100 protein-coding genes and 2 pseudogenes (1 of these 102 cut by a window edge) are annotated in these 115,343 nt (G+C 59.4%); 69 read left to right on the forward strand and 33 right to left on the reverse strand.

Features of this window, described 5'->3' with window-relative positions; all coding sequences use genetic code 11:
- The 6 genes from hscB to sseB form a co-directional block, all read left to right on the forward strand.
- A protein-coding gene (gene hscB, locus GJV78_RS06150) for a co-chaperone HscB (protein WP_155107502.1) crosses the window boundary here: on the forward strand, positions 1 to 451 show its 3' portion. It extends 65 nt beyond the left edge of the window; the window shows 451 of its 516 coding nt (coding positions 66-516); its start codon lies beyond the left edge, outside the window; it ends in the stop codon at positions 449 to 451.
- A 15-nt stretch (positions 452 to 466) separates the two neighbouring features.
- Complete coding sequence (gene hscA, locus GJV78_RS06155; protein WP_155107503.1) at positions 467 to 2,317, forward strand: Fe-S protein assembly chaperone HscA; 1,851 nt, start codon at positions 467 to 469, stop codon at positions 2,315 to 2,317.
- A gap of 1 nt (position 2,318) precedes the next feature.
- Positions 2,319 to 2,654 carry an ISC system 2Fe-2S type ferredoxin gene (gene fdx, locus GJV78_RS06160; protein ID WP_155107504.1) on the forward strand — a complete coding sequence of 112 codons (336 nt, stop codon included), beginning with the start codon at positions 2,319 to 2,321 and terminating at the stop codon, positions 2,652 to 2,654.
- Between the two features lie 11 nt (positions 2,655 to 2,665).
- Complete coding sequence (gene iscX / locus GJV78_RS06165) at positions 2,666 to 2,866, forward strand: Fe-S cluster assembly protein IscX (protein WP_155107505.1); 201 nt, start codon at positions 2,666 to 2,668, stop codon at positions 2,864 to 2,866.
- A 111-nt stretch (positions 2,867 to 2,977) separates the two neighbouring features.
- The gene (gene pepB, locus GJV78_RS06170; protein ID WP_155107506.1) at positions 2,978 to 4,264 is read left to right on the forward strand and encodes an aminopeptidase PepB; all 1,287 of its coding nucleotides are present in this window, start codon (positions 2,978 to 2,980) and stop codon (positions 4,262 to 4,264) included.
- A 61-nt stretch (positions 4,265 to 4,325) separates the two neighbouring features.
- The gene (sseB, locus tag GJV78_RS06175) at positions 4,326 to 5,102 is read left to right on the forward strand and encodes an enhanced serine sensitivity protein SseB (RefSeq protein WP_155107507.1); all 777 of its coding nucleotides are present in this window, start codon (positions 4,326 to 4,328) and stop codon (positions 5,100 to 5,102) included.
- A gap of 56 nt (positions 5,103 to 5,158) precedes the next feature.
- Here sseB and sseA read toward each other — a convergent pair whose 3' ends face one another.
- Positions 5,159 to 6,013 carry a 3-mercaptopyruvate sulfurtransferase gene (gene sseA / locus GJV78_RS06180; protein WP_230979079.1) on the reverse strand — a complete coding sequence of 285 codons (855 nt, stop codon included), beginning with the start codon at positions 6,011 to 6,013 and terminating at the stop codon, positions 5,159 to 5,161.
- A 193-nt stretch (positions 6,014 to 6,206) separates the two neighbouring features.
- Here sseA and GJV78_RS06185 point away from each other — a divergent pair, with 193 nt between their 5' ends.
- The 10 genes from GJV78_RS06185 to der all read left to right on the forward strand — a co-directional run bounded on the left by GJV78_RS06185 (position 6,207) and on the right by der (position 22,873).
- Positions 6,207 to 11,144: an alpha-2-macroglobulin family protein gene (locus tag GJV78_RS06185; protein ID WP_155107509.1), complete on the forward strand. Its 4,938-nt coding sequence runs from the start codon at positions 6,207 to 6,209 to the stop codon at positions 11,142 to 11,144.
- Positions 11,145 to 13,454 (forward strand): peptidoglycan glycosyltransferase PbpC, encoded by a 2,310-nt coding sequence (gene pbpC, locus GJV78_RS06190; RefSeq protein WP_407929039.1) that lies wholly within the window; start codon positions 11,145 to 11,147, stop codon positions 13,452 to 13,454. It abuts the gene before it with no gap.
- A gap of 320 nt (positions 13,455 to 13,774) precedes the next feature.
- The gene (gene ndk, locus GJV78_RS06195; RefSeq protein WP_155107510.1) at positions 13,775 to 14,206 is read left to right on the forward strand and encodes a nucleoside-diphosphate kinase; all 432 of its coding nucleotides are present in this window, start codon (positions 13,775 to 13,777) and stop codon (positions 14,204 to 14,206) included.
- Between the two features lie 281 nt (positions 14,207 to 14,487).
- Entirely contained in the window at positions 14,488 to 15,654 is a 1,167-nt protein-coding gene (locus GJV78_RS06200; protein ID WP_155107511.1) for a bifunctional tRNA (adenosine(37)-C2)-methyltransferase TrmG/ribosomal RNA large subunit methyltransferase RlmN, read from the forward strand.
- A gap of 285 nt (positions 15,655 to 15,939) precedes the next feature.
- On the forward strand, positions 15,940 to 16,932 hold the full coding sequence (gene rodZ / locus GJV78_RS06205; RefSeq protein WP_155107512.1) for a cytoskeleton protein RodZ: 993 nt from the start codon (positions 15,940 to 15,942) through the stop codon (positions 16,930 to 16,932).
- 26 nt (positions 16,933 to 16,958) lie between these two features.
- Positions 16,959 to 18,074, forward strand: coding sequence for a flavodoxin-dependent (E)-4-hydroxy-3-methylbut-2-enyl-diphosphate synthase (gene ispG, locus GJV78_RS06210; protein ID WP_155107513.1), 1,116 nt, complete (start codon positions 16,959 to 16,961; stop codon positions 18,072 to 18,074).
- Positions 18,075 to 18,184: 110 nt separating this feature from the next.
- The gene (hisS, locus tag GJV78_RS06215; protein ID WP_167519398.1) at positions 18,185 to 19,459 is read left to right on the forward strand and encodes a histidine--tRNA ligase; all 1,275 of its coding nucleotides are present in this window, start codon (positions 18,185 to 18,187) and stop codon (positions 19,457 to 19,459) included.
- Positions 19,460 to 19,472: 13 nt separating this feature from the next.
- Positions 19,473 to 20,093: a YfgM family protein gene (locus GJV78_RS06220; RefSeq protein ID WP_167519399.1), complete on the forward strand. Its 621-nt coding sequence runs from the start codon at positions 19,473 to 19,475 to the stop codon at positions 20,091 to 20,093.
- A gap of 10 nt (positions 20,094 to 20,103) precedes the next feature.
- Positions 20,104 to 21,282: an outer membrane protein assembly factor BamB gene (gene bamB, locus GJV78_RS06225; RefSeq protein WP_155107514.1), complete on the forward strand. Its 1,179-nt coding sequence runs from the start codon at positions 20,104 to 20,106 to the stop codon at positions 21,280 to 21,282.
- 118 nt (positions 21,283 to 21,400) lie between these two features.
- Positions 21,401 to 22,873 carry a ribosome biogenesis GTPase Der gene (der, locus tag GJV78_RS06230; protein WP_155107602.1) on the forward strand — a complete coding sequence of 491 codons (1,473 nt, stop codon included), beginning with the start codon at positions 21,401 to 21,403 and terminating at the stop codon, positions 22,871 to 22,873.
- Positions 22,874 to 23,060: 187 nt separating this feature from the next.
- Here der and xseA read toward each other — a convergent pair whose 3' ends face one another.
- Positions 23,061 to 24,434 carry an exodeoxyribonuclease VII large subunit gene (gene xseA / locus GJV78_RS06235; RefSeq protein ID WP_155107515.1) on the reverse strand — a complete coding sequence of 458 codons (1,374 nt, stop codon included), beginning with the start codon at positions 24,432 to 24,434 and terminating at the stop codon, positions 23,061 to 23,063.
- Positions 24,435 to 24,593: 159 nt separating this feature from the next.
- On the opposite strand from xseA, the gene guaB reads away from it, so the two are divergent.
- Positions 24,594 to 26,060 carry an IMP dehydrogenase gene (gene guaB / locus GJV78_RS06240; protein ID WP_155107516.1) on the forward strand — a complete coding sequence of 489 codons (1,467 nt, stop codon included), beginning with the start codon at positions 24,594 to 24,596 and terminating at the stop codon, positions 26,058 to 26,060.
- 67 nt (positions 26,061 to 26,127) lie between these two features.
- Entirely contained in the window at positions 26,128 to 27,705 is a 1,578-nt protein-coding gene (gene guaA / locus GJV78_RS06245; protein ID WP_155107517.1) for a glutamine-hydrolyzing GMP synthase, read from the forward strand.
- A gap of 174 nt (positions 27,706 to 27,879) precedes the next feature.
- On the opposite strand, the gene GJV78_RS06250 is transcribed toward guaA, so the two are convergent.
- Positions 27,880 to 28,071 carry a YfgG family protein gene (locus GJV78_RS06250; RefSeq protein ID WP_167519400.1) on the reverse strand — a complete coding sequence of 64 codons (192 nt, stop codon included), beginning with the start codon at positions 28,069 to 28,071 and terminating at the stop codon, positions 27,880 to 27,882.
- 349 nt (positions 28,072 to 28,420) lie between these two features.
- Here GJV78_RS06250 and GJV78_RS06255 point away from each other — a divergent pair, with 349 nt between their 5' ends.
- Entirely contained in the window at positions 28,421 to 30,661 is a 2,241-nt protein-coding gene (locus tag GJV78_RS06255) for a bifunctional diguanylate cyclase/phosphodiesterase (RefSeq protein ID WP_155107518.1), read from the forward strand.
- Between the two features lie 6 nt (positions 30,662 to 30,667).
- Here GJV78_RS06255 and ppx read toward each other — a convergent pair whose 3' ends face one another.
- From ppx to purM, 4 genes are all read right to left on the reverse strand, one after another.
- Positions 30,668 to 32,209 carry an exopolyphosphatase gene (gene ppx / locus GJV78_RS06260; protein WP_155107519.1) on the reverse strand — a complete coding sequence of 514 codons (1,542 nt, stop codon included), beginning with the start codon at positions 32,207 to 32,209 and terminating at the stop codon, positions 30,668 to 30,670.
- A 208-nt stretch (positions 32,210 to 32,417) separates the two neighbouring features.
- Positions 32,418 to 34,484, reverse strand: coding sequence for a polyphosphate kinase 1 (gene ppk1, locus GJV78_RS06265; protein ID WP_155107520.1), 2,067 nt, complete (start codon positions 34,482 to 34,484; stop codon positions 32,418 to 32,420).
- Positions 34,485 to 34,680: 196 nt separating this feature from the next.
- A complete protein-coding gene (gene purN / locus GJV78_RS06270) occupies positions 34,681 to 35,319 on the reverse strand; it encodes a phosphoribosylglycinamide formyltransferase (protein WP_167519414.1) in 639 nt (212 codons plus the stop codon).
- Positions 35,319 to 36,356: a phosphoribosylformylglycinamidine cyclo-ligase gene (gene purM / locus GJV78_RS06275; protein WP_167519401.1), complete on the reverse strand. Its 1,038-nt coding sequence runs from the start codon at positions 36,354 to 36,356 to the stop codon at positions 35,319 to 35,321. The genes purN and purM overlap by 1 nt, the downstream gene beginning before the upstream one ends.
- Before the next feature lie 372 nt (positions 36,357 to 36,728).
- Between purM and upp the strand changes: the two genes are divergently transcribed.
- From upp to GJV78_RS06290, 3 genes are all read left to right on the forward strand, one after another.
- Positions 36,729 to 37,355: a uracil phosphoribosyltransferase gene (gene upp / locus GJV78_RS06280; RefSeq protein ID WP_155107523.1), complete on the forward strand. Its 627-nt coding sequence runs from the start codon at positions 36,729 to 36,731 to the stop codon at positions 37,353 to 37,355.
- Between the two features lie 85 nt (positions 37,356 to 37,440).
- A complete protein-coding gene (uraA, locus tag GJV78_RS06285) occupies positions 37,441 to 38,730 on the forward strand; it encodes a uracil permease (RefSeq protein ID WP_155107524.1) in 1,290 nt (429 codons plus the stop codon).
- A gap of 139 nt (positions 38,731 to 38,869) precedes the next feature.
- Positions 38,870 to 39,571, forward strand: coding sequence for a DnaA inactivator Hda (locus GJV78_RS06290; protein ID WP_155107604.1), 702 nt, complete (start codon positions 38,870 to 38,872; stop codon positions 39,569 to 39,571).
- 21 nt (positions 39,572 to 39,592) lie between these two features.
- Here GJV78_RS06290 and arsC read toward each other — a convergent pair whose 3' ends face one another.
- Both arsC and bepA read right to left on the reverse strand, forming a co-directional pair.
- Positions 39,593 to 39,952 (reverse strand): arsenate reductase (glutaredoxin), encoded by a 360-nt coding sequence (arsC, locus tag GJV78_RS06295; protein WP_155107525.1) that lies wholly within the window; start codon positions 39,950 to 39,952, stop codon positions 39,593 to 39,595.
- A 25-nt stretch (positions 39,953 to 39,977) separates the two neighbouring features.
- Positions 39,978 to 41,441, reverse strand: coding sequence for a beta-barrel assembly-enhancing protease (gene bepA / locus GJV78_RS06300; RefSeq protein ID WP_155107526.1), 1,464 nt, complete (start codon positions 41,439 to 41,441; stop codon positions 39,978 to 39,980).
- 214 nt (positions 41,442 to 41,655) lie between these two features.
- On the opposite strand from bepA, the gene GJV78_RS06305 reads away from it, so the two are divergent.
- A complete protein-coding gene (locus GJV78_RS06305; protein WP_155107527.1) occupies positions 41,656 to 42,720 on the forward strand; it encodes an AI-2E family transporter in 1,065 nt (354 codons plus the stop codon).
- A 48-nt stretch (positions 42,721 to 42,768) separates the two neighbouring features.
- On the opposite strand, the gene bcp is transcribed toward GJV78_RS06305, so the two are convergent.
- Positions 42,769 to 43,239, reverse strand: coding sequence for a thioredoxin-dependent thiol peroxidase (bcp, locus tag GJV78_RS06310; protein ID WP_155107528.1), 471 nt, complete (start codon positions 43,237 to 43,239; stop codon positions 42,769 to 42,771).
- Positions 43,239 to 43,811, reverse strand: a complete 573-nt coding sequence (locus tag GJV78_RS06315; RefSeq protein WP_155107529.1) for a glycine cleavage system transcriptional repressor — start codon at positions 43,809 to 43,811, stop codon at positions 43,239 to 43,241. The genes bcp and GJV78_RS06315 overlap by 1 nt, the downstream gene beginning before the upstream one ends.
- Before the next feature lie 146 nt (positions 43,812 to 43,957).
- On the opposite strand from GJV78_RS06315, the gene dapA reads away from it, so the two are divergent.
- The 5 genes from dapA (at position 43,958) to GJV78_RS06340 (ending at position 49,847) form a co-directional block, all read left to right on the forward strand.
- A complete protein-coding gene (dapA, locus tag GJV78_RS06320; RefSeq protein ID WP_155107530.1) occupies positions 43,958 to 44,836 on the forward strand; it encodes a 4-hydroxy-tetrahydrodipicolinate synthase in 879 nt (292 codons plus the stop codon).
- A 16-nt stretch (positions 44,837 to 44,852) separates the two neighbouring features.
- Positions 44,853 to 45,887 (forward strand): outer membrane protein assembly factor BamC, encoded by a 1,035-nt coding sequence (bamC, locus tag GJV78_RS06325; protein ID WP_155107531.1) that lies wholly within the window; start codon positions 44,853 to 44,855, stop codon positions 45,885 to 45,887.
- Positions 45,888 to 46,073: 186 nt separating this feature from the next.
- Positions 46,074 to 46,826 carry a phosphoribosylaminoimidazolesuccinocarboxamide synthase gene (purC, locus tag GJV78_RS06330; RefSeq protein ID WP_155107532.1) on the forward strand — a complete coding sequence of 251 codons (753 nt, stop codon included), beginning with the start codon at positions 46,074 to 46,076 and terminating at the stop codon, positions 46,824 to 46,826.
- A 127-nt stretch (positions 46,827 to 46,953) separates the two neighbouring features.
- Positions 46,954 to 47,817, forward strand: a complete 864-nt coding sequence (gene ypfJ, locus GJV78_RS06335; protein WP_155107533.1) for a KPN_02809 family neutral zinc metallopeptidase — start codon at positions 46,954 to 46,956, stop codon at positions 47,815 to 47,817.
- A gap of 14 nt (positions 47,818 to 47,831) precedes the next feature.
- Complete coding sequence (locus GJV78_RS06340; RefSeq protein WP_155107534.1) at positions 47,832 to 49,847, forward strand: tRNA(Met) cytidine acetyltransferase TmcA; 2,016 nt, start codon at positions 47,832 to 47,834, stop codon at positions 49,845 to 49,847.
- Positions 49,848 to 49,955: 108 nt separating this feature from the next.
- Here the strand turns inward: GJV78_RS06340 and GJV78_RS06345 are convergent, their stop codons facing one another.
- Genes GJV78_RS06345 through GJV78_RS06355 form a run of 3 tightly spaced genes read right to left on the reverse strand, consistent with a single transcriptional unit; the run spans position 49,956 to position 51,671 of the window.
- The gene (locus tag GJV78_RS06345; protein ID WP_155107535.1) at positions 49,956 to 50,156 is read right to left on the reverse strand and encodes a YpfN family protein; all 201 of its coding nucleotides are present in this window, start codon (positions 50,154 to 50,156) and stop codon (positions 49,956 to 49,958) included.
- 27 nt (positions 50,157 to 50,183) lie between these two features.
- The gene (gene dapE / locus GJV78_RS06350; RefSeq protein ID WP_155107536.1) at positions 50,184 to 51,311 is read right to left on the reverse strand and encodes a succinyl-diaminopimelate desuccinylase; all 1,128 of its coding nucleotides are present in this window, start codon (positions 51,309 to 51,311) and stop codon (positions 50,184 to 50,186) included.
- 3 nt (positions 51,312 to 51,314) lie between these two features.
- A complete protein-coding gene (locus GJV78_RS06355; protein WP_167519403.1) occupies positions 51,315 to 51,671 on the reverse strand; it encodes an ArsC family reductase in 357 nt (118 codons plus the stop codon).
- A gap of 190 nt (positions 51,672 to 51,861) precedes the next feature.
- Here GJV78_RS06355 and GJV78_RS23285 point away from each other — a divergent pair, with 190 nt between their 5' ends.
- The gene (locus GJV78_RS23285; protein ID WP_155107537.1) at positions 51,862 to 52,008 is read left to right on the forward strand and encodes a hypothetical protein; all 147 of its coding nucleotides are present in this window, start codon (positions 51,862 to 51,864) and stop codon (positions 52,006 to 52,008) included.
- Positions 52,009 to 52,052: 44 nt separating this feature from the next.
- Entirely contained in the window at positions 52,053 to 52,112 is a 60-nt protein-coding gene (gene ypfM, locus GJV78_RS06365) for a protein YpfM (RefSeq protein ID WP_147720049.1), read from the forward strand.
- Positions 52,113 to 52,366: 254 nt separating this feature from the next.
- Here the strand turns inward: ypfM and acrD are convergent, their stop codons facing one another.
- Together acrD and narQ are read right to left on the reverse strand one after the other, a co-directional pair.
- A complete protein-coding gene (acrD, locus tag GJV78_RS06370; RefSeq protein ID WP_155107538.1) occupies positions 52,367 to 55,480 on the reverse strand; it encodes a multidrug efflux RND transporter permease AcrD in 3,114 nt (1,037 codons plus the stop codon).
- A 157-nt stretch (positions 55,481 to 55,637) separates the two neighbouring features.
- Positions 55,638 to 57,338: a nitrate/nitrite two-component system sensor histidine kinase NarQ gene (gene narQ, locus GJV78_RS06375; protein WP_167519405.1), complete on the reverse strand. Its 1,701-nt coding sequence runs from the start codon at positions 57,336 to 57,338 to the stop codon at positions 55,638 to 55,640.
- Between the two features lie 717 nt (positions 57,339 to 58,055).
- Between narQ and aegA the strand changes: the two genes are divergently transcribed.
- From aegA to GJV78_RS06390, 3 genes and pseudogenes are all read left to right on the forward strand, one after another.
- Positions 58,056 to 60,035 (forward strand): formate-dependent uric acid utilization protein AegA, encoded by a 1,980-nt coding sequence (gene aegA, locus GJV78_RS06380; RefSeq protein ID WP_155107539.1) that lies wholly within the window; start codon positions 58,056 to 58,058, stop codon positions 60,033 to 60,035.
- A 92-nt stretch (positions 60,036 to 60,127) separates the two neighbouring features.
- Positions 60,128 to 60,490: pseudogene (locus tag GJV78_RS06385) on the forward strand (hypothetical protein).
- Between the two features lie 325 nt (positions 60,491 to 60,815).
- Positions 60,816 to 61,856, forward strand: a complete 1,041-nt coding sequence (locus GJV78_RS06390; protein ID WP_155107606.1) for a DUF1176 domain-containing protein — start codon at positions 60,816 to 60,818, stop codon at positions 61,854 to 61,856.
- Between the two features lie 37 nt (positions 61,857 to 61,893).
- Here GJV78_RS06390 and tkt read toward each other — a convergent pair whose 3' ends face one another.
- Positions 61,894 to 63,888: a transketolase gene (gene tkt / locus GJV78_RS06395; protein ID WP_155107540.1), complete on the reverse strand. Its 1,995-nt coding sequence runs from the start codon at positions 63,886 to 63,888 to the stop codon at positions 61,894 to 61,896.
- Between the two features lie 128 nt (positions 63,889 to 64,016).
- Complete coding sequence (gene tal / locus GJV78_RS06400) at positions 64,017 to 64,967, reverse strand: transaldolase (protein WP_155107541.1); 951 nt, start codon at positions 64,965 to 64,967, stop codon at positions 64,017 to 64,019.
- Positions 64,968 to 65,246: 279 nt separating this feature from the next.
- Here tal and maeB point away from each other — a divergent pair, with 279 nt between their 5' ends.
- The 21 genes from maeB to eutR all read left to right on the forward strand — a co-directional run bounded on the left by maeB (position 65,247) and on the right by eutR (position 85,016).
- Complete coding sequence (gene maeB, locus GJV78_RS06405; protein ID WP_155107542.1) at positions 65,247 to 67,526, forward strand: NADP-dependent oxaloacetate-decarboxylating malate dehydrogenase; 2,280 nt, start codon at positions 65,247 to 65,249, stop codon at positions 67,524 to 67,526.
- 727 nt (positions 67,527 to 68,253) lie between these two features.
- A complete protein-coding gene (locus tag GJV78_RS06410; protein WP_155107543.1) occupies positions 68,254 to 68,517 on the forward strand; it encodes a hypothetical protein in 264 nt (87 codons plus the stop codon).
- Positions 68,518 to 68,542: 25 nt separating this feature from the next.
- On the forward strand, positions 68,543 to 68,932 hold the full coding sequence (locus tag GJV78_RS06415) for a DUF4878 domain-containing protein (protein ID WP_155107544.1): 390 nt from the start codon (positions 68,543 to 68,545) through the stop codon (positions 68,930 to 68,932).
- 13 nt (positions 68,933 to 68,945) lie between these two features.
- The gene (locus GJV78_RS06420; RefSeq protein WP_167519406.1) at positions 68,946 to 69,488 is read left to right on the forward strand and encodes a YiiX/YebB-like N1pC/P60 family cysteine hydrolase; all 543 of its coding nucleotides are present in this window, start codon (positions 68,946 to 68,948) and stop codon (positions 69,486 to 69,488) included.
- A gap of 575 nt (positions 69,489 to 70,063) precedes the next feature.
- Positions 70,064 to 70,399, forward strand: a complete 336-nt coding sequence (gene eutS / locus GJV78_RS06425; RefSeq protein ID WP_155107546.1) for an ethanolamine utilization microcompartment protein EutS — start codon at positions 70,064 to 70,066, stop codon at positions 70,397 to 70,399.
- Between the two features lie 12 nt (positions 70,400 to 70,411).
- Positions 70,412 to 70,909 carry an ethanolamine utilization acetate kinase EutP gene (eutP, locus tag GJV78_RS06430; RefSeq protein ID WP_155107547.1) on the forward strand — a complete coding sequence of 166 codons (498 nt, stop codon included), beginning with the start codon at positions 70,412 to 70,414 and terminating at the stop codon, positions 70,907 to 70,909.
- A gap of 15 nt (positions 70,910 to 70,924) precedes the next feature.
- Entirely contained in the window at positions 70,925 to 71,614 is a 690-nt protein-coding gene (gene eutQ / locus GJV78_RS06435) for an ethanolamine utilization acetate kinase EutQ (RefSeq protein WP_167519407.1), read from the forward strand.
- The gene (eutT, locus tag GJV78_RS06440; RefSeq protein ID WP_167519408.1) at positions 71,611 to 72,420 is read left to right on the forward strand and encodes an ethanolamine utilization cob(I)yrinic acid a,c-diamide adenosyltransferase EutT; all 810 of its coding nucleotides are present in this window, start codon (positions 71,611 to 71,613) and stop codon (positions 72,418 to 72,420) included. The genes eutQ and eutT overlap by 4 nt, the downstream gene beginning before the upstream one ends.
- The gene (gene pta, locus GJV78_RS06445; RefSeq protein WP_155107549.1) at positions 72,410 to 73,426 is read left to right on the forward strand and encodes a phosphate acetyltransferase; all 1,017 of its coding nucleotides are present in this window, start codon (positions 72,410 to 72,412) and stop codon (positions 73,424 to 73,426) included. The genes eutT and pta overlap by 11 nt, the downstream gene beginning before the upstream one ends.
- Positions 73,427 to 73,466: 40 nt before the next feature.
- Positions 73,467 to 73,757, forward strand: coding sequence for an ethanolamine utilization microcompartment protein EutM (gene eutM, locus GJV78_RS06450; protein ID WP_155107550.1), 291 nt, complete (start codon positions 73,467 to 73,469; stop codon positions 73,755 to 73,757).
- A 78-nt stretch (positions 73,758 to 73,835) separates the two neighbouring features.
- Positions 73,836 to 74,123, forward strand: coding sequence for an ethanolamine utilization microcompartment protein EutN (eutN, locus tag GJV78_RS06455; RefSeq protein WP_155107551.1), 288 nt, complete (start codon positions 73,836 to 73,838; stop codon positions 74,121 to 74,123).
- An 11-nt stretch (positions 74,124 to 74,134) separates the two neighbouring features.
- The gene (locus tag GJV78_RS06460; protein WP_155107552.1) at positions 74,135 to 75,538 is read left to right on the forward strand and encodes an aldehyde dehydrogenase family protein; all 1,404 of its coding nucleotides are present in this window, start codon (positions 74,135 to 74,137) and stop codon (positions 75,536 to 75,538) included.
- 131 nt (positions 75,539 to 75,669) lie between these two features.
- Positions 75,670 to 76,509, forward strand: coding sequence for an ethanolamine utilization protein EutJ (eutJ, locus tag GJV78_RS06465; RefSeq protein ID WP_155107553.1), 840 nt, complete (start codon positions 75,670 to 75,672; stop codon positions 76,507 to 76,509).
- Positions 76,499 to 77,683 carry an ethanolamine utilization ethanol dehydrogenase EutG gene (eutG, locus tag GJV78_RS06470; protein WP_155107554.1) on the forward strand — a complete coding sequence of 395 codons (1,185 nt, stop codon included), beginning with the start codon at positions 76,499 to 76,501 and terminating at the stop codon, positions 77,681 to 77,683. The genes eutJ and eutG overlap by 11 nt, the downstream gene beginning before the upstream one ends.
- A gap of 78 nt (positions 77,684 to 77,761) precedes the next feature.
- Complete coding sequence (gene eutH, locus GJV78_RS06475; protein ID WP_155107555.1) at positions 77,762 to 78,991, forward strand: ethanolamine utilization protein EutH; 1,230 nt, start codon at positions 77,762 to 77,764, stop codon at positions 78,989 to 78,991.
- Complete coding sequence (gene eutA / locus GJV78_RS06480; RefSeq protein WP_167519409.1) at positions 78,988 to 80,391, forward strand: ethanolamine ammonia-lyase reactivating factor EutA; 1,404 nt, start codon at positions 78,988 to 78,990, stop codon at positions 80,389 to 80,391. Before eutH ends, eutA begins: the two co-directional genes overlap by 4 nt.
- Positions 80,392 to 80,402: 11 nt before the next feature.
- Positions 80,403 to 81,764, forward strand: a complete 1,362-nt coding sequence (gene eutB, locus GJV78_RS06485) for an ethanolamine ammonia-lyase subunit alpha (protein ID WP_155107556.1) — start codon at positions 80,403 to 80,405, stop codon at positions 81,762 to 81,764.
- Between the two features lie 18 nt (positions 81,765 to 81,782).
- A complete protein-coding gene (gene eutC, locus GJV78_RS06490) occupies positions 81,783 to 82,682 on the forward strand; it encodes an ethanolamine ammonia-lyase subunit EutC (protein ID WP_155107557.1) in 900 nt (299 codons plus the stop codon).
- 9 nt (positions 82,683 to 82,691) lie between these two features.
- Positions 82,692 to 83,351 carry an ethanolamine utilization microcompartment protein EutL gene (gene eutL / locus GJV78_RS06495; protein ID WP_155107558.1) on the forward strand — a complete coding sequence of 220 codons (660 nt, stop codon included), beginning with the start codon at positions 82,692 to 82,694 and terminating at the stop codon, positions 83,349 to 83,351.
- A gap of 11 nt (positions 83,352 to 83,362) precedes the next feature.
- Positions 83,363 to 83,866: an ethanolamine utilization microcompartment protein EutK gene (gene eutK / locus GJV78_RS06500; RefSeq protein ID WP_155107559.1), complete on the forward strand. Its 504-nt coding sequence runs from the start codon at positions 83,363 to 83,365 to the stop codon at positions 83,864 to 83,866.
- Positions 83,867 to 83,963: 97 nt separating this feature from the next.
- Positions 83,964 to 85,016: an HTH-type transcriptional regulator EutR gene (gene eutR / locus GJV78_RS06505; RefSeq protein ID WP_155107560.1), complete on the forward strand. Its 1,053-nt coding sequence runs from the start codon at positions 83,964 to 83,966 to the stop codon at positions 85,014 to 85,016.
- A 19-nt stretch (positions 85,017 to 85,035) separates the two neighbouring features.
- Here the strand turns inward: eutR and hemF are convergent, their stop codons facing one another.
- Positions 85,036 to 85,935: an oxygen-dependent coproporphyrinogen oxidase gene (gene hemF, locus GJV78_RS06510; protein WP_155107561.1), complete on the reverse strand. Its 900-nt coding sequence runs from the start codon at positions 85,933 to 85,935 to the stop codon at positions 85,036 to 85,038.
- The gene (gene amiA / locus GJV78_RS06515; RefSeq protein WP_155107562.1) at positions 85,932 to 86,801 is read right to left on the reverse strand and encodes an N-acetylmuramoyl-L-alanine amidase AmiA; all 870 of its coding nucleotides are present in this window, start codon (positions 86,799 to 86,801) and stop codon (positions 85,932 to 85,934) included. The genes hemF and amiA overlap by 4 nt, the downstream gene beginning before the upstream one ends.
- A gap of 550 nt (positions 86,802 to 87,351) precedes the next feature.
- On the opposite strand from amiA, the gene GJV78_RS06520 reads away from it, so the two are divergent.
- From GJV78_RS06520 to GJV78_RS06535, 4 genes are all read left to right on the forward strand, one after another.
- On the forward strand, positions 87,352 to 87,777 hold the full coding sequence (locus GJV78_RS06520; protein ID WP_155107563.1) for a GNAT family acetyltransferase: 426 nt from the start codon (positions 87,352 to 87,354) through the stop codon (positions 87,775 to 87,777).
- Positions 87,764 to 88,213 carry a DUF2919 domain-containing protein gene (locus tag GJV78_RS06525; protein WP_155107564.1) on the forward strand — a complete coding sequence of 150 codons (450 nt, stop codon included), beginning with the start codon at positions 87,764 to 87,766 and terminating at the stop codon, positions 88,211 to 88,213. The genes GJV78_RS06520 and GJV78_RS06525 overlap by 14 nt, the downstream gene beginning before the upstream one ends.
- 59 nt (positions 88,214 to 88,272) lie before the next feature.
- Positions 88,273 to 88,848 (forward strand): RpoE-regulated lipoprotein, encoded by a 576-nt coding sequence (locus GJV78_RS06530; RefSeq protein ID WP_155107565.1) that lies wholly within the window; start codon positions 88,273 to 88,275, stop codon positions 88,846 to 88,848.
- A 92-nt stretch (positions 88,849 to 88,940) separates the two neighbouring features.
- The gene (locus tag GJV78_RS06535; RefSeq protein ID WP_155107566.1) at positions 88,941 to 89,840 is read left to right on the forward strand and encodes a Dyp-type peroxidase; all 900 of its coding nucleotides are present in this window, start codon (positions 88,941 to 88,943) and stop codon (positions 89,838 to 89,840) included.
- On the opposite strand, the pseudogene GJV78_RS06540 reads toward GJV78_RS06535, so the two are convergent.
- Positions 89,776 to 89,994 (reverse strand): annotated as a pseudogene (locus tag GJV78_RS06540) (DUF559 domain-containing protein); the annotation flags it as partial. The gene GJV78_RS06535 and the pseudogene GJV78_RS06540 sit on opposite strands and share 65 nt — an antisense overlap.
- A gap of 150 nt (positions 89,995 to 90,144) precedes the next feature.
- Between GJV78_RS06540 and GJV78_RS06545 the strand changes: the two are divergent.
- The 5 genes from GJV78_RS06545 (at position 90,145) to cysM (ending at position 94,933) form a co-directional block, all read left to right on the forward strand.
- A complete protein-coding gene (locus tag GJV78_RS06545) occupies positions 90,145 to 91,161 on the forward strand; it encodes a sulfate ABC transporter substrate-binding protein (RefSeq protein ID WP_155107567.1) in 1,017 nt (338 codons plus the stop codon).
- Positions 91,162 to 91,995: a sulfate/thiosulfate ABC transporter permease CysT gene (gene cysT, locus GJV78_RS06550; RefSeq protein WP_155107568.1), complete on the forward strand. Its 834-nt coding sequence runs from the start codon at positions 91,162 to 91,164 to the stop codon at positions 91,993 to 91,995.
- Positions 91,995 to 92,870: a sulfate/thiosulfate ABC transporter permease CysW gene (cysW, locus tag GJV78_RS06555; protein ID WP_155107569.1), complete on the forward strand. Its 876-nt coding sequence runs from the start codon at positions 91,995 to 91,997 to the stop codon at positions 92,868 to 92,870. Before cysT ends, cysW begins: the two co-directional genes overlap by 1 nt.
- Positions 92,860 to 93,957: a sulfate/thiosulfate ABC transporter ATP-binding protein CysA gene (gene cysA, locus GJV78_RS06560; RefSeq protein ID WP_155107570.1), complete on the forward strand. Its 1,098-nt coding sequence runs from the start codon at positions 92,860 to 92,862 to the stop codon at positions 93,955 to 93,957. The genes cysW and cysA overlap by 11 nt, the downstream gene beginning before the upstream one ends.
- 64 nt (positions 93,958 to 94,021) lie before the next feature.
- A complete protein-coding gene (gene cysM, locus GJV78_RS06565; protein WP_167519410.1) occupies positions 94,022 to 94,933 on the forward strand; it encodes a cysteine synthase CysM in 912 nt (303 codons plus the stop codon).
- 99 nt (positions 94,934 to 95,032) lie between these two features.
- On the opposite strand, the gene GJV78_RS06570 is transcribed toward cysM, so the two are convergent.
- Entirely contained in the window at positions 95,033 to 95,395 is a 363-nt protein-coding gene (locus GJV78_RS06570) for a YfeK family protein (RefSeq protein ID WP_155107571.1), read from the reverse strand.
- Positions 95,396 to 95,438: 43 nt separating this feature from the next.
- Positions 95,439 to 95,576, reverse strand: coding sequence for a hypothetical protein (locus GJV78_RS06575; protein WP_167519411.1), 138 nt, complete (start codon positions 95,574 to 95,576; stop codon positions 95,439 to 95,441).
- Positions 95,577 to 95,743: 167 nt separating this feature from the next.
- Between GJV78_RS06575 and pdxK the strand changes: the two genes are divergently transcribed.
- Positions 95,744 to 96,598, forward strand: coding sequence for a pyridoxine/pyridoxal/pyridoxamine kinase (gene pdxK / locus GJV78_RS06580; protein ID WP_155107573.1), 855 nt, complete (start codon positions 95,744 to 95,746; stop codon positions 96,596 to 96,598).
- Between the two features lie 181 nt (positions 96,599 to 96,779).
- Here pdxK and crr read toward each other — a convergent pair whose 3' ends face one another.
- The 5 genes from crr to cysZ all read right to left on the reverse strand — a co-directional run bounded on the left by crr (position 96,780) and on the right by cysZ (position 101,643).
- On the reverse strand, positions 96,780 to 97,289 hold the full coding sequence (gene crr / locus GJV78_RS06585; RefSeq protein WP_155107574.1) for a PTS glucose transporter subunit IIA: 510 nt from the start codon (positions 97,287 to 97,289) through the stop codon (positions 96,780 to 96,782).
- Between the two features lie 40 nt (positions 97,290 to 97,329).
- Complete coding sequence (gene ptsI / locus GJV78_RS06590; protein ID WP_155107575.1) at positions 97,330 to 99,057, reverse strand: phosphoenolpyruvate-protein phosphotransferase PtsI; 1,728 nt, start codon at positions 99,055 to 99,057, stop codon at positions 97,330 to 97,332.
- Positions 99,058 to 99,102: 45 nt separating this feature from the next.
- Entirely contained in the window at positions 99,103 to 99,360 is a 258-nt protein-coding gene (ptsH, locus tag GJV78_RS06595; RefSeq protein ID WP_002913505.1) for a phosphocarrier protein Hpr, read from the reverse strand.
- A 359-nt stretch (positions 99,361 to 99,719) separates the two neighbouring features.
- Positions 99,720 to 100,691 (reverse strand): cysteine synthase A, encoded by a 972-nt coding sequence (cysK, locus tag GJV78_RS06600; RefSeq protein ID WP_155107576.1) that lies wholly within the window; start codon positions 100,689 to 100,691, stop codon positions 99,720 to 99,722.
- A gap of 190 nt (positions 100,692 to 100,881) precedes the next feature.
- Positions 100,882 to 101,643, reverse strand: coding sequence for a sulfate transporter CysZ (gene cysZ / locus GJV78_RS06605; protein ID WP_155107577.1), 762 nt, complete (start codon positions 101,641 to 101,643; stop codon positions 100,882 to 100,884).
- A 228-nt stretch (positions 101,644 to 101,871) separates the two neighbouring features.
- Between cysZ and zipA the strand changes: the two genes are divergently transcribed.
- The 3 genes from zipA to GJV78_RS06620 all read left to right on the forward strand — a co-directional run bounded on the left by zipA (position 101,872) and on the right by GJV78_RS06620 (position 105,141).
- Positions 101,872 to 102,837 (forward strand): cell division protein ZipA, encoded by a 966-nt coding sequence (zipA, locus tag GJV78_RS06610; RefSeq protein ID WP_155107578.1) that lies wholly within the window; start codon positions 101,872 to 101,874, stop codon positions 102,835 to 102,837.
- Between the two features lie 68 nt (positions 102,838 to 102,905).
- Positions 102,906 to 104,921: an NAD-dependent DNA ligase LigA gene (gene ligA, locus GJV78_RS06615; protein ID WP_155107579.1), complete on the forward strand. Its 2,016-nt coding sequence runs from the start codon at positions 102,906 to 102,908 to the stop codon at positions 104,919 to 104,921.
- A gap of 1 nt (position 104,922) precedes the next feature.
- On the forward strand, positions 104,923 to 105,141 hold the full coding sequence (locus tag GJV78_RS06620; RefSeq protein WP_155107580.1) for a DUF3820 family protein: 219 nt from the start codon (positions 104,923 to 104,925) through the stop codon (positions 105,139 to 105,141).
- Here GJV78_RS06620 and GJV78_RS06625 read toward each other — a convergent pair.
- Entirely contained in the window at positions 105,138 to 106,136 is a 999-nt protein-coding gene (locus GJV78_RS06625) for a bile acid:sodium symporter family protein (RefSeq protein ID WP_155107581.1), read from the reverse strand. The two genes, GJV78_RS06620 and GJV78_RS06625, sit on opposite strands and share 4 nt — an antisense overlap.
- An 88-nt stretch (positions 106,137 to 106,224) precedes the next feature.
- On the opposite strand from GJV78_RS06625, the gene GJV78_RS06630 reads away from it, so the two are divergent.
- Positions 106,225 to 107,151, forward strand: coding sequence for a LysR family transcriptional regulator (locus tag GJV78_RS06630; protein WP_155107582.1), 927 nt, complete (start codon positions 106,225 to 106,227; stop codon positions 107,149 to 107,151).
- 130 nt (positions 107,152 to 107,281) lie between these two features.
- Here the strand turns inward: GJV78_RS06630 and GJV78_RS06635 are convergent, their stop codons facing one another.
- Complete coding sequence (locus tag GJV78_RS06635; protein WP_155107583.1) at positions 107,282 to 108,985, reverse strand: sulfatase family protein; 1,704 nt, start codon at positions 108,983 to 108,985, stop codon at positions 107,282 to 107,284.
- Positions 108,986 to 109,442: 457 nt separating this feature from the next.
- Between GJV78_RS06635 and GJV78_RS06640 the strand changes: the two genes are divergently transcribed.
- Complete coding sequence (locus GJV78_RS06640; protein ID WP_155107584.1) at positions 109,443 to 110,684, forward strand: anaerobic sulfatase maturase; 1,242 nt, start codon at positions 109,443 to 109,445, stop codon at positions 110,682 to 110,684.
- Between the two features lie 370 nt (positions 110,685 to 111,054).
- Here the strand turns inward: GJV78_RS06640 and GJV78_RS06645 are convergent, their stop codons facing one another.
- The 3 genes from GJV78_RS06645 to GJV78_RS06655 form a co-directional block, all read right to left on the reverse strand.
- On the reverse strand, positions 111,055 to 112,191 hold the full coding sequence (locus tag GJV78_RS06645; protein ID WP_155107585.1) for a hypothetical protein: 1,137 nt from the start codon (positions 112,189 to 112,191) through the stop codon (positions 111,055 to 111,057).
- 130 nt (positions 112,192 to 112,321) lie between these two features.
- Complete coding sequence (locus GJV78_RS06650) at positions 112,322 to 113,803, reverse strand: sulfatase-like hydrolase/transferase (protein WP_155107586.1); 1,482 nt, start codon at positions 113,801 to 113,803, stop codon at positions 112,322 to 112,324.
- A 36-nt stretch (positions 113,804 to 113,839) separates the two neighbouring features.
- On the reverse strand, positions 113,840 to 114,640 hold the full coding sequence (locus tag GJV78_RS06655; protein ID WP_155107587.1) for a PTS transporter subunit EIIB: 801 nt from the start codon (positions 114,638 to 114,640) through the stop codon (positions 113,840 to 113,842).
- Positions 114,641 to 115,343 lie beyond the last annotated feature (703 nt).

Raw genomic sequence — 115,343 nt, forward strand, 5'->3', positions numbered from 1 at the left:
GCGTTTTCAGGATCTGCAACGTCAGTACCATCCTGATAAATTCGCCAGCGGAACGCAGGCGGAACAGCTTGCCGCTGTACAGCAGTCGGCCACCATTAACCAGGCCTGGCAAACGCTGCGCCATCCTCTGACGCGCGCCGAATATCTCCTCTCCCTGCACGGTTTCGATCTGGCCAGCGAACAGCATACGGTCCGCGACACGGCGTTTCTTATGGAGCAGCTGACGCTGCGCGAGGAGCTTGACGACATTGAACAGGCAAAAGATGAAGCGCGGCTGGAATCCCTGATGAGCCGCGTAAAGACAATGTTTGATACCCGCCATCAGCAGATGGTGGAGCAGCTGAACAGCGAGGCGTGGGAGACGGCGGCGGACACCGTGCGTAAACTGCGCTTTCTCGATAAACTGCGCCATTCAGCAGAACAGCTTGAAGAGAAGCTGCACGATTTTTAAATTCCGGAAGCGAATATGGCCTTATTACAAATCAGTGAGCCTGGTCTGAGCGCCGCGCCGCATCAGCATCGTCTGGCGGCGGGCATCGACTTAGGCACCACCAACTCCCTGGTTGCGACCGTTCGCAGCGGACAGGCGGAAACGCTCGCCGATCGCGACGGCCATCACCTGCTGCCCTCAGTGGTTCACTATCAGCCGCAGGGCCACACGGTAGGCTACGCCGCCCGCGACAACGCGGCGCTGGATGCCGCCAACACCATCAGCTCGGTAAAACGGATGATGGGCCGCTCGCTGGCCGATATTCAGAGCCGCTACCCGCATCTGCCCTACCGTTTTCAGGCCAGCGCCAACGGCCTGCCGATGATTGAAACGGCGGCGGGCCTGCTGAACCCGGTGCGGGTTTCCGCCGATATCCTGAAGGCGCTGGCGGCGCGGGCCACCGAGTCGCTCTCCGGCGAGCTGGACGGGGTGGTGATTACCGTTCCGGCCTATTTTGACGACGCGCAGCGCCAGGGCACCAGGGACGCCGCGCGGCTGGCGGGGCTGCACGTTTTGCGCCTGCTCAACGAGCCGACCGCGGCGGCCATCGCCTACGGCCTCGACTCCGGCAAAGAGGGGGTTATTGCGGTCTACGATCTCGGCGGCGGCACCTTTGATATCTCCATTCTGCGCCTGAGCCGCGGGGTGTTTGAAGTGCTGGCGACCGGCGGCGACTCCGCCCTCGGCGGCGACGATTTTGACCATCTGCTGGCGGATCACATTCGCGAGCGGGCGGGCCTCGCCGATCGCAGCGACAATCGCCTGCAGCGCGAGCTGCTGGACGCCGCCATCGCGGCGAAAATCGCCCTTAGCGACGCCGAAGCGGTGAAGGTCAGCGTCGCCGGCTGGCAGGGCGACATCACCCGCGAACGGTTTAACGATCTTATCTCCGCGCTGGTGAAGCGCACGCTGCTGGCCTGCCGCCGCGCCCTGAAGGACGCGGGCGTTGAGGCGCAGGAGGTGCTGGAGGTGGTGATGGTAGGTGGCTCCACCCGCGTACCGCTGGTGCGCGAGCGGGTGGGCGAATTCTTTGGCCGCACGCCGTTGACCGCCATCGACCCGGATAAAGTGGTCGCCATCGGCGCGGCGATTCAGGCGGATATTCTGGTCGGCAACAAGCCGGACAGCGAAATGCTGCTGCTCGACGTGATCCCGCTGTCGCTGGGCCTTGAAACCATGGGTGGCCTGGTGGAGAAAGTGATCCCGCGTAATACCACGATTCCGGTGGCGCGCGCCCAGGATTTTACTACCTTTAAGGACGGCCAGACCGCGATGTCGATCCACGTGATGCAGGGCGAACGCGAGCTGGTGCAGGACTGCCGCTCGCTGGCGCGCTTTGCCCTGCGCGGCATCCCGGCGCTGCCCGCCGGCGGGGCGCATATTCGCGTCACCTTCCAGGTGGATGCCGACGGCCTGCTGAGCGTCACTGCGATGGAGAAATCCACCGGGGTGGAGGCCTCTGTTCAGGTCAAACCCTCCTACGGCCTGACGGACACCGAAATCGCCGCCATGATTCAGGATTCGATGAGCTTTGCCGAGCAGGACGTCAAAGCCCGCATGCTGGCGGAGCAGAAGGTTGAGGCGGCCCGGGTGCTGGAAAGCCTCTCCGGCGCGCTGGCGGCGGACGCGGGGCTGCTCAGCCCGGCGGAACGCCAGGCCATTGATGCTGCTGCCGAAAGCCTGAGCGCGGCGGCGCGGGGCGACGACGTTGACGCCATAGAACAAGCCATTAAAAACGTAGACAAGCAAACCCAGGAATTTGCCGCTCGCCGCATGGACCAGTCGGTCCGCAGCGCGCTGAAAGGCCATTCCGTGGACGAGGTTTAATATGCCAAAGATTGTTATTCTGCCCCATCAGGACCTGTGTCCGGACGGCGCGGTTCTGGAAGCTGACAGCGGTGAAACCATTCTCGATGCGGCGCTGCGCAACGGCATCGAAATTGAACACGCCTGCGAGAAATCCTGCGCCTGTACCACCTGTCACTGCATCGTGCGCGAAGGCTTTGACTCCCTGGCGGAAAGCTCGGAGGAAGAAGACGACATGCTGGATAAAGCCTGGGGGCTGGAGCCGGAGAGCCGCTTAGGCTGCCAGGCGCGGGTCACCAATGAGGATCTGGTGGTCGAAATTCCTCGTTACACCATTAACCATGCGCGCGAGCATTAACAGGGGATAGTATGGGACTCAAGTGGACCGACAGCCGCGCAATCGGCGAGGCGCTGTACGATGCGTTTCCCGATCGCGATCCTAAGACCGTGCGCTTTACCGACCTTCATCAGTGGATTTGCGATCTTGAAGCGTTCGACGACGATCCCGCCGCTTCCAGTGAAAAAATTCTGGAGGCTATTCTGCTGGTCTGGCTGGACGAAGCGGACTAATTTGTACCCGGCGGGGCCGGCGCTTGTCGCGCCGCCGTCGCGTGTACGACCGAGTGGAAAATAACATGGGCTGCCTGATGGCGGCCCGTTTGCCAATAAGGATACATAATAATGACCGAAGCGATGAAGATTACGCTCTCCGGCGAGGCGGCCGACGCCCGCTGGGGTGAAAAAGCCCTCTGGAGCACAGATAACAACGGCATCACGCTACACCTTAACGGCAAAGACGATGCGGGGCTGATCCAGCGCGCGGCGCGCAAGATTGACGGCCTCGGCATCAGGCACGTTCAGCTGGACGGCGAAGGCTGGGACGTGGAGCGCTGCTGGGCGTTCTGGCAGGGCTATCGGGGGCCGAAGGGCAGCCGTCAGGTTGACTGGCCGACGCTGGAGGCCGAAGCGCGGCGGGAGCTTGAGAGCCGTCTGACCATCATCGACTGGGTGCGCGACACCATCAACGCCCCGGCGGAGGAACTGGGGCCTGAGCAGCTGGCGCAGCGCGCCGTCGACCTGCTGTGCGGCGTCGCCTGCGACCATATCTCTTACCGTATTACTAAGGGTGAAGATCTGCGCGAGCAGAACTATATGGGGCTGCACGCCGTCGGGCGCGGCTCCGCGCGTCCGCCGGTGCTGCTGGCGCTGGACTACAACCCGACGGGCGATAAGAACGCGCCGGTATACGCCTGCCTGGTCGGCAAAGGCATCACCTTTGATTCCGGCGGCTACAGCATCAAGCAGAGCGCCTTTATGGACTCAATGAGGTCCGATATGGGCGGGGCGGCCACCGTTACCGGCGCGCTGGCGTTCGCCATTACCCGCGGCCTGAACCGGCGCGTCAGGCTCTGGCTGTGCTGCGCGGATAACCTGATTAGCGGCAACGCCTTTAAGCTGGGCGATATCATTCGCTATCGCAACGGAAAGACCGTGGAGGTGATGAACACCGACGCGGAGGGGCGGCTGGTGCTGGCGGACGGCCTGATTGAGGCGAGCGCGCAGAAGCCGGAGCTGCTTATCGACGCCGCCACCCTGACCGGAGCGGCAAAAACCGCGTTAGGCAACGACTATCACGCGCTGTTCAGCTTTGACGATAATCTCGCCGGGCGTCTGCTGGCGAGCGCGGCGGCAGAAAACGAATCCTTCTGGCGGCTGCCGCTGGCGGAATTCCACCGTAGCCAGCTGCCGTCTAACTTTGCCGATCTGAGCAACGTCGGCAGCGCCGCCTGCCCGGCCGGGGCCAGCACCGCGGCGGCTTTCCTGTCGCACTTTGTGGAGAGCTATCGCGAAGGCTGGCTGCATATTGACTGCTCGGCGACCTGGCGTAAAACTCCGGTTGAACAGTGGTCCGCCGGGGCCACCGGCCTGGGCGTGCGGACTATTGCGAATCTGTTGACCGCTGGGTAATTTTTCCCCTGCCCCTCTCCCCAGAGGGGCAGGGGAGTTAGCCACACTTTCTGGAACCGCTATGTCCGAAACTAAAAATGAACTGGAAACGCTGCTGGAAAAAGCGGCGATCGAACCGGCGCACCGCCCGGCATTTTTCCGCACTCTGCTGGAGTCCACCGTCTGGGTGCCCGGCGTAGCCGCAGAGGGCGGGGCGGTAGTCGAGAGCAGCGCGCTGGATCTGCAGCACTGGGAAAAAGAGGACGGCACCTCCGTCATCCCGTTCTTTACCTCGCCGGCCGCGCTGCAGCAGGCGGTGCGGGAAGAGCAGGCCTTTGTGGCGATGCCGGCGCGCGCCCTGTTTGAGATGACGCTGGGAGAGACGCTGTTTCTCAACGCCCGGCTGCCGGTCGGCAAAGAATTTATGCCGCGTGAAATCAGCCTGCTGCTTGGTGAAGAGGGCAGCCCGCTCAGCGTTCAGCAGGTGCTGGAAGGGGGCGAATCGCTGATTCTGTCGGAAGTGGCGGAGCCGCCGGCCCAGATGATTGACTCGCTTATCACGCTGTTTAAAACCCTCAAGCCGGTAAAGCGCGCCTTCCTGTGCGCGATAAAAGAGAGCGAGGAGGCGCAGCCGAATCTGCTGATTGGCATTGAGGCCGACGGCGATATGACGGCGATTATTCATGCGGCGGGCAGCGTGGCCACCGATACGCTGCCGGGCGACGAGCCGGTGGATATCTGTGAGGTAAAAAAGGGCGAGCAGGGCGTCAGCCATTTTATAACGGAACATATCGCCCCGTTCTACGAGCGTCGCTGGGGCGGGTTCCTGCGCGATTTTAAGCAGAGCCAGATCTCCTGACGCCGGGGGAGCCGGAGGAGAGGCCCGCACTCTCCTCCGGCGACGAAAGCGGAGGGCTACGCCGGTTCCACCGGCAGATCGTCCCGCGCCCCCCATTCGCTCCATGCGCCGTCGTACAGCGAAACGTCGGCGACGTTCAGCGTCGCCAGCGCCAGCATCACCACGGCGGCGGTGACGCCGGAGCCGCAGCTGGCGATAATCGGCCTGTCGAAGCTGACCCCGTGGCGGAAGAAAACCGCCTCCAGCTCGTCGGTGGTCTTCAGCTCGCCGTTCTGCACCAGCTCCGTCCAGGGCACGTTCAGCGCGCCCGGTATATGGCCGCGCCGAAGGCCGGGACGCGGCTCGTCCACTTCCGCATTAAAGCGCGCCGCCGGGCGCGCATCGACAATCTGTGCGCTGCGTTCATGGCTGGCCAGCAGCACGTCGGTGAGGCGCACCACGGCGTCGGGAGGGAAGGTCGCGTCGAACTCGCCGTCCGCCAGCGTCACCTCGCCCTGCTGCAGCGGCAGCGCATCCCGCTGCCAGCCCGCCAGCCCGCCGCCCAGAATCGACACCTTCTCCGCGCCAAAGGCGCGCAGCATCCACCACGCGCGCGGCGCGGAGAAGAGGTCCCCCTCGTCATAAACGATCAGATGCTTGTCCTGATGAACCCCCAGCTCGCGCATGGCGACGGCGAAGGCCTCCGGGCGCGGCATCATGTGCGGCAGCGGCGAAGCGGCGTCGGAAAGCGCCTCAATGTCAAAAAACAGTGCGCCGGGAATGTGGCCTTCGCGATATTCCTGAGCCACGTCGCGGGTTTCCTGCCCGGGCGGGGCCATTCGGGCATCAATAATCTGAATTTCCGCATCGTCAATATGCTCGGCAAGCCAGTCGACAGCAACAAACCAGGAGGTGGACATAGGCGTCTCCATTTTTATCAGGTCAAGGCTAAATTGTCGGACGTTTGGCCCAAAGGGACAAGCGGCAGAGCGTGAATTATCCGGGGGAGCCACATTTCCTGAGAAATTTCAGAATCTGTTGCCGCAGTCGTCGCTTTCACAATAAAAAAACTCCTGCATAATAATTGCCCTATATTGCTAACGGGCCGCAGGGCCAGGGAAGAAAATGAGATACCTATGCGCAGTCGCCTGCACGCTGATACTGACTCTGGCCGGATGCGACAACGGCGAGAGTGCTAAGACACCGATCGTCGCCAGGAACGATACCTCCGCCGCGCAGCCGGCGTCGGCGAAGCCGGATGAAGAAACGTTGCAAAAGCTGGCCCGGCAGAGCGCCGGCAAAGCGCTGACGCTGCTGGACGCCTCCGAGGTTCAGCTGGACGGCGCGGCGACGCTGGTGCTGACCTTCTCCGTGCCCTTAGATCCGCAGCAGGATTTTGCCCGCACCGTTCACGTGGTGGATAAAAAGAGCGGCAAAGTTGACGGCGCATGGGAACTTTCCCCCAGCCTTAAGGAGCTGCGGTTGCGCCATCTGGAGCCGCAGCGCGAGCTGCTGCTGTCTATCGATTCTGAGCTAAGGGCGCTGAACAAGGCGACCTTTGAAATCAATTATGAAAAGACGATCGTCACCCGCGAGATCCAGCCGAGCGTGGGTTTCGCCAGCCGTGGTTCGCTGCTGCCGGGGAAGGTCGTCGAGGGGCTGCCGGTGCTGGCGCTGAACGTCGACAGCGTGGACGTAAACTTCTTCCGGGTGAAGTCCGAGGCGCTGGCGGCCTTCGTCAGCCGCTGGCAGTACCGGCGTTCGCTCGTCAACTGGCAGTCGGAAGAGCTGCTGAAGATGGCGGATCTGGTCTACAGCGGCCGTTTTGAACTCAATCCGGCACCCAATACCCGCGAGAAGCTGCTGTTGCCGCTGAGCGAGATTAAGCCGCTGCAGCAGGCTGGCGTCTATATCGCGGTGATGGCTAAAGCCGGACAGTATGACTACCGCAACGCTGCCACGCTATTTACCCTCAGCGATATTGGCGTTTCCGCCCATCGCTATCAGCAGCGCCTTGACCTCTTCATCCAGAGCCTGGAAAACGGCACCGCGCTGTCGGGCGTTGAGGCGATGCTGCTTGACGAAAAGGGGCAGACGCTGGCGCGGGCCACCAGCGACGCGCAGGGGCATCTGCAGCTGGAAAATAACCCTAAGGCCGCGCTGCTGCTGGCGCGCAAGGAGGGCCAGACCACCCTCCTTGACCTGAAGCTGCCGGCGCTGGACCTGGCGGAGTTCGCCATCGCCGGCCCGCCGGGCTACAACAGGCAGTTCTTTATGTTTGGCCCCCGGGATCTCTATCGTCCGGGGGAGACCGTGCTGCTCAACGCCCTGCTGCGCGACAGCGACGGTCAGACCCTGCCGGATCGGCCGGTGAGGCTGGAGGTGGTGAAGCCGGATGGCCAGGTGATTCGTACCACCGTCGTTCAGCCGGAAAAGGGCCTGTACCGCTTTCGCTGGGCGCTGGACGACGACGCGCCTGTCGGCAACTGGCATATTCGCGCCAACATCGGCGACGATCGTCTCCGTACGTGGGATTTCCACGTTGAAGATTTTATGCCAGAGCGGATGGCGCTCAGCCTGACGGGGCAGAAGCTCCCCGTTACGCCCTCGGAAACGGTGAAATTTTCGGTTGCCGGCTACTACCTGTACGGCGCGCCCGCCAGCGGCAACGCTCTGCAGGGGCAGCTGTACCTGCGTCCGCTGCGCGAGGCGGTGAAGGCGCTGCCGGGATTCGAGTTCGGCGATATCGCCGGGGAGAACCTCTCCCGCAGCCTTGACGAAGTGCAGATGATCCTTGACGAGGGCGGTCGCGCTGAGGTGGCCGCCCCCAGCCAGTGGCGGGAAACCCGCTCGCCGCTGCAGGTTATCCTGCAGGCCAGCCTGCTGGAGTCCGGCGGCCGTCCGGTGACCCGCCGCACCGGGCAGGCCATCTGGCCCGCCGACGCGCTGCCGGGCATCCGTCCGCAGTTTGCCGCCAGGGCGCTGTATGACTACCGCACCGACGCCACGGTCAACCAGCCGTTTGTCGATGAGAACAGCAGCGCCGATTTTGACATTGTTTACGCCGACGCGCAGGGCGAAAAGAGGGCGGTGTCGGGTCTGCAGGTGCGTTTGATTCGCGAACGCCGCGACTATTACTGGGACTGGTCGGAAGACGAGGGCTGGAGATCGCAGCATGACCAGAAAGATCTGCTGGAAAGCGAACGGACGCTGGATCTTGGGGCCGGGGAAACCGGCAGAGTCAGCTTTCCGGTAGAGTGGGGGGCTTATCGCCTGGAAGTGAAAGCGCCGAACGGCGCGGTCAGCAGCGTCCGCTTCTGGGCGGGATACCGCTGGCAGGACAACAGCGACGGCGGCGGCGCGGCGCGCCCGGATCGCATTACTCTGAAGCTGGATAAGCCCGCCTATCGCCCTGGTGATACCCTCGGGCTGCACGTTGTTGCACCGGCGGCCGGGAAAGGCTATGTCATGGTGGAGTCGTCCGACGGGCCGCTCTGGTGGCAGGAAATTGACGTACCGGCCGAGGGCCTTGATCTGGCGATCCCGGTCGATAAAAGCTGGAACCGTCACGATCTCTATCTCAGCGCGCTGGTGGTTCGCCCCGGCGATAAATCGCGTTCGGCCACGCCGAAGCGCGCCGTCGGCCTGCTGCATTTACCGCTCGGTGATGAAAACCGCCGCCTGGCCCTGACGCTGGACGGTCCGGCGAAAATGCGCCCCAACCAGCCGCTGACCGTGAAAATTAAAGCCAGCGACAAAAACGGCGTCGCTCCGAAGCAGGTCAACGTGCTGATCTCCGCGGTGGACAGCGGCGTACTCAATATTACCGACTACGTCACGCCGGATCCCTGGCAGGCGTTCTTCGGCCAGAAGCGCTACGGCGCGGATATTTACGACATTTACGGGCAGGTTATCGAAGGGCAGGGGCGTCTGGCAGCCCTGCGCTTCGGCGGCGACGGCGATAAGCTCAAGCGCGGCGGTAAACCGCCGGTGAACCACGTTAATATCGTGGCGCAGCAGGCCCTGCCGGTAACGCTGAATGAGCAGGGAGAGGGCAGCGTTACCCTGCCCATCGGCGATTTCAACGGCGAGCTGCGGGTGATGGCCCAGGCGTGGACCGCAGACGCCTTCGGCAGCGGCGAAAGTAAAACCATCGTTGCCGCGCCGGTTATCGCGGAGCTGAACAGGCCGCGTTTTATGGCCGGCGGCGACACCTCGCGCCTGGCCCTGGACATCACCAACCTGACGGAGCGCGCGCAGTCCATCAGCGTTGAGCTGGCGGCCAGCGGTCTGCTTGAGCTTGTCGGGCAGGCCTCCGCATCGGTTCGCCTGGAGCCGGGCGTGCGCACTACGCTGTTTGTGCCGGTGCGGGCGCTGGAAGGCTTTGGGAGTGGCGAGCTGCAGGCGTCCATCGCCGGACTGTCGCTGCCGGACGAGGATTTCTCCGTGCAGCAGAAGCAGTGGACGATCGGCGTGCGTCCGGCCTTCCCGGCGCAGACCGTCAACAGCGGCACCGTTCTGCAGCCGGGAGAAACCTGGCGCGCGCCGGTGCAGCAGCTGGAAAACTTCTCTCCGGCGACGCTGCAGGGGCAGCTACAGCTCAGCGGCAGTCCGCCGTTAAACCTGGCGCGCGCTATTCGCGAGCTGAAGGCGTACCCCTATGGCTGCCTGGAGCAGACCACCAGCGGGCTGTTCCCGTCGCTCTATACCAATGCCGCGCAACTGAAGGCGCTGGGCATTGAGGGCGACAGCGATGAGAAGCGCCGGGGGGCGGTTGAGCTGGGTATTTCCCGCCTGCTGCAGATGCAGCGCGGTGACGGCGGCTTTGCGCTGTGGGATAAAGCGGGGCCGGAGGAGCAGTGGCTGACGGCCTATGCTATGGATTTCCTCGTACGGGCGGGCGAGCAGGGCTATGACGTTCCGCCTGAGGCGGTTAGCCGGGGCAACGCGCGGCTGCTGCGCTATCTGCAGGACCCGGGAGTGCTATCGGTGCGCTACAGTGACAATGCGCAGGCGAGCCGGTTTGCCATACAGAGCTATGCGGCGCTGGTGCTGGCGCGGCAGCAAAAGGCACCGCTCGGCACGCTGCGTGAGATCTGGGAGCAGCGCGATCGGGCGGCTTCCGGCCTGCCGCTGCTGCAGCTGGGGGTGGCGTTGAAAACGATGGGCGACGCCCGGCGCAGCGAGCAGGCCATTGAGCTGGGGCTGGAGAAGCGTCGGAACGGCCAGCGCTGGATCGGCGACTACGGCAGCGAAGTGCGCGACAGCGCGCTGAAGCTGGCGCTGCTGGAGGAGAATAACCTCCGGCCGGAGGCGCGGTTCGCGCTGCTTCACCATCTGTCTGAAGCGGTGTACGGCAAGAGCTGGCTCTCTACCCAGGAGAATAACGCGCTGTTTCTCGCCGCCCGCAATCTGCAGGATCTGCCGGGGAGCTGGCAGGCTCAGACCTCCCTCGCGGAACAGCCGCTTACGGGGGATAAGGCGCAAATCCGCAATCTTGACGCCGACCAGCTCTCCGCGCTGGAGGTGACCAATAGCGGCAGCCAGCCGCTGTGGCTGCGGCTGGACAGCAGCGGCTATCCGCAGTCGACTCCGGCGCGTGCCAGCAACGTTCTGCAGATTGAGCGTCATATTCTGGGCACCGGCGGTGAGATCCGGTCGCTTGACTCCCTGCACAGCGGCGAGCTGGTGCTGGTCTGGCTGGAGGTGAAGGCCAGCAGGAACGTGCCGGACGCGCTGGTGGTCGACCTGCTGCCTGCCGGGCTGGAGCTGGAAAACCAGAACCTGGCGAACAGCAGCGCCAGCCTTGAAGAGAGCGGCGATACGGTGCGCACGCTGTTGGATCAGATGCAGCAGGCGGATATTCAGCACCTTGAGTTTCGCGATGATCGCTTTGTTGCGGCCGTGGCGGTCAACGCATATCGGCCGGTGACGCTGGTCTATCTGGCGCGGGCGGTAACGCCGGGAACCTATCGCCTGCCGGTGCCGATGGTGGAATCCATGTACGTTCCGCAGTGGCGCGCCACCGGCGCGGCGGAGGATCTGCTGATTGTGAAGCCCTGAATGATGCGACGCACAAAACGCGGCGGTCGGCTCCTGCTGGCCGCCGCGCCTTTTCTGCTGCTGTTTGTCCTGTGGGCGGCCGATAAAATCTGGCCGCTGCCTCTTCACGAGGTGAATCCGGCGCGGGTGGTGGTGGCCCATGACGGCACGCCGCTCTGGCGCTTTGCCGATGCGGAGGGTATCTGGCGCTATCCGGTTACCCTGGAGGAGGTGTCCCCGCGCTACCTTGAGGCGCTGATCGGCTATGAAGACCGCTGGTTCTGGCGGCATCCCGGGATCAATCCCTTCTCCACGGCGCGCGCCGCCTGGCAGGCGCTGGTCAACGGACGGATAATATCCGGCGGCAGCACCCTGACCATGCAGACGGCGAGGCTGCTGGAGCCGCATCCGCGAACCCTCGGCGGCAAGCTTCGTCAGACCTGGCGCGCTCTGCAGCTGGAGTGGCACCTGTCGAAGCGCGATATTCTGACGCTGTACCTTAACCGGGCCCCCTTCGGCGGAACGCTGCAGGGAGTGGGGGCGGCAAGCTGGGCTTACCTCGGCAAACCGCCGACGCAGCTGAGCTACTCCGAAGCGGCGCTGCTTGCGGTGCTGCCGCAGGCACCAAGCCGGCTGCGCCCGGATCGCTGGCCGGAACGGGCCGAAGCCGCGCGCAATAAGGTACTTGAGCGGATGGCGACGCTGGGCGTCTGGTCCCAACGGCAGGCGCGGGAGTCCCGGGAGGAGCCGGTCTGGCTGGCCCCCCGGCAGATGCCGCAGCTGGCACCGCTGTTTTCCCGCATGATGCTTGGCAAAAGCCGCGGCAACAAGATTATCACCACCCTCGACGCCGGGCTGCAGCGGCAGCTGGAGGATCTGGCGCTGCACTGGAAAACGCGCCTGCCGCCGCGCGGCTCGCTGGCGATCGTCGTGGTCGATCATACCAGCATGAGCGTTCGCGGCTGGGTCGGTTCGGCGGATCTGAACGACGAGAGCCGCTTTGGCCACGTGGATATGGTGAGCGCGATCCGCTCGCCCGGATCGCTGCTGAAGCCTTTTGTCTATGGCCTGGCGCTGGATGAGGGGCTGATCCATGCGGAATCGCTACTGCAGGACGTGCCGCGCTATACCGGGGACTACCGGCCAGGCAACTTTGACAGCGGATTTCACGGGCCGGTCAGCATGAGCGAGGCGCTGGTGCGCTCGCTGAATTTACCGGCGGTGCAGGTGCTGGAAGCCTATGGGCCAAAACGCTTTGCGGCGAAGCTGCGCAACGTCGGGCTGCCGCTGTACCTGCCGGGGGACGCGGTGCCGAATCTGTCGCTGATCCTCGGCGGCGCGGGGGCGCGGCTGGAAGATATGGCGGCCGCCTGGAGCGCTTTCGCCCGCGGCGGCAGGGCGGCGAAGCTTCGCCTGCAGCCGGACGATCCGCTGGTGGAACGCCCGCTGCTGTCGCCGGGTGCGGCGTGGATCCTCCGGCGGGTAATGGCCGACGAGGCCCGGCCGCTGCCGGATGACGCCCTGCCGCGCGTCGCCCCGCTGGCGTGGAAAACCGGCACCAGCTATGGCTATCGCGACGCCTGGGCGATAGGCGTGAACGCCCGCTATATTATCGGCATCTGGACGGGCAGGCCGGACGGCACGCCGGTGGCCGGGCAGTTTGGCTTCGCCAGCGCGGTGCCGCTGCTGACCCAGGTTAATAATCTGCTGCTGGCGCGCGCTTTATCGCTGCCCGAAGATCCGCGTCCGCCCTCCGTCACCCGCGGCGTTATCTGCTGGCCGGGGGGGCAGTCGCTGCCGGCGGGGGACGCCAACTGCCGCCGCCGCCTGGCGAGCTGGCTGCTGGATGGCAGCCAGCCGCCCACTCTGCTGCTGCCCGGCCAGGAAGGGGTCGGCGGGATTCGCTTTCCGGTGTGGCTTGACGAGGCGGGGCGGCGGGTGGCCGCCGACTGCCCGCAGGCCCGCCAGCAGACGCTGATCGTCTGGCCTCTGCCGCTTGAGCCCTGGCTGCCTGCCGCCGAACGGCGTAGCGCAAGGCTGCCACCGGCGTCGCCGACGTGTCCGCCGCTGGGCCTGGCCGCGCCGCCGCCGCTACAGCTGACGGGCGTACGCGACGGGGCGCTGGTTAAGCGGCTGCCGGGCGCGCCGGCGGCTTCGTTGCCGCTGCAGACCCGCGGCGGCGTGGGAGATCGCTGGTGGTTTCTCAACGGCAAACTGCTGGCGGCACGCGCGCCCGGGATAACCCTCCGGCTGACGGAAAAAGGAGAATATCAGCTGCTGGTTATGGACGAAGCGGGGCAAACCGCCAGAATTGAATTTACCCTGCACTAGCCCCGCGCAGGCCGCCGTGTTGCTTGTATGTGTTTTATTTTAAAAAAATGTTACCTCAAGCCATAGGCAATGGCCGTGATGCTCTTTATAATCCGCGCCAGGCTAAATCATTCGGCTGGCATGACGAAAGGTAGCGTGTTTTGAACAGCCCCAGAGCTGGACCGAAAGGGTGAGCCTCTGTGGTTGAATCACGCGACAGGCGAGCGACAAATTCGCCAGGGCGAGCCTCATGGCTGAGCTGAGTAGCCAAAGGCCAGCGCACAGGCAGCCTGAAGAAGTATGACGGATATACAACAACAGAACAGCTATCAGAGGTAATCATGGCTATTGAACGGACTTTTTCCATCATCAAACCCAACGCGGTGGCAAAAAACGTTATTGGCAATATCTTTATGCGCTTCGAAGCGGCAGGGTTTAAAATCGTCGGCACGAAAATGCTGCACCTGACCGTTGAGCAGGCGCGCGGTTTCTATGCCGAGCACGACGGGAAGCCGTTCTTTGACGGTCTGGTCGAGTTTATGACCTCCGGGCCGATCGTGGTGTCCGTTCTGGAAAGCGAAAACGCCGTCCAGCGCCATCGCGACCTGCTGGGGGCCACCAACCCCGCTAACGCGCTGGCGGGGACGCTGCGCGCCGACTATGCCGACAGCTTTACCGAAAACGGCACCCACGGCTCCGATTCACTGGCGTCCGCACAGCGTGAAATTGCCTACTTCTTTGGCGAGGGCGAAGTGTGCCCGCGCACCCGTTAGCCCCATCTCCTGCGCTCTTTGTGGCCCGACGGCGTTAGGTGCATCCTCCGTCCGGCCGCCCTGAGGTTCAGGCTTTCGGGAGCGGGACGGCCGCCGGTTGACGACGCTGAATCCGCTGACGGTGGTGCCGATTATTTTTCGCTAATCGCCGCTGCGGACGTGGCATCCTTGCCGCAGAATTTGTACAATGCCGCCCCCCGGACGAGCAGATCGTGCGCCGGGGCGTCTCTTTTTCAACCCTCCAGGGGCCATAACGTGTAATAACGAGGCCGGAATAAACTATGACTGAACAAACTGTCACGCCTGAAAGCATCACCCCGGTCGTTTCCGATAAAAACGAAAAAATTAACCTGCTGGATCTCAACCGCCAGCAGATGCGGGAGTTTTTTAAACAGCTCGGGGAAAAGCCCTTTCGCGCCGATCAGGTGATGAAGTGGATGTACCACTATTGCTGCGATAACTTTGATGAGATGACCGACATCAATAAGGTTCTGCGCGGCAAGCTGAAAGAGGTCGCGGAAATCCGCGCGCCGGAAGTGGTTGAAGAGCAGCGTTCTTCTGATGGCACCATCAAATGGGCGATTGCCGTCGGCGCTCAGCGCGTCGAAACGGTCTATATACCGGAAGACGATCGCGCCACGCTGTGCGTCTCCTCCCAGGTCGGCTGCGCGCTGGAGTGCAAGTTCTGCTCTACCGCCCAGCAGGGCTTTAACCGCAACCTGCGGGTATCGGAAATTATTGGCCAGGTGTGGCGCGCGGCAAAAATTGTCGGCGCGGCAAAGGTCACCGGCCAGCGCCCGATCACCAACGTGGTGATGATGGGGATGGGTGAGCCGCTGCTTAACCTGTCCAACGTCGTACCGGCAATGGAGATCATGCTGGATGACTTCGGCTTTGGCCTGTCGAAACGGCGCGTGACGCTCTCCACCTCCGGAGTGGTTCCGGCGCTGGATAAGCTGGGCGATATGATTGACGTGGCGCTGGCTATCTCTCTGCACGCGCCGAACGATGAGATTCGTAACGAAATCGTCCCCATCAATAATAAGTACAATATTGAAACCTTCCTTGGTTCGGTCCGCCGCTACCTGGAGAAGTCAAACGCCAATCAGGGGCGCGTGACGATTGAGTATGTCATGCTGGATCACGTCAACGACGGCACCGGGCACGCGCATGAGCTGGCGGCGCTGCTGAAGGATACGCCCTGCAAGATCAACCTGATCCCGTGGAACCCCTTCCCCGGCGCGCCGTACGGGCGTAGCTCCAACAGCCGGATCGATCGTTTTTCCAAGGTGCTGATGGGCTATGGCTTTACTACCATTGTGCGTAAAACGCGCGGTGACGATATTGATGCCGCCTGCGGGCAGCTGGCCGGCGACGTAATCGACCGGACGAAGCGCACCCTGCGTAAACGTATGCAGGGCGAGGCCATCGACGTTCGCAGCGTTTAAGACGACGGGCGCAGGAGGCTTTTCTCGCCCTGCGCCGTGTAGCAACCAGGCCGTTTCTGACTACGCGCGGTGGGACAAGAATATCGGTGCGTTTTTGTCGACTTTAGGGCAGTATGTAGCGGTGCGATAATCATTTAATTTTCGGCTGCAGGCCGTTTTGTCACGAGCAGCCTGACAGGCTTATACTGTCCGACTAAGGTTAACAGATCGGATGTTTCGCGGCGCGGGCGGGCACAACGGCTCGCCGACGTCTGAACCCTAATTTACTACCAGCAGCTGTAGCGAATGAATACTGAAGCCACTCACGACCCAAATGAAGCACTCTCCACCGGCGCGCGCCTGCGCATCGCCCGTGAACAACTCGGACTCAGCCAGCAGGCGGTCGCTGAACGACTCTGCCTGAAGGTTTCCACAGTACGCGATATTGAAGAGGACAAGGCTCCGGCCGATCTTGCTTCAACTTTCCTGCGTGGGTACATCCGCTCCTATGCGCGTCTGGTGCATATTCCTGAAAGCGATCTGCTGCCGGGGCTGGAAAAACAGGCTCCGCTTCGGATGTCGAAATCGACGCCGATGCAGAATTTCTCCCTGAACAAGCGGCGTAAAAAGCGCGACGGCTGGCTGATGACCTTCACCTGGCTGGTGCTGTTTGTGGTTATCGGCCTGACGGGGGCCTGGTGGTGGCAGAACCATAAGGCGCAGCAGGATGAAATTGCGACCATGGCCGATCGCACTTCCGCCGAGCTGAACGCCGGCGTCACCCGCGCTATTCCGCTGAACGCAGAGCCTGAGACACCGGCTCCGGCGGCAGCCTCCGGGCCTGAGGTGGACACCAGCGCCGCCGCTACGCCGACCCCGACCCCGACCCCGACGGTGACGCCGGCAGCGCCGGCCCCTGTCGCCGCGGTTGCGCCTGCCCGGAGCGACGTCGTGGCGATGGCTAACGCCCCTGCCGAAGCCCGCGACGCGGCGACGCAGCCGACCGAACAGGCCGGCGTGGCGTCATCTGCGGAGGATCGCAACGCGCTGACGATGAACTTCAGCGCCGACTGCTGGCTGGAGGTCACGGACGCTACGGGCCAGAAGCTGTTCAGCGGTATGCAGCGCAAAGGCGGAAGCTTAAACTTAACCGGCCAGGCACCCTACAAGCTTAAAATTGGTGCCCCGGCCGCGGTACAGATCCAGTATCAAGGAAAGCCTGTCGATCTGAGTCGTTTTATCAGAAACAGCCAGGTTGCGCGTCTGACCCTTAATGCCGAACAGACACCGGTGCAGTAACAGACGGGCAACGCGGGAGAATTTTCATGCATAACCAGGCTCTTATTCAACGTAGAAAATCAACGCGAATTTACGTTGGGAACGTGCCAGTTGGCGATGGTGCCCCCATCGCCGTACAGTCAATGACCAATACGCGAACCACGGACGTGGCGGCGACGGTCAGTCAAATCAAAGCGCTGGAGCGCGTTGGCGCAGATATTGTTCGCGTTTCGGTGCCGACGATGGACGCCGCCGAGGCGTTCAGGCTAATTAAACAGCAGGTCTCCGTTCCGCTGGTTGCGGATATCCACTTTGACTACCGCATCGCTCTGAAGGTGGCGGAATACGGCGTCGACTGCCTGCGCATCAATCCGGGCAATATTGGCAACGATGAGCGTATCCGTTCGGTGGTGGACTGCGCCCGGGATAAAAATATTCCTATCCGTATCGGCGTCAACGCCGGATCGCTGGAAAAAGATCTGCAGGAAAAATATGGCGAGCCGACGCCCCAGGCGCTGCTGGAGTCCGCCATGCGCCATGTCGATCACCTTGACAGGCTGAATTTTGACCAGTTTAAGGTGAGCGTAAAGGCTTCCGACGTTTTCCTCGCGGTGGAATCCTATCGCCTGCTGGCGAAGCAGATCGATCAGCCGCTGCATCTGGGCATTACCGAAGCGGGCGGCGCGCGCAGCGGGGCGGTGAAATCGGCCATCGGCCTCGGGCTGCTGCTTTCGGAAGGGATTGGCGACACGCTGCGCGTTTCGCTGGCGGCGGACCCGGTGGAAGAGATCAAGGTTGGCTTCGACATTCTGAAGTCCCTGCGCATCCGCTCCCGCGGGATCAACTTTATCGCCTGTCCCACCTGCTCGCGCCAGGAGTTTGACGTGATTGGCACGGTCAACGCCCTGGAGCAGCGGCTGGAAGATATCATTACGCCTATGGACGTTTCGATTATCGGCTGCGTGGTGAACGGGCCGGGGGAAGCGCTGGTTTCCACCCTCGGGGTGACCGGCGGCAACAAGAAAAGCGGCCTGTATGAGGACGGCGTGCGTAAGGACAGGCTCAGTAATGACGAGATGATCGACCAGCTTGAGGCCCGTATCCGCGCGAAGGCCAGTATGCTGGATGAGGCGCGCCGTATCGGCGTTCAGGTGGAAAAATAATAACGCGATGGGAAGCGGCGTGCTTCCCGTGTATGATTGAACCCGCATGGCTCCCGTCTCGTTCGGGGAAGCGCTGAGGGTTCATTTTTATATACAGAAAGAGAATAAACGTGGCAAAAAACATTCAAGCCATTCGCGGTATGAACGATTATCTGCCGGGCGAGACCGCCATCTGGCAGCGCATCGAAGGCACGCTCAAGAACGTGCTCGGCAGCTACGGTTACAGTGAAATCCGCCTGCCGATTGTAGAGCAGACCCCGCTGTTTAAGCGCGCAATCGGTGAAGTCACCGACGTGGTTGAAAAAGAGATGTACACCTTTGAGGACCGCAACGGCGACAGCCTGACCCTGCGTCCTGAAGGTACGGCGGGCTGCGTCCGCGCCGGCATCGAGCATGGTCTCCTGTACAATCAGGAACAGCGTCTGTGGTATATCGGGCCGATGTTCCGTCACGAGCGCCCGCAAAAAGGGCGCTATCGTCAGTTTCATCAGCTGGGCGTGGAGGTTTTCGGCCTGCAGGGGCCGGATATCGATGCGGAGCTGATCCTGCTGACCGCCCGCTGGTGGCGGGCGCTGGGCATTGCCGGGCACGTCAGCCTTGAGCTGAACTCCATCGGCTCGCCGGAAGCGCGCGCCCGCTACCGCGAGGCGCTGGTGGCCTTTCTTGAACAGCATAAAGAGAAGCTGGACGAAGACTGCCTGCGCCGCATGTACAGCAACCCGCTGCGGGTGCTGGATTCAAAAAATCCGGACGTGCAGGCGCTGCTGAACGACGCTCCTCAGCTTGGCGACTACCTGGACGATGACTCGCGCGAGCACTTTGCCGGGCTGTGCCAGCTGCTGGAGGCGGCGGGTATTGCCTATACCGTCAATCAGCGGCTGGTTCGCGGCCTCGACTACTACAACCGCACCGTTTTTGAATGGGTGACCCGCAGCCTTGGTGCCCAGGGCACCGTCTGCGCCGGCGGCCGCTACGACGGCCTGGTGGAGCAGCTTGGCGGTCGCCCGGCTCCGGGGGTAGGTTTTGCGATGGGGCTGGAGCGTCTTGTTTTGTTAATTCAGGCGGTTAATCCGGAATTTAAAGCCGATCCTGTTGTCGATATATACCTGGTCGCTTCAGGCGCGCAGACGCAGCCTGCGGCAATGATCCTGGCGGAGCGCCTGCGCGATGCGCTGCCCGGCGTGAAGCTGATGACCAACCACGGCGGCGGCAGCTTCAAGAAGCAGTTTGCCCGCGCCGACAAATGGGGTGCCCGCGTTGCGCTGGTGCTCGGTGAGTCCGAAGTGGCCGACGGTACGGTTGTCGTGAAGGATTTGCGCTCTGGTGAGCAAACGGTCGTCGCGCAGGACGGCGTAGCGGCGCACTTGCGCACTTTGATCTGCTAAGGAGAAGGATCGCGTGGAAGTTTACGAAAACGAAAATGACCAGGTTGAGGCGATTAAGCGTTTCTTTGCCGAAAACGGCAAGGCGCTGGCCGTTGGCGTAATTTTAGGGGTAGGCGCGCTGGTTGGCTGGCGCTACTGGACCGGCCATCAGGCCGAGACCGCGCGCGCTACCTCGCAGACGTATCAGAATACGCTGGCCGCGATAAGCGCGGACAAGCCGGAAAGCGTTACCGCGGCGGAAACCTTTGCCGCGGAGAATAAAAACGTTTACGGCGCGCTGGCTTCGCTGGAGCTGGCGCAGCAGTTTATCGAACTCAATGAGATTGACAAAGCCGCCGCTCAGCTGCAGCAGGGGCTGGCGGCCGCGAGCGATGAAAATCTTAAAGCCGTTATTACTCTGCGACTGGCCCGCGTTCAGGTACAGCTTAAGCAGGCCGACGCCGCGCTGAAATCTCTCGACGCCGTGAAGGGCGAAGGGTGGGCGGCGATCGTGGCTGACCTGCGCGGCGAAGCGCTGCTGAGCAAGGGCGATAAGCAAGGCGCGCGTAGCGCATGGGAAGCGGGCGTGAATACGAAAGCTTCACCCGCGCTGAGCGAAATGATGCAGATGAAAATCAACAACTTGTCCATCTGAGAGGGACCCGATGCAATTGCGTAAATTACTTCTGCCAGGGCTGCTTTCCGTTACGCTCTTGAGCGGCTGTTCACTTTTCAGCGGCGAAGAAGACGTCGTTAAGATGTCCCCGCTGCCGGAGGTGGAAAACCAGTTTACTCCGTCTACCGCCTGGAGCGCCTCCGTCGGTAACGGGATTGGCGAATTCTATTCTCATCTTCGCCCGGCGCTGGCGGACGGCGTCGTCTATGCCGCTGACCGGGCGGGCGTTGTTAAAGCGCTGGATGCCAGCGACGGCAAAGAGATCTGGTCAACCAACCTGGGTGAGAAGGGCGGCTGGTTCTCCCGCTCGCCCGCGCTGCTCTCCGGCGGCGTCACGGTGGCCGGCGGCCACGTCTATATCGGCAGTGAAAAAGCGCAGGTCTACGCGCTGAGTACCTCTGATGGCACCGTCGCCTGGCAAAGCCAGGTGGCCGGCGAGGCGCTCTCCCGCCCGGTGGTCAGCGACGGTATGGTCCTGATCCATACCAGCAACGGCCAGCTGCAGGCGCTGAACGAGGCGGACGGTGCCGTTAAATGGACCGTCAACCTGGATATGCCGACACTCTCTCTGCGCGGCGAGTCGGCTCCGGCGACCGCCTATGGCGCAGCAATCGTCGGCGGCGACAACGGTCGCGTCAGCGCCGTGCTGATGCAGCAGGGCCAGCTTATCTGGCAGCAGCGTATTTCCCAGGCCACCGGCTCGACGGAAATCGATCGTCTGAGCGACGTCGATACTACGCCGGTCGTGGTCAACGGTGTGGTTTACGCGCTGGCCTACAACGGCAATCTGACGGCGCTGGATCTGCGCAGCGGGCAGATTATGTGGAAGCGCGAGCTGGGTTCGGTAAACGACTTCATCATTGAGGGCAACCGCATCTACCTGGTTGACCAGAGCGATCGCGTTCTGGCATTGAACGTTGACGGCGGCGTAACCCTGTGGACCCAGAACGATCTGCTGCATCGCCAGCTGACCTCTCCGGCTCTGTATAACGGCAGCCTGGTAGTCGGCGACGCTGAAGGCTACCTGCACTGGCTGAACGTTGAGGACGGGCGCTTTGTGGCGCAGCAGAAGGTCGACAGCGCGGGCTTCCTGACCGATCCGGTGGTTGCCGACGGCAGGCTGCTTATCCAGGCCAAAGACGGCACGCTCTATTCCATTACGCGCTAATCGTCACGGTCGTTGGCATTAAGAAAACGGCTCCTGGTCCAGGGGCCGTTTTACTGTTTTTAACAGCGGCGCGATTTGTTGCCCGCTGTCTGATGATTGATTAAATGAGGCTTTGAACATGATACCTGTGGTCGCGCTTGTCGGGCGCCCTAACGTCGGAAAATCCACGCTGTTTAACCGTCTGACCCGCACCCGGGATGCGCTGGTTGCGGATTTCCCGGGTCTGACTCGCGACCGTAAGTACGGTCGTGCGGAGATTGAAGGCCGCGAGTTCATCTGCATTGATACCGGCGGTATCGACGGCACCGAAGAGGGCGTGGAAACCCGCATGGCCGAGCAGTCGCTGCTGGCGATTGAAGAGGCGGACGTGGTGCTGTTTATGGTTGACGCGCGCGCGGGGCTGATGCCGGCGGATGAGGCCATCGCGAAGCACCTGCGCTCCCGCGAAAAACCCACTTTCCTGGTGGCCAACAAAACCGACGGGCTTGACCCGGAGCAGGCCGTCGTTGAATTTTATTCGCTGGGGCTTGGGGAAATTCATCCTATCGCCGCCTCGCACGGCCGCGGCGTACTCAGCCTGCTGGAGCATGTGCTGCTGCCGTGGGTGGACGACGTCGCACCCCAGGAAGAGGTGGACGAAGAGGCGGAATACTGGGCGCAGCTTGCAGCCAAAGAGACCGGTGAACCGGAGCCTGAAGACGATTTTAATCCGCAAGATCTGCCGATTAAGCTGGCGATTGTCGGGCGGCCGAACGTTGGTAAGTCCACGCTAACCAACCGCATTCTTGGCGAAGAGCGGGTGGTGGTTTACGACATGCCGGGCACCACCCGCGACAGTATCTATATCCCGATGGAGCGCGACGGGCGCGAGTATGTGTTGATTGACACCGCCGGGGTGCGCAAGCGCGGGAAAATCACCGACGCGGTGGAAAAATTCTCGGTGATCAAAACCCTGCAGGCGATTGAAGACGCCAACGTCGTGCTGCTGGTGATCGACGCCCGCGAGGGGATTTCCGATCAGGATCTGTCGCTGCTGGGCTTTATCCTCAACAGCGGGCGCTCGCTGGTGATTGTGGTCAACAAGTGGGACGGCCTCTCCCAGGAGGTAAAAGAGCAGGTCAAGGAGACGCTGGATTTCCGTCTCGGCTTTATCGACTTTGCGCGGGTGCACTTTATTTCCGCGCTGCACGGCAGCGGCGTAGGTAATCTGTTTGAGTCGGTCCGCGAAGCCTATGACAGCGCGACCCGCCGGGTAAGCACCGCGCTGTTGACCCGCATCATGACCATGGCGACGGAAGATCACCAGCCGCCGCTGGTGCGCGGGCGTCGCGTGAAGCTGAAGTATGCGCACGCCGGCGGCTACAACCCGCCGATTGTGGTGATCCACGGCAACCAGGTGAAGGATCTGCCGGACTCCTACAAGCGCTATCTGATGAACTACTTCCGCAAGTCGCTGGAGGTGATGGGGTCACCCATCCGGATTCAGTTTAAAGAGGGGGAAAACCCCTATGCGAACAAACGCAATACGCTGACCCCAACCCAGATGCGCAAGCGCAAACGTCTGATTAAGCACATTAAGAAAAGTAAGTAATCACTCTGCGCCCCTCCAGCCGGAGGGGCCGTGCTCCCGTTTGCCCCATCGACTCCAGGCGGCGGTGAACCGCCCCTGCGCCGCCTGCGGCCGGATCGCGGTAAGCTCGTCGGAAAGGGGCCGCTCTCTGCGGGCAAGGGCAGGCCGCCGTCATGGGGATGCACCGCGCCGTCAGGGCGGCAGAAAATTAGCCGGCTTTTCTCGCCCGGTGCTTTTTCGCCGGACGAATATCGGTAATCTGGCTCTCTACCCAGCCGTCCTCCAGGCGCGTGGTTATGGTTTCACCCGTCTTCACCTGCTTCACCTTTTTCAGCACGTTGCCATCGGCCGCCGTCGAGATGCTGTAGCCGCGCGCCAGGGTGGAGAGGGGGCTGACCGCCTCAAGGTGCGTGACGGCGTTGCCGAAACGTTCCCGCGAGGTGCCCAGCCGCGCGCGCAGGTTTTCCGCCAGACGAAACTCAAGCTGCTGGATGCGGCCGGCGGCGCGGTGAATGCGCGGCTGCGGACTGTGCTGATTCAGCCGCTGGCGCAGGCGGCGCTGCTGCTGGCCGGCGAGCCTGAGCTGGCCGTCAATGGCGACGGTCATTCGCTGCTGCAGGCGCTCAAGAGCCGTCTGCTGACGGGCCAGCTGCAGCTGAGGATGCTGCTGCTGCAGCTGATGGGCAAGCCGGGTGAAGCGGCGGCTGCGGTTAGCGAGAAAATAGTCCATCGCCATGCCCAGGCGCTGGCGGGCGGAGTGAATCTGGCGCAGCAGCTCCTGCTGGTTGCGGCTCACTATCTCCGCGGCGGCAGAGGGCGTTGGTGCCCGCAGATCGGCGGTAAAATCGGCGATGGTTACATCGGTTTCATGACCAACGGCGCTCACCACCGGAATGCGGCTGGCGAAAATCGCCCTCGCCACCCGCTCGTCGTTGAAGCTCCATAAATCCTCCAGGGAACCGCCGCCGCGCCCTACGATTAGCACGTCGCACTCGTTACGCCTGTTCGCCAGGGCGATGGCGCGCACGATCTGCCCCGGTGCATCCTCGCCCTGAACCGCCGTTGGGTAGATAATGACCGGCAGGGAGGGATCGCGGCGCTTCAGCACCTGGAGAATATCGTGCAGCGCGGCACCGCTTTTTGAGGTGATCACCCCGACGCGGCGCGCGGGAGAGGGGAGCGGTTTTTTCCGCTGCGGATCGAACAGCCCTTCCGCGTGAAGCCTTGCTTTCAACTGCTCATACTGCTGCTGGAGCAGGCCAACTCCAGCCGGCTGCATACTTTCGACAATAATCTGGTAGTCGCCGCGCGGCTCGTAAAGGGTGATGCTGGCGCGCACCAGCACCTGCTGCCCGTGCTGCGGGCGGAAGGTGACCCGGCGGTTGCTGTTGCGAAACATTGCGCAGCGCACCTGGGCGCTGTCGTCCTTCAGGGTGAAGTACCAGTGGCCGGAGGAGGGCTGGGAGAAATTTGAGAGCTCGCCGGCGATCCAGACCTGGCCCATTTCCCGCTCCAGCAGCAGGCGAACCGTCTGGTTGAGGCGGCTGACGGTAAAAACAGCGGCGGTCTGAGCGGATAACATGTGAGCGGGATCAAATTCTAAATCAGCGGGTTATTCAATCGATAGTAACCCGGCTACGGGGGAGCGCAAGTTTTTTTACAAAAAGGTGTGGATGCAATCGGTTACGCTCTGTATAATGCCACGGCAATATTTATCCACCCCTGGTCAGAGATATTGCCCATGCTACGTATCGCTAAAGAAGCCTTGACGTTTGACGACGTCCTCCTCGTTCCCGCTCATTCCACCGTTTTGCCGAATACCGCCGATCTCAGCACCTGGTTGACGAAAACCATTCGCCTGAACATTCCTATGCTTTCCGCAGCGATGGATACCGTGACGGAAGCGCGCCTCGCCATTGCGCTGGCGCAGGAAGGCGGCATCGGGTTTATCCACAAAAACATGTCCATTGAGCGCCAGGCGGAAGAGGTCCAGCGTGTGAAGAAGCACGAGTCCGGCGTGGTCACCGATCCGCAGACCGTTCTGCCGACCACCACCCTGCGCGAAGTGAAGGCGCTGACCGAGCGTAACGGCTTTGCCGGCTATCCGGTCGTCACCGAAGAGAACGAGCTGGTGGGCATCATTACCGGCCGCGACGTGCGCTTTGTCACCGATCTGAACCAGCCGGTCAGCGTCTACATGACCCCGAAGGAGCGCCTGGTCACCGTGCGTGAAGGCGAGGCCCGCGAGGTGGTGTTTGCCAGAATGCATGAAAAGCGCGTTGAAAAAGCGCTGGTGGTTGACGACAGCTTCCATCTGCTCGGTATGATCACCGTGAAAGATTTCCAGAAAGCGGAGCGTAAGCCGAACGCCTGTAAAGACGAGCACGGTCGCCTGCGCGTTGGCGCGGCGGTTGGCGCGGGTGCCGGTAACGAAGAGCGCGTTGACGCGCTGGTTGCCGCGGGCGTTGACGTACTGCTGATCGACTCCTCCCACGGCCATTCCGAAGGCGTCCTGCAGCGCATTCGCGAAACCCGCGCAAAATATCCGGACCTGCAGATTATCGGCGGCAACGTGGCGACCGGCGCGGGTGCCCGCGCCCTGGCTGAAGCTGGCGTCAGCGCGGTGAAAGTGGGTATTGGTCCTGGCTCTATCTGCACCACCCGTATCGTGACCGGCGTGGGCGTACCGCAGATCACCGCGGTTTCCGACGCCGTTGCGGCGCTGGAAGGCACCGGCATTCCGGTTATCGCCGACGGCGGCATCCGCTTCTCCGGCGATATCGCCAAGGCGATTGCCGCAGGCGCGAGCGCGGTGATGGTTGGCTCCATGCTGGCCGGGACCGAAGAATCCCCGGGCGAGATTGAACTCTTCCAGGGGCGCTCCTACAAGTCTTACCGCGGTATGGGCTCGCTGGGCGCGATGTCCAAAGGCTCTTCCGACCGCTACTTCCAGAGCGATAACGCCGCCGATAAGCTGGTGCCGGAAGGCATTGAAGGCCGCGTGGCCTATAAGGGCCGCCTGAAAGAGATCGTCCATCAGCAGATGGGCGGCCTGCGCTCCTGTATGGGCCTGACCGGCTGTGGTACTATCGACGACCTGCGTACTAAGGCGGAATTCGTGCGTATCAGCGGCGCGGGCATTCAGGAGAGCCACGTTCACGACGTGACCATCACCAAAGAGTCCCCGAATTACCGTCTGGGTTCCTGATTTATTCGCCCGACCCCGCGTCGGGCGATTTGTTTACTCTGTTTCACTTGCCTCGGAATTAGCGTCAATGACGGAAAACATTCATAAACATCGCATTCTTATTCTCGACTTTGGCTCTCAGTATACGCAGCTGGTCGCGCGTCGCGTGCGCGAGCTGGGCGTCTACTGCGAGCTGTGGGCATGGGATGTCACGGAAGCACAGATCCGCGAATTCAACCCCAGCGGCATTATTCTTTCCGGCGGCCCGGAAAGCACCACCGAAGACAACAGCCCGCGGGCCCCGCAGTACGTGTTTGAGGCCGGTGTGCCGGTGTTCGGCGTCTGCTACGGTATGCAGACTATGGCGATGCAGCTGGGCGGCCACGTGGAGTCCTCCAGCGAACGCGAATTTGGCTATGCGCAGGTCGAGGTGCTCACCGACAGCGCGCTGGTTCGCGGCATTGAAGACGCCCTGACCGCCGACGGCAAACCGCTGCTCGACGTATGGATGAGCCACGGCGATAAGGTGACGGCCATTCCGTCCGACTTCGTGACCGTCGCCAGCACCGAAACCTGCCCGTTCGCCATTATGGCTAACGAAGAAAAACGCTTTTACGGGGTGCAGTTCCATCCGGAAGTGACCCACACCCGCCAGGGGATGCGCATACTGGAGCGTTTCGTTCGCGAAATCTGCGGCTGTGAAGCGCTGTGGACCCCGGCGAAAATCATCGACGACGCGGTGGCGCGCATCCGCCGGCAGGTGGGCGACGATAAGGTTATTCTCGGCCTCTCCGGCGGCGTGGACTCCTCGGTTACCGCCATGCTGCTGCACCGCGCAATCGGTAAGAACCTGACCTGCGTCTTCGTTGATAACGGCCTGCTGCGCCTGAACGAAGCGGAGCAGGTGATGGATATGTTCGGCGATCGCTTCGGTCTGAATATCATCCACGTTCCGGCGGAAGATCGCTTTCTTACCGCGCTGGCGGACGAAAACGATCCGGAAGCAAAGCGTAAAATCATCGGCCGCGTCTTCGTGGAGGTGTTTGATGAAGAGGCGCTGAAGCTGCAGGACGTGAAGTGGCTGGCGCAGGGCACCATCTATCCTGATGTTATTGAATCCGCCGCTTCCGCTACCGGCAAAGCCCACGTCATCAAATCTCACCACAACGTCGGCGGCCTGCCGAAAGAGATGAAGATGGGGCTGGTGGAGCCGCTGAAGGAGCTGTTTAAAGACGAAGTGCGCAAGATCGGTCTTGAGCTGGGCCTGCCGTACGATATGCTGTATCGTCACCCGTTCCCGGGGCCGGGCCTCGGCGTGCGCGTGCTGGGCGAAGTGAAAAAAGAGTACTGCGACCTGCTGCGTCGCGCGGACGCGATCTTCATCGAAGAGCTGCGTAAAGCCGATCTGTACGATAAGGTCAGCCAGGCGTTCACCGTGTTCCTGCCGGTGCGCTCCGTTGGCGTTATGGGCGATGGCCGTAAGTACGACTGGGTTGTCTCACTGCGCGCGGTGGAAACCATCGACTTTATGACCGCCCACTGGGCGCACCTGCCGTACGATTTCCTCGGCCGCGTGTCCAACCGCATCATCAACGAGGTCAACGGCATTTCCCGCGTTGTTTATGATATCAGCGGCAAACCGCCGGCCACCATCGAGTGGGAATGATCGCATTACCTCGTCTGCCGGTACATCGCAGGTAATATAAAACTCACCCTCTGTTTCGACAGAGGGTTTTTTATGGGGAAGCGAACCGCGTCTGCCCGGGTGAACAACGCTTTTCTGCCACAGAGAAAGGTGTTGGTCCGGAAACGGACTAAAAGGGGCATGAAAACGGCTGGCTTAGCGCTGCGCAGGTGCGCCAGTGGAAAGACTGGAGCGTTGAGCTTCTTTTTTGTCCTGATGATGCTGCCAGGCGCTGACAGAGGAGTAGACGAAGCGTCCAAAAAATAAGAAAAAGCTGATTAGCAGTACGATACGGGTCATTCGACCGTTAAATCGATGTCGTTTTCGCATACTGTGTGCCTGACTCACAAAAGGTTCCTTAAAGTGTGCCCTTCGGGCGGGCGTTAGTCACATTAAGGCATACTCTGACAAGGGGGTCAATGCTGCCAGCGTAAACCTGTGTAGAGAGAAAGTAATACGAAAGGATTATGAAATTTAACTGTTGTATTCGTATTAATGATAAGGTAATGATAACACAGAGAAATAAAATGCTTAATTATAAATCAGGATAGAATTATTTGATGTACATCAATTGTTGTTGGTGGATAATTATTAAACTTTACGCATTGTATAATATTTTGTTTACGTTTCGTTATGCTTTCAGGTGGAATCCCTGTCTGAATCGCCCCTCGGGAATCGTGGGGACTGCTGAACATCTATGAAACTACTTCAATTTTATACAGCAATCAGAGATAAATGGTGGGGGTTACCCCTGTTTTTGCCCTCTCTGCTGCTGCCCATATTCGATCGCGTTAATACCTACGCGCACGTCAGCGCCGGCGACGTCATTCTTTTTTATCTGCCGCTGGCGCTAATGGTTGCAATGATGATCTTTTTTAGCTGGGCGGCGCTGCCCGGCATTGCGCTGGGGATTTTTCTGCGCAAATTTCCTCAGGTGGGATTGTTTGAAACGTTAGCAATAATCCTGCAGTTTATTATCACCGTGGTGCTTAGTTGGGGCGGCCACCGGCTGTTTGTTCCGCGGCGTAATAATATTGCGCACGGCGATTTCAGCACCATGTTTTCCCGCCTTTTCTGGCAGGTGTTTTGCCCGGCGACCATAGGCCTGGTGCTATTCCAGTTTTCGGCGTTCGTGGGGTTATACGGCAGCAGGCTGAGCATGGTGGGAGTGATGCCCTTCAATATCAGTACGCTGATTAATTATCAGGCGCTGCTGGTGGGAAATCTGGTTGGCGTCCCGCTGTTTTATCTTATTATTCGCCTTATCCGCAATCCGCTATATATTCGCAGTTACGTTTCCAAATTAAAGCTGCAGATTGACTCCAAGGTCACAAAGAAAGAAATTTTCTTTTGGGCGCTTATTCTGCTCATATTGATGGCGCTACTGTGCGTGCCGCTGAATATTAACAGCTCAATATTTAACACCAACTATACGCTGTCGTTATTATTACCGGTGATGCTATGGGGAGCGATGCGCTATGGCTATAAGCTTGTCTCGCTGATATGGGCAATTGTCTTAATCATTATTATCCACAATTATCAGAATTATATGCCCTATTACTCCGGGTATGACACGCAGTTAACCATCACCTCTTCCAGCTATCTGGTTTTCACCTTTATTGTTTATTACCTTGCCGTACTGGCGACGCGGCAGCGCACGGTGGTCAGACGCGCGCGCCGTCTTTTATACGTCGATCCGCTGGTTCATCTGCCGAATGTGCGGGCGCTTAATCGGGATCTGAAGCAGGCCCAGTGGTCGGCGCTCTGCTTTCTGCGCGTCCCCGGCATCGACCAGCTGGTTAAAAAATATGGCATTATGCTGCGTATCCACTATAAGCAGAAGCTCTCCCACTGGCTGAAGCCGTTGCTCGCCCCGGGCGAGCATGTTTATCATCTTTCGGGTAACGATCTCCTGCTGCGGCTCAATCCGGAGCTGCACCAGCAGCATATTGAAGCGCTGGATAACCATATCAAGCAGTTTCACTTTATCTGGGACGGGATGCCCCTGCGGCTGCAGGTTGGCGTGGGTTACTGTTACGTCCGTTCGCCGGTTAACCATATCTGGCTGCTGCTGGGCGAACTGAGCACCGTTGCTGAGCTCTCTATCGCCACCAACGAGCCGGAGAGCCTCCAGCGGCGCGGGGCGGCCTACCTGCAGCGCGATCTGAAAGACAAGGTGGCGACAATGAACCGCCTGCAGCAGGCGCTGGAACACGGCCACTTTAGCCTGATGGCACAGCCCATCGCCGGCGTCCGCGGCGACGTCTATCACGAGGTGCTGCTACGGATGCGGGACGAGAACGAAGGGACGATCGATCCGGAGGTTTTTCTGCCCGTGGCGCACGAATTCGGCCTCGCTTCCAGTATCGATCTGTGGGTGATTGAGCATACCCTGCAGTTTATGGCGCAAAACCGTGAAAAAATGCCGGCCCGCCGCTTCGCCATTAACCTGTCGCCGACGTCGATCTGTCGCGCAAGACTGCCAAAAGAGGTGAGCCAGCTGCTGAGTAAGTATCAGATCGAGGCCTGGCAGCTCATATTCGAAGTCACCGAAAGCAGCGCCCTGACGAATATCGAACAGGCCCTGCTGACCCTTGGGCAACTGCAGCAGCTGGGCTGTCAGATAGCGATAGATGATTTTGGCACCGGCTATGCCAGCTATGCGCGGTTGAGAAACGTCAACGCCGACATTCTGAAGATTGACGGCAGCTTTATTCGCAATATTGTCTCCAATAGCCTCGACTACCAGATCGTCGCCTCGATTTGCCATCTGGCGCGCATGAAAAAGATGCTGGTGGTGGCGGAGTATGTTGAAAGCGAAGAGATTCGCAGCGCGGTGGCCTCGCTGGGGATTGACTATATGCAGGGCAAGCTGATCGGCGAGGCCCGGCCCTTGACGGCGACCCTGGAGGATCAGGTGCCGGTTGCCGGCACCTGACGATCCCTACGCGGCGATATCGGGCGAGCGCGCCTCTTCGATTTTCAGACGCCAGCCGGCTACCGCCTCCCAGTACTGCTGCTCTTTTTCCAGATCGAGCAGCACCAGCGCGTTCTGGCTGAACCAGTCGTGGGGGAAGCGCAGCGTCCAGTGGTTGTCATCGGTAATCAGGATCAGCGACGGCGGCGTGGTCGTTGCCTGGCGCTGATTATTGAGCAGTACGCCGAGCCGCAGCAGCTGGATCAGCGGCAGGTACTGCTTCTTCTTAAACAGCGTGAAGCGGGGCAGCTCGTCGAGCTTCATCGCTTTACGGTGATGGCGAACCAGCGTTGCCATCAGCGTCTGCTGCTCCTGATTGAAACCCGGCAGATCGCTGTGCTGCAGTATGTAGGCGGAGTGGCGGTGCAGGCCGCTATGGTTGATGTTCAGCCCCACCTCGTGCAGCATAGCCGCCCATCTTAGCAGCGCCTCCAACTGCGGATTCGCCAGCTTCGGCTGCTGCGCCCGCCACTGATCGTACATCAGCATGGTGGTTTCCAGCACCCGCCTCGCCTGATCGCTGTCGATATTATACTGGCTTGCCAGGCTGCTGGCGGTGCGGCTGCGGACGTCCTGATGGCGGAAGCGGCCCTCCATTTCATACAGTACTCCTTCGCGCAGGGCACCGTCAGAGAGGCGCAGCTCGCGCACCGCCAGCGCGTCGAAGACGCCGCAGAGGATGGCCAGCCCGGGTACGAAGACCGCCTTACGCTCCTCGGAAAGCCCCGGCAGGCTCAGCGCGCTGAAGCTGCGATATTTCAGAACTTCCGCCACCAGTTTATCCAGTCGTTCCGGGGTGATAATGCCGTCCTTCTCGCCCATTGCCAGCAGCGCCTCGTGGGCGGCTTTGATGGTGCCGGAGGCCCCCATCGCCACGTTCCATCCCTGAATGCGAAACTGCCAGGCCAGGGTTTCAAGCTTCTGGGCCGCCGCCATGCGGGCGCGGGCGAAGTTTTCCCGGCTGATGGCTCCGCCGGGAAAGTAGATCTGAGCAAAGCTGACGCAGCCCATGCGGCGGCTCTCTACCAGCTTTGGCTCAAAGTTTTCCCCGATCACCAGCTCCGTAGAGCCGCCGCCAATATCGATTACCAGCTTGCGCTCTTTCTCCGGCTGGGTGTGCTCGACGCCCATAAAAATCAGCCGCGCCTCCTCGTTGCCGGAAATGATCTCAATGGGGTAGGGGATGACCTTCTCCGCGCGCTTAAGGAAGTCGGCGGCGTTCAGCGCCTGGCGCAGGGCGTGGGTGCCCACGATACAGACGCTGGAGGGGGCAAATCCCTGCAGACGTTCGGCGAACAGCGACAGGCAGCTCAGGCCGCGCGCCATCGCCTCTTCGCTAAGCATATTATCCTCACCAAGCCCGTCCGCCAGGCGTACGCGCTGCTTCAGGCGGCCGATAATCTGCATAGCGCCATCCACCACCCGGGCAATAACCATGTGAAAGCTGTTCGAGCCGAGGTCGACCGCCGCAAACTCCTGCGGGCGTGGGAATTTGTCATGTATTGGCATAGGGTTTATCCGTCATACTTCAGGTTGCCTGTACTCAGGCTACGAATTATTCGGCTCATCCTTGCGCCACGCTCCCTGTGGAGCCGCTGCCTCCGGCAGCGTTGTGGTCCAGCCCGGCCGACGCTTTCGATCTTCATCAGGGCGCTCCCGCCCTGCGTCTGGCCGTTTAAATTATCCTGCGTCGTTGCCGTCCCGGCAGCGTCCCTGGCTATTCCGGCTGCTCAAGGGACTTGATGTAGTCGTAAATGGCCAGCTGTGCCTGGACCTTGCGGCGGTTGCCGCGCGGCACATAGCGATTGCTCAGTTCTTTATCGATATAGCGGGCCTTCACCGTATCGCTGAACAAAATATCGATAATGTCCAGCACGCGCTGCTTAAGGCGCGGGTCGAGCAGGGGGGTGGCAACCTCAATCCGATAGTCGATATTGCGCGTCATCCAGTCGGCAGAGGAGAGATAAACCTGTTTATCGCCGCCGTTGTCAAAAATGTAAACCCGATCGTGCTCCAGATAGCGGTCCACGATGCCGATCGCCCGGATATTATCGCTGATGCCGGGCAGGTTGGGTATCAGCGAGCACATGCCGCGAATCAGCAGATTAACCGGGACGCCCGAGCTGGAGGCGGCGTAGAGCCGGTCCACCAGCCCTTTATCCACCAGGTTGTTCAGCTTCAGCGTAATGCCGGATGATAGCCCCTGCTGCGCGTTGGCGATTTCGCGGTCGATCATTTCATACAGCAGGCGACGGGAGTTTTGTGGGGAGACCAGCAGGTAATCGAAGGTCACCGGGCGGTACGGATTTTCGATAAAGTTGAATACCCGGCGGACCTCGTTGGTGATCCGCGCGTCGGCGGTAAGCAGGGAGTAGTCGGTGTAGAGACGCGCCGTTTTTTCGTTAAAGTTGCCGGTGCCGATGTGGGCGTAGCGCACCACCTCATCGCCCTCTTTGCGGGAGATCAAAAACAGCTTGGCGTGAATTTTCAGCCCCGGTGCTGAGAAGATAACGTGTACGCCCGCTTCCGTCAGGCGTCTGGCCCAGTGAATGTTGGCCTCTTCGTCAAAGCGCGCCTGCAGCTCTACCACCACGGTGACCTTCTTGGCGTTGTGGGCGGCGTGGATCATCGCGTCGATAATCCGCGAATCTTTCGCCACCCGGTAAATATTGATTTTGATCGCCAGCACGCTCGGATCAAACGACGCCTGGCGCAGCAGCTCCAGCACGTGCTCGAAGGTGTGATAAGGGTAGTAGAGCAGCACGTCGCGTTCGCGAATCGCGTCAAAGCCGTTACGGAACTTTTCTTTATCGAACCAGATATGGCGCAGCCGCGGCAGCGGCTTGTTCACCAGATTCACCTTGCCGACGCTGGGGAAGTTAATAAAGTCTTTGAAGTTGTGATAGCGGCCGCCGGGCACAATCGAGTCGTAGCGTGAAATGGTCAGCTTGTCGCGCAGCACCTCCACCAGCGCGTTGGGCATGTCACGCTGGTAGACAAAGCGTACCGGCTCGGCGGTCAGGCGCTGCTTCAGGCTGGAGGACATCAGCTCCATCAGGCTGGACTCCATCTCGTGCACCAGATCGTACTCGGCGTCGCGGGTCATTTTCATCGAATAGGCGTTCAGCGCGTCGTAGTCAAAGAAGCCCTTAAAGATGTCGTCGAGGCAGTAGCGCAGGATGTTATCCAGCAGGATCATCGGTTTGCGGCGGCGAGGCGCTTCCGGCGGCAGGTTGACGAAACGCGGCACCTTGTCGGAGGGGATTTCCAGCAGCGCATAGCGGATGTTATCGCCATGAATAATCTCCACCGCCAGGTAGGTGTAATCATCCTTCAGAAACTGCACCAGGTCGGTTTCGCGATTAATTAAGATTGGCGTAATGTGCTGACGCAGATAGTGTTTAAAGTAGTGGCGCAGCCAGCTTTGCTGGTTGACCGAAAGCTGGCGCTCGTTTATCAGGAAAATCTGATTACGCGCCATCTCCAGCAGCAGCTCGTTGTAGAGGCTGTCGAACTCCTGGTCCGCCTTCAGCACGCGGGACTGGATTTTGCCCAGCAGGTGGCGGGAATGGGAGTTGGAGCCCTGCTCTTCGCTAATAATGATGCGGCGCTTCAGTTCGGCAAAGCGAACCTTATAGAACTCATCAAGATTGTTAGAATAGATGCCCAGAAAGCGCATCCGCTCAATTAGCGGGTTGGCTTTATCCGCCGCCTCCTGGAGCACACGTTCGTTAAACGCCAACCAGCTTAGCTCTTTCTCGATATATAGCTTTTCCTGACCCATTACCACTTATACTCCGTTTTATTCACGGGACACTGCCTGGTTATTATGGCGAGCATTGCGCTCTGATGTCCAACTGTGCCAGAAAAGTAAGCGGATAAACCCTCTTTTAGCGATGAAAATGGCACGCTTTGCCGGGGAATGGAACGATGGCGGGCCTGAGTGATGCCGTATCCCTCCGGCGGGATACGGCCGGGGATTATTCGTCGGCGGCGTAGCCCGCGGCCGGCAGACGGTGCCCGTCCAGCCAGGCGGCCCCGTCGTGCATTTTCAGCCGGCCGTCGGCGAACCAGCTGACCACCAGCGGGTAGATGGCATGTTCCTGCGTCTGCACGCGGGCGGCTATTTCGTCCTCATCGTCACCCGCAAAAACCGGCACCCTGGCCTGTAAAATCACCGGGCCGCCGTCCAGCTCGTCGGTAACAAAGTGCACCGAGGTGCCGTGCTCCTCGTCGCCGTTCGTCAGCGCCTGACGATGGGTATGCAGCCCCGGATACTTCGGCAGCAGAGAGGGGTGAATATTAAGCAGACGCCCGGCATAGCGGGCGACGAACGCCGGGGTCAGTATGCGCATAAAGCCCGCCAGCACCACCAGGTCCGGCGCGAAAGCGTCGATCTGCTGAATCAGCTCGCGATCGAAGGCTTCGCGGCTGGCGAAGCGGTCCGCCGTCAGCGTGTGAGCCGGAATACCCGCTTCGCGGGCGCGCTCAAGGCCGAAAGCATCGGCCCGGTTGCTGAAAACCGCCCTGATGATACCGTTGATTTTATGCGCTTTACAGGCGTTAATCAGCGCCTGTAAATTGCTTCCGTTGCCGGAAATCAGCACCACAATGTTTATCATGCGATAACCACACGCTGTTCGGCGTCAGAAGCCTTAATCATACCGATTCGCCAGGCGTTTTCACCCCGGGCGTTCAGCAGGGCGAGGGCGGCTTCCGCTGCTGATTCCGGCAGGGCGACGATCATACCGACGCCGCAGTTAAAGGTGCGGTACATCTCATGGCGGCTGACGTTGCCGGCGTTTTGCAGCCAACTGAAGACGGTCGGCCACTGCCAGGAGGATTCGTCGATGATCGCCTGGGTATTATCCGGCAGCACGCGCGGAATGTTTTCCCAGAAGCCACCGCCGGTCAGGTGGGCGATGGCGTGTACTTCTGTTTTTTCGATCAGTTCCAGAATCGACTTCACGTAGATGCGGGTCGGGGCGAGCAGGCGATCGGCCAGCGATTGACCTTCCAGAACGGTGGTTTCCGGATCGCAGCCGCTGACCTCAATGATTTTGCGCACCAGCGAGTAGCCGTTGGAGTGCGGGCCGCTGGAGCCGAGCGCAATCAGCACGTCGCCGTCGGCCACCTTCGAGCCGTCGATAATGGCCGATTTCTCCACGACCCCCACGCAGAAGCCTGCCACGTCGTAATCTTCTCCGTGGTACATTCCCGGCATTTCCGCCGTTTCACCGCCAACCAGCGCGCAGCCGGACTGCAGGCAGCCCTCCGCGATGCCGCTAATGACGCTGGAAGCAGTGTCAACGTCCAGCTTGCCGGTGGCGTAATAGTCCAGGAAAAAGAGCGGCTCAGCCCCCTGAACCACCAGATCGTTAACGCACATCGCCACCAGGTCGATACCGATGGTGTCGTGGCGCTTCAGATCCATCGCCAGGCGCAGCTTGGTGCCGACGCCGTCAGTGCCGGAAACCAGCACCGGTTCACGATATTTTTGCGGCAGCGCGCACAGCGCACCGAAGCCGCCCAGGCCGCCCATCACCTCCGGACGGCGCGTTTTCTTCACTACGCCTTTGATGCGATCGACCAGAGCATTACCCGCGTCAATATCAACACCGGCATCTTTGTAGCTAAGAGAGGTTTTATCGGTCACTGCCTGGGTCCCCAACAGAGTTAAAATCGGCGCAATTCTAACAGGGAAAGCAAACGTTTGCGAGCCTGCCGTGCGCCCGCCGCGATGCGGTAAAAATTGTCTGCTCTGCCGGACCTCGCGGCAGCGGGTGGGGCGGTAAAATGTGCGATCCGCTGGCGAAATAGCGCCAACAAATGGTCCGGCTGAAAAGGGCGCGCCAGCCGCGCGTTGGGGGCGATACGCCCGCTGCGGGCCTGTTTTATACCCGATCCGCAGGCGTAAAGGCGTTTGCTTGATCCATATCAACCATACTTTGTGTTGCGGCCCGGAGGAAAAGCGGTATAATCCGGCGATTTTTTTTATGGCCGCCCCGTCTGAGGAAAGGAGAAGAGTATGAAGATCGTGGAAGTAAACCACCCACTCGTCAAACATAAGCTGGGTCTGATGCGTGAGAACGACATCAGCACCAAACGCTTTCGTGAACTCGCCTCGGAAGTCGGTAGCCTGCTGACCTATGAAGCGACTGCCGATCTGGAAACCGAAAAGGTCTTTATTGAAGGCTGGAACGGTCAGGTCGAAGTCGATCAGATTAAGGGTAAGAAAATTACCGTCGTGCCAATTCTGCGCGCCGGCCTGGGAATGATGGAGGGCGTGCTGGAAAACGTACCCAGTGCGCGTATCAGCGTGGTGGGCATGTACCGCAACGAAGAGACGCTGAAGCCGGTGCCCTATTTTCAGAAGCTGGTTTCCAATATCGACGAGCGCATGGCGCTGATCGTTGACCCAATGCTGGCCACCGGCGGCTCGGTTATCGCCACCATCGACCTGCTGAAAAAGGCCGGCTGCAGCAGCATTAAGGTGCTGGTGCTGGTTGCCGCGCCGGAAGGCATCGCCGCGCTGGAGAAAGCGCACCCGGACGTGGAGCTGTACACCGCATCTATCGACCAGGGGCTGAACGAGCACGGATACATTATTCCGGGGCTTGGCGATGCCGGCGATAAGATTTTTGGTACGAAGTAAGTGAATAAAAATAATTAGCCGACTTTAAGAGTCGGCTTTTTTTTGAATAAAACGCTAAAAATTATTCTACTCAAAGGAAAAAGCTATGACGCGCCGAGCTATCGGAGTAAGCGAAAGACCGCCGCTTTTACAGACGATCCCGCTTAGTTTACAGCACCTGTTCGCTATGTTTGGCTCCACCGTGCTGGTGCCGGTCCTGTTTCACGTCAATCCGGCAACGGTCCTGCTGTTTAACGGTATCGGCACGTTACTGTATCTCTATATCTGTAAAGGCAAGATCCCGGCCTATCTCGGCTCCAGCTTCGCGTTTATTTCGCCGGTGCTGCTGCTGCTGCCGCTGGGGTATGAGCTGGCGCTGGGCGGCTTCATCATGTGCGGCGTGCTGTTCTGCCTGGTCTCTTTTATCGTTAAGAAGGCCGGAACCGGCTGGCTGGACGTGATGTTCCCGCCGGCAGCGATGGGGGCGATCGTTGCCGTTATCGGTCTGGAGCTGGCGGGCGTGGCCGCAGGTATGGCGGGTCTGCTGCCCGCCGAAGGCCAGCAGCCGGATACGCACACCATCATCATTTCGCTGGTGACCCTGGCGGTCACCGTGTTTGGCTCGGTGCTGTTCCGCGGCTTCCTGGCGATTATCCCGATTCTGATCGGCGTGCTGGTAGGCTATGGGGTGGCGTTCCTGATGGGGGCCGTTGATACCACGCCAATCGTCGAGGCGCACTGGTTCGCTCTGCCGACCTTCTACACGCCGCGCTTTGAGTGGGTCGCCATGCTGACCATTCTTCCCGCGGCGCTGGTGGTCATTGCTGAACACGTCGGCCACCTGGTGGTAACGGCAAATATCGTTAAAAAAGATCTGGTGCGCGATCCCGGTCTGCACCGCTCCATGTTCGCCAACGGTCTGTCGACGGTGATCTCCGGCTTCTTTGGCTCCACGCCAAACACCACCTACGGTGAGAATATCGGGGTTATGGCCATTACCCGCGTTTATAGTACCTGGGTTATCGGCGGAGCCGCCATCTTTGCCATCCTGCTCTCCTGCGTCGGCAAGCTGGCGGCGGCAATCCAGATGATCCCGGTGCCGGTGATGGGCGGCGTGTCGCTGCTGCTGTACGGGGTGATCGGCGCGTCGGGTATCCGGGTGCTGATCGAATCGAAGGTGGATTACAACAAGGCCCAGAACCTGATTCTGACCTCGGTGATTCTGATCATCGGCGTCAGCGGTGCCAAGGTGCATATCGGTGCCGCCGAGCTGAAGGGGATGGCGCTGGCGACTATCGTCGGCGTCAGCCTGAGCCTGATCTTTAAGCTGATAAGCGTTCTGCGCCCGGAAGAGGAGATCGTCGAGGCCGACGATGAGGAGACGCCGCCGCGGTAATCCATAAACCGCTCCCCCCGGCAGCGCAAGCGCATCGCCGGGGGGAGCCGTCGCCGGGCGGCGTCGCTGCCCGGTTCTATCCCGGTGGAAAACTGTGGTAAACTCACCGCGATTTTGTGAATCCTGGATTGAGGTCTCTCTGAACACACCGGCACAGCTCTCTCTGCCACTTTATCTTCCTGACGATGAAACTTTTGCGAGTTTCTGGCCGGGGGATAACGCCTCTCTACTGGCCGCGCTGCAAAACGTGCTGCGCCAGGAACATAGCGGATATATTTATCTCTGGTCGCGCGAAGGCGCGGGCCGCAGCCATCTGCTGCACGCGGCGTGCGCGCAGCTCTCCCTGCGCGGCGACGCGGTTGGCTACGTGCCGCTGGACAAGCGCACCTGGTTCGTGCCGGAGGTGCTCGACGGCATGGAGCACCTGGCGCTGGTCTGTATCGATAATATCGAGTGCGTCGCCGGCGACGCGCTGTGGGAGATGGCGATCTTCGATCTCTATAACCGCATTCTTGAATCCGGGAAAACGCGGCTGCTGATCACCGGCGATCGCCCGCCGCGCCAGCTCAACCTGGGGCTGGCGGATCTCGCCTCGCGCCTCGACTGGGGGCAAATCTACCGGCTACAGCCGCTGTCGGATGAAGATAAGCTGCAGGCGCTGCAGCTGCGCGCCAGGCTGCGGGGCTTTGAGCTGCCGGAGGACGTGGGGCGCTTCCTGCTGAAACGTCTCGATCGTGAAATGCGCACCCTGTTTATGACCCTGGATCAGCTCGATCGCGCTTCGATAACCGCCCAGCGCAAGCTCACCATTCCGTTTGTGAAAGAGATCCTGAAGCTGTAAGCCCTGGCGGCGGCGTCAGGGTTAACCGAGAATATCCAGCACCTGCTCCGGCGGCCGGCCAATGCGCGCCCGGCCGTTGGCGACCACGATGGGGCGCTCCATCAGCTGCGGGTGTTCTACTATCGCCTGAATCAGCGCCTCCTCCGTCAGCTGCGCGTCCGCCAGATTCAGCGATGTATAGAGATCGTCCTTCTTGCGCAGCAGATCGCGGGCGCTGGCCATACCCAGCATCTGCAGCAGCGCCCGCAGCGTCGCCGCGTCGGCGGGCGTTTCCAGATAGAGCACCACCTCCGGCTCCACGCCGTTGTTCTTCAGCAGGTTCAGGGTTTCCCGGCTCTTTGAACAGCGGGGGTTATGGTAAATTTTTACCGCGTCTGACATCAGGTTTTCCTTATTAGTTAACGGGTTATCTCTTCGTGTACGGCTTAAAACGTTCCTGCAGGCGGTTCAGCTGGTCAATACGCGCGTCGTAGCGCGCCTGCTGCTGGCTGCCCAGCTTTGCCAGGGAACTGGCGGTGCTGAGCAGGCCGATCGCCTGTTCGAGTTGCCCCGCAAGGGCGTAGCTCTCCGCGCGCGCCGCCAGCTCCTGGTCGCGATGATTCAGCGCCGCCTCTACCTGCGCCAGCAGATCCCAGCCGTTGCTGTCCTCTTTATGGTTAAAGGTATAGCGATTAAGCAGCGTCTCGGCCTCCTGGGCCCGCCCACCCTGTAGCAAAGCGTTGGCCAGGTTCAGCTGCAGCACCGGGCTTGCGCGCAGGTCGCGGGCGTTTTGCAGCCGGGCGATCGCCCCGGCGAACTTCTTCTGGCCGAGGTCGATATCCGTGGCCAGGTCAAGATACCAGACGCTGTTCGGCTCGGCCGACAGCAGCGGCTGCAGAAGCTTTTGCGCTTCGTCGTACCTGCTGGCGTTCATCGCCAGCAGCGCCCGACCGTACTGCGCCGCGCGCTGCTGGCGGACGTTTCCCTTTGCCCATTCCGCCAGCATGTCGCTGGTTAACTGGTTGCGTCCCGAATTGTACATACCAAGGGCCCGCGCCTTTGCCAGCCAGAACGCTTCGGTTGACTGGGTGACCACCGGGCGCATCTGATTGGCGCGGTTGCGGGCGTCCGACAGGCGGCTCTCTGGCAGCGGGTGGGTCAGCAGAATTTCCGGCGGCCGCGTGGAGTAGCGCGCCTGTTCCAGCAGTTTTTCAAGAAACGTCGGCATCGCCTGGGGATCGAAGCCGGAACGCTGCAGCACCTGAATGCCGATGCGGTCCGCCTCCTGTTCGTTCTGCTGGGTAAAGCTGATCGTTCCCTGGCGCGTTCCGGCCAGGGTGCCGGTCAGCGCCGCCATTCCGGCCTGTGGGCTGGCCATCGCCAGCAGTATGGAGCCCAGCGCGCCGACCCAGGTTAGCGGGGCGCTGCGCTTTTGATCTTCCATCGCGCGCGCCAGATGGCGCTGGGTGACGTGGGAAATTTCGTGCGCCATCACCGAGGCCAGCTGGCTTTCGTTATCCGCGTAGCGAAACAGGGCCGAGTGCAGCACCACGTTGCCGCCAAAGAAGGCGAAGGCGTTAATTTCGTCATTATTAATCAGAAAAAAATGGAACGGCGTTTTCACCGAGCTGGCATGGCTCACCAGACGCATTCCGAGGGCGTTGATATATTGCCCGAGCAGCGGATCGTTGATGAGCGGCGCGCTGCCGCGCAGCTGGCGGACATAGTAGTCCCCCATCTGCATCTCCTGGCCGATGGAGAGCGTACTCGCCGCAGAGGTCCCCATGTCGGGCAAGGTATCCTCAGGGGCCGCAAAGGCCGGGGAGATCTGACCGATGGTCAGCGCAACGATAAGCGCTATCGCCCGCTTTTTCTGCAACTGCCTGAACATAGCCTCTGTCCTGTCTGTTCTAAGATGTTGGTTTGACCGACGCCGGGCCGTATCGTTCACGCCGCGCCCGCTGCGGCGCACTCCGGCGCTAAATACCCGCGTAAATGGCCCCTCAGTTTCCAGGATTGCTAATAAAAAGCGAAGTCTTTTTTGAGACGCTTCGATACAATTCGTTATCGTTATCCCGCAATCAGAGGTTCAGGAAAAGGTTTCTATGCTTGACATGTTAATGCAATGGTATCGCCGTCGCTTTAGCGACCCGGAGGCGATCGCGTTGCTGGTTATTCTGGTCGTCGGATTTTGTATTCTTTTCTTCTTCAGCGGGCTGCTGGCTCCGCTGCTGGTGGCGCTGGTGCTGGCTTATCTTCTTGAGTGGCCGACGACGCGGCTGGAGGCGGTCGGCTGCTCCCGACGCTGGGCGACCACCATCGTGCTGGTGTTTTTCGTCGGCATTCTTCTGCTGATGGCGTTTGTCGTGTTGCCGGTGGCCTGGCAGCAGGGGATCTACCTGATTCACGACATGCCCCGTATGCTCAATAAGCTTTATGACATTGCCGCTACCCTGCCGCGGCGCTTTCCGGCGCTAATGGATGCGGGCATTATCGATGCGATGGCCGAAAATATGCGCAACCGGATGCTGACGCTTGGGGATTCGGTGGTGAAGTATTCGGTGGCCTCGCTGGTTGGCCTGCTGACGCTGGCGGTCTGGCTGGTGCTGGTGCCGCTGATGGTTTTTTTCCTGATCAAAGATAAGGCGCAGATGCTCCGCGCGGTGCGCCGCGTGCTGCCGCGTAATCGCGGGCTGGCGGGGCAGGTCTGGCAGGAGATGAATCAGCAGATCACCAACTACATTCGCGGCAAAGTGCTGGAGATGGTGGTGGTGGGCGTGGCGACCTGGCTCGGTTTTTTGCTGTTTGGTCTGAACTACTCGCTGCTGCTGGCCGTGCTGGTGGGGTTCTCGGTGCTGATTCCTTATATTGGCGCTTTTGCGGTGACCATTCCGGTGGTCTGCGTGGCGCTGTTTCAGTTTGGTCCCGGCACCGAGTTCTGGAGCTGCTTTGCGGTCTACCTGGTGATTCAGGCGCTCGATGGTAACCTGCTGGTGCCGTTGCTCTTCTCCGAGGCGGTTAACCTGCACCCGCTGGTGATCATTCTGTCGGTGGTGATTTTCGGCGGGCTGTGGGGCTTCTGGGGCGTGTTTTTTGCCATTCCGCTGGCGACGTTAATCAAGGCCGTGATCCATGCCTGGCCGGACGGACAGCTGACGGAAGAGGCATAGCGACGAAGAGCGTACAAACGCAGCGCTGGCCGCCAGCGCTGCGGGGGATCAGGCGTTCTCTTTCAGCCAGTTCAGCACCACCTCGTGGTGATTGCTGGTCTTAAAATCGTTGAATACGTGCTCCACTTTCCCATCCGCGCCAATCAAAAAGCTGATGCGGTGGATGCCGTCGTAGGTTTTACCCATAAAGGATTTTTCACCCCAGACGCCGAACTGCTCGCAGACCTGGTGGTTTTCGTCAGACAGCAGCGTAAAGTTAAGCAGCTCTTTTTCCGCAAAGCGGGAGAGCTTTTCCGGCCTGTCGGTGCTGATGCCCAGCACGTCCACGCCCGCCTTTTTTAATTCATCCATGTTATCGCGCAGGCCGCAGGCCTGCACGGTGCAGCCGGGCGTCATGGCCTTCGGGTAGAAGTAGACCAGTACGCGCTCTCCCTGGAAGTCGGTTAAATTTACTTGTTCTCCGTCTTGATCCGGCAAGCTAAATTTCGGTGCGATGTCACCGGCTTTCAGTGGATTCATTACTTAACTCCATCCTGTTCATCATGTTGTGAATAATTGACAACGTTAATACTGCCCTGCGCGTTGAGTTCTGTACATAGCGCCTTAAAGGCCTGCTCAATTTTTGCCGGATCCTGCGAGGCCGGACTGTGGGCGGTGATCTGAATATACAGCCGTGCGGGCTGGTCGTTTTCCGCAGGCTGGGTACGCGAAACCAGCTCGGCGATGTTCATACGATGGCTGTCGAAAAGGGCGGTAAATCGTTCAATTAAATGTGGGGAATCCGCCACGTCGACCTGCACCCAGACCGTTACGGGCAGGGGGGGACGGGGACGGGCGGCCGTGCGTTTCATCACAATCAGGAGATCCAGCTCTGCGCCCTGCAACGGCAGGGTTGATTCGATCAGGGTAATGGCGTTCCAGGTGCCCGACAGCAACATGATAAAGGTAAACTCCTCCCCCAGCATGGCGAGGCGGCTGTCTTCAATGTTACAGCCGCAGCTGCTGACGTGGCGGGTAATGGTGTTCACAATCCCGGGGCGATCGGCACCCAGCGCAGTGATAACCAGATAATGTTGCGATGAAGGTGTCAAACCTGTTCTTCCTAATGAGCGGTGAGGTAATCATAAGGAAAGCATAAAAAAAACCGGCATACAACAGTCAGAACGGCTCTGGTCACTTGCTTTTACTGGCGGACCAAACGTACCATTGAGGCACTTGTTTGCACAGAGGATGGCTCATGTTCACGGGAAGTATTGTCGCGCTTGTTACGCCGATGGATGAAAAAGGTAACGTCTGCCGGTCAAGCCTGAAAAAACTGATTGATTATCACGTCGCCAGCGGCACCTCGGCGATCGTCTCCGTTGGCACCACCGGCGAGTCCGCCACCCTGAGCCATGATGAGCACGGCGACGTGGTGATGATGACGCTGGAGCTGGCCGACGGGCGCATCCCGGTTATCGCCGGCACCGGTGCCAATGCGACCGCAGAAGCCATCAGCCTGACGCAGCGCTTTAATGACAGCGGTATCGTCGGCTGCCTGACGGTGACCCCTTACTACAACCGCCCGACCCAGGAGGGGCTGTTCCAGCACTTCAGGGCCATCGCGGAACACACTGACCTGCCGCAGATTCTGTATAATGTTCCCTCCCGGACGGGCTGCGACATGCTGCCTGAAACCGTTGGTCGCCTGGCGGAACTGAAAAATATTGTGGCAATCAAAGAGGCCACGGGGAACTTAAGCCGGGTTCATCAGATCAAAGAGCTGGTTTCAGACGACTTTATTCTGCTCAGCGGCGATGATGCGACCGCGCTGGACTTTATGCAGCTCGGCGGTCACGGCGTGATCTCGGTGACGTCCAACGTTGCGGCGCGCGAGATGGCGCAGATGTGCGGGCTGGCGGCGGCAGGACGTTTTGCCGAGGCGCGCGTGATTAATCAGCGTCTGATGCCGTTACACAACAAACTATTTGTCGAACCCAATCCAATCCCGGTGAAATGGGCATGTAAGGAGCTGGGTCTTGTGGCGTCCGACGCGCTGCGCTTGCCGATGACGCCGATTACCGACGGTGGTCGTGACGTTGTCAGAGCGGCGCTTAAGCATGCCGGTCTGCTGTAAAGTTTAGGGAGATTTGATGGCTTACTCAGTACAAAAATCGCGCCTGGCGAAGGCCGCGGGTGTTTCGCTTATTATGCTGCTCGCCGCCTGTAACTCTGACTCGCGCTACAAGCGCCAGGTGAGCGGTGATGAATCCTACCTGGATGCCGCGCCGCTTGCTGAACTGCACGCCCCGGCCGGGATGATCCTGCCGGTGACGAGCGGGGACTACAGCATTCCGGTGACTAACGGCAGCGGTGCCGTCGGTAAAGCGCTGGATATTCGTCCGCCGGCCCAGCCGCTGGCGCTGGTGAGCGGGGCGCGCACGCAGTTTGCGGGCGACACCGCAACGCTGCTGGTGGAAAACGGCCGCAGCGAGACGCTGTGGCCGCAGGTAGTAAGCATTATTCAGTCGAAAAACTATGCGATTGAGAAACGCGACGACGCCGGCCAGAGCCTGACCACCGACTGGATTGAATGGCACCGTCTGGATGAAGATCAGCAGTATCGCGGGCGTTATCAAATCTCCGTTAAGCCGCAGGGCTACCAGCAGGCGGTAACGGTGAAGCTGGTGAACCTGGAGCAGGGGGGTAAACCGGCGGCGGATGCGGCTTCGCTGCAGCGCTACAGCACTGAAATGATCAACGTTATCTCAGCGGGTCTTGATAAGAACGCCGCCGACGCGGCGAAGGCCGCGCAGAACCGCACTGATTCCACCATGGACGTGCAGAGCGCCGCCGATGACACCGGCCTGCCGATGCTGGTGGTCCGCGGGCCGTTTAACGTGGTGTGGCAGCGCCTGCCGACGGTGCTGAATAAGGTCGGCATGAAGGTCACCGACAGCACGCTCGCCGAGGGAAGCCTTGCCGTAAGTTATTCCCCACTCTCCGATGACGAATGGCAGGCGCTGGGTGCCCGCGATCCGGGATTGGTTTCCGGTAACTATAAGCTGCAGATTGGTGATTTAGGCAACCGTAGCAGCATGCAGTTTATCGATCCGAAGGGGCATACGCTGACTCAGAGCCAGAACGACGCGCTGGTCGCCGTCTTCCAGGCCGCGTTCAGCAGGTAATATCAGAAGGCCGGAGCAATCCGGCCTTTTTTCTGCCGGGCTACGCAAACGTGTGCGTCGGCAGCAGCAGCCAGATTTATCGTCAGTTCGCGCGCAAAATCCGGTTCGGCCAGCGTTATGCCGCCGTCCGGCAGCGGCGCGGAAAAAATGCAGTTTTATCGTTAATTCACACCCAGGAGTAATAAGATGCAAAAGCAAGCTGAGTTGTATCGTGGTAAAGCGAAAACCGTATACAGCACCGAAAACCCGGATCTGTTGGTGCTCGAATTTCGCAATGATACGTCAGCAGGGGATGGCGCGCGCATTGAACAGTTTGAGCGCAAGGGCATGGTGAACAATAAGTTTAACTACTTCATCATGCGCAAGCTGGAAGAAGCGGGCATCCCCACCCAGATGGAGCGTCTGCTCTCTGATACCGAATGCCTGGTGAAAAAGCTGGATATGGTGCCGGTAGAGTGCGTGGTGCGTAACCGGGCGGCAGGCTCGCTGGTGAAGCGCTTAGGGATTGAAGAGGGTATCGAGCTGAACCCGCCGCTGTTCGATCTGTTTCTGAAAAACGATGCGATGCACGATCCGATGGTCAACGACTCCTACTGTGAAACCTTCGGCTGGGTGAGCAAAGAGAACCTGGCGCGAATGAAGGCGCTGACTTACAAAGCTAACGAGGTGCTGAAAAAGCTGTTTGACGACGCCGGCCTCATCCTGGTGGACTTCAAGCTGGAGTTCGGCCTCTACAAAGGTGAGGTGGTGCTGGGTGATGAATTTTCGCCGGACGGCAGCCGCCTGTGGGATAAAGAGACGCTGGATAAAATGGACAAAGACCGTTTCCGCCAGAGCCTCGGCGGGCTGATTGAGGCCTATGAAACCGTCGCGCGTCGCCTGGGCGTGGAAATAGACCAGGCTGTGTCTCTTAACCGGGCGACGCTCACGAACGATTAAGGGGCATAGCCTAAACGCCATTCGGCCGGGGAGTCTGCCCCGGCCCGTTTCTCTCGCTTTTTCCTGTGGTAAACTCTCCCCGAACCGCCTACGATCAACTTATTACGCAACAATTATTGAGGTTAATATGCGCTGGCAAGGGCGTCGGGAAAGTGACAATGTAGAAGACAGGCGCGGCAGCTCCGGCGGCCCGAATTTTGGCGGGCCGGGCTTTCGTTTGCCGCGCGGCAAAGGCGGGCTGGTCCTGCTGATCGTCGTGCTGGTCGCGGGCTACTACGGGGTGGATTTAACCGGCCTGATGACCGGCCAGCCCCTTACCCAGCAGCAAATGCAGGGCTCCATCAGCCCCAATGAGGATGAAGCCGCGAAGTTCACCTCGGTCATTCTGGCCACGACCGAGGATACCTGGGGAGAAGAGTTCCAGAAAATGGGCCGCACTTACCAGCCCCCTAAGCTGGTGATGTACCGTGGTGCCACGCGCACCGGCTGCGGCACCGGCCAGTCGGTTATGGGGCCGTTTTACTGTCCGGCCGACGGCACGGTCTATATCGATCTCTCCTTCTATGACGAAATGAAAAACAAGCTTGGAGCCGACGGCGACTTCGCCCAGGGTTACGTCATTGCGCACGAGGTGGGGCACCACGTCCAGAAGCTGTTGGGCATCGAGCCGAAGGTGCGCCAGCTGCAGCAGAATGCGTCGAAGACGGAGATAAACCGCCTTTCCGTACGCATGGAACTGCAGGCGGACTGCTTTGCGGGCGTCTGGGGGCACGGTATGCAGCAGCAGGGCGTGCTGGAGTCCGGCGATCTGCAGGAGGCGCTGAACGCCGCCGAGGCTATCGGCGACGATCGCCTGCAGCAGCAAAGCCAGGGGCGCGTAGTGCCGGACAGCTTTACCCACGGCACCTCAGAACAGCGCTACAGCTGGTTCAAACGCGGTTTCGACAGCGGCAATCCGGCGCAGTGTAATACCTTCGGCAAAGGCTTTTAAGCGCCGAGGTAAAGATGGCGAACAATGAGGCACCGCTGGCGCTGACCGCGCAGATGGTGCGTGAAGGCATTCGTCGTCTGCTGGTGCTGAGCGGCGAGGCGGCCTGGTGCCGGACGCAGGCGCTGCGCCTGCGTGAGCAGCTTCCCGGCGACTGGCTGTGGGTGGGGCAGGAGGCCCCCGTCGCGCCGGGCTGCACGCCGCAGGCGCTGCAGACTTTACTGGGGCGCGAGTTCCATCACGCGATTTTTGACGCCCTGACGGGATTTGACGCGGCGGCCTTTGCCGCCCTGAGCGGCACGCTGCGGGCGGGAAGCTGGCTGGTGCTGCTTACGCCCGACTGGCACGAGTGGGAACAGCTGCCGGACGCCGACTCGCTGCGCTGGAGCGACACCCCCCAACCCATACCTGGCCCTAACTTCATCCATCGCCTGAAGCGTATCATTGGCGACGACCCTGAGACCCTGCACCGGCGGCAGCATCAGCCCTTCTCATGGCCGACCCGGTCTCCGCGCCCCGACTGGCGTCCGGCGACCGGCGAACCGCAGCCGGAGCAGACGACGATTTTGCAGCAGCTTGAACAAATGCCGCCCGGCGTAGCGGCGGTTACCGCCGCCCGCGGCCGCGGCAAGTCGGCGCTGGCGGGACAGCTGATTTCCCGGATTGACGGGGCGGCGATCGTCACCGCGCCGGCAAAAGCGGCGACGGAGGTGCTGGCGCGCTTCGCCGGCGACCGCTTTCGCTTTATCGCCCCCGATGCGCTGCTGGCCGGCGAGGAGAGCGCCGACTGGCTGATTGTGGATGAGGCTGCCGCCCTTCCTGCCCCACTACTCTACCGTCTGGCGACGCGATTTCCCCGCACGCTGCTCACCACCACCGTACAGGGCTATGAGGGCACCGGGCGCGGCTTCCTGCTGAAGTTCTGCGCCCGCTTCCCGCAGCTCCGCCATTTTTCGCTGCACCGGCCGGTACGCTGGGCGGCGGGCTGCCCGCTGGAAAAGGCGATCAGCGACGCGCTGGCCCTTGACGATGACACATTCGCCCTCGCTCCCCAGGGGGAGGTCACGATCGCGGCGTTTAGCCAGACCGCCTGGCGAACGCTGCCGGAGGTGCCGCTGGCGGCCTGGCGGCTGCTGTCCGGGGCACATTACCGCACCTCTCCGCTGGATCTGCGGCGCATGATGGACGCGCCGGGGCAGTTTTTCCTGCAGGCGGCCGCCGGAGAGCGGGCGGCTGGCGCGCTCTGGCTGGTGGCGGAGGGGGGCCTCTCCGCGCCCCTGAGTCGGGCGGTCTGGGCGGGCTATCGTCGGCCCAGGGGGAACCTTGTTGCCCAGTCGCTGGCGGCGCACGGCGGCGATCCGCTGGCGGCGACGCTGACCGGCCGGCGAATCAGCCGTATTGCGGTGCACCCTGCCCGCCAGCGGGAGGGGACGGGGCGGTGGCTGGTGGCCGAAGCCTGCCTGCACGCCGCCGGATGCGACTATCTGTCCGTCAGCTTTGGCTATACGCCGGAACTGTGGCGCTTCTGGCAGCGCTGTGGGTTCACGCTGGTGCGCATGGGCAACCACCGGGAGGCGAGCAGCGGCTGCTATACGGCAATGGCTCTGTATCCGCTCAGCGAGGCGGGTGCGCGGCTGGCGCAGCGCGAGCATCGTCGTCTGCGTCGCGATGCGCCAGTGCTCGCCCGCTGGAACGGCGAGGCGATTCCGGTTGAGCCGCTGGAGGAGGCCGGGCTTGATGATGAAGACTGGCTTGCACTGGCCGGCTTTGCCTTCGCCCATCGTCCGCTGCTGACCTCAACGGGCTGCCTGTCCCGGCTGCTTGATGGTTGCCCGCTGGTGCTGCCCGCGCTGCGCGGCAGGCTGCAGGAACAGGTCAGCGAGGCCAGGCTGTGCGCGGCGCTGCAGATTGCGGGGCGTAAGGCTCTGCTGGTTGTCCAGCGGGAGGAGGCGGCGCGGGCGCTGTTGGCTCTTGACCCGGCCCGCGCGCAGCGGCTGCGCGAGTGCGTTACGCAGTGGCAGGGCGTTCACTGACGCCGACTATCCTCTCCACATACCGAAGTTTGCCACGACGGCGGCGGAAGAGAGCTGGCTGCCGTCCAGGGAGAGCGGATAAGGAACTTTATCCAACGGTTATAGCGGCTATTTTTTCGGACGATCCTGCTGCGGCCAGTCGTCCTCGTCGTCCCACTTGTCGTTGCAGTCGCGATGCGGAGGCAGCTCCGGCCGGTTGGCAAGAAACTTCTTGTGGTCGACGCGCTTGAGATCTTTAATCACGTTCAGCAGGACGCCCACCAGGAACACCAGCACCAGAATCCACCAATATTTCGTCAGCCAGTCCATGCAGTTTTCCTCTTTGTGAAACGCCCGTCAGGCGACAAGCTGTTCCATGATGCGTTGATACATACGGGCAAGCAGCTGCAGATCGGCGGCGTTAACGCATTCATTTATTTTATGAATGGTGGCATTCACCGGCCCAAGCTCCACTACCTGCGCCCCCATGCGGGCGATAAACCGCCCGTCGGAGGTGCCGCCCGTGGTTAATAGCTGCGGTTTGATTTCATTATAGTGCTCAATGGCGTTTGATACCGCATCCACCAGCCTGCCGCGCGGCGTCAGGAACGGCTGACCGGAAAGCCACCACTCCACGGTATAGCGCAGCTGATGCTTATCAAGCAGCGCCAGCACCCGGGATTTTATCTTTTCATCGGTCAGCTCGGTGCTGAAGCGGAAGTTGAACTGTACGAACAGCTCGCCGGGGATCACGTTGTTGCTGCCGGTGCCGGCCTGAATATTGGCGATCTGCATACTGGTCGCCGGAAAGAAGGCGTTGCCCGTGTCCCATACGGTCGCCACCAGTTCATTGAGCATTGGCGCGGCGCGGTGTACCGGGTTATCCGCCAACTGAGGGTACGCCACGTGGCCCTGCACGCCGTGCAGCGTCAGGTTACAGGTCAGCGAGCCGCGGCGGCCGTTTTTCACTACGTCGCCCACCGCGGCGGTGCTGGAAGGCTCGCCGACCAGACAGTAGTCCAGGCGCTCATTGCGCGCCATCAGCGCTTCGACCACCTTAACGGTGCCGTTTTTTGCGCTGGCCTCTTCGTCGGAGGTAATCAGGAACGCCAGCCGCCCGCGGTGGTTCGGGTGCTGGGCGACAAAACGCTCCGCCGCCACCACCATCGCCGCCAGCGAGCCTTTCATATCCGCCGCGCCGCGACCGAACAGCATACCGTCGCGGATGGTGGGTTCAAACGGCGGGTTAATCCAGCGATCGGCGTCGCCGGCGGGCACCACGTCGGTATGGCCGGCAAAGGCCAGCGTTTCGCCCTCGCCGCGCCACGCCCAGAAGTTTTGCGTGTCGGCGAAATCCATACGCTCAACGGTAAAACCGATAGCGCGCAGGCGTTCAATCATTATCGCCTGGCATCCTGCGTCATCCGGACTCAGGGAAGGGCGGCGAATAAGCTGCTGGGTCAGCTCAATAACCGGGCATGACATACACTACACCTCGTCAAAAAAGTGCTGATAACTGGATTCACTGAAACCCAGCAGCATAGGCCTGCCGGGGGCATGGAGCAATGGACGCTTAACGATCGCGGGCATTTCGGACATTAATGCGGCGGCGGATGCGGCGTCGGTGACGGCGCTGCGCCGGGCCTCGTCGAGCCTGCGCCAGGTGGTGCCGCGGGTGTTGAGCAGCGCCTCCCAGCCCAGCGCATCAATAAAGCCGCTGAGCAGGGTGGAGTCCAGGCCGTCGCTCCGGTAATCGTGGAAGCGGTACTCAACCCCGTGCGCCTCCAGCCAGCGGCGGGCTTTTTTGATGGTGTCGCAATTTTTAATGCCGTAGAGGATAATCACGCTGGATCCTTATCAATTAAATTCCGTCATGCTTCAGGCGGCCTTACTGGCTCATCCGCTTACTACCGGGCGTCATCAAATAATGAGCGGAAAATATAACATTATTTAAGTGCGGCTGACGTTAATTCTGTTGTCCGTTATCCGGCATTTGGCCCAGGGGGCGACCCGGCTGTTACAGGAACCGGCACTGTTGATCGATCGTCAGGCGATACAGTCTGTTGCAAAACAGCGCATCAGGTCACATAAATTTCTGGCAGGCGGCACCATAGTTAAAGCATCTGTCGCAGGTAACAGGGAGGCGGGCATTTCAGCAAACGGTGACTTTAACGTCATCTGACGATGAAAGTTTTATAGAATGCGCCCAATAATAAGGAGGTCGTGATGATTGAACGTGAATTAGGGAACTGGAAAGACTTTATTGAGGCGATGCTGCGTAAATAGATTTTCGGTAATGGCATGACAAAATGTAAAGCGTTTTGAAAAGCCGCTGAGCGGGCCGCGCGCCACGCTAAGGCCCGGCTCCTCAGGGATAAGAAGACCGCAGCATAAAGAGGAAAGAGAAGGCGGCCCGTTAGCGGGCCGCCTGAGACAGATGATAAACCCCAGGCCGAACTCGTTCGGCCATGATCACCACAAAAATAAACAAGGAAAATCAATTTATTGATTTTCGGCTGCCTCAGGCTGATTCCGGAAACTTACTCCGGGCGCGGCTTCAGCGGGAAGCGGCGGCGCACCAGCACAAAAAACAGCGGAACGAAGAAGATCGCCAGCACGGTGGCGGAGATCATGCCGCCCATGACACCGGTGCCGACGGCGTGCTGGCCGCCGGAGCCTGCGCCGCTGCCGATGGTCATCGGCAGGACGCCGAAGATAAAGGCCAGCGAGGTCATCAGGATCGGACGCAGGCGCTGGCGGCAGGCGTACAGCGTGGCGTCAAGCAGATCGCGCCCCTTTTCATTCATCTCGTTGGCGAATTCAACGATCAGAATGGCGTTCTTCGCCGACAGGCCGATAACCGTCAGCAGGCCGACCTGGAAGTAAACGTCGTTTTCCAGGCCGCGCATCCAGGTGGCCAGCAGCGCGCCGGCCACTCCCAGCGGCACCACCAGCATGACCGAGAACGGCACCGACCAGCTCTCATACAGCGCCGCCAGGCAGAGGAAGACCACCAGCAGCGAGATGGCGTACAGCGCGGGGGCCTGAGCGCCGGAAAGCCGCTCCTGATAAGACATCGCGGTCCACTCAAGACCGAATCCGGCGGGCAGCTGGCGCACCAGCGACTCCATGACCGCCATCGCCGTCCCGGTGCTGACGCCGGGCGCGGCTTCGCCGACGATCTCCAGCGCCGAGTAGCCGTTATAGCGTTCAAGGCGCGGCGAGCCGCTCTCCCAGCGCGAGGTAGCGAAGGCGGAGAAGGGCACCATGCCGCCGCTGTTGTTGCGCACGTACCACAGCCCGATGTCGTCCGGCAGCATCCGATACTTCGCCGCCGCCTGCACGTAGGCCTTCTTCACGCGCCCGCGATCCATAAAGTCGTTCACATAGCTCGAACCCCAGGCCGTCTGCAGAGTATCGTTAATGTCGTCGACAGAGACGCCGAGGGCCTGCGCCTTGCGCTGGTCGATGTCGATCTGCAGCTGCGGGCTGTCGTCAAGGCCGTTATGGCGCACCCGGGTCAGGGCGCGCTCTTTACCGGCAAGCTCAATAAGCCGGTCACGCGCCGCCATCAGCGCGTTGTGCCCGGCCCCGGCGTGATCCTGCAGTTCCATATCGAAACCGGCGGAGCTGCCCAGGCCGCTGATTGCCGGCGGGCTGCTGGCGAAGACGCGGGCCTCGGCGATCCTGGTAAAGGCGCGGGTGGCGCGCTCGATAATGGCGAACGAGGTGCCGGTAGTGGCATCCCGCGCCTTCCAGTCCTTCAGGCGAATAAACATGCGCGCCACGTTCTGCCCGTTCCCGCCGGGGCCGGAACCGACCGTGGAGAAGACCGACACGATATTCTCTTTCTCATGGGTGAAGTAGTACTGCTCGACCTTTTCCACCACTTTCAGCGTCTGCTGCTGCGTGGAGCCGCTGGGCAATTGAATGGAGGTGGTGAACATGCCGCGATCCTCCAGCGGCAGGAAGGAGGAGGGCAGGCGCAGAAACAGAAATACCATGCCGCCGAGCAGTAGCACGTAAACCAGAACCCAGCGCAGGCTGTGGTGCAGGATCTTCGCCACCCCCTTTTCGTAGCGCGCGGCACTGCGGTTAAAGGCGCGGTTGAACCAGCCGAAAAAGCCGGTCTGGCCGTGCTGTTCGCCTTTGCGCAGCGGCCTGAGCAGGGTGGCGCACAGGGCCGGGGTAAGGATCATCGCCACCAGCACCGATAACACCATCGCGGCGACAATCGTAATGGAAAACTGGCGGTAAATCGCCCCGGTGGTGCCGCCGAAGAAGGCCATCGGCACAAACACCGCCGACAGCACCATAGCGATGCCCACCAGCGCTCCCTGGATCTGCCCCATGGATTTACGTGTCGCTTCACGCGGCGAGAGGCCCTCCTCGCTCATGATGCGCTCGACGTTCTCTACCACCACGATGGCGTCATCCACCAGCAGGCCGATGGCCAGCACCATGGCGAACATGGTGAGGGTATTGATGCTGTAGCCGAAGGCGTAGAGCACCGAGAAGGTGCCCATCAGCACCACCGGTACGGCAATGGTCGGGATCAGCGTGGCGCGGAAGTTCTGCAGGAACAGATACATCACGAGGAATACCAGCGCGATGGCTTCCAGCAGGGTCTTGACCACATCCTCAATCGAGGCCCTGACGAAGGAGGTGGTTTCAAACGCCACCTTATACTCCAGACCGTGCGGAAAGTACTGCGCCAGCTCGTCAAGGCGGTCCAGCACCAGCCTGGCGGTGGCCATTTCATTGGCTCCGGAGGCCAGCTTCACGCCCAGGCCGGAGGCCGGGTTGCCGTTATAGCGGCTGAGGTAGTCATATTTTTCCGCCCCCATCTCGACGCTGGCGACATCGCCGAGCGTTACCTCTGAGCCGTCCTGATTAACGCGCAGGGTAATTCTGCGGAACTGTTCCGGAGTTTGCAGCAGCGACTGGGCGTTAATGGTGGCGTTCAGCGCCTGGCGGTCCACCGACGGCGTGCCGCCCAGCTGGCCGACCGCAATCTGCGCGTTCTGCGCTTTAATCGCATCGGTTACGTCCTTTGCGGTCAGCCGGAAGCTATTGAGCTTCGCCGGATCGAGCCAGATGCGCATCGAATACTGCGAGCCGTAGGCGTCGATATCCCCCACGCCGTTGACCCGGCTCAGCGGGTCCTGAATGTTGCTGGCGACGTAGTCGGCGATATCCTGCTTATCCATCGAGCCGTCGGTGGAGACAAAGGCGATGGTCAGGATGTTTGTATCGCCGGTTTTCCGTACCGTCACGCCCTGATTCTGCACCGCCTGCGGCAGCTTACGCATTGCCGACTGCAGCTGGTTTTGTACCTGTTGGACGGCTTCGTCCGGATCGGTTCCGGCGGCGAAGCTGAGGGAAACCGACGCCTGGCCGGTGCCGCTGCTCTGGGAGGACATATACATCAGGTTATCCAGCCCGGTCATGTTCTGCTCGATAACCTGGGTGACGGTGTTTTCCAGGGTCTGGGCGGAGGCACCCGGATAGCTGGCGGAAATACGCACATTAGGCGGGGCCAGGTCCGGATATTGCTCAACGGGTAACGAAAAAATGGCCAGGGCACCGGTCAGGCACAACAGGATAGCCAGCACCCAGGCAAATATGGGGCGATCGATAAAAAAATTCGCCATTAAAAGGGGACCTCGTGACTCTGCGTATCGCTTGGGATAGTTATGATTCGCCTCACTGTAGCGGCAGGGGGCGAATCAAACGTGGAGAAAAAAAGGAGATAATGTAAATTATCATACCGAATACGCCGCCCGCAGGCCGGTTCCTTTCCGGCGCGCGCTACAGGGCCGGATTTTCGCTGTTCGTCGCGGAGCGAAAGCTGACGCTGACCAGCGTACCGCCTCCCAAAGGCTGGGAAAAGGTGAGCGTACCGCCAAGCCGCTCGGCGCGTTCGCGCATAATATTCAGCCCGTAGTGGCCAACCGGTTCGTTCGGCTCGCCAATACCGATGCCGTTGTCATGAATATGGACCGTGTGATCGCCGTCCGGTGACGTTACGCAGCTGACGGCGATTTCGCGGGCTTCGGCATGTTTGATGGCGTTCAGCACCGCCTCGCGGACGATCTGCAGCAGATGCACCTGCATCTGCGCATCCAGCTCCAGCGACGACAGGCGGCAGTCGAGGGTGAGCTTCGCGGAGGTCTGGCTCTGCAGGGAGTCGAGCATCTCGCGCAGCGCCGAGGGCAGGTCGGTCTGCTGAAGCGTCAGGCGGAAGGTGGTCAGCAGCTCACGCAGCTGACGCCAGGCATCGTTCAGCGCAACGGTAAAATCGGCGAGAATCGTTTGCGCCGTGGCGTTCTCATCCGCGACGACACGTTTTAGTAACACCACCTGAATGCGTAAGTAGGAGAGCATCTGGGCCAGCGAGTCGTGCAGCTCGCGGGCGATGGTGGCCCGCTCCTCCACCAGCAGCAGCTGCTGGAAATGCTTCTGCGCCTGGTTGAAATAGAGACCCCGGCCAAGCATCGTCGAGATGCTGCTGGCGAGGGGCGTTGCGCCAGCGGCGTTCTGGCTCTGCCAGTGCAGCTCGCCATAGACCGTATCCTGCATGGTGACCGGCAGGATCTGCACCGGCAGCGTGTCGCTGCGCTCGCCCTCGCTGATGCGCCAGTTTTCGCCGACGATCAGCTCCAGATAGTGCGCCGCCTCATGCCTGCGCACGATCTGCAGAATGTGGCGGAAGCAGTGAACGTCGATCTGGCTGGTGTTCAGCGCCTGTGAACACTGATAGAGCACCTGCAGACGGCGGTTGGCCTCGTGCAGATCCCGGGTTTTCTCTTTAACGGAGGTTTCCAGCGAGCGGTACAGTTTGTGCAGCTCGCCCGCCATCTGGTTAAAATTTTGCGCCAGCAGCCCCAGCTCGTTGGGCAAGCCGGTATCCAGCGGCGGCGAATCGAACTGGCCGTGTTCGATGCGCTGGCTGGCTAACACCAACTGGTTCAGCGGCCTGACCACCTGCTGGCGAATGCGGCGCAGGGTAAAAAAGACCAGCGTGAAGATCCCGATGCCGCCCGCCAGCGAGATGGCCACCACCAGCATGACCTTGCGTTCGGCGTAGTGCTGCAGCGCCAGCACGAACAGATCGATCTGATCGACATAGCGGTTGATGTTGGCCTGATACCACTGCAGATCGCCCGCCGCCAGCCGCGCGTTCATCTCCGGCCAGTTGGCCTGCAACTGGGCGTAGCGGCTTTTCACCGCCTCGGGGCCGTACCAGGCGTTGAGATTGTCCAGCGCGGCGGCGCGAAGGGTCTGCTGAAAAAGCTGGCGGTGGGCGTTAAGCTGCGGACTGCCGCTTTGCAGGTCGTAGCCCAGCCGGTAGCTCTGCATGCGCAGCGAGCCGGCGACGTTAATGGCTTCGGCGTCGCGCAGGCTGCTGGCAAGGGTCAGCAGGGCGATACCGGTGGAAAGAACGGACAGCAGGACGATATAAAAAAAGGCCCGGGCCAGGCTGGTTGAGACAGGACGTTTTACAATCACGTACGTAAACTCCGCACACTGTGCTGACGGGAAATAGTTATAAAGGGGTATTTCTGCCCATGATACTGCAATTTGCGTATCTGTTGGCGTTTGAATGATTCATCTTATCCATAAGGTTCGCCGTTTCGCCGCGTCGCGCCGAGGTTCAGCGCCGTTGCTGACAGATTTCCGCAGCAGGTGAGGGAGAGCCTGAGGCCTCGGCGAAGGCAGGCTGCCGCTGCGTCGCCGGGGATTCGACCGGGCCGCCTCCTCTGTTCGGGGTAGGCTCCTGCGGCTTTTCACAATGTGCTGCGCTTTGGCGGAGGGTCCGGACGATCGTGTCTATAAAAATGAAACGTAATTTCACACACTCTGAAATAAATTGATCTGCCACAGGTTCTGTGAAAAAAGTGATACTTTCCGGGCAAATGTACATTGCCGACGCCCGCCCTGGTCGGGTAATAACAATGTTGTTACCCGTCATACTTCAGAGGCAGGCACGATGGCTGTTTTTACTCAGCCCGGCCGGTGAGATGGCCGGTTTACCGGAAAAGCCGCGTTTGCCGCCCTGATACAGCTCAAACTTCCCGGGTAGAGACAACATGCTTCCCCTTCTGGCCATCTTTTTTTGGCCGCGTTCGCCATCCGTCCCACCGGGATGCGGCAGGCGTCGTCGGTGCGGCCTGAAGGTTATTCCGTATAAAAAATAAGGTTTTTACAACCAAAAAGAAGGTCACCATGAATCGTTTTATTATGGCCAACAGCCAACAGTGCCTTGGATGTCATGCCTGTGAAGTCGCCTGCGTGATGGCCCACAATGGTGAGCAACATGTTCTGGAGTCGCGCTATTTTCAGCCGCGGATCGCGGTTATCAAGAATCAGCATCAGCGCAGCGCGGTCACCTGTCGCCACTGTGAAGATGCGCCCTGCGCCCGCAGCTGTCCTGAAGAGGCGATCTTCCGGCTCAACGACAGCGTACAGGTTGACGGGCAGAGATGCATCGGCTGTAAATCCTGCGTGGTCGCCTGCCCGTTCGGCACCATGCAGATCGTGGTAGCACCGGTGGCGAAAGAGCGGCTGAAGGCCACGGCGCATAAGTGCGATCTGTGCCACGGCCGCGCGGCGGGGCCTGCCTGCGTAGAAAACTGCCCGACCGACGCGCTGCGGCTGCTGACCGACACGTCGCTAAACGGCCTGGCAAAGGCCCGCCGCCTGCGCACCGCTCGCCAGGAAAACCCCGCCCGGCACGCCGGACCGTCGGTTGCCACGCCGCCGGCCGTCGGTAAAGTTGAGCAGATGCGGACAATGGTGCCGCGCGGCGAGCCGGATAAACTGCCGGTTGAGGCACGAAAAAACAGCTTCGACGAAATCTATCTGCCGTTTCGTACCTCGCAGGCGCAGCGGGAGGCCTCGCGCTGCCTGAAGTGCGGTGAGCATAGTATTTGCGAATGGGCCTGCCCGCTGCACAACCATATCCCGCAGTGGATTGAGCTGGTGAAGAGCGGAAACATCGACGCGGCGGTGGAGCTTTCCCATCAGACCAACTGCCTGCCGGAGATCACCGGCCGCGTCTGCCCGCAGGAGCGCCTGTGTGAAGGGGCCTGTACGCTGCGCGACGAGCACGGCGCGGTGACCATCGGCAATATTGAACGCTATATCTCCGATCGCGCGCTGGCCAAAGGCTGGCGGCCAAACCTGGAGGGCGTTCAGAAGGTGGACAAGCGCGTCGCCATCGTCGGCGCGGGTCCGGCGGGGCTGGCCTGTGCCGACGTGCTGGCGCGTCACGGGATCGGCGCGACCGTGTTTGATCGCCATCCGGAAATCGGCGGTCTGCTGACCTTCGGCATACCGGCCTTTAAGCTGGATAAGTCGCTGCTGGCCCGGCGGCGGGAGATCTTCAGCGCCATGGGTATTCATTTCGAGCTGAACTGCGAGGTGGGCAGAGACGTCAGGCTGTCCTCCCTGCTGGAGGAGTACGACGCCGTCTTTGTGGGCGTTGGCACCTATCGCTCCATGAAGGCCGATCTGCCCAATGAAGACGCGCCGGGCGTGTATGACGCGCTGCCGTTCCTTATCGCCAACACCAAAAAGGTGATGGGGCTGGACGCGCTGCCGGAGGAGCCGTTTATTGACACCGCCGGGCTGAACGTGGTGGTGCTGGGCGGCGGCGACACGGCGATGGACTGCGTGCGCACCGCGCTGCGCCACGGGGCGGAGAAGGTGACCTGCGCCTATCGCCGCGACGAGGCCAACATGCCCGGCTCGAAAAAAGAGGTCAAAAACGCCCGCGACGAAGGGGCGAACTTTGAGTTTAACGTTCAGCCGGTTGAGCTGGTGCTGAACGACGAGGGCCGGGCCTGCGGCGTTCGCTTCCTGCGCACTCAACCTGGCGAGCCGGACGGCCAGGGCCGCCGCCGCCCGATGCCCATCCCCGGCAGCGAGTTTGTGATGCCCGCCGATGTGGTAATTATGGCGTTTGGCTTCCATCCTCACGCCATGCCCTGGCTGCGGGAGCAGGGCGTTGAGGTGGACCGCTGGGGGCGCATTGCGGCTCACGTCGGCAGCGCCTACCGCTACCAGACCTCCAACCCGAAGATCTTCGCCGGCGGCGACGCGGTGCGCGGTGCCGATCTGGTGGTGACGGCGATGGCGGAAGGACGCCACGCCGCCCGGGGGATTATCAACTGGCTGAAGGTCGGGGCGGTTAACGCTCACTAGCGCGCTGTGCAGACAACACCGACAGGGGGGTAATATCAGGCTGTGCTCTTAAGGGGCACAGCCTGATTCTCTTTTTATGCCGTGGGGCCGGTGTGCCGGCCAAAATTGAGTTTAATAAAGATAACGTTCTTTCCGATAACGACGTTGTTCTGCGTAATATGACCTACGTCCGCAGCGATGGGGCAGCCATTCACCAACGGCGTGAGGTTCAGGAGCGCGACAACGGCGCGGCGATCCTGCTTTATAGCCCGCAGAAAAAACGTGGTGCTGATCCGCCAGTTTCGCGTCGCCACCCGGGTGAACGGCCCCGGCCCGGCGGGGTGGAGGATGAAGATATTGAGGTGCTGGAGCTGCCCTTTGCCCGGAAGCTGGAAATGTTTGAAAGCGGTGAGAGCCGGGACGATAAGACGGTATTCTTGCTTAACTATTTATCTGCTTCTGGCTTAATGGAATAATAAATAAAGGGTAAGAGGCTATCCCATAAGGCTATTCTACCTGCCGTTTTGAACCCGGGCCGTGCCCGCGCAGCACGCATCGCGTTATGAATGTCCGTCAGGACAGCCCTCCGGGGGACACTTTGCGATTTACTCTCATGTACTATCGGTACGTGCGGTGCGCTGTCCGTATTCAAACTGCCCGTGGAAGCGACGCCCGGTGGGAGAGCCTCTTTGTCTGCGTCTGGTACGGCGTCGCTATCCGATAAATCCGATTGAGCCGCTCCGATCGCACAACGAAGATACGACCAGTACCGTGGTTCTGAACTCTGGGGTTGTACCGTCCATGCGCTATCGCGTCATCTTTTTCTTTCTGTTCGGCCTGCTGTCGACTCGGCTGCTATGGGCCGCCCCTGCGCAGCGGGCGTTCTCCGACTGGCAGGTGACCTGCAATAATCAGAATTTCTGCGTGGCGCGTAACGCCGGCGATCATCACGGCCTGGTGATGACGCTGAGTCGCAGCGCCGGGGCGCATACCGACGCGGTGCTGCGTATCGATCGGGGCGGTTTTTCCACGCCGTCCCCGGACGAGCCGGCCCTTGCGCCGCGCCTGCTGCTGGACGGCAGGCCGCTGGCGCTGAGCGCCGTGGGCTGGAAAATTTCGCCCTGGCATCTGCTGTCCGACGACGCCGCCACCATTGCGGCGTTTTTACAGACCGTCCAGGAGGCGCAGGCCATCACGCTGTACGGCGGGGCACAGAGGATTTCCCTGGCGGGGCTGAAGGCCGCGCTGTTGTTTATCGACGCCCAGCAAAAGCGCGTCGGTAGCGAGACGGCGTGGATCGAGAAGGGGGACAGCCCGCCCCTCAGCGTGCCGCCGGCCCCCGCCCTGCACAGCGTGGCCGCGGTGGAGCCTGCGCCCATGCCGCTCTCCGAAGAGGAGCGCGACGATCTTCTTGACTACGGCAACCGGCGAATAGACGCGCTTTACTGCTCTCTCGATCCCTTTCGTCGGACGGTGCGGGTGGCCGCCCTGACCGATGACAAGGCGCTGATAATGATAGCCTGTGAAGCGGGGGCCTATAATACCGTCGATCTGGCGTGGGTGGTGACCCGGCGTAAACCGCTGGTCTCCCGGGCGGTTCGTCTGCGCCTGCCGTTTCAGACCAGCGGGAGCAACGCCACGGAGCTGATGAACGTCGCGTTTGATGAGCGGTCCCGGGAGCTGGTGACGCTGGCGAAAGGGCGGGGGTTAACGGACTGCGGCGTCCAGACGCGCTGGCGGTTTGACGGCCAGCGCTTTCGCCTGGTGCGCTATGCAAAAGAGCCAAGCTGCGACGGCTGGCACGGGCCGGATGCCTGGCCGACCCTGTGGATCACCCGTTAACCGCCCCGCAGATCGTGCGCCGGGGCGGCCGTTGTACTTACCGACGCAATACCCCGTGCGCTTTTTCAAGGATATTCTCTACCGTAAAGCCGAAGTAAGGAAACAGCTTCCCGGCCGGTGCCGATTCGCCGTAGCCGGTCATTCCGACGATGGCTCCCTTCAGCCCGACGTACTTGTACCAGTAATCGGCTATGCCGGCCTCGATCGCCACCCTGGCGGAGACGTTCGACGGCAGCACCGATTCACGGTACGCCTCGTCCTGGGCGTCAAAGATATCCGTGGATGGCAGAGAGACGACCCGCACGCTGTGGCCTTCGCCGGCCAGCTTTTCTGCCGCCAGCAGGGTAATCTCCATCTCAGAGCCGGTGGCGATCAGGATGATATCCGGCCTGCCGCCGCCGTCTTTAAGCACGTAGCCGCCGCGGGCGATGGCGTTAACCTGCTCCGGAGTGCGCTCGACCTGCGCCAGGTTCTGCCGTGAGAGGATCAGCGCCGTGGGCCCGTCGTGACGCTCAATCGCCAGCTTCCAGCCCACCGCCGCCTCGACCCGATCGCAGGGACGCCAGGTGCTGAAGTTCGGCGTTAAGCGCAGGCTAGCCAGCTGCTCTACCGCCTGGTGCGTGGGGCCATCCTCTCCCAGACCAATAGAGTCATGGGTATAGACCATGATCTGCCGGGCCTTCATCAGCGCCGCCATTCGCGCCGCGTTGCGCGCGTATTCGACGAACATCAGAAAGGTGGCGGTATAGGGAACAAAGCCCCCGTGATGAGCGATGCCGTTGGCGATGGCGGTCATGCCGAACTCGCGCACCCCGTAGTGAATATAGTTGCCCGCCGGGTCCTCCTTCAGCGAAACCGAACCCTGCCAGAGGGTCAGATTGCTGGGGGCGAGATCCGCCGAGCCGCCGAGCAGCTCCGGCAGCAGCGGCCCCCAGGCGTTAAGCGTATTCTGGGAAGCCTTGCGGGTGGCGATCTTCTCCGGGCTGGCCTGCAGGTCAGCGATATAGCGCCGGGTCTCCTGCTCCCAGCGCTCCGGCAGCCCGCCGCTCATTCGCCGGGTAAATTCCGCCGCCAGCGCCGGGTGGGCTTTTTCATAGGCGGCAAATTTTTCCTGCCACTGCCGCTGCGCCTTCTCGCCTTTTTCCCTGGCGTCCCAGGCGCGGTAGATCGCTTCAGGAATTTCAAAGGCGGGATGGTGCCAGCCCAACTGCTGGCGGGTCAGCGCCACCTCCTCTTCGCCCAGCGCCGCGCCGTGGGAGGACTCTTTTCCGGCCTTGTTCGGCGAGCCAAAGCCGATGGTCGTCCGACAGATAATCAGCGACGGCTTATCCTTCACGCTCTGCGCTTCCTGAATCGCTTTTTTAACCGCCTGCGGATCGTGGCCGTCGATCTCGTGCACCACGTGCCAGCGGTAGGCCTCAAAGCGCTTTGCGGTATCGTCGGTGAACCAGCCTTCCGTTTCGCCGTCGATGGAGATACCGTTACAATCGTAAAAGCCAATCAGCTTGCCCAGCCCCAGGGTGCCCGCCAGCGAACAGACCTCGTGCGAGATCCCCTCCATCAGGCAACCGTCGCCCATAAAAACGTAGGTATAGTGATCGACAATGTCATGCTCCGGTCGGTTGAACTGTGCGGCCAGCGTGCGCTCGGCGATGGCCAGGCCGACGGCGTTGACCAGCCCCTGGCCGAGGGGACCGGTGGTGGTTTCCACTCCCGGCGTATAGCCGATCTCCGGATGCCCCGGCGTTCTGGAATGCAGCTGCCGGAAATTTTTTAACTCCTCCAGCGGCAGGTCGTAGCCTGTCAGGTGCAGCAGGCTGTAGAGCAGCATAGAGGCGTGGCCGTTGGAGAGAATAAAACGGTCGCGGTCGTACCAGGCGGGGTCGGTCGGGTTGTGCTTAAGAAAATCGTTCCACAGCACTTCGGCGATATCCGCCATGCCCATCGGCGCGCCGGGATGGCCGGAACCAGCTTTCTGAACGGCGTCCATACTGAGCGCGCGGATGGCGTTGGCAAGGTCTTTACGGGACATACATTACTCCGGAGCGAGATTGATACGGGGTTGTCCTGCAGGCGGATCCTGCGGCCCGCGCTTTCGCCACGCCGGGGAAAAGCGCAGCGTGCGAACCGGCCGTCGCAGGGGAGCCACAGCGGCGTTAGCTACAGTCTGGCAGCCAGCAGGTCTTCGAGGCTGCGCCGATCGACGGCGAACAGGCGGATGCCCTCCGACAGCTTTTCAACCGCCATGGCGTCCTGGTTATGCTCCCAGCGGAATTCGGCTTCGGTCATCGGCGTCGGGCGCGGGAAGGTCTGGGAAGAGGGCACCAGCCTGCGGATTGTCGGCGCTTCTTTCTCCTGCAGCTCTCTGAGCAGGGCGGGAGAGATGGTCAGGCGGTCGCAGCCGGTCAGGGCCAGAATTTGTTCGATACGGCGGAAGCTGGCCCCCATCACGATGGTGTCATAGCGGTGCTGCTTGAAGTAGTCATAAATATTGCGCACCGATTTTACGCCCGGATCTTCGTCCACCACGTACGGCTCCATCGGGCTGCGCGCCTGATACCAGTCGTAAATGCGCCCGACGAACGGCGAGATAAGATAGACGCCCGCTTCGGCGCAGGCCCTGGCCTGGGCAAACGAGAACAGCAGCGTCAGGTTGCAGTGAATGCCCTCTTTTTCCAGCGTCTCCGCCGCGCGGATCCCCTCCCAGGTGGCGGCCAGTTTGATCAGAATACGCGACTTATCCACCCCCTGCTGGCGGTAAAGATCCACCAGGTGGCGGGCCTTCTCAATGCTTTTTTCTTTGTCAAAGGAGAGGCGCGCGTCCACTTCGGTAGAGACCCGGCCCGGAATGCTTTGCAGAATTTCCGCCCCGAAGTTGACCGCCAGCTTGTCGCAGGCGGCCGCCACCTGCTGTTCCTGGGTGTCGCCGCGGGTTTTCCCCCACGCCAGCGCGTCGTCGATCAGGTGCGCGTAATGCTCCAGCCCGGCGGCCTTCAGCAGCAGAGAGGGGTTGGTGGTGGCGTCTTCGGGTTGATAGTGACGAATGGATTCGATATCGCCGCTGTCGGCGACAACGGTGGTGAACTGTTTGATGCCGTCTAGCTGGTTCATAGGAAATACTCCTTGAAAAGTAAAGATATCGCTGAGTGCGTTGCTTCACACTTCTGGAAAGTTCATCAACGGGTTAAGCAAAAAGCATAGCAGACGGGCATGGCATTGCTGGCGCGGGCAGGTAACATAGAAGTTATAAATTGATAACAAATTCCCGGTTTCGGTAGCGAGAGTATAACGATGTTCAAAGTTTGCGCCGCGCGGTGAGGTGATAATGTGCGGCGCAGTCGACGGGCTACCGCGCTACTCTTTTGAACGATGTGTAAAAGGAACAACAAGATGGATGACCAGTTAAAACAAAGCGCTCTTGATTTCCATGCGTTTCCTGTCCCCGGTAAAATTCAGGTTTCCCCCACCAAGCCTCTCGCCACCCAGCGCGATCTGGCGCTGGCCTATTCGCCCGGCGTGGCGGCACCGTGCCTTGAAATTGAAAAGGATCCGCTGGCGGCCTACAAATACACCGCCCGCGGCAACCTGGTGGCGGTGATCTCCAACGGCACGGCGGTGCTGGGCCTTGGCAATATCGGCGCGCTGGCCGGCAAGCCGGTGATGGAGGGCAAGGGGGTACTGTTTAAGAAGTTTGCCGGAATCGACGTGTTCGACATCGAGGTGGACGAGCTTGACCCGGATAAGTTTATTGAGGTTGTCGCCGCCCTGGAACCAACCTTCGGCGGCATCAACCTTGAAGATATCAAAGCCCCGGAGTGCTTCTATATTGAGCAAAAGCTGCGCGAACGCATGAACATTCCGGTGTTCCACGACGATCAGCACGGCACGGCGATCATCAGCACCGCCGCCATTCTTAACGGCCTGCGGGTGGTGGAAAAAACGATTTCCGACGTGCGGATGGTGGTTTCCGGTGCCGGGGCGGCGGCTATCGCCTGTATGAATCTGCTGGTGGCGCTCGGTATGCAGAAGCACAACATCGTGGTGTGCGACTCGAAGGGGGTTATCTACCAGGGGCGTGAACCGAACATGGCGGAAACCAAGGCGGCCTATGCGGTGGTGGACGACGGCAGGCGCACCCTTGAGGAGGTGATCGACGGGGCGGACATCTTCCTCGGCTGTTCCGGGCCGAAGGTGCTGACGCCGGAGATGGTGAAGAAAATGGCGCGCGCGCCGATGATTCTGGCGCTGGCCAACCCGGAGCCGGAGATCCTGCCGCCGCTGGCGAAGGCGGTGCGGCCGGACGCTATTATCTGCACCGGTCGTTCCGACTATCCCAACCAGGTTAATAACGTGCTCTGCTTCCCGTTCATCTTCCGCGGGGCGCTGGACGTCGGCGCTACCGCTATTAACGAAGAGATGAAGCTGGCGGCGGTGCACGCCATCGCCGGGCTGGCCCACGCCGAGCAGAGCGAGGTGGTGGCCTCCGCCTATGGCGATCAGGATCTGAGCTTCGGCGCGGAGTATATTATTCCGAAGCCGTTCGATCCGCGCCTGATCGTCAAGATCGCCCCGGCGGTGGCCAAAGCGGCGATGGACTCCGGGGTGGCGAGGCGGCCGATCGCCGACTTTGACGCCTACGTCGACAAGCTGACCGAGTTCGTTTACAAGACCAATCTGTTTATGAAGCCCATCTTCTCCCAGGCGCGTAAAGCGCCGAAGCGCGTGGTGCTGGCGGAAGGGGAAGAGGCGCGCGTGCTGCACGCCACCCAGGAGCTGATTACCCTGGGGCTGGCGAAGCCGATCCTGATTGGTCGCCCTGGGGTCATTGAGATGCGTATTCAGAAGCTGGGTCTGCAGATCAGAGCCGGCGTCGATTTTGAGATCGTAAATAATGAATCCGATCCGCGCTTTAAGGAGTACTGGAACGAGTACTATCAGATTATGAAGCGTCGGGGCGTCACCCAGGAGCAGGCGCAGCGGGCGATGATCAGCAACACCACGGCTATCGGCGCGATCATGGTGCAGCGTGGGGAGGCGGACGCGATGATCTGCGGCACCGTCGGCGACTATCACGAGCACTTTAGCGTAGTGAAAGAGGTCTTCGGCTACCGCGACGGCGTGCATACGGCGGGGGCGATGAACGCGCTGCTGCTGCCCAGCGGCAACACCTTTATCGCCGACACCTATGTTAACGACGATCCCACACCGGAGCAGCTGGCGGAGATTACCCTGCTGGCGGCGGAGACCGTTCGCCGCTTCGGCATTGAGCCAAAGGTGGCGCTGCTGTCGCACTCTAACTTTGGTTCATCCACCTGCCCGTCTGCCGGCAAGATGCGCCAGGCCCTTGAGAAGGTGCGCGAGCGCGCGCCGGAGCTGATGATTGACGGCGAGATGCACGGCGATGCGGCGCTAATGGAGAGCATTCGCAACGACCGGATGCCGGACAGCCCGCTGAAGGGCTCGGCCAATATTTTACTGATGCCGAACATGGAGGCGGCCCGCATTAGTTACAACTTACTGCGCGTCTCCAGTTCAGAAGGGGTAACCGTTGGCCCGGTGCTGATGGGGGTGGCGAAGCCGGTTCACGTACTGACGCCGATCGCCTCCGTGCGGCGTATCGTAAATATGGTTGCGCTGGCGGTAGTGGAAGCCCAGACACAGCCGCTGTAATCATGCACCGGCAAGGCCCTTATCCCGGCAGGGGTAAGGGCCAGGGCGCGCCGGCAGGAGGTGAAAGCGAACCGTCCGCGGATACAGGAAGGCTATTTCTGTAAGTATGATAAGTTCGCCGCCTGACCGCAGATGGTTCCGGTGAATACAGGTTGCTGCCAGGACAAAGAAGAGTAAGGATAGTCGATGATAATACAACGTGTGCGAATTGCAGTATACCGTTATGAAGTTTTAAAGCAGTCAGAACCATTTTGTTATATACCCGTCATACTTCAAGCTGCATGTTCGTTGGCTGCGCTTGCTCACCCCGGTCACATAATTCGCTATGCTCCCTGGGATTCGCTCGCTTGCCGCCTTCATGCAACTCGAATTATTTAGGGTATAGATGAATTTATTAACGATGAAGATTTATCCGGTAGCTCAGAGGAAGCCGTTGTTTCCGCTTTTGTTGATAAATTGAGCGCTATTTTTAATCCGGCTAAAAAAATCTGAAATTTATCTATCTGCCGTCAGTATGGAAAAACAAAATGGCCGGATAAGCGCTGCTCTTTGCGTAACATTCGCGCGTAGCATAGCATATGTATGGCAGTCGCAGTAGAAATGAACCGGTACAGGATGAATGCCAGGAGACTGGGCCAGGAGCATACGCCGCTGCTGAGCTGCTGTCGGTAAGTGTAATCTCTGGTTGCGTGGCTTATGGCGCAGCTAAGTAGGCGCGGGGTGCGAAGTGCAGCGCGATGCGACGCTTTCGCGGTTAAAAATCCGCTTCCGCCTGATAGTTTCTGCTGCCGGGACAACGCCGCGCTACCGTCTTTTTCACGCCGCGCCCGGGAGATTTTCCACTAATAAAAACTGGTTTTTTGGAAGGATTTATTTATTTTTTACCTTATTAAATCCGGCGGAAGCCTGGGGTTACAGAAATAGTGTATTCTCGGATGTGGCAGAGAATAACGCTGCGAGCGCCAAAATAGATAAATGTTTAAGACGATAATTTTTTTAATAAAAAGGAGAGAGCTATGAAAAAACGGGTTAGCGTTGCCATGCTATTGATTGGCGGTATTCTGTTAAGCGGGTGCGGTGAGAAAGAGCCAGGCGAGGTGGCCAAAGATTTTTATCTTGCCGTGGAGAAAAAAGATGTTGATAAGGCATACGGAATGCTTTATCTGAATGATGCCGACCTGAATAAGGAGATGCAGGTTAAGGGTAAGCTACAAATGATTATTGGTGAATCTTCCAAAAGCATCAGCGCCAGGGGAGGCACTAAAAACGTTGAAATTGGCGAAGTAACCATGGGAGAGTCTACGGCAAAGGTAGCGCTTCATGTTACATTCAAGAACGGGACAGACAAGAATGAGCGTTTTAATTTGCGGCAGAAAGATAAGGAGTGGAAAGTACTGTTACGCTAGGGTGCTCTCTTTTTTGCTATGGCTTCCCTGCGCGGTATGGGGAAGCTCCGTTCCGAAAGGAATAACGGACGGAGATCTGGTTTTTCGCACCGGCGATGAAGCCATCAGCGCCGTAATTCGAACGCTGGACACCAGCGGCTTCAGCCATGTCGGAATGCTCTATTTCAGGGAGGGAGAACCCTTTATTATCCACTCCACGCCTGCGGAGCATGAAGGCGTAAAGGATGGCGTCGTTATTGATTCTCTTGACTTCTTTATCTCCCGCTCGGTTAATAAAACGGTGAGTTACTATCATATTAACTCTGGAAATAAAGATCGGACGCAGGTGATTAAGCGTGCTTTAGCCTATTTGGGAACACCTTTTTCGGTCACCGGGGAGGAGGGGATTTATTGTACGGCGCTGGTGGCGCAGGTCTGGAAACAGTCGGACGTTGACATTATTACCGGTACGAAGACGATTCATCTGCCCGGTCTTAAGGCTGACGTTATTTTTCCTGAAAACATCATAAACTCAGAGAATGTACGTCATATTCTCCCCTCTGAAGCCGCCGGTTAACCTGCGGAATGTTGCCTGCAAAAAATGATAAAGCAATAGCCATCGCCTCAGTCGCGGCACCATCTCTGAACCTCATCTGCCTGTTTTAGCGTTTAGTAGCGGGTTTTTCTGCTTTTCCGGTACAAAAATCACCGTGCGACGGGTTGGCGCTACGCCGAAGTCGGCAGCGTAGCGCTAATTTTGATGATACCGATGCGGGCAACAGCGTTCCGGAAGCCTCGCAGGCAAGCCGCCGGACCGGTTCCAGAGCCTCCTCTTCAGAGTTTGTCCCTGCAGGCGGCCTCATCCCCTCCCATCTCACCCCTGCGCAGCCAGCGCTACGGCTGTGCAAAACGCGCTGCGTTGCGAATTATTCAGGGAATCTGTTCTGCACCGTCATAAATTTTTTCAGCCGGGCGATAGCCCCTCTTTAATATCTCATTTTCTGCAACGATTTCGCCGCGGCAATTGAAACGGATTTTCATAAATTCACCTTAGTGATCTACTTCACCTTTTAAATCTGATTGCCGAATTTTGTTATTTACCCTGACGAAAAATTGTCACGATAGCTTCACTTTCAGAACGGACGGCGAGCGATGAATAAAGAACGCATTATTCAGGAATTTGTTCCGGGAAAACAGATCACGCTGGCGCACCTGATTGCGCATCCCGGCGCGGAGCTGGCAAAAAAAATTGGCGTCCCCGAAGCGGAAGCCATCGGTATTATGACCCTGACGCCGGGAGAAACCTCGATGATCGCCGGTGATTTAGCGATGAAGGCCGCCGATGTGCATATTGGTTTTCTCGACAGGTTCAGCGGCGCGCTGGTGATTTATGGCTCCGTGGGCGCAGTGGACGAGGCGCTACGGCAGACCCTGGACGGGCTGGGGCGTTTATTAAATTTTACGCTGTGTGAACTCACAAAAAGCTAATCCGGAGCGGTAATGAAAGGTATTGCGTTTGTCGGCGCGGTGGGGGCTGGTAAAACAACGCTGTTTAATGCGCTGCAGGGAAATTATTCCCTCGCCAGGAAAACCCAGGCCGTGGAATTTAATCACAATGGCGACATTGATACCCCGGGAGAATATTTCAGCCACCCCCGCTGGTATCACGCCCTTATTACCACCCTGCAGGATGTCGACACGCTGATATATGTCCATGCGGCAAACGATCGTCAGAGCCGTTTACCCGCCGGGCTGTTGGATATTGGTGCCCGTAAACGACGTATCGCCGTTATCACTAAAACGGATCTGCCGGATGCGGACGTCGCCGCCGTGCGGATGCTGCTGCACGACATGGGATTCCGGGAACCGGTTTTCGAGCTTAACGGCCAGGATCCGGACAGCGTGCGGCAGCTGGTGGAGTACCTGACCGCGCTGGAATCCGGAGGGCGATGTAGCCGGGCTCGCCGGGTCCAGACTGACAGAAACAATGACGCCTGAAGGAGGAAGGGGCAGGTGAAAAAACTTATCACAGCAAACGATATTCGCGCGGCGCACGCCCGCGGCGAGCAGGAGATGTCGCTGGTCCGGCGGGCCAGCATTATCACCCCGGAGGCGCGCGAGGTCGCGGAGCTGCTGGGATTTACCCTCAACGAAGATGACGAATCCGCCCCGGCCGCCGCGCCTGAGCCGGCCGGCAAAAGCGAAAGCCAGCGCATCCGCGAAACCATCATTGCACAGCTGCCGGAAGGCGCGTTTACCGAAAGCCTGGTCGCCCAGCTGATGGATAAAGTGATGAAGGAAAAGCAGGCGCGGGAGGGGGAGGAGATGCAGCCGGGCTTTACCTCGGTAACCGGCAGGGGCGGCGTGAAGGTCATTGACGGCAGCAGCGTGAAGTTTGGGCGCTTCGACGGCGCGCAGCCGCACTGCGTCGGGCTGACCGATCTGGTCACCGACCAGGACGGCAGCAGCATGGCCGCCGGCTTTATGCAGTGGGAAAACGCCTTCTTCCCGTGGACGCTCAACTATGACGAGATTGACATGGTGCTGGAGGGCGAGCTGCACGTGCGCCATGAGGGGGAAACGCTGATCGCGAAGGCCGGGGACGTCATGTTTATCCCGAAAGGTGCCAGCATCGAATTTGGCACGCCGACCCGCGTACGCTTTCTGTACGTGGCCTGGCCTGCGAACTGGCAATCCCTGTGAATGATTTCATCACCGAGGCCTGGCTCAGAGCGAACCATACGCTCAGCGAAGGGGCGGAGATCCACCTTCCCGCCGACGCGCGCCTGACGCCCTCCGCCCGGGAGCTGCTGGAAGGGCGTCGCGTGCGCATCAAGTACCGCGATCCGCAGGGCCGCCTGTTCGTCGATGATGAGCAACGGCAGCCGCGGCCGGTGCACGGCCTGACCAGCAGCGAGGCGCAGCCGCAGGCGTGCTGCGAGCTGTGCCGCCAGCCGGTGGCGAAAAAGCCCGATACCCTGACCCACCTGACGGCGGAAAAAATGGTCGCCAAAAGCGATCCGCGGCTGGGCTTTCGCGCGGCGCTGGACGCCGCTATCGCCCTGGCGGTATGGCTGCAAATCGAGCTGGCGGAGCCGTGGCAGCTCTGGCTGGCGGATATCCGCTCCCGGCTGGGTAACATCATGCGCGCCGACGCGCTGGACGAGCCGCTGGCGGCGCAGGCGATCGCCGGATTCAGCGAAGCGCAGCTGCACCGGTTTTCCCATCGGCCGCTGCACTATCTCGGCCACGATCACCTGGTGCCGGAGGTGGGCCACGGCCGCGACGTCGCGCTGCTCAACCTGCTGCGCGCGAAGGTGCGCGAAACGGAGACGGTGGCCGCGCAGGTATTTATCAGCCGCAGCTTTGAGGTACAGCGCCCGGATATTTTGCAGGCCCTGAACCGGCTCTCCAGCGCCCTCTACGTGATGATGATTCTCTGTGTCGCAGAGCCGCTGCCGGACCTTGAACGGCTCCGGCAGCAGCGGGAGGTGAACCATGATGATTGAACGCTGCCGCCAGCTGGCGCTGCGCGCGCCGGCCAGGGTGCTGTTTCCGGATGCCTTAGACGAGCGCGTGCTGAAGGCGGCCCACTACCTGCGGCAGCAGGGGCTGGCGCAGCCTGCGCTGGTCGCCAGCCCCTTTGCCCTGCGCCAGTTCGCGCTCGCCCACCGCCTTCCGCTGGACGGCGTGCAGATTATCGATCCGCACAGTAGCCGGGCGCTGCGCGAAGCCTTTGCCGCCCGCTGGCTGGCGCGGGCGGGGGAGAAAACGCCGCCGGACGCGCTGGAGAAGCTTGGCGATCCGCTGACCTTTGCCGCCGCTATGGTTGACGCCGGCCAGGCCGACGTCTGCATTGCCGGCAATCTCTCCCCCACGGCGGAGGTGCTGCGCGCCGGGCTGCGCCTGATTGGCCTGCGGCCGGGCTGTAAAACGCTCTCTTCGCTGTTTCTGATGCTGCCGCAGTACGTCGGACGGCCGCTGGGGTTTGCCGACTGCAGCGTGGTGCCGCAGCCGACGGCGGCGCAGCTGGCGGATATCGCCATCGCCAGCGCGGAGACATGGCGGGCCATTACCGGCGAGGAGCCGCGGGTGGCGATGCTGTCATTTTCCAGCTACGGCAGCGCCCGCCACCCCTGCGTTGCCAACGTCCGGCAGGCGACGGAGATGGTGCGCGAGCGCGCGCCGCAGCTGGTTGTTGACGGCGAGCTGCAGTTTGACGCCGCCTTCGTGCCGGAGGTGGCAGCCCAGAAAGCGCCGGACAGTCCCCTGCACGGCCGCGCCAACGTGATGGTCTTTCCGTCGCTGGAGGCGGGCAACATTGGCTACAAAATCGCCCAGCGCCTGGGCGGCTATCGCGCCGTCGGCCCGCTGATTCAGGGGCTGGCCGCACCGCTGCACGACCTCTCAAGGGGCTGCAGCGTACAGGAAATTATCGAACTGGCGCTGACGGCCGCCGCATCGCGGCAGGCTGACGCCAGCGGTGAGAGCCGCGCGCAAACGCGGGTTGAATAAACGGTCCCGTTCTGGACCCCCTTAATGAGAGGAAAACACAATGGAAGCATTAGGAATGATTGAAACCCGGGGCCTGGTTGCGCTGATTGAGGCCTCCGACGCCATGGTAAAAGCCGCGCGCGTCAAGCTGGTCGGCGTGAAGCAAATTGGCGGCGGTCTGGTCACCGCCATGGTGCGCGGCGACGTGGCGGCCTGTAAGGCGGCAACCGACGCCGGTGCCGCAGCGGCGCAGCGCATCGGCGAGCTGGTTTCCGTTCACGTGATCCCGCGTCCGCACGGCGATCTGGAAGAGGTGTTCCCCATCGGCCTGAAGGGCGACGGCACTCTCTAAGCAGGGCCTGCGGAGCCGGCGGGCACCAGGCCTGACCGGCCCGCGGGATGGTGGCATAACTTACCCACGGAGGCGGAAATGAAGCTGGCGGTCGTCACGGGGCAGATTGTTTGTACCGTTCGCCATCAGGGGCTGGCGCAGGACAAGCTGCTGATGGTGGAAATGATTAACGCCGGGGGGCAGCCCGACGGGCAGTGCGCCGTGGCCATCGACAGCATTGGCGCTGGCACCGGCGAGTGGGTGCTGCTGGTCAGCGGCAGCTCCGCCCGCCAGGCGCACCGTCATGAGGGATCGCCGGTCGATCTGTGCGTGATCGGCATCGTCGACGAAGTGGTGACCGGCGGCAAGGTAACCTTCCATAAATAGGGCAGAAAATCATGAATCAACAGGATATTGAGCAGGTGGTAAAAGCGGTGCTGCTGAAGATGAAGGAGGGCAGCCGTCCGGACGATGCCGTTCATGACGCGGGCGTTTTTGCCTCCCTGGATGACGCGGTGGCGGCGGCAAAGGTCGCCCGGCAGGCGCTGGGCAGCGTGGCGATGCGCCAGCTTGCGATCCAGGCCATTCGCGAAGCGGGTGAAGCGCACGCCCGGGAGTTAGCCGAGCTGGCGGTTAGCGAAACCGGGATGGGGCGGGTGGCGGATAAATACGCCAAGAACGTCGCCCAGGCGCGCGGCACGCCGGGCGTGGAGTGCCTGTCGCCGCAGGTGCTGACCGGCGATAACGGCCTGACGCTGATCGAGAACGCGCCCTGGGGCGTGGTGGCGTCGGTAACGCCCTCCACCAACCCGGCGGCGACGGTGATTAACAACGCCATCAGCCTGATCGCCGCGGGCAACAGCGTGGTGTTCGCCCCCCATCCGGCGGCGAAGAAGGTGTCGCAGCGGGCGATTACGCTGCTCAACCGGGCGATAGTGGCGGCGGGCGGGCCGGAAAACCTGCTGGTGACCGTCGCGAACCCCGACATTGAGACCGCCCAGCGGCTGTTTAAGTATCCGGGCATCGGCCTGCTGGTGGTGACCGGCGGCGAGGCGGTGGTCGACGCCGCCCGCAGGCACACCGACAAGCGGCTGATCGCCGCCGGTGCCGGCAACCCGCCGGTGGTGGTGGATGAAACCGCCGACCTGGCGCGCGCCGCCCGGTCAATCGTTCAGGGAGCCTCCTTCGATAACAACATTATCTGCGCCGACGAAAAGGTGCTGATCGTCGTCGACGGCGTTGCCGACGAACTGATGCGCCTGATGGAGAGCCAGCAGGCGGTGAGGCTTACTCAGGAGCAGGCGCAGCGGCTGCAGCCGCTGCTGCTGAAGAATATCGACGAGCGCGGCAAAGGCACCGTCAGCCGCGACTGGGTGGGACGCGACGCCGCGAAAATCGCCGCGGCCATTGGCCTGAACGTGCCGGAGCAGACGCGCCTGCTGTTCGTTGAAACGCCCGCCACCCACCCCTTTGCGGTCACCGAGCTGATGATGCCGGTGCTGCCGGTGGTCAGGGCGGCCAACGTCGAGGAGGCCATCGCGCTGGCGGTGCGGCTGGAGGGCGGCTGTCACCACACGGCGGCGATGCACTCGCGCAATATCGACAACATGAACCGGATGGCCAATGCCATCGATACCAGCATTTTCGTCAAGAACGGGCCGTGCATCGCCGGGCTGGGGCTGGGCGGAGAGGGCTGGACCACCATGACGATTACCACGCCGACCGGGGAAGGGGTGACCAGCGCGCGCACCTTTGTGCGCCTGCGTCGCTGTGTGCTGGTGGATGCGTTTCGCATCGTTTAATAGCCGTATGTTATCTGGCATTTTGGCCCCGGGCCGCGCGGCGAATACCCCTCGCGTACTGCCTGTACGCTTCGGCTCCTGCGCGCTGGCCGGGTCCGGGCTGCCTGCGGACGGGCTATACGGAGAAAGAGATGGCGCAAGACGAACAACTTTGGCTCGCCCCCAGGCTGCAAAAGGCCGCAGAGCTGTGCAACCAGCCGCCGGGGCAAAGCGACTCGCCGCTGTGGCTGGGCGTTGACCTGGGCACCTGCGACGTGGTGTCGATGGTGGTGGACGGCGAAGGCGAGCCGGTGGCGGTATGCCTCGACTGGGCCGACGTGGTGCGCGACGGCATCGTCTGGGATTTCTTCGGTGCCGTCACCCTCGTGCGCCACCATCTTGATGCGCTTGAGCAGCGGCTGGGCCGCCGCTTCAGCCATGCGGCCACCTCGTTTCCGCCGGGCACCGACCCGCGTATCTCCATCAACGTGCTGGAGTCCGCCGGGCTGGAAGTCAGCCAGGTGCTGGATGAGCCGACCGCGGTGGCGGATCTGCTGCGGCTGGATAACGCGGGGGTGGTGGATATCGGCGGTGGCACCACCGGGATCGCCATCGTCAGGCGGGGAGAGGTGATCTACTCGGCGGATGAGGCCACCGGCGGGCACCACATCTCCCTGACCCTGGCCGGCAACCGACGCATCAGCCTCGAAGAGGCGGAGCGCTACAAGCGCAGCAACGCCGGGGAGATCTGGCCGGTAGTGAAGCCGGTCTACGAAAAAATGGCGGAGATTGTTGCCCGCCACATTGAAGGGCAGGGGATCGCCGATCTGTGGCTGGCGGGCGGTGCCTGTATGCAGCCTGGGGTGGGCGAGCTGTTTCGCAAGCGCTTCCCGCAACTGCGGGTGCATCTGCCGCAGCACAGCCTGTTTATGACCCCGCTGGCAATCGCCTGCGGTGGGAAAGAGAAAGCGGAGGGGATCTATGCAAGCTGAACTGCAGAGCGCGCTGTACCAGGCGTTTGACACCCTGAACCTGCAGCGGGTGAAAACCTTCAGCGTGCCGCCGGTGATTCTGTGCGGCCTCGGGGCGATCGGTGCCTGCGGCCAGCAGGCGCGGATCCGGGGCTTAACGCATCTGTTTGTGATGGTTGACGGCTTCCTGCACCGGGCGGGCATGACCGCCGGGCTGGCGCGCAGTCTGGGGATGAAGGGTGTGGCGATGACCCTCTGGCCGTGTCCGGCGGGGGAGCCGTGCATCACCGACGTCTGCACGGCGGTGGCGCAGCTCAGGGAGGCCGGGTGCGACGGCGTGCTGGCCTTCGGCGGCGGCTCGGTGCTCGACGCGGCGAAGGCGGTGGCGCTGCTGGCTACCAACCCCGAGCAGACCCTGGCCGACATGACCGAACGGAGCGTTCTGCACCCCCGTCTGCCGCTGATGGCGGTGCCGACCACCGCCGGAACCGGTTCCGAAACCACCAACGTGACGGTGATTATCGATGCTGCGAGCGGGCGCAAGCAGGTGCTGGCACACCCCCTGCTGATGCCGGATCTGGCGATCCTCGACGCCGCCCTGACCGAGGGCGTGCCGCCGCAGGTGACGGCGATGACCGGGATCGACGCCCTGACCCACGCGGTGGAGGCCTGGAGCGCCCTTGGCGCTTCGCCGTTTACCGACAGCCTCGCCCTTGGCGCGATAGCGACCATCGGCCAGGCGCTGCCGAAGGCGGTGGGCTACGGCCAGGATCTGGCGGCGCGGGAGAGCATGCTGCTGGCCTCCTGCATGGCGGGAATGGCCTTTTCCAGCGCCGGGCTGGGGCTGTGCCACGCGATGGCCCATCCGCCGGGTGCCGCGCTGCATATCCCGCACGGCCAGGCCAACGCCATCCTGCTGCCAGGGGTGATGAGCTTTAACCGGCTGGTGTGCCGCGAGCGCTTCTGCCATCTCGGGCGGGCGCTCACCAACAGGAAATGCGATGACCGCGGCGCGATTGAGGCCGTTAGCGGGCTGATTGCCGACGTCGGGCTGACGAAGCGGCTGGCCGACGTCGGTGCCCGTCGCGAGCACTTTGAGGAGTGGGCGCAGGCGGCGCTGGACGATATCTGTCTGCGCGGCAACCCCCGAACCGCCACCCGCGAGCAGATTATCGAACTCTACGCGGCGGCATAACCAGGCTACCGGGCCGCGCGCCGCCCTCCGGGAAGGAGGCGTTCTGCCCGGCAGGGCCTGACAAACGGAGATAACGCAATGGGAATTAACGAAATCATCATGTACATCATGATGTTCTTTATGCTGATCGCCGCCGTGGACAGGATCCTGGCGCAGTTCGGCGGTTCGGCGCGCTTCCTCGGCCGCTTTGGCAAGAGCATCGAGGGGGCCGGCGGCCAGTTTGAAGAGGGATTTATGGCGATGGGGGCGCTGGGGCTGGCGATGGTCGGCATGACCGCCCTGGCACCGGTGCTGGCGAAGCTGCTCGGGCCGGTGATTATCCCGCTGTATGAAATGCTTGGTGCCAACCCGTCGATGTTCGCCGGAACGCTGCTGGCCTGCGATATGGGCGGCTTCTTCCTCGCCAAAGAGCTGGCGGGAGGCGACGTGGCGGCGTGGCTCTATTCCGGCCTGATTCTGGGGGCGATGATGGGGCCGACACTCGTCTTTTCCATCCCGGTTGCGCTGGGGATTATTGAGCCATCCGACCGCCGTTACCTGGCGCTTGGCGTGCTGGCGGGTATCGTCACCATTCCGATCGGCTGCATCGCGGGCGGGCTGGTGGCCATGTACTCCGGCGTGGAGGTTAACGGTCAGCCGGTGGAGTTCACCTTCGCGCTGATCCTGATGAATATGATCCCGGTGATTATCGTCGCGGTGCTGGTGGCGCTGGGCCTGAAGTTTATTCCGGAAAAGATGATTAGCGGCTTTCAGATCTTCGCTAAGTTCCTCGTGGCGCTGATCACCCTCGGTCTGGCGGCGGCGGTGATCAAGTTTCTGCTCGGCTGGGATCTGATCCCCGGACTCGATCCGATCTTTATGTCGCCTGGCGATCGGCCCGGCGAAGTGATGCGCGCCATCGAGGTGATCGGCTCGATCTCCTGCGTCCTGCTGGGCGCTTATCCGATGGTGCTGCTGCTGACCCGCTGGTTTGAGAAGCCGCTGATGCGCGTCGGCGGGCTATTGAAAATCAACAACATGGCGGCGGGCGGCATGGTGGCGACCCTGGCCAACAACATCCCGATGTTCGGCATGATGAAGCAGATGGACACCCGCGGCAAGGTAATCAACTGCGCCTTCGCCGTCTCTGCCGCCTTTGCGCTGGGCGACCACCTGGGCTTCGCCGCCGCCAACATGAACGCCATGATTTTCCCGATGATCGTCGGCAAGCTGATCGGCGGGGTGACGGCCATCGGCGTGGCGATGCTGCTGGTGCCGAAGGACGAGCGGGCGACGGCGGCGGCGGAGCAGGCGGAGGCGCGGCCGTGAACACCCGGCGGCTGCTGAGCGTCGGCATTGATATCGGCACCACCACCACCCAGGTGATCTTCTCGCGCCTTGAGCTGGTGAACCGGGCGGCGGTGTCGCAGGTGCCGCGCTATGAGTTCGTCAAACGCGAAATCAGCTGGCAAAGCCCGGTCTTCTTCACCCCCGTCGACAGAGAGGGAGGGCTGAGGGAGGCGGAGCTGAGGGCGCTGATTCTGGCCCAGTATCAGGCCGCGGGCGTGGCCCCGGAAGCGGTGGACTCCGGGGCGATCATCATCACCGGCGAAAGCGCGAAGACCCGCAACGCCCGGCCGGCGGTGCTGGCGCTCTCACAGTCGCTGGGTGATTTTGTGGTGGCCAGCGCCGGGCCGCACCTGGAGTCGATCATCGCCGGCCAGGGCGCGGGGGCGCAGGCCCTCTCGGCCCGGCGGATGTGCCGGGTGCTCAATATCGACATCGGCGGCGGCACCGCCAACTACGCCCTGTTTGAGGCCGGAAAGATCGGCGGCACCGCCTGCCTGAACGTCGGCGGGCGGCTGCTGGAGACCGACGGCCAGGGGCGGGTGGTTTATGCGCATCCGCCGGGCCAGACGATCGTCGATGAGGTGTTTGGCCCCGGCACCTGCGCCCGGGCGCTGAGCGCCGGGCAGCTGGCGCAGGTGGCGCGTCGGATGGCGGGGCTGATCGTTGAGGTGATTGACGGGGCGCTCTCTCCGCTGGCGCAAACCCTGCTGCAGACCGCGCCGCTGCCGGCGGGAGCGCCCCCCGACGCCATCACCCTTTCCGGCGGCGTCGGCGAGTGCTACCGCCACCAGCCTGCGGACCCGTTCTGCTTTTCCGACGTCGGGCCGCTGCTGGCGACGGCGCTGCACGAACATCCGCGGCTGCGGGAGATGAACGTGCAGTTTCCGGCGCAGACCGTGCGCGCCACGGTGATTGGTGCCGGAGCGCATACCCTGTCGCTTTCCGGCAGCACCATCTTTCTTACGGATGTGGCGCTGCCGCTGCGCAATCTGCCGGTGGCGATCCCGGCGGAGAGCGAGAACCTGGCGGAGGGCTGGCGGCAGGCGCTGATTCAGCTCGATCTGGACCCGCAGGCCGACGCCTATGTGCTGGCGCTGCCCGCCTCGCTTCCGGCGCGCTACGCCGCGCTGCTGACGGTTATCGAGGCGCTGCTGGCCTTTGTGGCGCGCTTTCCTGGCCCTCACCCCCTGCTGCTGGTGGCCGGGCAGGACTTTGGCAAGGCTCTGGGGATGCTGCTGCGCCCCCGGCTGCCGCAACGCCCGCTGGCGGTTATTGACGAGGTTACCGTCCATGCGGGGGACTATATCGACATTGGTACGCCTCTTTTTGGCGGTTCGGTTGTGCCGGTAACGGTGAAATCACTCGCATTTCCTTCCTGAGGGAACGACTTATGAAGCTAAAAACCACATTGTTCGGCAATGTTTATCAATTTAAGGATGTTAAAGAGGTGCTGGCGAAGGCCAACGAATTGCGTTCGGGGGATGTGCTGGCGGGCGTGGCGGCGCAAAGCTCCCAGGAGCGGGTGGCGGCGAAACAGGTACTCTCCGACATGACGGTGGCCGATATTCGCAATAACCCGGTGATCCCCTATGAGGAGGATTGCGTGACGCGCCTGATTCAGGACGACGTCAACGAAACCGCCTATAACCGGATCAAGAACTGGACCATCAGCGACCTGCGCGAGTACATACTGAGCGATGAAACCTCCGTTGACGACATCGCCTTCACCCGCAAAGGGCTGACCTCGGAAGTGGTGGCGGCGGTGGCGAAGATCTGCTCCAACGCCGATCTGATCTACGGCGGCAAGAAGATGCCGGTGATTAAGAAAGCCAACACCACCATCGGCCTGCCGGGTACCTTCAGCTGCCGCCTGCAGCCGAACGATACCCGTGACGACGTGCAGAGCATCGCCGCGCAGATCTACGAAGGGCTGTCGTTTGGCGCGGGGGACGCGGTGATCGGCGTTAACCCGGTGACCGACGACGTGGAAAACCTGAGTCGGGTGCTGGACACCGTCTACGGGGTGATCGACAAGTTTAACATCCCCACCCAGGGCTGCGTGTTGGCGCATGTGACCACCCAGATCGAGGCCATTCGTCGCGGCGCGCCGGGGGGGCTTATCTTCCAGAGCATCTGCGGCAGCGAAAAGGGCTTAAAGGAGTTCGGCGTCGAGCTGGCGATGCTCGATGAAGCGCGCGCCGTCGGCGCGGAATTTAACCGCATCGCCGGGGAGAACTGCCTCTATTTTGAAACCGGCCAGGGCTCGGCGCTGTCGGCGGACGCCCACTTCGGTGCCGATCAGGTGACGATGGAGGCGCGCAACTACGGCCTGGCGCGGCACTACGATCCGTTCCTCGTTAATACGGTGGTGGGCTTTATCGGGCCGGAGTATCTCTACAACGACCGGCAGATCATTCGCGCGGGCTTAGAAGATCACTTTATGGGCAAGCTGAGCGGCATTTCGATGGGCTGCGACTGCTGCTACACCAACCACGCCGACGCCGACCAGAACCTCAACGAAAACCTGATGATTCTGCTCGCCACCGCCGGCTGCAACTACATCATGGGCATGCCGCTCGGCGACGACATCATGCTCAACTATCAGACCACCGCCTTCCACGATACCGCCACCGTGCGTCAGCTGCTGAACCTGCGCCCGTCGCCGGAGTTTGAGCGCTGGCTGGAGACGATGGGCATTATGGCAAACGGTCGCCTGACCAAGCGGGCGGGCGATCCGTCACTGTTCTTCTGATGACGCGGAGATAAGACGATGGATCAAAAACAGATTGAAGAAATTGTGCGCAGCGTGATGGCGTCAATGGGGCAGGAAGCGCCGCAGCCCGCCGCGTCGTCGGCGCAGCCCGGTGACGGAGCGCATTCCGCCGCCGCCGTCACCCCGGCCGAAAGCTGCGCGCTGGATTTAGGCTCGGCGGAGGCGAAGGCGTGGATTGGCGTGGAGCATCCGCATCGGGCCGAAGTGCTGACCGAGCTGCGGCGCAGCACCGCGGCCCGCGTCTGCACCGGCCGGGCCGGGCCGCGCCCGCGCACCCAGGCGCTGCTGCGCTTTCTCGCCGACCACTCCCGCTCGAAGGACACGGTGCTCAAAGAGGTGCCGGAGGCGTGGGTGCAGGCCCAGGGGCTGCTGGAGGTGCGCTCGGAGATCGGTGACAAAAACCGCTATCTGACGCGGCCGGATTTGGGCCGCCGCCTGAGCCAGGAGGGGGTTGAGACGCTGAAGGCCCACTGCGTCATGAACCCGGACGTGCAGGTGGTGGTCTCCGACGGCCTCTCTACCGATGCGATTACCGCCAACTATGAGGAGATCCTGCCGCCGCTGCTCGCCGGGCTGAAGCAGGCCGGGCTGAAGGTGGGCACGCCGTTCTTCGTCCGCTACGGCCGGGTGAAGATTGAGGATCAGATTGGCGAAATTCTCGGCGCGAAGGTGGTTATCCTGCTGGTGGGCGAACGTCCGGGGCTGGGGCAGTCGGAGAGCCTCTCCTGCTACGCCGTCTACTCGCCGCAGGTGGCCACCACCGTCGAGGCGGACCGCACCTGTATCTCCAACATCCACCAGGGCGGTACGCCGCCGGTGGAGGCCGCGGCGGTTATCGTGGATCTGGCCAAACGTATGCTGGAGCAGAAGGCGTCCGGCATCAATATGACCCGTTAAGGAGGCAACATGCCAGCACTAGATTTGATTCGACCCTCGGTCTGCGCCATGCGCGTAATTGCCTCCGTGAATGACGGATTTGCGCGGGAGCTTAAGCTGCCGCCGCATATTCGTAGCCTCGGCCTGATTACGGTGGATTCCGATGACGTGGCCTATATCGCCGCCGACGAGGCGACCAAACAGGCGATGGTGGAGGTGGTGTTCGGCCGCTCGCTGTACGCCGGGGCGGCCCACGGACCGTCGCCCACCGCCGGAGAGGTGATGATTATGCTGGGCGGACCGAACCCGGCGGAAGTGCGCGCCGGACTGGACGCCATGGTGGCGCATATTGAGAGCGGGGCGGCCTTCCAGTGGGCCAATGACGCGCAGGATACGGCGTTTCTGGCGCACGTGGTTTCGCGCAGCGGATCGTACCTTTCGGCCTCCGCCGGCTGTACGCCTGGCGATCCGCTTGCCTATCTGGTGGCTCCGCCGCTGGAGGCGACGTTTGGCATCGACGCGGCGATGAAGTCCGCCGACGTCCAACTGGCCGTCTGGGTGCCGCCGCCGTCGGAAACCAACTATGCGGCGGCGTTCCTGACCGGCAGCCAGGCCGCCTGTAAGGCCGCCTGCACCGCCTTTACCGGGGCGGTGCTGGATATCGCCCGCAGCCCGGTCCAGCGGGCGTAACGGAGGTGGCGATGATCAACGCACTGGGACTACTGGAAGTGGACGGTATGGTCGCCGCCGTTGACGCGGCGGACGCCATGCTGAAGGCCGCCAACGTGCGCCTGCTCAGCCATGAGGTGCTCGATCCCGGCAGGCTGACGCTGGTGGTGGAGGGCGATCTGGCGGCGTGTCGTGCGGCGCTGGACGCCGGAAGCGCCGCGGCCCGGCGTACGGGGCAGGTCATCAGCCGTAGGGAAATCGGCCGTCCGGAAGTGGATACCCAATGGCTGATCGGCGGCTTTAAGCGCGCGCCTGCGCCGCCCGGAAAGCCGCCCGGAAAGCCGCCGGAGGTTGCTGCCCCTGAATCCAGCGCGGCGCTGCTGACGCTGCTGGCGTCGGTGCGTCAGGGCATGACGGCGGGGGAGGTGGCCGCGCACTTTGGCTGGTCGCTTGATAAAGCCCGAACGATTCTGGAACAGCTCTTTTCTGACGGAGCATTGCGGAAACGCAGCAGTCGCTACCGCTTAAAACATTAACCAGTCGGAGGCGTCGGGGCGCGAACGGGCGGTCCGTCAGGCAATGATTTGTGCGTTTGCCTGATGGCATCGTCTGCCGCTCCCGGCGAAAAAGATCATGAAAAAGACCCGTACAGCCAACTTGCACCATCTTTATCATGAAGCATTGCCCGAAGACGTTAAGCTTACGCCGCTGGTCGAAGTGGATAATGTGCATCAGCGGCAGACCACGGATGTCTATGAGCACGCCCTGACCATCACCGCCTGGCAGCAGATTTACGATCAGCTGCATCCGGGAAAATTTCACGGCGAGTTCACGGAAATTCTGCTCGACGAGATCCAGGTGTTCCGGGAATACACCGGCCTGGCGCTGCGCCAGTCCTGCCTGGTGTGGCCGAACTCCTTCTGGTTCGGTATTCCGGCGGCGCGCGGCGAACAGGGGTTTATCGGCTCCCAGTGCCTCGGCAGCGCCGAGATCGCCACCCGCCCCGGCGGAACGGAGTTTGAGCTGAATACGCCGGATGACTACACCATTCTTGGGGTGGTGATCTCTGAGGAGGTTATCTCCCGCCATGCCGCGTTTCTGCACCATCCGGAGCGGGTGCTGCATATGCTGCGCAGCCAGTCGGCGCTGGAGGTTCCGGCGCAGCACAAGGCGGCGCTGTGGGGTTTCGTCCAGCAGGCGCTGGCGACCTTCAGCGAGAATCCGGATCGCCTGCAGCAGGTGGCGGTGCGCAAGGTGCTGGGGGATAATCTGCTGCTGGCGATGGGCGCGATGCTGGAAGAGGCGCAGCCGATCAACACCGCCGAGAGCATCAGCCATCAGGGATACCGCAGGCTACTGACGCGCGCCAGGGAGTATGTGCTGGAGAATATGACGGAGCCGCTGACGGTGCTCGATCTCTGCAACCAGCTGCACGTCAGCCGCCGCACGCTGCAGAATGCCTGGCACGCCATTCTGGGAATTGGCCCGAATGCGTGGCTGAAGCGCATTCGCCTTAACGCGGTGCGCCGGGAGCTGATAAGCCCGTGGTCACGAAGCGCAACGGTAAAAGAGGCCGCCATGCAGTGGGGATTCTGGCATCTCGGGCAGTTCGCCACCGACTATCAGCAGCTGTTCGCTGAGAAGCCTTCGGTGACGCTGCATCAGCGGCTGCGCCGCTGGATGTAGGGGGCGGGGGACGGCGCGTTTATACCCAGTCGCGCGGGCGCAGAAAATCGCTCAGCGCCGCCTCCGGGCTGCCCGCTTCCGGCTGATAGTCATATTCCCAGCGCGCCAGCGGCGGCATCGACATCAGAATCGACTCGGTGCGGCCGCCGCTTTGCAGGCCGAACAGGGTGCCGCGATCCCACACCAGGTTGAACTCCACGTAGCGGCCCCGGCGATAGAGCTGAAAAGCGCGCTCCCGCTCGCCCCAGGCCATCTCTTTGCGCCGTTCGACGATGGGCAGATATGCATCGGTAAAGCCGTTGCCTGTCGCCTGCATAAAGGCAAAGCAGCGGTCGAAGTCCGGGGTATTCAGATCGTCGAAAAACAGCCCGCCGATGCCGCGCTGCTCGTTGCGATGCCGGAGGAAAAAGTAGTCGTCGCACCACTTTTTATAGCGCGGGTAAAGGTCTTCGCCAAACGGCTGGCAGAGATCGCGCGCGGTGCGGTGCCAGTGAACGGCATCCTCCGCAAAGCCGTAGCTGGGCGTTAAATCAAAGCCGCCGCCGAACCACCAGACCGCCCCGGCCCCCGGCTTTTCGGCGATGAAAAAGCGCACGTTGGCGTGGCTGGTGGGAACGTAGGGATTTTGCGGATGCACCACCAGCGACACGCCCATCGCCTCAAAGCTGCGGCCCGCCAGCTCAGGACGGTGGGCGGTAGCGGAGGCGGGCAGCGCCTCGCCGTGAACATGGGAAAAGTTTACCCCCGCCTGTTCAAACACCGCGCCGCGCAGGATCCGGCTGCGTCCGCCGCCGCCCGCCTCGCGCCGCCAGCTCTCCTCGACAAAGGTCGCGCCGTCCACGGCGGAAAGCTGCTGGCAGAGGGCCTCCTGCAGGCCGAGCAGATACGCTTTTACGCGACGGGCGTCAGGCGTTGTCATGAGCGCTTCCTCGCGTGGGCCTTCTGGTTATCAAACCAGTGGAAATAGCTGACCACGCCGTTGGCGATGGCGGTAGCGATTTTCTGGCGGAACGCCGTGCTGCCCAGCAGCCGCTCCTCTTCGGGGTTGGTGATAAAGGACGTCTCTACCAGCACCGAGGGGATCGACGGCGATTTCAGCACCACAAAGGCCGCCTGTTCCGTGGTCCGGCTGTGCAGACGGTGCACCGGCTTAATTTTCTTCAGAATATGTGAGCCCAGCGTCAGGCTGTTCTTAATGGTGTCGGTCTGTACCAGATCGAACAGCACCTGCTGGAGCAGGTGGTCTTTATCGGTGATCTTTTTTCCCGCCACCTCGTCGGCGCGGTTTTCGCGCTCGGAGAGGTACTTTGCCATGGCGCTGCTGGCCCCGCGGTTGGAGAGAGCAAACACCGAAGCACCCGCCGCGCCGGGGTTGGTAAAGCCGTCGGCGTGAATGGACATAAACAGATCCGCGCCGTGCTTGTGGGCGATTTCGACGCGGTCATAGAGCGGAATAAAGGTATCGCCGGAGCGCGTCAGGCGCGCGTCAATGCCCTGGCTGCGCAGGATGGTCCGCACGTTTTTGGCGATCGCCAGCACGACGTGTTTTTCTTTCGCGCCGCCGGGGCCGATGGCTCCGGTGTCGATGCCGCCGTGGCCGGGATCGAGTACCACGACACGCTTAGCCGACTTTTTTGGGGTTTTCGCGCTGTGCCCGCTGCGGGTCTTCAGCGCTTCCTGCTTCGCGGCGGCGTGGGGGAGGCCCGACAGCGTCAGGGCGGCCAGCCCGGCTTTCAGCACCTGGCGGCGCGAAGTGAGAGTTTTTAGCGGTTTAAAAGTGCTCATACGGCCTGAGTTGTAAATACTAAGTTCCAGATGTTATATCGTATCGCGTCATCCGTTACGACTGCGGTGGGTAATAATTGTTTTACCCCCGTCATACTTCAAGCTGCATGCGCGTTGGCTACGGGTTACTCGTCTCATCCATGAGACTCGCCCTGACGGGCCGCCGCTGCGCGGCGTTCAAATCTGCTCCCGACAGATTTGATGCTCACCCCGGTCACATAGTTTACTATGCTCCCGGGAATGAATGAGGGACATCCTTGTCCCTCACCGAAGGCGGCCTGTAGCCGTTCAAATTCGTTCCTGACGAATTTGTCGCTCACTTGCCGCGTGATTCGGCCCGCGGCCTCACCCCTTCGGGGCCAGCGCTACGGCTGTTCAAAACGCGCTGCGTTTTGTCATGCAACTCGAATTATTTAGGGGATACTTTTCATTTCAATAAGCGTCAGCCCGCCATTATGCCACTTTTTTCGCCGTTTCGCGTCAGATATTGGCTAACGCGGCGGTTCACGCCATAATCAGGGTTTTTACCCGCCAGAAGGTAGCCAGTGCCATGGAAATACGTGTTTTTCGTCAGGAAGATTTCGAAGAGGTGATCACCCTCTGGGAGCGCTGCGATCTGCTGCGTCCATGGAACGATCCGGAAATGGATATTGAACGTAAAATGCACCATGACGTCAGCCTGTTTCTCGTCGCCGAGGTCAACGGCGAAGTGGTTGGCACGGTGATGGGCGGCTATGACGGCCACCGTGGTTCGGCATACTACCTTGGCGTACACCCTGAGTATCGCGGCCGCGGGATCGCCAACGCCCTGCTTAACCGGCTGGAGAAAAAGCTCATTGCCCGCGGCTGCCCGACCATCCAGATTAAAGTGCCGGAAGATAACGAGATGGTGCTCGGCATGTATGAGCGCCTGGGCTATGAGCATTCGGACGCGCTGAGCCTGGGGAAACGTCTGATCGAAGATGAAGAGTATTGACTTTCACCCCGCCGATTATGACGGCCACGGCAGGCTGCGCCTGCCCTTGCTGTTCTGGGGCGTCCTGCTGCTGCAGGCGCGCACCTGGGTGCTGTTTGTCATCGCAGGCGCTTCCCGCGAGCAGGGAAGCGCGCTGCTGAACCTGTTTTATCCCGACAGCGAGAATTTCTGGCTGGGGCTGCTCCCCGGCCTGCCGGCGGTGCTGGCCTTTTTGCTCAGCGGCAGGCGCGCCGGCTGGCCCGGCGCGTGGCGCGCCCTGTGGCCACTGCTGGTTCTGGCGCAGCTGGCGCTGCTCTGCTGGCAGCCGACGCTGTGGCTGACCGGCGATCCGGTCAACGGCGCGGGCCTGGCGCTGGTAGTGGCCGACTGCGTTGCGCTGTTCTGGCTGCTGACCAACCGGCGGCTGCGCGCCTGCTTTATTCCGCAAAAGGAGTAACGGCACTTTTTAGCGACGCCGCACTCAAAGCAACGTTTATTAATTAAGAAGGATGTGTGATGAAATCGCTGCGTTTGACTTTATGCGTAATGCCGCTGGTGCTGAGCGGCTGCTCAACGCTCTCGTCTGTCAACTGGTCCGCCGCCAATCCGTGGAACTGGTTTGGCTCCTCGACGGAGGTGACGGAGCAGGGCGTCGGAGAGCTCACCGCCGACACGCCGCTGGAAGAGCAGGCCATTGCCGATGCGCTGGACGGTGACTATCGCCTGCGCGGCGGCATGAAAACCGCTAACGGCACCGTGGTGCGCTTTTTTGAGGCGATGAAGGATGACAACGTGGCGATGGTGATCCACGGCGACGAAGAGGCCATCAGCCGCATCGACGTGCTTGACAAGGATATTGAAGCCGGGGCGGGGGGAGCCATCGGCACGCCCTTCGGCGATCTCTACAGTAAAGCCTTCGGCAACTGCCAGCCGGCCACCGGCGACGATCGCGGCGCGGTGGAGTGTCGGGCCGAGGGAAGTCAGCACGTCAGCTATCTGTTTACCGGCCAGTGGCGCGGTCCGGAGGGGCTGATGCCCTCCGATGACGCCCTGAGATTGTGGACGATTAGCAAAATTGTCTGGCGTCGTTAATTTGCGCCCGGACAAGCCGCCTCGCTGAAAAGATCGCTACAATAGCGCCATCAATGCCACAAGCCGTGGCATTTTCATTTTCAGGAGGAACAATGTCTCAGGTTCAGAGCGGCATTTTGCCGGAACATTGCCGGGCGGCGATTTGGATTGAAGCCAGCGTGAAAGGGGATATCGACGCCCTGCGCGCGGCCAGTAAAATTTTTGTCGATAAGCTGGCGACCTTCGACGCGGCATTTCCTGAGGCTCAGTCCGGGGCGGTGGTGGCGTTCGGCCACCGCGTCTGGCACGCCCTCAGCGGCGGGACCGGCGCAGACGAGCTGAAGGCGTATCCCGGCTACGGCAACGGTCTGGCACCGGCTACCCAGCACGACGTGCTGATCCATATTCTCTCTCTGCGCCACGACGTCAACTTCTCCATCGCCCGGGCGGCAATGGAGGCCTTTGGCGACTGCATTGAGGTGAAATCGGAAGTGCACGGCTTCCGCTGGGTGGAAGATCGCGACCTTAGCGGCTTCGTTGACGGCACGGAAAACCCGGCAGGGGAGGAGACCCGCCGCAGCGTGGCGGTGATTAACGACGGCGTCGACGCGGGCGGCAGCTACGTGCTGGTTCAGCGCTGGGAGCACAACCTGCAGCAGCTCGACCGGATGAGCATCCACGATCAGGAGATGATGATTGGCCGTACTAAAGCGGCTAATGAAGAGATCGACGGCGATGCGCGTCCGGCGACTTCGCACCTGACCCGGGTCGATCTGAAAGAGGAGGGTAAGGGGCTGAAGATCGTGCGCCAGAGCCTGCCGTACGGCACCGCCAGCGGCACTCACGGCCTCTATTTTTGCGCCTACTGCGCGCGCCTGTACAACATCGAGCAGCAGCTGCTGAGCATGTTCGGCGACGCCGACGGCAAGCGAGACGCTATGCTGCGCTTCACCCGGCCGGTGACCGGCGGCTACTACTTTGCCCCGTCGCTGGATCGGCTGCTGGCGCTGTGAGTGACTTCCCTCGCCCTGGCCCTCTCCCCGGACTGTACACAGGAAGAGGGCCGGGGTGAGGGGCAAGTATTTTCTCCATCACCGCCTCCTCATGATGCTCAAACTCATTATTCCAGAAGCGTACAACCCGCCATCCCTGAACCCGCGGCCAGCGGGTGCGACGAGCGCGGAGTAAAGCTTCGCCAGGCGCTTATTCTCTTTTCGACTTTCAAATCAGCAAACGATATATAAAACCGTTACTTGTTTTGCACCGGTTATAAATACTATGGCTATAAGAAAGTCATCAAATTTATAAGGGTGCGCAATGGCCGTTAACTTCCTGAAAAAACGTTCTCTGACGCTGCTGGCGATCCTGCTGCTGACCGGGCAGGCACAGGCGACGGCGCTGCTCAACAGCTCCTACGATGTTTCCCGCGAGCTGTTTGCCGCCCTTAACCCGCCCTTTGAACAGCAGTGGGCGAAAGACAACGGCGGCGACAGGTTGACGATTAAGCAGTCTCACGCCGGCTCGTCGAAGCAGGCGCTGGCGATTCTGCAGGGGCTGAAGGCCGACGTGGTGACCTATAACCAGGTGACCGACGTGCAGATCCTCCACGACAGGGGCAGGCTGCTTCCCGCCGACTGGCAAAGCCGCCTGCCCAACAACAGTTCGCCGTTTTACTCCACGATGGGATTCCTGGTCCGTAAAGGCAACCCGAAAAATATCCACGACTGGAATGACTTAGTGCGTTCCGATGTAAAACTGATTTTCCCGAACCCGAAAACCTCAGGCAATGCCCGCTACACCTACCTCGCCGCATGGGGCGCGGCGGACAAGGCTGACGGCGGCGATAAAGCCAAAACCGGGCGCTTCATGACGCAGTTTCTGAAGAACGTTGAAGTGTTCGATACCGGCGGCCGCGGCGCAACCACCACTTTCGCCGAGCGCGGGCTGGGCGACGTGCTGATTAGCTTCGAATCGGAAGTGAATAATATCCGCAAACAGTATGAAGATCAGGGCTTTGAGGTCGTTATTCCGAAAACCAATATCCTTGCCGAGTTCCCGGTGGCCTGGGTGGATAAAAACGTCCAGGCCAACGGAACGGAAAAAGCGGCGAAAGCCTATCTGAACTGGCTTTACGGCCCGCAGGCCCAGGCCATCATTACCGACTTTTATTACCGGGTGAACAATCCGCAGCTGATGGACAAGCTGCAGGATAAATTTCCGCAGACCGCGCTGTTCCGCGTGGAGGAGCAGTTCGGTCCGTGGCCGGAGGTGATGAAAACCCATTTTGCCAGCGGTGGCGAGTTCGACAGGCTGCTGGCGGCGGGGCGCAAATAAATGTTTGCGGTCTCATCCAGACGGGTTCTGCCCGGTTTTACCCTGAGCCTTGGCACCAGCCTGCTGTTTATCTGCCTGATCCTGCTGCTGCCGCTGAGCGCGCTGGTGATGCAGCTCTCCCGGATGAGCCTTGAGCAGTACTGGGAGGTTATTTCTAATCCGCAGGTGGTGGCGGCGTACAAAGTGACGCTGCTTGCGGCGCTGGTGGCCTCGGCGTTTAACGGGGCGTTTGGCCTGCTGATGGCGTGGATCTTAACCCGCTATCGCTTTCCCGGCCGCACGCTGCTGGACGCGCTGATGGACCTGCCCTTCGCCCTGCCAACGGCGGTGGCGGGCCTGACCCTGGCCTCGCTGTTTTCGCTTAACGGCTTCTACGGTGAGTGGCTGGCGAAGATCGATATTAAGGTCACCTACACCTGGCTGGGCATTGCGGTGGCGATGGCGTTCACCAGCATCCCGTTTGTGGTGCGCACCGTCCAGCCGGTGCTGGAAGATCTGGGGCCGGAGTATGAAGAGGCGGCGGAAACTCTCGGTGCCACGCGGCTGCAAAGCTTTCGTCGGGTGGTGCTGCCGGAGCTGGCTCCCGCGCTGATTGCCGGGGTGGCGCTCTCGTTTACCCGCAGCCTGGGGGAGTTTGGCGCGGTTATTTTCATCGCCGGGAACATCGCGTGGAAGACAGAGGTCACCTCGCTGATGATCTTTGTTCGTCTGCAGGAGTTTGACTATCCGGCCGCCAGCGCCATCGCTTCGGTGATCCTCGCCGCGTCGCTGCTGCTGCTGTTTTCTATCAACACTCTGCAAAGCCGCTATGGGCGGCGGGTGGTAGGTCATTAATGGCGAGCGTAGCGCGGTTGACGCATTTTGATGCGCCCCGGATCAACTGGGGAAAATGGGTGCTTATCGGCACCGGAATGCTGGTATCGGCGTTTATCCTGCTGGTGCCGACAGTCTTTATTTTTGTGCAGGCCTTCAGCAAGGGAGTGCTGCCGGTTCTGCAGAACCTCGCCGATCCCGACATGCTGCACGCCATCTGGCTGACGGTGCTGATTGCGCTAATCGCGGTGCCGGTGAACCTGGTCTTCGGCGTGCTGCTGGCCTGGCTGGTGACGCGCTTTACCTTTCCGGGACGCCAGCTGCTGCTGACCCTGCTGGACATTCCCTTCGCCGTTTCGCCGGTGGTGGCGGGTCTGGTCTACCTGCTGTTTTACGGCTCCAACGGCCCGCTGGGCGACTGGCTGGACGCGCACAATCTGCAGATTATGTTCTCCTGGCCGGGGATGGCGCTGGTGACCATTTTTGTCACCTGCCCGTTCGTGGTGCGCGAACTGGTGCCGGTGATGCTGAGCCAGGGCAGCCACGAGGACGAGGCGGCGATTCTGCTCGGTGCCTCCGGCTGGCAGATGTTCCGCCGGGTGACGCTGCCTAACATCCGCTGGGCGCTGCTTTACGGCGTGGTGCTGACCAATGCCCGCGCCATCGGCGAGTTCGGCGCGGTGTCGGTGGTCTCCGGTTCGATTCGCGGCGAAACCCTGTCGCTGCCGCTGCAGATTGAACTTCTGGAGCAGGACTATAATACCGTTGGCTCCTTTACCGCCGCCGCGCTGCTGACGCTGATGGCGATTATCACCCTGTTTTTAAAGAGTCTGTTGCAGTGGCGGCTGGAGAATCAGCAAAAGCGTGCGCAGCGGGAGGAAAACCATGAGCATTGAGATTGCCTGCATTAAAAAGTCTTTTGGTCGCACTCAGGTACTGAACGATATTTCGCTGGATATTTCTTCGGGACAGATGGTGGCCCTGCTGGGGCCGTCCGGCTCCGGTAAAACCACGCTGCTGCGCATTATTGCCGGGCTGGAGCATCAGACCAGCGGGCATATCCGCTTCCACGGCGTGGACGTCAGCCGCCTGCACGCCCGGGAGCGCAAGGTTGGCTTTGTGTTCCAGCACTACGCGCTGTTTCGCCATATGACGGTGTTTGACAATATCGCCTTTGGTCTGACGGTGCTGCCTAAGCGCGAGCGTCCGCGGGCCGGAGCTATTAAAGCGAAGGTGATGAAGCTGCTGGAGATGGTGCAGCTGGCCCACCTGGCGGATCGCTTTCCGGCGCAGCTCTCCGGCGGCCAGAAGCAGCGCGTGGCCCTGGCGCGCGCCCTGGCGGTGGAGCCGCAGATTCTGCTGCTCGACGAGCCGTTCGGTGCCCTTGACGCTCAGGTGCGTAAAGAGCTGCGCCGCTGGCTGCGTCAGCTTCACGAGGAGCTGAAGTTTACCAGCGTATTCGTTACCCACGATCAGGAAGAGGCAACGGAGGTGGCGGATCGCGTGGTGGTGATGAGCCAGGGTAATATTGAGCAGGTCGACGCGCCGGACCGCGTCTGGCGCGAGCCGGCAACCCGCTTTGTGCTGGAGTTTATGGGCGAGGTTAACCGCCTGCAGGGCACCGTGCGCGGCGGACAGTTCCACGTTGGTGCCCATCGCTGGCCGCTGGGCTATACGCCCGCTTACCAGGGGCCGGTGGATCTGTTCCTGCGCCCGTGGGAAGTGGACGTCAGCCGTCGCACCAGCCTCGATTCGCCGCTGCCGGTACAGGTGCTGGAGGCCAGCCCGAAGGGACATTACACCCAATTAGTCGTGCAGCCGCTGGGGTGGTACAACGCGCCGCTGTCGGTGGTGATGCAGGGCGATGACGCGCCGGGGCGGGGCGAGCGGTTATATATTGGCCTGGGCAACGCGCGCTTATATCACGGCGATCGGCGCATTGAAAACGGCGATGAGGCGCTTGCCCTGGCGCAGAGCGCTTGATAGGTTAGCCGTACGTTTCTTGCCCGGCGGCGCTGCGTGCCGGGCTTTTTATTGGATAGCGCTGGTGAACACATTAGAACAGACAATTGGCAATACCCCTCTGGTAAAGCTGCAGCGAATGACGCCGGACAACGGTAGTGAAATCTGGGTCAAGCTGGAAGGGAATAATCCGGCGGGATCGGTGAAAGATCGCGCGGCGCTGTCGATGATCGTGCAGGCGGAAAAGCGCGGGGAGATCGCTCCCGGCGACGTGCTGATCGAAGCGACCAGCGGCAATACCGGGATCGCGCTGGCGATGATCGCCGCCCTGAAAGGCTACCGGATGAAGCTGCTGATGCCGGACAACATGAGCCAGGAGCGGCGGGCGGCGATGCGCGCCTACGGCGCGGAGCTGATCCTGGTCACCCGGGAGCAGGGAATGGAAGGGGCGCGGGATCTGGCCCGGGCGATGGCCCGGCGCGGCGAGGGCCGGCTGTTGGATCAGTTTAATAATCCCGATAATCCCTATGCCCACTACACCACCACCGGGCCGGAAATCTGGCGGCAGACCGGCGGGCGTATAACCCATTTTGTCTCCAGCATGGGCACCACCGGCACCATTACCGGGGTGGCGCGCTTTCTCCGGCAGCAGGAAAAGCCGGTTGTCGTCGTCGGCCTGCAGCCGGAGGCGGGCAGCAGCATTCCGGGGATTCGCCGCTGGCCTGCGGAGTATCTGCCGGGCATATTCGATGCCGCGCTGGTGGACCAGGTGCTGGATATTGATCAGCGGGAGGCAGAAAACGCCATGCGCGAGCTGGCGGTGCGGGAGGGGATCTTCTGCGGGGTCAGCTCCGGTGGGGCGGTGGCCGGGGCGCTGCGGGTGGCGCGGGCCAACCCCGGCGCGATCGTGGTGGCCATTATCTGCGATCGCGGCGATCGCTATCTCTCCACCGGCGTCTTCGGCGAGGAGCACTTCACTCAGGGAGCCGGGATTTAAAGTATGCCGGGCAGGGACGCCACTGCCCGGCATACTTTCGGCCCGCCTTACGCTTTGCGAACGAGCGCATTTCCGGGCGGTGGGTTTGACGAGGAAGCGTTACTGGAGCGTTTTGTCCGTTTCGGTGATTAACGCATGGAGATAGGGCTGGGCCTTCTCATCGCTTTTTCCGGGGATCCTCACCATATAGGGCTTTTTCGTTATCGATGATGACGACGCCACTTTATCTATAAACTGTTCGGCGGTGTTGATACGGTTGCGGGTGTTACTCAGCTTCAGGCGCAGATGCGATACGGCTTCGTCGCTGCTGTGCTCCGTGCCGTTGCGTATAAAGATCAGCGTCTTCTGCTGCGCCAGCGCCTCCAGCATAGCGCCGATCCGCGCCTCTTCATGGGCGTTCAGGCGGGCAAAGGCGGGGAAAGTCATCAGGAGCGCGGTGGCCACGCATAAAAACTTGTTCATTGGTATATCCTTAAATTCATCATTCCTTGTTTAACCGCCTATGTTATACGGTGATATACCGCGCTTCTGCAAGGATCATTTTGCCCTGTAAGGCGGCGGCTGCGGCCCGCCAAAAACCACCAGATCCCGCGCCGGCGGGCAAACTGCCGCTGATGGCCTGCTGAAGAATGCTGTTAAACATTTCGCTGACGGTTTTCCCGACGGTCATTATTGACCTATGACAAAATGAATTTTAGCATACGCCGATATTAGGCCGTGTCCCTTAACCGGGCGTGGCGTCGCCGCTCAAGAACGGTTAAGGGACGCCTGGTGAGCCGACGGCCCGCGGCCAGGCGGGAGGAGAGGGAGATGGGGCAGAAGAGTGAGATACAGTCAGTTCTCTTTGACGATAAGCATCGGGCGATACAGAGCGATATTGTCGCTATTCAGTCACAGGTGGTGTACGGCAGCGTAGGCAACAGCATCGCGGTACCCGCCATTCAGGCCCAGGGATTGCGGGTCACGGCGGTGCCGACGGTGCTGCTAAGCAACACGCCGCATTATGAAACGTTTTACGGCGGCATTATTCCCGCCGACTGGTTCGGCGGCTATCTGCAGGCCCTGGATGAGCGCGACGCGCTGCGCGAGCTGAAGGCCGTCACTACCGGCTATATGGGCAGCGCGCAGCAGATTGTGCTGCTGGCGCAGTGGCTGAAGAGGGTGCGGGCGGCGCATCCGCAGGTCTGTATTCTGGTCGATCCGGTGATGGGCGATACCGACAGCGGGATGTATGTAAAAGCGGAGATCCCGGAGGCCTGTCGTGAACATCTGCTGCCGCTGGCCCAGGGGCTGACGCCTAACGTCTTTGAGCTGGAGAGGCTAAGCGGTAAACCCTGCGCCACGCTGGAGCAGGCGGTGGAGGCCGCGAGGTCGCTGCTTACCGACACGCTGCGGTGGATCGTCATCACCAGCGCGCCGGGGCAATGCCCTGAGACGATCAACGTCGCCGTTGTTACCGCCGATTCACTGGAGGTGATAGGCCATCCGCGGGTGGAGGCCGATCTCAAGGGAACCGGCGATCTGTTCTGCGCGGAGCTGATCGGTGCCTTAGTCCGGGGTAAGCCGCTGGTGCAGGCGGCACGGCGCGCCGCCGGGCGCGTGCAGGAAGTGATGGCCTGGACGCAGAAGTGCGGCTGTGATGAGCTGATTCTGCCGCCGGAATGACCGGGCTGGCGCTGTATAAATGCACGTGCATAATCATTCGCAGACAGGCCGGGGCGTTCAGGAGCAGAGGGGAGAGAGCGTGACTTGATGACCGGCAGGGAGAGCGCCTTAAACCGACGGCGGCCGCCGGCAAACCAAAGAAAAATGGCACCTTCGGGTGCCATTTTCACTGCGGCAAGAGCTACTTCTTGATGCGAATAACCGGGGTCTCGCCGACGGTTACGCTGCCGGACAGTTTAACCAGCTCTTTGATCTCGTCCATGTTGGAGATCACCACCGGCGTCAGGGTTGACTTAGCCTTTTCTTCCAGCAGCGGCAGGTCGAATTCAATGACCGGATCGCCAACCTTCACGCGCTGGCCCTCTTCGGCGATGCGCCTGAAGCCTTCGCCTTTCAGCTCAACGGTATCGATACCGAAGTGGACAAACAGTTCGATACCGCTGTCGGATTCGATAGAGAACGCATGGTTGGTTTCAAAGATTTTGCCGATGGTGCCATCGACGGGGGCAACCATTTTGTTGCCGGTCGGCTTGATGGCGATACCGTCGCCAACGATTTTTTCAGCAAAAACAACATCCGGCACGTCTTCGATGTTGACGATCTCACCGGAGAGCGGAGCTACAATCTCAATAGTTCCGGCATCTTTTTTGTCATCAGAAACCAGAGATTTCAGTTTATCGAACAAACCCATGATCTTCTCCTAAGCAGTAAATTGGGCCGCGTCTCGTGGATTAGCAGATTGTTTTTTCTTCAATGAACTTGTTAACCAGCGTCATTAACTCGTCCGTTGTCGGTTGAGCAAGAGCCTGCTCTGCTAACACTTTCGCATCTTTGAAGTTCGTGTTACGGATAATCTTCTTGATGCGCGGAATAGAAATGGCGCTCATTGAGAATTCGTCCAGCCCCATTCCCAGCAACAGAAGTGTAGCACGTTCATCACCTGCAAGCTCACCACACATGCCAGTCCATTTACCTTCAGCATGAGAAGCATCAATAACCTGCTTGATCAAGTTCAGCACGGACGGTGACATGGGTTGGTAAAGATGGGAGATCATATCATTACCACGGTCAACCGCGAGAGTGTACTGTGTCAAATCATTGGTACCTATGCTAAAGAAATCCACCTCTTTGGCCAGATGGCGCGCGATGGTCGCCGCCGCGGGCGTTTCCACCATGACGCCAATCTCAATGGCCTCATCAAACGCCTGGCCTTCGGCCCTTAGCTCCTGCTTGTAGGTTTCGATCTCTTTGCGCAGCGCCCGCACTTCCTCTACGGAGATGATCATCGGGAACATGATGCGCAGCTTACCGAACGCGGAAGCGCGCAGAATCGCCCGTACCTGGTCGCGCAGAATCTCTTTACGATCCATTGCGATACGCACGGCGCGCCAGCCGAGGAACGGGTTTTCTTCTTTCGGAAAGTTCATGTACGGCAGCTCTTTGTCGCCGCCGATGTCCATGGTGCGCACGATCACCGCCTGAGAGCCGCAGGCCTCTGCAACGGCTTTATAAGCGGCAAACTGCTCCTCTTCGGTTGGCAGCGCGTCGCGGTCCATAAACAGAAACTCAGTACGGTACAGGCCCACGCCCTCCGCGCCGTTGCGCTCTGCGCCTTCGACATCACGGACGGTGCCGATGTTGGCGCACACTTCCACCTGGTGCCCGTCCAGGGTGATAGCCGGCAGATCTTTCAGCTTGGCAAGCTCCGCTTTTTCAGTGGCGACCTGCTGCTGAACGGCGCGCAGCTTTTCAATCTCGTCGTTGGTCGGATTGACGTAAACATGGTTGTTTACGGCATCCAGAATCAGATAGTCGCCGTTTTTTACCTGCGACGTTACGCTGCCTGTACCCACAATCGCCGGTAGTTCTAAAGAACGGGCCATGATGGAGGTATGCGAAGTGCGTCCTCCCGCATCGGTGATAAAACCCAGCACCTTCTGCAGGTTCAATTGTGCGGTTTCGGACGGGGTCAGATCGGTGGCAACGAGGATCACTTCGTCCTGGATCGCGCTCAGATCGATAATGGCCAGACCCAGGATATTGCGCAGCAGGCGTTTACCGATGTCGCGTACGTCGGCCGCACGCTCTTTCAGATACTCGTCATCCAGCTCTTCGAGGGCAGAGGCCTGACCTTCGATAATTTCATGGGCGGCCGCGTCGGCCGTCATGTGCTTATCTTTAATCAGGGCTATGATTTCCTGCTCCAGCTCCTCATCTTCGAGCAGCATGATGTGCCCTTCGAAGATAGCTTCTTTTTCTTCGCCGAACGTTTCGCCAGCTTTGGTTTTGATCGCTTCCAGCTGGGCGGATGCGCTGGCCCGACCGCTCAGAAAACGCTCAATTTCCCGATCGATCTTGTCGGCAGAAATTTTTTTCCGGTCAATGACGATCTCGTCTTCTTTCAGCAGCAGAGCTTTGCCGAAAGCGATACCCGGGGACGCTAAAATGCCTGAAATCATAACCCTACCTTACTTGTGACTGATTTTTAAAAGAACCCGGAATGCTTACTCGAGTTCCGCCATCAGCTTGACCAGATGCTCAACCGCTTTCTGCTCGTCTTCACCTTCGGCAGAGAGAGTGACCACTGTACCCTGGGTCAGACCCAGCGTCTGCAGTTTGAACAGGCTTTTTGCGCTGGCGCTTTTGCCGTTGGAGGTCACAGTAATCTCAGAAGTGAAGCCTTTTGCTTCTTTCACGAACTGAGCAGCAGGGCGGGTGTGCAGACCGTTTGGCGCGGTAATGGTAACTTCTTGCTGGAACATTATATTTCCCCAACTTATAGGTTTAGTGTTGTGGAACTAAAGTCTAGCCTGGCGGCTGAACTTTAGCCTGTGATCTTAAGCCCGTTATCTGAGCGCCAGCGCGGGCGACAATCCGCCGCCCGCCGACGTTGCGCGCGTCATTAAGCATTATGCCGCTAAAGAAAGATCGCAACCAGTGAATAACATCGATTCAGCGGGACGGTTTCCTCAGGTGATTAATTTCGCGCATCGAAATAATTAATCTGGTTAGATACCAGAGCCAACCGAGTGAATCAATGCCGGGGAGGGTAAAAATTTGAGGAATGCCACAAAAAAGCACCCCGAAAGGTGCTTTTTCACGCATTTTTAACATGCCGACGCTACTGCTGCAGCTCTTTCTCAGTAAAGAGATCGGCAAACAGCGCGGTACTCAGATAGCGCTCACCTGAAGAGGGTAGGATAACCACGATATTTTTATTGGTAAAGCGCTCATCTTCCTGAAGCTTAAGCGCTGCCGCAACGGCGGCCCCGGAAGAGATACCGGCAAGGATGCCCTCCTCTTCCATCAGGCGGCGGGCGGTAGCGATGGCCTCTTCATTGGTAATGCCAACCACTTTATCAATGAGCTTTAGATCTAGGTTGCCGGGAATAAACCCTGCGCCGATGCCCTGAATTTTATGAGGGCCGGGTTTCAGCTCCTCGCCCGCCAGCGCCTGAGCGATAACCGGGGAGTCGGTCGGCTCAACGGCTACGGCAATCAGATCGGTTTTACCTTTGGTGCCTTTGATGTACCGGGCGACCCCGGTCAGCGTGCCGCCGGTGCCGACGCCGGAGATAAAAACGTCAACCTGGCCGTCGGTGTCTTCCCAGATTTCCGGCCCGGTGGTTTTTTCATGAATTTCCGGGTTGGCCGGGTTACTGAACTGCTGCAGCAGCAGATACTTCTGCGGATCGCTGGCGACGATCTCCTCGGCTTTCTGAATCGCACCCTTCATGCCTTTGGCACCTTCGGTGAGCACCAGGTTCGCTCCCAGCGCCTTCAGCAGCTTGCGACGCTCAATGCTCATGGTCTCCGGCATCGTCAGCGTCAATTTATAGCCGCGCGCCGCCGCGACGTAGGCCAGGGCAATCCCGGTATTACCGCTGGTCGGTTCCACCAGCTCAACGCTGGGCTTCAGCACGCCGCGTTTTTCCGCATCCCAAATCATATTGGCACCGATACGGCACTTAACGCTGAAGCTCGGGTTGCGGGACTCCACCTTCGCCAGAATGCGTCCGTTACCGATACGGTTCAGTCGAACCAGCGGCGTATGACCGATCGTCAGCGAGTTATCTTCAAAAATCTTACTCATGGCCTGTCCTTAACTGTATGAAATTGGGATACCTCACCAGCATACCCTCTAGCGGAATAGGGGGAAGTAAGCATTTCGTATATCTATATGCTATGTAGAAATAATGATTATCACTATGGAATAAGAGACGGCATAAGCAAAACCCTTTCTGTTTCTGACGCGGCCCCGTGCCTGAATATCCCAACGTAATTTATTTCCATAGCGCATGTTTTGCGCGCCAGCAGTCGACCCACATCGCCGTCGCGCCGCACACCGCGACTGGCATAATAAAGAGGTTCAGCACCGGCAGCAGGGTGAACAGGCCGGTCAGCGCGCCGAACTGCATATTGTCGACTTTGCGCGTGCGCAGCGCACTGCGCATCTCCTGAAATGATACCTTGTGGTTATCGAACGGATAGTCGCAATACTGAATGACCAGCATCCAGGCGCTGAACAGGAACCACAGCACCGGAGCAACGGTCTGCCCGATACCGGGAATAAAGTAGAGGATCAGCAGCACAATAGCGCGCGGCAGATACCATGCGAACTTCTGCCATTCGCGCTTCATAATGCGCGGCAGGTCCTTCATCATTCCGAGAACCCCGACATCCGGTGGCGTGGCACCCGTTAGCCGCGCTTCAAGCTGCTCCGCCAGCAGGCCGTTAAACGGCGCGGCGATCCAGTTAGCCAGGGTTGAGAAAAAATAGCCGAATACCAGCAGCACCGAGATTACGGCCAGCGGCCAGAGCAGATAGCTCAGCCACTGCAGCCACTCCGGGACATAGCTCATCAGCGCGGGTATCCAGGCGTCGAGGCGGGTAAACAGCCACCAGAAGGCGCTGCCCATCAGCAGAATATTCACCAGCAGAGGGAGGATCACAAAACGGCGAATTCCCGGCTGGCCGACCAGCTTCCAGCCCTGAATAAAATAGTAAAAACCGCTGCGCGGAACGTTTGTCGATGCAGATAACATAATCAGGTGATGCTCCTAAGTGATAGACCCTGGAATTTTCGCGTATATTACCGGGTAATGGTTCTGACAGCAGTTCGGAAATGTTCGAAAAAACAGCAAAAAGTACGATTTCCTTCATCTTTATGCTGCGAAAGCTAAGAGTACACTTGCACTTGACGTAATCGGCAAATACTCTTAGTGAGTAAATGTTTGCCGTGGTGGCAAGGTGTTAGAACAACAGAGAATATAATGATGCAGGATTTGCGTCTGATATTAATCATTGTTGGCGCGATCGCCATAATCGCTTTACTGGTACACGGTTTCTGGACCAGCCGTAAAGAACGATCTTCAATGTTTCGCGATCGGCCAATAAAACGCATGAAATCAAAACGCGACGACAGTGCGTTCGAGGACGATGTCGACGCTGACGAAGGCGTGGGTGAAGTTCGCGTTCACCGCGTTAATCATGCCCCAGGCTACCCGCAGGAGCATGAAGCACCTCGCCAGTCGCCGAAACACCAGTACCAACCGCCCTACGCGCCTGCGCAGCCGCGCCAGCCGGCTCAGCAGCTGCAGCCAGCTCAGCAGCCGCAGCCGGCTCAGCAGCCCCAGCCGGTCCAGCAGCCGCAGCCGGTTCAGCAGCCCCAGCCGGTTCAGCAGCCGCAGCCGGTTCAGCAGCCGCAGCCGGACCAGCAGCCCCAGCCGGTTGAGCAAACCTTCCAGCCTGTGGAGCCGGTCGCCGGGCCGCAGCCTGAACCGATTCCTGAAGTCGCGCCGGTTGTTGAAAAACCCCGGCGTAAAGATGCCGTCATTATTATGAACGTCGCCGCCCATCACGGCAGCGAGCTGAACGGTGAAGTGCTGCTTAACAGCATTCAGCAGGCAGGCTTTAAGTTTGGCGACATGAATATTTTTCACCGCCATCTCAGCCCGGACGGCAGCGGCCCGGCCCTGTTCAGTCTGGCGAATATGGTGAATCCGGGAACCTTCGATCCCGAAATGACGGAGTTCACCACCCCCGGCGTGACGATCTTTATGCAGGTGCCCTCCTACGGCGACGAGCTGCAAAACTTTAAGCTGATGCTTCAGTCCGCGCAGCACATCGCTGATGAGGTTGGTGGCGTCGTGCTTGACGACCAGCGGCGAATGATGACGCCACAGAAGCTGCGTGAGTATCAGGAGTGCATCCGCGAAGTCAAAGACGCCAACGCCTGATACATCGGCCAGGCTTTTTCTTTCTGAACCCCCGCCAGTCGGGGGTTTTTTATCATTGGTGGTGCGATATGGAACCAATCGAACAACAACTGACAGAACTGCGAACCACGCTTCGCCATCATGAATATCTGTATCATGTGATGGACGCGCCGGAAGTACCCGATGCGGAATACGATCGCCTGATGCGCGCGCTGCGGGAGCTTGAGGCGCAGCATCCGGAACTGATTACTCCGGATTCTCCTACCCAGCGCGTCGGGGCGGCACCGCTGACCTCTTTCAGCCAGATCCGCCATGAAGTGCCCATGCTGTCGCTGGACAACGTGTTTGATGAAGAGAGCTTTCTCGCCTTCAACAAGCGCGTGCAGGATCGCCTGAAGCATGTTGATAAGCTGACCTGGTGCTGCGAGCTGAAGCTTGACGGGCTGGCGGTGAGTATTTTATATGAAAACGGCGTGCTGGTGCGGGCCGCCACCCGCGGCGATGGCACCACCGGCGAGGACATTACCGCCAACGTGCGGACCATTCGCGCCATTCCGCTGAAGCTGCACGGGGATAACATCCCGGCGCGGCTGGAGGTACGCGGTGAAGTGTTCCTGCCGCAGGCCGGATTTGACAAGATTAATGAAGAGGCGCGGCGCACCGGCAGCAGAGTATTTGCCAACCCGCGCAACGCGGCGGCGGGTTCGCTACGCCAGCTGGACCCGCGTATTACGGCGAAGCGGCCGCTGACCTTCTTCTGCTACGGCGTAGGGATCCTGGAAGGGGGCGAACTGCCCGATACGCATCTGGGCCGTCTGCTGCAGTTTAAGGCGTGGGGGCTGCCGGTGAGCGACCGGGTGACGCTGTGCGATTCTCCGGAAGCGGTGCTGGCGTTCTACCATAAGGTGGAAGAGGATCGGCCGACGCTGGGCTTTGATATTGACGGCGTGGTGATTAAGGTGAACTCGCTGGCGCTGCAGGAGCAGCTGGGCTTCGTGGCCCGCGCGCCGCGCTGGGCGGTGGCGTTTAAGTTTCCGGCCCAGGAGCAGATGACCGTTGTACGCGGCGTGGAGTTTCAGGTTGGACGCACCGGGGCGATCACGCCCGTTGCCCGCCTTGAGCCGGTGCAGGTCGCCGGGGTGCTGGTAAGCAACGCCACCCTGCACAATGCTGATGAAATTGAACGGCTTGGCCTGCGCATTGGCGATAAAGTGGTGATCCGCCGCGCCGGTGACGTGATCCCGCAGGTGGTTAACGTGGTCGTCTCTGAGCGGCCGGATGAGACGCATCCGGTGATCTTTCCGGATCGCTGCCCGGTGTGTGGCTCCGACGTTGAGCGCGTAGAGGGTGAGGTGGTAATCCGCTGCACCGGCGGGCTTATCTGTGGAGCGCAGCGCAAGGAGTCGCTTAAACACTTTGTTTCGCGCCGCGCGCTGGACGTGGAGGGGATGGGCGATAAAATTATCGACCAGCTGGTGGAAAAAGAGTATGTCCACACCCCCGCCGATCTGTTCCGCCTGACCGCCGGCAAGCTGACCGGGCTGGATCGCATGGGGCCGAAGTCGGCGCAGAACGTGGTTAACGCGCTGGAGAAGGCAAAAGAAACCACCTTTGCCCGCTTCCTGTACGCGCTCGGCATCCGTGAGGTGGGAGAAGCCACGGCGGTGGGGCTGGCGGCCTGGTTCGGCACCCTGGAGGCGCTGGAGGCGGCCTCCATTGAGGAGCTGCAGAAGGTTCCCGACGTCGGCATCGTCGTGGCGACCCACGTGTTTAACTTCTTCGCCGAAGAGAGCAATCGCGAGGTTATCGGCCAGCTGCAGGCGGAAGGCGTACGCTGGCCCGCGCCGGTGGTGGTTAACGTCGATGAGATCGACAGCCCGTTCGCCGGGAAAACGGTGGTGTTGACCGGCAGCCTCAGCCAGATGTCGCGGGATGACGCCAAAGCGCGCCTGGCGTCATTGGGCGCGAAGGTAGCGGGCAGCGTGTCGAAAAAAACGGACCTGGTGATTGCGGGTGAAGCGGCCGGCTCCAAGCTGGCGAAGGCGCAGGAGTTGGGTATTGAGGTCATCGACGAGGCGGAAATGCTTCGTCTGCTGGGCGTCTGAGATGGAAAAAGAGCAGCTGGTGGAGATCGCCAATACGGCTATGCCGTTTGGCAAATACAAAGGGCGGCGGCTGATCGATCTGCCGGAGGAGTATCTGCTGTGGTTTGCCCGCAAGGATGAATTTCCGGCGGGCAGGCTGGGCGAACTGATGCAGATAGCCCTGCTGATTCAAACCGAGGGGCTGACGCAGCTGGTGCAGCCCCTGAAACGCCCGCTTTAGGCCTTTGCGGCGCGGTTTTCTTGCTGCGCCAGCAGCGCGTCGGTCTGGCGCTTATAACGCCGCGCCAGGCCCGCGCAGACCATCAGCTGGATCTGGTGGAAAATCATCAGCGGCAGCACCATCATGCCGATTGCCGCGGTCGGAAACAGAATATTGGCCATCGGAATGCCGTTCGCCAGGCTCTTTTTCGACCCGCAAAAGACGATGGTAATCTCATCGGCCTTGTTAAAGCCGCATTTGCGCGCCACCAGCGTATTGACCCCAATCACAATCGCCAGCAGCACGATGCTGACAATCACAATAAACAGCAGCGAGCCGAGACCGACCTTGTGCCAGATGCCGTTCACTACCGCCTCGCTGAAGGCCGAATAGACCACCAGCAGGATGGAGGTCTGATCGGTTTTGGCAATCCATTTTTTATTCCGCGTCACCCAGCCGCCAATCCACGGGCGGGCAAGATGGCCCAGCACAAACGGCAGCAGCAGCTGCAGCATGATTTTTCCGACCTGCTCAAGGCTGCCGGAGGCACCGTGCATATTCATCACCAGCCCGACCAGCAGCGGCGAGAGGAAGATCCCCAGCAGGCTGGAGGCGGAGGCGGAGCAGACCGCTGCCGCCACGTTGCCGCCCGCCAGTGAGGTAAAGGCGATGGCGGACTGGACGGTGGCGGGCAAGATGCACAGATAAAGGAAACCGGAGTAGAGCATCGGGTCGACGTGCACCGGTGCCCACCACGCAAAGAGCACCCCCAGGACCGGAAACAGAATAAAGGTACTGCACATCACCCACAGGTGCAGACGCCAGTGGCTTCCGCCAGCGACGATCGCCTCCCGGGAGAGTTTGGCTCCGTGCATAAAAAACAGCAGCGCGATGGCGGCGGTGGTGACCCCATCGACCACCGGTACAAAGCCGCCCTCGGCCGGAAAAAAAGAGGCCAGCAAAACGACGGCTATCAGGGTTAAGGTAAAAGGATCGAGAATACGAAAAAGTTTCATAACGTCTCCTGAAATCAGTGCAGTCATTTTGCGTTTTTCTGTTTGAGAAATTAAATTAATTTATTGCATCCATATATGAGCTAAATTGATGAATTATTCCCTGCGACAACTTCGCGTCTTTGTCACTGTAGCCCAGGTCAGAAGCTTTAGCCGGGCGGGTGAGATGATTGGCCTGAGCCAGTCGGCGGTAAGTCACAGCGTGAAAGAGCTGGAGCGGCAGACCGGCGTCAGGCTGCTGGACCGCACCACCCGGGAGGTGCTCCTTACGGAGGCCGGACAGCAGCTGGCGGCGCGGCTGGAGCGTCTTCTGGAGGAGCTGCAGAACACGCTACGCGAGGCGGGCAGGGTAGGTACGCAGCTTACCGGCACCGTGCGCGTAGCGGCCAGCCAGACCATTTCGGCGCATCTGATCCCACAGTGCATCGCCCTGAGCAACCGGCGCTACCCGGCAATTGACTTTGTTCTGCACGACAGGCCCCAACAGTGGGTGCTGGAGAGCATTCGTCAGGGAGAAGTCGATTTTGGGATCGTGATCGATCCCGGCGCGGCCACCGATCTGCAGTGCGAAACGGTGCTGTCGGAGCCATTTTTATTGCTTTGTCGTGAGGATCATCCGCTGGCGCAATGCGAGCAGGTAAGCTGGCAGGCGCTGCGTGATGAGCGGCTGGTGCTACAGGACTACGCCTCCGGCAGCCGTCCGCTGATTGATACGGCGCTGGCGCATTTTTCCATCAACGCCAATATCGTGCAGGAGATTGGGCATCCGGCAACGCTGTTTCCGATGGTGGAGGCAGGGATCGGCATCAGCATTCTGCCGGCGCTGGCCCTGCCGCTGCCGCAGGGACATCGTCTGCGGGTCAGAAGGTTGACGCCGGTGGTTGAGCGCCAGCTGATGTTGGCCCGGCGCAAGAATCGCTCACTCTCCACCGCAGCCCAGGCGCTGTGGGAAGTGGTGCGTCAGCAGGCGGCTGAGCTGAGCGCCGGGCGGGCGCGGGACCCGCTGTATCAGATATAAATATTAATCTGGTGTTCGGCCGAGGGGAGGTTTACCCCTTCGACTCTGGCCTGCTTCTGTTCCTGTTTTGACCTTCCCCCTGAAAGCATCCCAGTGCAAAGGCGCGCCATATAGCGCGCCCCATAGCTGATTAATCTGATGTTTCAGTACTTTTTTTCTGTTTCTCCATCATCTCTTTGATCAATGCTTCAGTTTTCTCAAACGACGCAAATACATTCTCGACCGTTTGGTCTTTATCCAATGCGTCAGGGATCAGACCTGCATATTTATCTCGTGGGTTGTTACCGCGCAGCCACTCGGTGGGGAAGTCCGCCATTTTCTGCCCGCTCTGCTGATAGCGGAAGACTTGACCTGCTTCTGTTCGGCGGTTGTAAGGAATGATGTTGCGCCCATTGTGATCCTTCAGCCCTTCGTACAGTTTTTGGCGTAAAGCGATTTTTGTTGCGATCAGATTCCTGTCTTTTGAATCGATAAGGTTTTGTTTTTCATGCGGATCTTTCTTGATATCATACAGCTCTTCGGTATCCCAGACGCCGTAATACTGGATGTATTTATACTGCGGCGTACGGATGGCAAAGGTAGTCGGAGTGTACGGGAAATTGTACTCCCAGAAATATTCGTAGACGAAGTAGTCCTTACGTTTGGGCTGGTCGGCGCGGTCAGTGCCTAATCCCAGGAAACTGGCACCATCATAATTCTGAGGTTTCTTTATACCGGCGGCGTCGAGGAACGTCGGTGCAATATCAATGTTAGCCACCACGTCCTCAACAACTTTACCCTTGCCGAAACCGGGGCCGGAGGCAATCAGAGGCACGCGCATCGACTCCTCATACGCGGTGCGTTTGTCGATCAATCCATGCTCGCCAAACATAAAGCCATTGTCACCCATTACCATTACGATAGTATTTTTGTCGAGGCCGTTCTTTTTCAGCCAGTCTTGCACCCGGCCCACGCTGTCATCCACCGAACGCAGTGTTTCGTAATAGTCACGCTGGAACTGCTGCATATCCATCTTTTTGTTGTACGGATAATCCACCCCATGCCAGCTGTTGCGCTGGTTCTTCACCCACATTGGCTTACCATTGTAGTTTTCCGGCGTATCGGCGTAGGTGTCAGGCAATGGGAAAGTCACTTTATCCATACTGCCTTTGTACTTAATGGATGGATAAAAATCCGCATGCACTCCCTTGTGGGACAGATACACCATAAACGGTTTGCTCTTATCGATGTGGTTCAGCCAATCCACAGTGTAATCTGTCAATTCATCGGTAATGTAGCCTTTCTGCGGCGTCAGCTTGCCGTTAACGTTGAGCATCGCCTGTTGACCGTACATGTTGATGGGGTAGTAATCCCCTTGCCCTAACAGGCCGACCCAATGGTCAAAACCGGCAAATCCCGCCGTGGCGGTTTTATCCGCACCGCCGAAGTGCCATTTGCCGAAGAATGCCGTCTGATAGCCGTTTTTACGCAGCTCTTCCGGGAAGTAATGCAGTTTGGACAGGTCTGAAGGGTTATTGTCCGACACGCCGTGGTTATGGGCATACATCCCGGTCAAAATGCTGGCCCGGCTGGGCGAGCAGAGCGAGGTAGTGACGAACGCATTCTTGAAGTAGGTGCCGTTATGAGCGATTTCGTCCATGTGCGGCGTATTGATACGTGGATTGAGGAAGCCAAAGGCATCGTAGCGCTGATCGTCAAGCAGGATATAGACGATATTGGGACGTTGCGTCGTCACGTTACTACCCGCTGACTGGCTAGTATTCGCAGCGTGCGTCGCCGGAACAAACGCCTGGGCGCAACATAGCGCGACAGCGCTTAGTGTGAGCTTATACATTGTTATTCTCCATTGAATAAAAATCTATCAGAAGCAATTAGCAGGGTGAGAAAAAGAAAAAACCCGGTAGTGAAGAGGAAGGTCCCTTCCTCTTCACTACCGGGTTTCGCCTTTATATAGTCACGATCCGCTTAAGTGTAGAATGATAAAAGCATATTTTTATTCAACTTTTTATAAGCAGCTTTGTGATATGGCTCATAAAAAATCGATGCATTCGATTATATAACAATTAAACGTCAGGTAGAATATGGTTCAAAGAAAATGTGATAAATATCACGGAGTTGGTTATCATCAATTGCCTTGCCACATACACCTAAGTAACTTCAATCAGAGGATCGTAACCGAGTACGGGCGAAACCATACGGTATATAAATATTGATTATATGCCGTATGGTTTTTTTACTCTAAATTTACATAGTGTAGCTTTATGATTCGTAAAATAAAGAGGAAGTAAATTATGATGGCTCAAATCGCAAATTTTCAATTAATGGCAAAACCGTCTGGCTCAGTATGTAATATTAATTGTACTTACTGCTTCTACCTGGAAAAAGAACACCTTTACCCGGAGCGTAAAAATCGCTGGAAGATGGATGGTGTGACACTGAAAAATTATATTTTTAAGAATATCACAGGACAGAAAGCGGATGTGGTTGATTTCATTTGGCAAGGTGGAGAACCCACGCTGCCAGGCATTGATTTTTTCCGTGAAGCAATTCGTTTGCAAAATTACTATCGGGGAGCTAAACGCATTAATAATTTTTTCCAGACAAATGGTACTAATATTGATGATGAGTGGGCAAGCTTTCTAAAAGAGAACCATTTTCTGGTCGGCTTGTCGATTGATGGTGACCGTATTAGCAATGATACATATCGTCTGACTCGTACTGGTAAAAGCACGTACGATGCGGTGATTAAGGGGTTAGAGGCGTTAAAACGTCATCAGGTCGAATTTAATACTTTAACTGTAGTCAATGCGGAAAATGTTAAGCGACCTATGGATGTTTATAATTTTCTCAAGAGGATAGGTAGCCGCTATATGCAATTTATTCCTTTGGTTGAACGTCGTGCTTCCGTTGCTGATGAAAACGGACTAACGTTAATTCAGCCAGATTTTTCAGGCCAGTGTAGCGTCACAGAATGGTCTGTACCTGCTAAAGCCTATGGAGCTTTTCTTAATACTATTTTTGACCATTGGATCACAAATGACTTAGGTTCTGTATTTGTGATGAATTTTGAGCAAACAATGGCAAAAATGGTTGGACAGGCTAGTGCTTGTGTGATTAACGAGACCTGTGGAGGAAATCTTATCGTTGAAGCAAATGGTGATATTTATTCTTGCGACCATTTCGTTTATCCTGAACATAAACTAGGAAATATTAATCACGATAGCTCAGAGGAATTGGTCAATTCCCCCAAAAATATCGCATTTGGACATGGTAAGTTGAAAAATATAAGCAAAGACTGTATAAATTGTACTGTACGTTCAGTCTGTAATGGAGGCTGTCCTAAACACCGATTCAATATATCTAGTGACGGCCGTCCTAATAGAAATTATTTTTGCGACGGCTTCGCTCTACACCTACATCATGCCCTACCAAAGATGCAACATCTACTAGAGTTAATACAGCAGAATAGGTCTTTGGCAAAAATTCGGAAGTCTCTTAAAAAAGAGTATTACCATAAAAGAAGAAACGGCTGATTAATGTTTTTTTCGATCAATGCAATTGTTTCTTAAATGACGGTTTTGGTGCAATATTGAAATCCGTGAACATTGAAGATGTTTAATTTTTCAGCAACAGGAGTTTATGCTGCCTGCCATGAAAAACAGATGGTCCTGTAGATCACCAGATACTTTTCCTCTCTTAATATAAGGGTAATATTAGAGCTATATTTAACACCAGTCAATGGAACAATTATGCGGGATACTTACACCCATCGAGGCTGGCGTAAGTCTGGCTCTATGCCAGTTGCAGCCTGAGAAGTGGGAAGCCTCGCCGTTTACGGTGGGGAGCAGTCACAAAGGTCAATAAAAAACGGTCATTAGAGTATGAAAATGACCGCTTTTAATACTAGAAGGAGTATATTGCCCCTAATTGGATAGCATCAGGTTGGCTTGAGTTTAATGAGTATGCGGACCACAATTTAAATTGTGGAGAGAACCAGTACTGTAATTGCGGTGTTATTGAATTACTAAATTCCGTATAGGTTGCCATTAACATGGGAGAAAAACCTTGACCTTTCTCTGGATAAACCTGCCAGGATGCAATTGCTGAACGCCCGAGGCCACCTTTAGCATATCCATTCTTGACAATGTCATGTTTTGATTCCGATTTATCCTTTTCAGAATAAGATATATTGAACATGAGTCTGTGTCTTTTTGCTATCTGATAATAAGATGTTAATGAGTAAGTATATAAAGTGTCGGAGTTTCTTTTATATTTTGTGTCACTATTGATGTGGCTATTATTATTAACATTACCATAAATGTAAGTGAATGATCCGAGAATTAGAGATGGTTGTCCGTTATGCATCGAGAAATAATAACCACGAGAATCAGGGAGCATTGAATATGAATTAGCAGTTTGATAGCCCAGATCAAACCCCCAAATATGCGATCTTTGATCATAAGTTCCGTATATAAAAACATTATTTGCGAACTGACTTAGATACATAAATTTATTAGCATTTTTACCGCCACCATCTCCCTGGACCATATACATTCCCCTTACTGATATATCAACATCAGCAAAGAAAGGGACCATATTAGCGGTGTATTTTCCATATAAAAGTGCGCCATAATCTAGAGATTCAAAACCTATACGAAACTGATCAATGATTGTAGTGTCGTCCATCCCATTGTAATGATTTGTAGTCTGACCATTCTTACGGACGTGATTTTCTTTTGTATCCAGACGCACGTCAGCAACGAAAAGGTAGTCATCAGTCAGTTTTTGGGCACCCCTAACACGAAACATTACATCTGAAAAATATTTATGATAGGTTTCGCTAGTGTCATATCCCCCCTTCAGAGCACCATTAAAATACCAGCGGTCACCTTTTTTTGTATCACTAATTTTCAGTTCGCTTCCTGTTTTTGGATTTAAATAATCACCGACCAAAACTGACGTCCAGGTTGTAGTAGGGCTTTTAGCAGAGGTACTAAAGCTAACAGCAACTAAGGTTATTATCGCTAACTTATTTTTCATCGTTAAATTCTCATGGCTAATAATTTTACTCACACCAGATCTGATTAAACCTGGTGTGCTGTGGAGCCATAAAAAGCACCAAAATGCTTTTAATAAAATTTTTCCTTTTCATATAATTCTCCATATTCAATCACATATCAAACAGCGGTTCTTTTTTAACACCGAGTCGATCCCGGTATTGTTTAGCTTGATTAATTAGCATGCGGAGTTTAGCTGGCTTTTGTTCTGCCAAATCATTTTTTTCAGATATGTCTTTTTTTAAATTGAACAACATAGGTTTTTCTAATGAGACCATTTTTCCATTCTGGATTTGCATTAATATAACTTTATAATCTCCAGAACGATATGCATACATATCGCCCATGTAAAAATAGGGCATGAAAGTACGAGGACTTTCTTTATTATTCAGGAAAGTTGATGTAAGGTTTTTCCCGTCAAGAACTTTCTGAGAATGTGTGGTTCCAGAAATCTCCATTAGCGTTGGTAACAAATCTAAAGTACTGCCAATTCCGTCTACAACACCAGACTTGATATGGGATTTCCAATTGACGATAAATGGAACTCGTGCACCTCCTTCATATATGGTACTCTTACCGCCATGCATGGGTAAGGCAGAACCAGAGAGCCCTTCTTTATCGTAAAGCAACCATGGGCCATTATCTGATGTGAAAATAACCACAGTGTTATCTGCAATATTATTTTTCTCCAGAGATTTATATATTTCACCAACGGACCAGTCAATTTCAAGCATGATATCGCCATAGCGATTATGCCCTTTGCCTTCGTACTCTTTAGATGAAAACAGCGGAACATGCGTCTGGGGATAGGCCATATACATAAAGAATGGAGTGTTCTTGTTTTCAGCTATATATTTTTTTGCTTTTTCTGTTACATCTTTTGTGAAATCAGCCTGTTTAAACCCTTGTGGTACCACGTAGTCAACATATTTACCGTTAACCTTGTACGAATGATAAAGTGGCACTCCCCAATATTCTTGTTTTGGATGGATATTAGTTTGTTGGATTTTTTTGAACAGTGCGGCAGCCTTCGTCGGATTTTTCTGCTGCATCCGTAGTTTGTCAAGTTCGATTTGGTCAACGACTGCATTAAATCTGTCGTTACTTATTGGAATACCATACCATTCATCAAATCCATGGCGTGTAGGAAATCCTGAACTTTGAGCTCCCAGATGCCATTTGCCATAAATTATTGTTTTGTAGCCATTTTTTCTCAATGAGTCAGCTATAGTAACCTCGTTATCCGGGAATCCATCAGGATCCTCTTCAACAAATACCGGACTTTTTGTACCATATAATCCGGTTCTGGTTTCTAAACGCCCAGTCATTAATGCCCCTCGACTCGGAGAACAAACCGGAGATGGGACATAGAAATTTGTCCATCTTTGTCCCGTAGCGGCAAGATGATCTAAGTTAGGAGTAGAGGTCCTGGCTCCTTGAACTGATATATCAGCCCATCCCATATCATCGGCAAAAAGAAGTATGATATTTGGTTTGGTTTTATTGCCCAGTTCGGAGGCATACGTCCAGTTCGGATACATTGATAATAAGGTTGTTACGAGTGATAATTTTACAATATTTTCTTTTATTTTCATGGCCGTGGTTCCTGGTAAATATATTTCGGATGTGATTTATATACGATATATGTCTACTTTTAATTTACAGATACAACTCTTTGCTATCAGTCGCATAGGCACCCTCCATCTGATCAGCAGGAATGTTAGCGGTACGGTGACCAACAGACAAAAAGTTGAAGTAAAGAAATTTCGGATATTAATATGTGAATTTTTATTCAGCGTTTTTTCCAGTTGGCATGATACCCAGAAGGAGAATATAATTGGGATGCAGAAAAAATTCAGTGGTTGATAATCGGTCGCCGACATGGTGTTGAAATCCTCAAGTACAGACGGATGTATCAGCGCCCCACCAATACACATAGTAACAAAGGCATTTCCGCCGAATATCTTATCGGCAGCATATCTCAGAATAATCGGGAAGTAATAGAAAAGCGAATCACTGGAAGCCAATAATAGTGTATAGGTACTACTGTTGGTAGATATCCAACCGCAGGCTGCCGTAACACCCAATAATGGCGTGAAGTTACCAGATATAATATCGATGAAACCTGACAGGCGATTTCCTTTATTATTTCCCCCATCAGCACCCTGACGACTGGGCCACTCACTGATACCAGAAACAGAAAGCAGATTCTGATAGACCTCGCTGACATGGCTCCCTACTACAATCTGAAATTGGTCACCTCTTTCAACTACCATGATGACACTGGAATTGTTTTTAAGGATAGTCACATCCGCTTTTTTATGATCTTTAAAGTTAAAACGCAGCCGGGTAACACAGTGAATTACTCTACTTACGTTGTCTGCATCGCCTACGCTTTCAAGAATCACGCTGACTAATGTTTTGTATTTCATTAACTATCCTTAACTCACGCTTAGACATATCCATTCCAGACATTAGATTTTTGATAACGTTTTAGGAACGAAAAAAAACCTGAACCATTTTTCTGCGGCTTTAGCCCTGCAGAAAAACGGTTCAGGTTTTGCCCGCGTCTGGTTTTGCCCAATACGGTAACAATCCATTCTGTCTTGCGACAGAATACTGCTTTTTAATCCACTGACAAGCCTACAAACTATGCCATCATATCATTTTGTGAGTTGGCGCAAATTTTAGGTATCCAGCCTTCTGAACCATAAGTTCAGCACTGAGCCGTTCAAAATGAATGGTCAAAAGTATCAACTCCTTTTTCGTCAATGTGTATTGATATTGATTAGCGATGTGAGTCTGTGTTTTTCCGAACAGTGGTATGTATGCGGATATTTTTCCTTCACTACGTCATGTATACCCTAAATAGTTCGAGTTGTAGGACAAAACGCAGCACGTTTTGAACAGCCGCAGGCTACCTCTGGTGAGAGACAGGGATGTCTCTCATTAATCCCCGGGAGCTTACTGGAGTCAGTGACCGGGGTGAACGAGAACAAATCGGCTTAACCGATTTGAACGCCATTGGCGGCGGCCCTTCAGGGTGAGGCCCCTGGCCCGAATAAAGCCAACGCATATGCAACCTGAAGGATGACGGGTATAGAGATTTATTTCTACTGAATACCCAATCACGCC

This window comes from Intestinirhabdus alba (assembly GCF_009711095.1).
Taxonomy (GTDB): Bacteria; Pseudomonadota; Gammaproteobacteria; order Enterobacterales; family Enterobacteriaceae; genus Intestinirhabdus; species Intestinirhabdus alba.

Bases quoted from the DNA above. Each gene is read 5' to 3' on its own strand.
- hscA (WP_155107503.1), top strand. From the start codon at position 467: ATGGCCTTATTACAAATCAGTGAGCCTGGTCTGAGCGCCGCGCCGCAT.
- fdx (WP_155107504.1), top strand. From the start codon at position 2,319: ATGCCAAAGATTGTTATTCTGCCCCATCAGGACCTGTGTCCGGACGGC.
- iscX (WP_155107505.1), top strand. From the start codon at position 2,666: ATGGGACTCAAGTGGACCGACAGCCGCGCAATCGGCGAGGCGCTGTAC.
- pepB (WP_155107506.1), top strand. From the start codon at position 2,978: ATGACCGAAGCGATGAAGATTACGCTCTCCGGCGAGGCGGCCGACGCC.
- sseB (WP_155107507.1), top strand. From the start codon at position 4,326: ATGTCCGAAACTAAAAATGAACTGGAAACGCTGCTGGAAAAAGCGGCG.
- sseA (WP_230979079.1), bottom strand. From the start codon at position 6,013: ATGGAGACGCCTATGTCCACCTCCTGGTTTGTTGCTGTCGACTGGCTT.
- GJV78_RS06185 (WP_155107509.1), top strand. From the start codon at position 6,207: ATGAGATACCTATGCGCAGTCGCCTGCACGCTGATACTGACTCTGGCC.
- pbpC (WP_407929039.1), top strand. From the start codon at position 11,145: ATGATGCGACGCACAAAACGCGGCGGTCGGCTCCTGCTGGCCGCCGCG.
- ndk (WP_155107510.1), top strand. From the start codon at position 13,775: ATGGCTATTGAACGGACTTTTTCCATCATCAAACCCAACGCGGTGGCA.
- GJV78_RS06200 (WP_155107511.1), top strand. From the start codon at position 14,488: ATGACTGAACAAACTGTCACGCCTGAAAGCATCACCCCGGTCGTTTCC.
- rodZ (WP_155107512.1), top strand. From the start codon at position 15,940: ATGAATACTGAAGCCACTCACGACCCAAATGAAGCACTCTCCACCGGC.
- ispG (WP_155107513.1), top strand. From the start codon at position 16,959: ATGCATAACCAGGCTCTTATTCAACGTAGAAAATCAACGCGAATTTAC.
- bamB (WP_155107514.1), top strand. From the start codon at position 20,104: ATGCAATTGCGTAAATTACTTCTGCCAGGGCTGCTTTCCGTTACGCTC.
- der (WP_155107602.1), top strand. From the start codon at position 21,401: ATGATACCTGTGGTCGCGCTTGTCGGGCGCCCTAACGTCGGAAAATCC.
- xseA (WP_155107515.1), bottom strand. From the start codon at position 24,434: ATGTTATCCGCTCAGACCGCCGCTGTTTTTACCGTCAGCCGCCTCAAC.
- guaB (WP_155107516.1), top strand. From the start codon at position 24,594: ATGCTACGTATCGCTAAAGAAGCCTTGACGTTTGACGACGTCCTCCTC.
- guaA (WP_155107517.1), top strand. From the start codon at position 26,128: ATGACGGAAAACATTCATAAACATCGCATTCTTATTCTCGACTTTGGC.
- GJV78_RS06255 (WP_155107518.1), top strand. From the start codon at position 28,421: ATGAAACTACTTCAATTTTATACAGCAATCAGAGATAAATGGTGGGGG.
- ppx (WP_155107519.1), bottom strand. From the start codon at position 32,209: ATGCCAATACATGACAAATTCCCACGCCCGCAGGAGTTTGCGGCGGTC.
- ppk1 (WP_155107520.1), bottom strand. From the start codon at position 34,484: ATGGGTCAGGAAAAGCTATATATCGAGAAAGAGCTAAGCTGGTTGGCG.
- upp (WP_155107523.1), top strand. From the start codon at position 36,729: ATGAAGATCGTGGAAGTAAACCACCCACTCGTCAAACATAAGCTGGGT.
- uraA (WP_155107524.1), top strand. From the start codon at position 37,441: ATGACGCGCCGAGCTATCGGAGTAAGCGAAAGACCGCCGCTTTTACAG.
- arsC (WP_155107525.1), bottom strand. From the start codon at position 39,952: ATGTCAGACGCGGTAAAAATTTACCATAACCCCCGCTGTTCAAAGAGC.
- bepA (WP_155107526.1), bottom strand. From the start codon at position 41,441: ATGTTCAGGCAGTTGCAGAAAAAGCGGGCGATAGCGCTTATCGTTGCG.
- GJV78_RS06305 (WP_155107527.1), top strand. From the start codon at position 41,656: ATGCTTGACATGTTAATGCAATGGTATCGCCGTCGCTTTAGCGACCCG.
- bcp (WP_155107528.1), bottom strand. From the start codon at position 43,239: ATGAATCCACTGAAAGCCGGTGACATCGCACCGAAATTTAGCTTGCCG.
- dapA (WP_155107530.1), top strand. From the start codon at position 43,958: ATGTTCACGGGAAGTATTGTCGCGCTTGTTACGCCGATGGATGAAAAA.
- bamC (WP_155107531.1), top strand. From the start codon at position 44,853: ATGGCTTACTCAGTACAAAAATCGCGCCTGGCGAAGGCCGCGGGTGTT.
- purC (WP_155107532.1), top strand. From the start codon at position 46,074: ATGCAAAAGCAAGCTGAGTTGTATCGTGGTAAAGCGAAAACCGTATAC.
- ypfJ (WP_155107533.1), top strand. From the start codon at position 46,954: ATGCGCTGGCAAGGGCGTCGGGAAAGTGACAATGTAGAAGACAGGCGC.
- GJV78_RS06340 (WP_155107534.1), top strand. From the start codon at position 47,832: ATGGCGAACAATGAGGCACCGCTGGCGCTGACCGCGCAGATGGTGCGT.
- GJV78_RS06345 (WP_155107535.1), bottom strand. From the start codon at position 50,156: ATGGACTGGCTGACGAAATATTGGTGGATTCTGGTGCTGGTGTTCCTG.
- dapE (WP_155107536.1), bottom strand. From the start codon at position 51,311: ATGTCATGCCCGGTTATTGAGCTGACCCAGCAGCTTATTCGCCGCCCT.
- acrD (WP_155107538.1), bottom strand. From the start codon at position 55,480: ATGGCGAATTTTTTTATCGATCGCCCCATATTTGCCTGGGTGCTGGCT.
- aegA (WP_155107539.1), top strand. From the start codon at position 58,056: ATGAATCGTTTTATTATGGCCAACAGCCAACAGTGCCTTGGATGTCAT.
- GJV78_RS06390 (WP_155107606.1), top strand. From the start codon at position 60,816: ATGCGCTATCGCGTCATCTTTTTCTTTCTGTTCGGCCTGCTGTCGACT.
- tkt (WP_155107540.1), bottom strand. From the start codon at position 63,888: ATGTCCCGTAAAGACCTTGCCAACGCCATCCGCGCGCTCAGTATGGAC.
- tal (WP_155107541.1), bottom strand. From the start codon at position 64,967: ATGAACCAGCTAGACGGCATCAAACAGTTCACCACCGTTGTCGCCGAC.
- maeB (WP_155107542.1), top strand. From the start codon at position 65,247: ATGGATGACCAGTTAAAACAAAGCGCTCTTGATTTCCATGCGTTTCCT.
- GJV78_RS06415 (WP_155107544.1), top strand. From the start codon at position 68,543: ATGAAAAAACGGGTTAGCGTTGCCATGCTATTGATTGGCGGTATTCTG.
- eutS (WP_155107546.1), top strand. From the start codon at position 70,064: ATGAATAAAGAACGCATTATTCAGGAATTTGTTCCGGGAAAACAGATC.
- eutP (WP_155107547.1), top strand. From the start codon at position 70,412: ATGAAAGGTATTGCGTTTGTCGGCGCGGTGGGGGCTGGTAAAACAACG.
- pta (WP_155107549.1), top strand. From the start codon at position 72,410: ATGATGATTGAACGCTGCCGCCAGCTGGCGCTGCGCGCGCCGGCCAGG.
- eutM (WP_155107550.1), top strand. From the start codon at position 73,467: ATGGAAGCATTAGGAATGATTGAAACCCGGGGCCTGGTTGCGCTGATT.
- eutN (WP_155107551.1), top strand. From the start codon at position 73,836: ATGAAGCTGGCGGTCGTCACGGGGCAGATTGTTTGTACCGTTCGCCAT.
- GJV78_RS06460 (WP_155107552.1), top strand. From the start codon at position 74,135: ATGAATCAACAGGATATTGAGCAGGTGGTAAAAGCGGTGCTGCTGAAG.
- eutJ (WP_155107553.1), top strand. From the start codon at position 75,670: ATGGCGCAAGACGAACAACTTTGGCTCGCCCCCAGGCTGCAAAAGGCC.
- eutG (WP_155107554.1), top strand. From the start codon at position 76,499: ATGCAAGCTGAACTGCAGAGCGCGCTGTACCAGGCGTTTGACACCCTG.
- eutH (WP_155107555.1), top strand. From the start codon at position 77,762: ATGGGAATTAACGAAATCATCATGTACATCATGATGTTCTTTATGCTG.
- eutB (WP_155107556.1), top strand. From the start codon at position 80,403: ATGAAGCTAAAAACCACATTGTTCGGCAATGTTTATCAATTTAAGGAT.
- eutC (WP_155107557.1), top strand. From the start codon at position 81,783: ATGGATCAAAAACAGATTGAAGAAATTGTGCGCAGCGTGATGGCGTCA.
- eutL (WP_155107558.1), top strand. From the start codon at position 82,692: ATGCCAGCACTAGATTTGATTCGACCCTCGGTCTGCGCCATGCGCGTA.
- eutK (WP_155107559.1), top strand. From the start codon at position 83,363: ATGATCAACGCACTGGGACTACTGGAAGTGGACGGTATGGTCGCCGCC.
- eutR (WP_155107560.1), top strand. From the start codon at position 83,964: ATGAAAAAGACCCGTACAGCCAACTTGCACCATCTTTATCATGAAGCA.
- hemF (WP_155107561.1), bottom strand. From the start codon at position 85,935: ATGACAACGCCTGACGCCCGTCGCGTAAAAGCGTATCTGCTCGGCCTG.
- amiA (WP_155107562.1), bottom strand. From the start codon at position 86,801: ATGAGCACTTTTAAACCGCTAAAAACTCTCACTTCGCGCCGCCAGGTG.
- GJV78_RS06520 (WP_155107563.1), top strand. From the start codon at position 87,352: ATGGAAATACGTGTTTTTCGTCAGGAAGATTTCGAAGAGGTGATCACC.
- GJV78_RS06525 (WP_155107564.1), top strand. From the start codon at position 87,764: ATGAAGAGTATTGACTTTCACCCCGCCGATTATGACGGCCACGGCAGG.
- GJV78_RS06530 (WP_155107565.1), top strand. From the start codon at position 88,273: ATGAAATCGCTGCGTTTGACTTTATGCGTAATGCCGCTGGTGCTGAGC.
- GJV78_RS06535 (WP_155107566.1), top strand. From the start codon at position 88,941: ATGTCTCAGGTTCAGAGCGGCATTTTGCCGGAACATTGCCGGGCGGCG.
- GJV78_RS06545 (WP_155107567.1), top strand. From the start codon at position 90,145: ATGGCCGTTAACTTCCTGAAAAAACGTTCTCTGACGCTGCTGGCGATC.
- cysT (WP_155107568.1), top strand. From the start codon at position 91,162: ATGTTTGCGGTCTCATCCAGACGGGTTCTGCCCGGTTTTACCCTGAGC.
- cysW (WP_155107569.1), top strand. From the start codon at position 91,995: ATGGCGAGCGTAGCGCGGTTGACGCATTTTGATGCGCCCCGGATCAAC.
- cysA (WP_155107570.1), top strand. From the start codon at position 92,860: ATGAGCATTGAGATTGCCTGCATTAAAAAGTCTTTTGGTCGCACTCAG.
- GJV78_RS06570 (WP_155107571.1), bottom strand. From the start codon at position 95,395: ATGAACAAGTTTTTATGCGTGGCCACCGCGCTCCTGATGACTTTCCCC.
- GJV78_RS06575 (WP_167519411.1), bottom strand. From the start codon at position 95,576: ATGTTTAACAGCATTCTTCAGCAGGCCATCAGCGGCAGTTTGCCCGCC.
- pdxK (WP_155107573.1), top strand. From the start codon at position 95,744: ATGGGGCAGAAGAGTGAGATACAGTCAGTTCTCTTTGACGATAAGCAT.
- crr (WP_155107574.1), bottom strand. From the start codon at position 97,289: ATGGGTTTGTTCGATAAACTGAAATCTCTGGTTTCTGATGACAAAAAA.
- ptsI (WP_155107575.1), bottom strand. From the start codon at position 99,057: ATGATTTCAGGCATTTTAGCGTCCCCGGGTATCGCTTTCGGCAAAGCT.
- ptsH (WP_002913505.1), bottom strand. From the start codon at position 99,360: ATGTTCCAGCAAGAAGTTACCATTACCGCGCCAAACGGTCTGCACACC.
- cysK (WP_155107576.1), bottom strand. From the start codon at position 100,691: ATGAGTAAGATTTTTGAAGATAACTCGCTGACGATCGGTCATACGCCG.
- cysZ (WP_155107577.1), bottom strand. From the start codon at position 101,643: ATGTTATCTGCATCGACAAACGTTCCGCGCAGCGGTTTTTACTATTTT.
- zipA (WP_155107578.1), top strand. From the start codon at position 101,872: ATGATGCAGGATTTGCGTCTGATATTAATCATTGTTGGCGCGATCGCC.
- ligA (WP_155107579.1), top strand. From the start codon at position 102,906: ATGGAACCAATCGAACAACAACTGACAGAACTGCGAACCACGCTTCGC.
- GJV78_RS06620 (WP_155107580.1), top strand. From the start codon at position 104,923: ATGGAAAAAGAGCAGCTGGTGGAGATCGCCAATACGGCTATGCCGTTT.
- GJV78_RS06625 (WP_155107581.1), bottom strand. From the start codon at position 106,136: ATGAAACTTTTTCGTATTCTCGATCCTTTTACCTTAACCCTGATAGCC.
- GJV78_RS06630 (WP_155107582.1), top strand. From the start codon at position 106,225: ATGAATTATTCCCTGCGACAACTTCGCGTCTTTGTCACTGTAGCCCAG.
- GJV78_RS06635 (WP_155107583.1), bottom strand. From the start codon at position 108,985: ATGTATAAGCTCACACTAAGCGCTGTCGCGCTATGTTGCGCCCAGGCG.
- GJV78_RS06640 (WP_155107584.1), top strand. From the start codon at position 109,443: ATGATGGCTCAAATCGCAAATTTTCAATTAATGGCAAAACCGTCTGGC.
- GJV78_RS06645 (WP_155107585.1), bottom strand. From the start codon at position 112,191: ATGAAAAATAAGTTAGCGATAATAACCTTAGTTGCTGTTAGCTTTAGT.
- GJV78_RS06650 (WP_155107586.1), bottom strand. From the start codon at position 113,803: ATGAAAATAAAAGAAAATATTGTAAAATTATCACTCGTAACAACCTTA.
- GJV78_RS06655 (WP_155107587.1), bottom strand. From the start codon at position 114,640: ATGAAATACAAAACATTAGTCAGCGTGATTCTTGAAAGCGTAGGCGAT.